Consider the following 113,326-nt stretch of genomic DNA (forward strand, 5'->3'; position numbering starts at 1 on the left):
TGGGGCCTCCGGGCAGAGTCGATCACCCGGGCTCCCCCCAAGTGTGTGCATGGTGAACGCTTCGTGGGCGCGGAGTATTTCCGTCGCCGGGAGACAGAAGGACGAGGGCTCCTTTCCCTCTGTCCCTCACGCCGGCGGTCGGCGTGAGGGCGATGCGGCGACGTGACGAACAAGCAGGTGCGTTATTGACCCCTGTGCGCCGTGATCGCCAGGATCTCCGGAACGGTGAACCACGCCCCTCCGACACAGGAGACCCCACGGACATGAAGACCCGACGGTCCGCTTCCGGACGGTGGATCCAGGACTGGGAGCCGGAGAACGAGGAGTTCTGGGAACGCGCGGGCCGGAAGATCGCCCGCCGCAACCTGGTGATATCCGTCCTGTCCGAGCACATCGGCTTCTCCGTATGGAGCCTGTGGTCGGTGCTCGTGCTGTTCATGTCGCCCGATATCGGCCTGGGCTTCGCCCCGGAGGAGAAGTTCCTCCTGGTGGTCGTCCCCACCCTCGTCGGGGCCGTGCTGAGGTTGCCGTACAGCTACGCGGTGACCCGCTTCGGCGGCCGCAACTGGACGGTGTTCGCCTCCGCCGTGCTCCTCGTGCCGACGGTCCTCGCCCTCGTCTTCGTCCAGCGGCCCGGAACCCCCCTGTGGGTGTTCCTGCTGATCGGCGCCACGGCGGGCGTGGGAGGCGCCAACTTCGCCTCCTCCATGACCAACATCACGATCTTCTACCCGCAGCGGCACCAGGGCTGGGCGCTCGGCGTGAACGCGGGCGGCGGCAATCTCGGCGTCGCCGTGATCCAGATACTGGGCCTGCTGGTCATCGCCACCGCCGGGAACACCCACCCCTCGTACGTGATCGCCCTCTACCTGCCGCTCATCGTGATCGTGTCCGTGCTGTCGGCCCTGCGGATGGACAACGTCGATGCCGTGCGCGCGGAACCGGGCGCTCTGCGCGAGGCGGCCGGCAGCCGTCACACCTGGTGGATATCCGTCCTCTACATCGGCACCTTCGGCTCGTTCATCGGTTTCGGCTTCGCCTTCGGCCTCGTCCTGCAGAGCGAGTTCGGGTCCACCCCGCTGGAAGCCGCCTCCGTCACCTTCCTCGGCCCCCTGCTCGGATCCCTCGCCCGGCCGTTCGGCGGCAGGATGGCCGACCGGTGGGGCGGCGCACGCGTCACCGTGGTGACCTTCGCCGGACTGGCCGGGGGCACCGGCCTGCTGCTGATCGCGTCCCGGGCCGGTTCCTTCGCCCTGTTCGTCGCCGGCTTCACCGTCCTGTTCGTCCTCAGCGGCTTCGGCAACGGCTCGACGTACAAGATGATCCCCGCCGTGTTCGCCCAGGAGGCGGAGGAAGCCATCACCTCCGGTGCCGGCGCTCCGCAGGCCTTCGCGCGGGCACGCAGGGTCTCGGGCGCGGTCATCGGCATCGCCGGGGCCGTCGGCGCACTCGGCGGCGTCGCCGTCAACCTGGTCTTCCGGGCCTCGTACCAGGACGGAGGCAGCGGCGACACCGCCTTCCTCTGCTTCCTCGCCTTCTACGCCCTGTGCGTCCTGATCCTCCTGCGGGTCTACCTGCGCCGCGAGCGCACCGCGCCCTCGGCTCCCCGCCCGGCCCGCCCCCGGACCTCCCGTGTCCGCTGACCGGACGCGGGGCCCCGGGGCGGAGGTCGCCACCCACTGTGCCTACTGCGCCCTGCAGTGCGGCACCCTGCTGCGCCCCAGCGGGCCGGGCGTCGAGCTGGAACCGTCCCCCGACTTCCCGGTGAACCGGGGCGGACTGTGCCAGAAGGGCTGGACCGCCCCCGCGCTGCTCACCGCCCCCGACCGGCTGCGCAGCCCCCTGGTGAGGAGGCCCGGCGGTGAACTCGCCCCGGCCGGCTGGGACGAGGCCCTGGACCTGATCGTCGCGCGCCTGGACCGGGTGCGTGAGACGTACGGACCCGATGGCGTGGGTGTGTTCGGCGGTGGCGGCCTGACCAACGAAAAGGCCTACGCCCTGGGCAAGTTCGCCCGGGTCGCGCTCGGCACCAGCCAGATCGACTACAACGGCCGCTTCTGCATGTCCTCCGCCGCGGCCGCCGGCAACGCCGCCTTCGGCCTCGACCGGGGCCTGCCGTTCCCCGTCACCGACCTCGGCGACGCCGACGTCGTCCTGCTGGCCGGAGCCAACCCGGCGGAGACCATGCCTCCGCTGATGCGGCATCTGGTCCACCCCCGGCTGATCGTCATCGACCCCCGCCGCACCCGCACCGCCGAGCAGGCGGCACTGCACCTCCAGCCCGCCCCCGGCACCGATCTCGCCCTCGCGCTCGGCCTGTTGCACCTCGCGGTGACCGGGAACCACCTGGACAAGGAGTACCTCGACACCCGCACCACCGGAATCGACGCCGCCTGGCAGTACGCCCTGCCCTGGTGGCCCGAGCGCGTCGAGCAGGTCACCGGCGTCCCCGTCGAGGACCAGCGGACCGCCGTACGCATGCTCGCCGAAGCCGGCCGGCGCTACCTCCTCACCGGGCGCGGAGTGGAGCAGCACAGCAAGGGGACCGACACCACCGCGGCCTTCATCAACCTGGCCCTCGCCCTGGGCCTGCCCGGCCGGACCGGCAGCGGATACGGCTGTCTCACCGGCCAGGGCAACGGCCAGGGCGGCCGCGAACACGGGCAGAAGGCCGACCAGTTGCCCGGCTACCGCATGATCACCGATCCGGCGGCGCGGGCCCACGTCGCCGGGGTCTGGGGGGTCGATCCGGCGTCCCTGCCCGGCCCCGGCCGCAGCGCGTACGAGCTCCTGGACGCCCTGGGCACCCCCGGCGGACCGCGGGCCCTGCTGGTCTTCGGCTCGAACCCGGTCGTCTCGGCCCCCAACGCCGCCCACATAGCGCGGCGCCTGGCCGCGCTCGACCTGCTGGTGGTGGCCGACCTGGTGCCGTCCGAGACCACCGAACTCGCCGACGTGGTCCTGCCCGTGGCCCAGTGGGCCGAGGAGGACGGCACGACGACCAGCCTCGAAGGACGCGTCCTGCGCCGCCGGGCCGCCCTCACCCCGCCCGTCGGCGTCCGCACCGACCTGGAGGTCCTGCACGGCCTCGCGGTGCGGATGGGACAGCCCGCCCACCGCTTCCCCGTCTCGCCCCGCACCGTCTTCGACGAGCTGCGCCGGGCCTCCAGCGGCGGCCGGGCCGACTACGCGGGCATCAGCTACGAACGGCTCGACGCCGGGGAGGCGCTGTACTGGCCCTGCCCGGACGCCCCCGACGGGAACCACCCGGGCACGCCCCGGCTCTTCCTGGACCGGTTCGCCCACGCTGACGGCCGGGCGCGCCTGGCCCCCGTGGAGCACCGGGCCGCCGCCGAGACGCCCGACACCCACTACCCGCTCCACGCCACCACCGGCCGGGTGCTCGCCCATTACCAGTCCGGGGCCCAGACCCGCCGCGTCCCCGAACTCCTGGCCGCCGCGCCCGGGACGCACGTCGAGATCCACCCCGGCACCGCGGCCCGCTTCGGGCTGACCGAGGGCGCCCTGGCCGAGGTCACCTCGGCGCGCGGTTCCACGGTCGCCCGGGTCCGCCTCGTCCCCACCCTGCGGACCGACACCGTCTTCCTGCCCTTCCACTTCCCGGGTGCGGGCCGGGCCAACCTGCTGACCGGACCGGCCCTCGACCCGGTCAGCGGCATGCCCGAGTTCAAGGTGTGCGCGGTACGCGTCGCACCCTGGCAGGAGCCGCAGGCATGAGGGCGACGACTGCCGGCACCGCGACCGCCGCCGACGGCAGGAGGGCCGTCACCGTCATCGGCTACGGACCCGCCGCCCACCGCCTGGTCCAGCGGCTGCGCCACCACGGCCACCGGGGCCCCGTCACCGTGTTCGGTGCCGAGCCGCAACCCGCTTACCAGCGAGCCCAGTTGATCTCCGTCCTCGACGGCACCCTGCCCGCCGAGGCCCTGACCCTCGCCCCGCTCCCGGATGGCGTGGAGGTCCGTACCGGAACCCGGATCACCGCGGTGGACCCGCGCCGCCGCCTCGTCCGCGGCGAGGACGGCGCCGAACACCCCTACGACATCCTGGTGCTGGCCACCGGCTCCCGGCCGGTCCTGCCGCAGCTGGCCGGTGCCGGCCGGCGCGCCCCCGGCCTCCGGGCCCCGCACACGCTCACGGGCGCCCGGCCGGTCACCCAAGGGCCCGTCGTCGTGGTCGGCGGCGGGCTGCGCGGCACCGAGACCGCGTACGCGCTCGGCCGCGCCCGACACGACGTCACCCTCGTCCACCCCGGCGCCCACCCGATGCACCGACTGCTCGACGGACGGGCCGGGGCCCTCGTGACGGTCACACTCCGGGAGGCCGGTGCGGTGGTGGAGACCGGGCGCCGGGTCGTCGCCGTGGAACCCGGCAAGGCCCTCCTGGACGACGGACGGCTGCTGGCCGCCGGGACCCTGCTGCTGTGCACCGGCACCGTGCCCGACACCGCACTCGCCCGCACCGCCCGGCTGGCCGTCCGCCACGGCATCGTCGTGGACGGCCGGCTGCGCACCAGCGACCCGTACATCTACGCCCTGGGTGACTGCGCCCGGGCCGCCGGCCGCCACCACGGCACCCTGGAGTCCGCCTGGGACGAGGCGGACGCCCTGGCCCGGACGCTCTGCGGCGCCGACGGCAGCCCCGCCGGCGCCCGGCACGTCGTCCGGCCCCGGCTGCCCGCACTCGCTGTGCTGGGCCCGCCGGACGCGCTGCACGCACCCGGGGACCAGGACGAACACGTCGTGCTGTCCGACCCTGCCCGAGGGCGCTACGGGCGCCTCGTGCTGCGCGAGGGCCGGGTGCGGGCCGGCGTCCTGGTGGGCCTGGACCGGGCCGTCGCCACCGTCGGCCGTCTGTACGCCGAGGACCGTCCGCTGCCCCCGGACCGGCTCGCCCTGCTGCTGGGCGCCGACGAGGAGTACACGAGGGCGTCGGCGCTCCCGGACACGGCGGTGGTGTGCCAGTGCAACAACGTCACCAGGAAGGACCTCCGGCAGGCGTGGCGGCAGGGCGCGCACGACCTTCCCGCCATCGCCGCTGCCACCCGCGCCACCACCGGCTGCGGCACCTGCGCGGAGGCCGTCCGCCGCATCTGCGAGACGGCCTCCGCATCGTGAGGGGGACCTGGTACGCGCCCGGCGGTCGGCCCGCCGTGAGAGGGGCCGGGTGCGCGCCCGACGGCCGCCGCACCGCCGTGAAGGGACCCCGGACATGACCCGCACCCTGGTTGTCGTCGGCCACGGCCCGGCCGGACACCGGCTGGTCGAGGAGGTCCGGGCCGGCGACCGGTCGGGCCGTTGGCGGATCGTGGTCGTGGCGGAGGAACCCCGGCCCGCCTACGACCGCGTCTCCCTCTCCTCCTACCTCGACGGGAGGACCGCCGCCGACCTCGACCTCACCACGCCCCGGCTGCGCGCCGACCCCCTGGTGGACCTGCGGCTGAACACGCGAGCGGTCCGCCTGGACCGCGGATCCCGCACCGTGACCTGTGCCGACTCCACGGCCCTGGAGTACGACGCGCTCGTCCTGGCCACCGGCTCACGCCCGTTCGTACCGCCCGTGCCGGGCCGGGACCTCGCCGGCTGCTTCACCTACCGCACGATCGAGGACCTCGACGCGCTCCGGGCCGCCGTGAGACCCGGGGAGCCCGGTGTCGTCGTCGGCGGCGGCCTGCTGGGGCTGGAGGCCGCGCGGGCGCTGCGCCTGCTCGGGGCGCGGCCGCACGTGGTGGAGATGGCCCCGCACCTGATGCCCCTCCAGGTCGACGAGGGCGGCGGCAGGGTCCTCGCCCGGCTGGTGGGCGCGCTGGGGGTCGGCGTGCACTGCGGCCGCGGCCTCGCCTCGCTCCACGGGGGCCCCGACGGCCGGGTGCGGGCGGTGACCCTGTCGGACGGCACCGAACTGCCCGCCTCCACGGTCGTGTTCTCCGCCGGGGTGCGACCGCGCGACGAACTGGCCCGCTCCGCCGGGCTCGAACGTGCCGGGCGCGGTGGGTTCCTCGTGGACGAGCGGTGCCGTACGGCCGACGAGCGCGTGTGGGCCGTGGGGGAGTGCGCGGCGGTGCTCGGCCGCTGCTACGGCCTGGCCGCACCCGGCTACCGGATGGCGGAGGCGGTCGCGCGGCAGCTGCTGGGCTCCCCGTCCGCCGCTTTCCCCGGCGCGGACATGTCGGCGAAGCTCAAGGTCCTGGGCGTGGAGGTGGCCGGCTTCGGTGACGTACACGCCCGGACCGAGGGGGCCGTGGAGTTCGTCCGGGAGGACCGGGCCGCCGGGACGTACGGAAAGCTGGTCCTCGCCCCGGACGGGCGGACCCTGCTCGGCGGAGTCCTCGCGGGCGACACCGCCGGCTACGCGGTGCTCCGCACCCTGCTCGGCCACGAACTCACCGCCCCGGCCGAACTCCTGCTGGCCGGTGAGACAACTCTCTGAACGATTAAGGCATCTGACCTTCCGTCAGAATGGAACGTGTTCTACTCTTGCCGCCGTTCCAGTGGCTGCGACCGGCGAGGATCCGCATGGGCATCGGCACGGGCATCGGCATCAGCGAGGAGCACCGCGCGCTGGCGCTCTCCGTACAGGGGTGGCTGGCGCGGGCCGTCCCGCCCGGCGAGGTGCGCAAGCTCCTCGACGCGGGGAGCCCGGCCGCCTCCGGGGTGCGCCCCGCCCACTGGGAGGCGCTCGCCGGGCAGGGGCTGACCGGGATCCATCTGCCCGAGGAGTACGGGGGCGGGGGCGGCGATCTCCTGGACCTTGCCGTGGTCCTGGAGGAGGCCGCCTACGCCTCGCTGCCGGGGCCCTACCTCGCCACCGCTCTCGTGGGCGCGGTGGTGCGGCGGGCGGCGGGCCCCGGGACCGGTGACCTGATCCGGGGCCTCACCTCGGGGGACCGTACCGCCGCACTCGCCCTCACCCCCGGCACCCTCACCGCCACCCCGGCCCCCGGCGGCCACCGCCTCGACGGGACAGCCCCACCCGTCCTCTCCGCCGAGGCGGCCGACCTGCTGCTCCTGCCCGCCGCCGACGCGTCCGGTGGTGTGGTCTGGTTCCTCGTGGACGCCGGGGCCGACGGGCTCACCGTGCGCCCGCACCGCAGCGTCGACCCGACCCGGCCCACAGCGGAGGTGCGGGCCGAGGCCGTTCACGTACAGGAGCAGCGGGTTCTGCCCCTCGATCCCGCTCTCGTCCGCGACCTGGCCGCCGTCCTCCTCGCCGCCGACGCCTGCGGCACCGCCGCCCGGAGCCTGGACACGGCCGTCGGACACGCCGCCGTACGCGAACAGTTCGGGCGGCCCATCGGGGCGTTCCAGGCCGTCAAGCACCTCTGCGCCGACATGCTCGTCCGCTTGGAGCAGGCCCGCGCCCTGACCTGGGACGCGGCCCGCGCCGCCGACGAGAAGCCTGAGGTGCGCGGGCTCACCGCCGCCCTCGCCGCCGCCACCGCACCGGAGGCCGCGTACAGCTGTGCCAAGGACGCCATCCAGATCCTCGGCGGCATCGGGTTCACCTGGGAGCACGACGCCCACCTCCAGCTGCGCCGGGCCGTCCTCGCCCGGCAGCTCCTCGGCACCGCCGACACCCACCGGCTGCGCGCCGCCCGGCTCGCCGAGGCCGGCGCCCGCCGTGAACTCTCCCTCGAACTCCCCGCCGAGGCCGCCCGCCACCGCGCCGAGGCCCGCCCCCACCTCGCCGCAGTCCGTGGCCTGGCGCCCCGCGAGGCCCGCCGCGCCCTCGCCGCCACCGGCTACGCCGCCCCGCACCTCCCCGCCCCGTACGGCCTGGGCGCGGGCCCCGTACAACAGCTGGCCATCCAGCAGGAGTCGAGCGAGCACGGCATCCGGCTCAGCGACCTCTCCATCGCCACCTGGGTCGTGCCGTCGCTCATCGCGTACGGGACCGAGGCGCAGCGCGAGCGCTATCTGCCGGCCACCCTGCGCGGCGACCTCCAGTGGTGCCAGCTCTTCTCCGAACCCGACGCCGGATCCGACCTCGCCGCCCTGCGCACCCGTGCCGTACGGACCGCCGAGGGGTGGCGGATCACCGGGCAGAAGGTCTGGACGAGCGCCGCCCGCACCGCCGACCACGGCATCCTGCTCGCCCGCACCGACCCGGACGCCCCCAAGCACCGGGGGCTCACCTACTTCCTGGTCGACATGAACAGGGCCGAAGGCATCGACATCCGGCCGCTGAAGGAGATCACCGGCGAGGCCCTCTTCAACGAGGTGTACTTCGACGACGTGCTTCTCCCCGCCGACGCCGTCGTCGGCGAGGTCGGCGGCGGCTGGCGGGTCGCCCGCAACACGCTCGGCAACGAACGCGTCCACATGGCCGACCAGATGACCTTCGACAGCGGGCTGGAGGTTCTGATCGCGCGCTCCGCCGGGTTCGACGACACGACCCGTACCCGGATCGGCGCGCTCACCGCCGAGGCCCACGCACTCGCCTGCATCGGGCTGCGCACCACCCTCCAGCAGGTCTCCGGCCTCGAACCGGGCGCCGGGGCCTCCGTACGCAAGCTCGTCCAGACCGTCCACCAGCAGAAGACCGCCGAACTCACCCTCGAACTCCTCGGCCCGGACGGCGCGGTGGACGAGCCGGCGGCCGGTGAGCGGGCCCTCCACGGATTTCTGATGTCCCGCTGCCTGACCATCGCGGGCGGCACCACCCAGATCCAGCTCAACGTCGTCGCCGAACGGATCCTCGGCCTCCCCCGGGACTGACCGCACAAGACCAAAGAGGAGTCGGAAGATGAAGGCCTACATCGTCGGCGTCGGCATGACGAAGTTCGAGAAGCCCGAGACCCGCGACTGGCAGTACTGGGACATGGTCCGTGAGGCGGGCACCGCCGCGCTGGAGGACGCGGGGGTCCGGTACGACCAGGTCGAACAGGTCCCCGTCGGCTACTGCTTCCAGGCTTCCACCGCAGGACAGCGGGCCGTCTACGAGCTGGGGCTGACCGGCGTCCCCGTCTACAACGTCAACAACAACTGTGCCACCGGCTCCACCGCCCTGATGCTGGCCCGGCAGTTCGTGGAGGGCGGCGGCAGCGACTGCGTCCTCGCGGTCGGCTTCGAGAAGATGGCGCGGGGCTCGCTGGGCGGTGGTACGGAAGGCGGCGGGGACTTCGCCTCCTCGCCCGTCGCCCGGCACTACGGGATCATGGCGGCCGCCCACGGCTTCGAGATGTCCCCGCCCACCGCTCAGATCTTCGGCAACGCGGCCCGCGAGCACATGCAGCGGTACGGGACCACGCCCGCGCAGCTCGCGGCGGTCGGGGCCAAGAACCACCAGCACTCGGTGGACAACCCGTACGCCCAGTTCCAGGACCCGTACACGGTGGAGGAGATCCTCGCCGCCCGTACCGTCCACGACCCCCTCACCAAGCTCCAGTGCTCACCCACCTCCGACGGAGCGGCGGCGGCCGTGGTCGTCTCCGAGCGGTTCGTGGAGCGCCACGGCCTGGGGGAGCGGGCCGTGGAGATCGCCGCCCAGGCCATGACCACCGACACGGGCGCCTCCTTCGCCTCCGGCACCTGCATCGACGCGGTCGGCGCCCCGATGTCCCGGGCCGCCGCCCGGCAGGTCTACGAGAGCTCCGGCCTCGGGCCCGGGGACCTGGACGTGATCGAGCTGCATGACTGCTTCTCCATCAACGAGCTCCTCACCTACGAGGCGCTCGGCCTCTGCGGCGAGGGGGAGTCCGGCAAGCTCGTGGAGTCCGGGGCGACGACGTACGGCGGGCGGTGGGTGGTGAACCCGTCGGGCGGGCTGATCTCCAAGGGCCACCCGCTGGGCGCGACGGGGATCGCCCAGGCCGCCGAGCTGACCTGGCAGCTGCGCGGCGAGGCGGGCCCACGCCAGGTGCCGGGCGCCCGCACCGGCCTCGCGCACAACATCGGGCTGGGCGGGGCGGCGGTGGTCACGCTGCTGCGGAGGTGAGGCACCCGGAGGCCAGGACTTCCGACCTAGGACGGCCCGGACCCAGGATCTCCGACCGATACCCGATGTACGGGGCATCCACTACCTGCGACCATGACCGGCATGGCAGATGTCCCCGCACCCGCGTCCCCCCGTACCGCCCGCTCCCGGATACCCACCGGCGCGTGGGCCGTCGTGCTCGCCGCCTGTACGGGGCAGTTCCTCGTCGTCCTCGATGTGTCCGTGGTCAACGTGGCGCTGCCCTCCATGCGGGCCGACCTGGGGCTGAGCCACGGCGCGCTCCAGTGGGTCGTCAACGCCTACTCGATCGCGTTCGCCGGGTTCATGCTGCTGGGCGGGCGGGCCGCCGACATCTACGGGCGCAAGCGGATGTTCCTCGTCGGGCTCGGCGTATTCACCGCCGCCTCCCTCGCGGGCGGCTTCGCCCAGGAGGGCTGGCAGCTCCTCGCGGCCCGCGCCGCGCAAGGGCTCGGGGCCGCCGTCCTGGCCCCCGCCACCCTGACCATCCTGACGGCCGCCGTGCCCGAGGGGCCCGCCCGGACCAAGGCGATAGCCACCTGGATGGCGGTCGGCGCGGGCGGCGGGGCAGCCGGCGGCCTCATCGGCGGGGTCCTCACCGACGCCCTCTCCTGGCGCTGGGTCCTCCTGATCAACGTGCCGATCGGCGCCCTCGTCCTGGTCGCCGCCGCCCTGTGGATCACCGAGGGCCGGGCGGGCGACCGCCGCCGCATCGACCTGCTGGGGGCCGTCCTCGTCACGGCGGGCCTCGCCACCGTCGCGTACGGCATCGTCCAGACCGAGGCCGAGGGCTGGACGGCCGCCGCCACCCTCGTACCGCTGCTCTCCGGGGTGGTGCTGCTGGCCGCGTTCGTCCTGGTCGAGGCGCGGACGGCGGTCCCGCTGATCCCGCTGCGGGTGTTCGGCGTACGGGCCGTCTCCTCGGCCAACGTGTCGATGTTCCTCATGGGGTCGGCGACCTTCTCCATGTGGTATTTCATGACCGTCTACGCGCAGAACGTGCTGGGCTACTCGCCGTTGGAGGCCGGTCTCGCCCTGATGCCGACCTCGGCCGCCGTCATCATCGGCTCCAAGGCCGCACCCCGGATCATGGCGCGCACGGGGGCCAAGACCCTCGCCGTCGCCGGTGTGCTGATCACCGCCGCGGGCTTCGGCTGGCAGTCCACCATGGGCGTCGACGGCTCCTACCTGACCGCGATCTGCCTGCCGGGTGTCCTGATGATGGCCGGTGCCGGGCTGGCCTCCACCCCGCTGGCCACGCTCGCCACCTCCGGCGCGGCCGCCGGGGACGCCGGACTCGTCTCCGGCCTGGTCAACACCTCCCGCACCATGGGCGGCGCGCTCGGCCTCGCGGTGCTCTCCACCGTCGCCGCGGCCCGTACGGCGGGCTCGGTCGACCCGGCCGAGGTCACCGCCGGGTATGCGACGGCCTTCCGTACGGCGTGCGGGGTGCTGCTGCTCGGGGTGCTGGTGATGCTGGCGTGGCTGCCGAACCACCGGACGACCCGCGTACGGGAGGAGCAGGCGGCGAAGGTGAAGGCGCAGGAGCGGGTCTGAGCACCCGTACCTGACATGGCGTCAGCAGTCTTCCCAACTTCCGGGGGCTGCGTTATACATGGGCCATCGGCTAGAACGCGTTCTAGAACAGCGCGCCCTGCCGGTCCCCGCACGGCCTCGGTGCGGTCGGCGGTGCGGACAGCCGCACCGAGGTCTCCCACCGTCAAGGAGCGGCTTCGCCATGCCCATCGATGCCCGAGCGGCCCTCGCCGCCGAACCCCGCCGAGCCGAGATCGCCTGGAACCACAAGGACGTCCAGCTCTACCACCTGGGCCTCGGCGCGGGCACCCCCGCCACCGACCCCGACGAGCTGCGCTACACCCTGGAGTCCCGGCTCCAGGTGCTGCCGGCCTTCGCCACCGTGGCGGGCGCGGGAACGGCCGCGTTCGGCGGGATGGGCGCGCCCGGCATCGACGTGGACCTCGCCGCCGTCCTGCACGGCGGGCAGGCCGTACGCGTCCACCGGCCGATCCCCGTGACCGGCCGGGCCGTGCAGACCTCGAAGGTCGCGGCGGTGTACGACAAGGGCAAGGCCGCCGTCATCGTGCTGCGAACCGAGGCGGGCGACGACGAAGGGCCGCTCTGGACCAACGACGCCCAGATCTTCGTACGGGGAGAGGGCGGCTTCGGCGGTGAACGCGGGCCCTCCGACCGGCTCGCCGTGCCCGACCGGGCCCCCGACCGCACGGTCGAGCGCCCGGTCCGCGAGGACCAGGCGCTGCTCTACCGGCTCTCCGGGGACTGGAACCCGCTCCACGCGGACCCCGCCTTCGCCAAGCTGGCCGGCTTCGAGCGGCCGATCCTGCACGGGCTGTGCACGTACGGCATGACCCTGAAGGCCGTCACCGACACCCTGCTGGACGGTGATGTGTCCCGTATCGCCGCCTACCGCACCCGCTTCGCCGGAGTGGTCTTCCCCGGCGAGACCCTCCGCATCCGGATGTGGGCCGGGGACGGCCGTGTCCAGGTGACCGTCACCGCCGCCGAACGCGACGACGCACCGGTCCTCGCCGACACGCTCGTCGAACACTCCTGAACCCAGCAACACTCTTTCTTGGCAGCCGATTCGAGGGGAGCCCTACCCATGCGCGCAGCGGTACTGCACGAGATAGGCCAGGAGAAGCTGGAAGTACTCGACGACGTCGAGGCGGTGGGGTTCGGCCCGGGGAAGGTCAAGCTCCGCATCCGGGCCACCGGACTCTGTCACTCCGACGTCTCCGCGATGAGCGGGATCCTCCCGCAGCCCGCCCCCTTCATCCCCGGCCACGAGGGTGCCGGCGAGGTCGTCGACGTCGGTGACGGGGTGAGCGGCCTGAGCGCCGGCGACCGGGTCCTCGTCTGCTGGCTGCCCGCCTGCGGGGCCTGTCCGTCCTGCAGACGCGGCCAGACCCAGCTCTGCCTCGCGGGCTTCATGAACGCGGGCACCCCCAACTTCAAGCGCCCCGGCGGCGACGTCTTCGGCTTCGCGGGCACCGGCACCTTCACCGAGGAGGTCGTCGTCGGCGCGGGCTGCGCGGTGCCGATCCCCGACGACGTCCCCTTCGAGATCGCCGCCCTGATCGGCTGCGGGGTCACCACCGGCCTCGGCGCCGCCATCAACACGGCGAAGGTGGAGGCCGGTTCGTCGGTCGCCGTCATCGGCTGCGGCGGCGTCGGCATCTCCACCATCCAGGGAGCCCGCGTCCAGGGCGCCGCCCAGATCGTCGCCGTCGACCCGGTCGCCTCCCGCCGCGAGGCCGCCCTCCGCTTCGGCGCCACCGAGGCCGTCGCCCCCGACGAGCTGGCCGACGCCAAGCAGCGCATCACCGGCGGCGAGGGCTTCGACTACGTCTTCGAGGTCGTCGGCAAGTCCGCCACCGCCCGCACCGCCTACGACAACACCCGGCGCGGCGGCACCCTCTGCGTCGTCGGCGCCGGGGCGATGGACGACAACTTCCAGGTCAACATGTTCGAGCTGTTCTTCGACGAGAAGCGCATCCTGCCCTCGATGTACGGCGGCGGGGACGTGCTGCGCTCCTACGAACGGGCCATCGCGCTCTGGCGGGCCGGCCGGATCGACCTGGAGTCGATGATCACCCACCGGGTCCGGCTGGAGGAGGTCAACGACGCCCTGGACCAGATGCGGACCGGCGAGTCGCTGCGTACCTGCATCGAGCTCTGAACCCCGCCCGCCTTCACGGAAGCCGAGGACTGTGATGTCACTTCCCCTCCCGCTGGACGGGCTGTCCGCGATCGTCACCGGCGCCGGCCGCGGTCTCGGCCGCGCCGAGGCCCTCGAACTGGCCCGGCTCGGCGCCGCCGTCGTCGTCAACGACTACGGGCAGCCCGGCCGCGACGGATCGGGCGAGGCCTCGGCCGCGCCCGCCGAGGAGGTCGCCGCCGAGATCCGCGCGGTGGGCGGCCGGGCGACCGCCCACCTCGGAGACGTCTCCGACCACGAACAGGCCCGAGCGCTGGTGGAGCTGGCGGTCTCCACGTACGGAAAGCTCGACATCCTGGTCAACAACGCGGGCATCCTGCGGGACCGGATGGTCTTCTCGATGAGCGAGGACGAGTGGGACGCGGTCATCCGGGTCCACCTCAAGGGCCACTTCAACACCACCCGCTTCGCCGCCGCCCACTGGCGCTCCCGCTCCAAGGAGACCGGCGGCCCGGTGTACGGGCGGATCGTCAACACCTCGTCGGAGGCGTTCCTCGCGGGCTCGGCCGGGCAGCCGAACTACGCGGCGGCCAAGGGCGGCATCGTCGGGCTCACCACGTCCACGGCCCTGGCGCTCGCCAAGTACGGCGTCACCGCCAACGCCATCTGCCCGCGGGCCCGGACCCGGATGACCGAGGACGTGTTCGCGGGCTTCCAGGAACCGGCCGACGGCACACTCGACGCGCTGGCCCCCGAGCATGTCTCCCCGCTCGTCGGCTATCTCGCCTCGCCCGCCGCGGCCGGGGTCAACGGGCAGCTGCTCGTCGTCCACGGGGGCATGGTCGCGATCGTCGAACGGCCCAGGGTGGCAGCCAAGTTCGACGCGGCGAAGGAGACGTTCACCTTCGCCGAACTGGATGAGCTGATCACCCCGTACTACGCGGACCGGCCACGGGGCGAGACCTTCGCCGCCGCCGAAGTGCTGGGGCTGAAACGGGAGTAGGGGATCGGTGACGTGAAAAAGGTGGGCCCGGTACGGCTGAACAGCCGTACCGGGCCCACCTCGTAGCGCTGCTCGCCGGCTCAGGCCGCCCTGGATTCCTCCTCGGCGGGCCTGCGGTGGCGCCCGTGGGGCTGCACCGACGTGTTCTCCATCGACGCACCCCCTCGGTGCTTTCCGGAACCGCCGGTCCCGGCCCCCTCCGCGTCGCCCCCCGGCGTACGCGGTGTGGTGGTGTCGGTTCGGGCTTCAGACATGTGGGAAGTCACCCCGTTGTGATCGCTTACCTGTGTCGCACGTACGTGTTCCGGGGCCCCGCCACCGCCATCCGACGCGGTCACCGTCGGCGCCCGCCCGGTACGGCTGCGTAGCCCAGGCACCGAGTTTAGCCAGGTGAAGCCGCTCGGTGCAGAGGCGCCTGCCCCAACGGAACGGGCTTGCACACGGCAGGAGGGGTGACGGCGGCGGACGGTTCCGTTCCGCTCGGATCGCCGTCCGTTCCGCACGTTCCGGCGGTCCCCGGAAGCGGGTCCTCGTCCGTCGGTGCGTAGAGCAGGGCCACGGCACAGGGCGTCGCCGCGTTCGCGTACGGGAGGTGCAGCACCCCGTCCCGGCTCCAGTAACCGGCCCCCGCCGACCAACCCTCCGGCGCCGCGAACTGGTGCAGCCTGCGCCCCTGCGGACGCCAGGTCCCCACCCAGCTCCCGGCCGCCCCGTCGATCCGCAGCGCCACGGCGCAGCTCTCCGGCATCAGCATCTGGCCGGGCTGCACCGCGAACGGCGTCACCGCCACATCCGCCGGACGCAGGCACTCCGGGAAGCGGACCGGCAGACAGCTGCCGAGGACGCCCCAGCCGAGCCGGTCGTGGCCCGGCGCGTCCGAGCGGAGCAGCAGCAGCCCGCTGTCCGCGTCGGCCAGCAGCAGCCGGTCGTTGCTCTCCGGCGCGATCTGGAGCAGCGGTGTCACCTCGCCGTTCCGCTCCAGGTCCACGGCGACCGCCTTGACCGGGCCGCCGCCCGGAGGCCGCCGGTCCAGGGCCAGTATCCGGCCCGCCCGGTCCAGCCAGACCCCGCCGGAGCAGTGCCCGGGGACCTCGGCGACCAGCTCCGGCCCGAAGGCGCCGCCGGCCACCAGCCACAGCAGTGAGGAGTGGTCGCCCGCCGACAGGGCGTACACGCTGCGGCCGTCCGGCGAGGGCGGCAGCAGCGTCACCCCGTCGCACTCGACCGCGCCGAGGGGCAGTTCACCGGTGGCGGGCCCGGTCGGGTAGAGCAGCGAGAACATCTGACGGTCCGCCACCTGCCGCCGGATCAGCACCCGTCCGTCGGCGAGCGGCACCACCTGGGAGTCCGGCTCCTCGGGCTGGTTGAGCGGCAGCGGTACGGCGTAGGGCTCGGGCCCGTCCAGCGTCCAGCGCTCCGGGTACCAGGCCCGCTGCGAGTCAGGGGGGCCGGGCGCCGCCGTAAGCCGGGCCCCGTACGCACCGTCCGCGGTCAGCGTGAAGGCCCCGGGGGCGCGGGGCGCACCGCTCCGGGGCGCGGCGGGCTCGGCCGGTACCGCTCCGGCGGGTTCCTCGGGCTCGCCGGACTCTTCCGGGCCGGGGTCCGCCGTCGTGGCGGCCCCGGCGGTTCCGCCCTCGATGGCACAGGCAGTCATGGACTCGTCACCTCCGGCTACGAAAGCTAGTTTTCGCACGCCCAGCCGGACAACGCGTACCACCTCACTTCACACATAAGGGTGGTGATGCCCGGATTCTTCTGAGGTGGTGGGGGCGGGTGTGCTGGCGGGGGCGGCCGCGCCTATGGTTAGGCAGCCCTAATCAAACAGGCGTGCCCCGTGCACGTACGCCCACCAGCAGGAGCAAGCGATGTCCCTTCGGCCCCGCGGTACCGCCGCAGTAGCCCTGGCGGTTGCCGCCGCCCTGTCCCTCTCGGCCTGCGGCGGCGACGGTGGGGACGGCGGCGCGGCCAAGGCGGACGCGGGCGGTGACAAGAAGGCGGCCGTCGCCACCGGCGGCAAGGACTTCGCGGACGCGGCGAAGAAGACCGCGGCGTACGGCACCGGGGCGAAGCCGGGCGAGTTCCCCCGTACCGTCACCCACGCCATGGGGAAGAGCGAGATCAAGGCCGCCCCCAAGCGCGTGGTCGTCCTGGACGTCGGTGAGTTCGACAACGTTGTTTCGCTCGGCCTGAAGCCGGTCGGCTACGCGCCCAGCGAGGGCGACGCGGCCATCCCCTCGTACCTGAAGAAGGGCGCGGGCGACCCGAAGAGCGTCGGCACGATCAACAGCCTCAACCTCGAAGCGATCGCGGGCCTGAAGCCCGACCTGATCCTCGGCAGCCAGCTGCGCGCGGCCGACAAGTACGACGAGCTGTCCAAGATCGCCCCGACCGTCTTCTCCATCCGCCCGGGCTTCACCTGGAAGGAGAACTACCTCCTCAACGCGGCCGCCCTGGACCGCACCGAGCAGGCCGCCTCGGCGCTGGCCGCGTACAAGGCGAAGGCCGGGAAGCTCGGCGCGGACATCGGCGCCGACAAGCCGACCGTCTCCATGGTCCGCTACATGCCCGACCGCCTCCGGCTCTACGCCAAGGCCTCGTTCATCGGCACGATTCTCCAGGACGTCGGCCTGCCCCGCCCGAAGAACCAGCAGGTCGACGACCTCGCCACCGAGATCAGCCCGGAGCGGATCGACGAGGCGGACGCCGACTGGATCTTCACCGGTGTCTACGGCGACGCGAAGGCGACCCAGCGCGACACCGCCCGGTCCAACCCGCTGTGGAAGAAGCTCGACGCGGTCAAGGAGGGCCGGGCCAAGGACGTCTCCGACGAGACCTGGTACCTGGGCCTCGGCGTCACCTCCGCCGGCCTGGTCCTCGACGACCTCCGCGCGGACCTGGTGAAGTGACGAAGCAGGCATGTGAAGTAACGATTCGTGTCCGGCCGCCGGTCCTGGCGTACAGGTCCGGCGGCCAGGGGCGGCGGACCACGCCGGACAGGTAGCCTTTCCCCCGTGCCCCGTCTGTCTGAACTCATCGCCGCCCTCGACGCCCTCTGGCCCCCCGAGCGGGCCGAGGGATGGGACGCGGTCGGGACGGTCTGCGGCGACCCGGAGGCCGAGGTCGACCGGGTGCTGTTCGCCGTCGACCCCGTGCATGAGATCGCCGACGAGGCCCTGGAGCTCGGCGCCCAGCTGATCGTCACCCACCACCCGCTCTATCTGCGCGGGACGACGACGGTCGCCGCCGACACCTTCAAGGGCCGGGTCGTCCACACCCTCATCAAGCACGGCATCGCGCTCCACGTCGCGCACACCAACGCCGACACCGCCGACCCCGGCGTCTCCGACGCCCTCGCCGGCGCCCTGGACCTGCGCGTCACCGGACCCCTCGTACCGGACCCCACCGACCCTGCCGGACGGCGTGGCCTCGGCCGGATCTGCGAGCTGGACCACCCCGAGACCCTGGCCGCCTTCGCCGCCCGGGCCGCCGCCCGGCTCCCCGCCACCGCGCAGGGCATCCGGACGGCCGGAGACCCGGAGGCCCTCGTGCGCACCGTCGCCGTCAGCGGCGGCTCCGGCGACAGCCTCTTCGACGCCGTGCGCGCCGCGGGCGTCGACGCCTTCCTCACCGCCGATCTGCGCCACCACCCGGTGTCCGAGGCCGTGCAGCAATCGCCGCTCGGCCTGGTCGACGCCGCGCACTGGGCCACCGAGTGGCCCTGGTGCGAGCAGGCGGCCGCGCAGCTCGACGCGCTTTCCGACCGCCACGGATGGGACCTGCGGGTCCATGTCTCGAAGCAGGTCACCGACCCCTGGACCACCCACCATTCCTCTGGAGCCCCCAACTGAACGCCGCGCCCGCCGACCAGATCCGACTCCTCGACGTCCAGGCCCTCGACGTACGTCTCTCCCAGCTCTCCCACAAGAGCAACTCGCTGCCGGAGCACGCCGAGATCGAGCAGCTCAGCAACGACCTCGCCCAGCTGCGTGACCTGCTGGTCGCCTCCACCACCGAGGAGAGCGACACCACCCGCGAGCAGACCAAGGCCGAGCAGGACGTCGACCAGGTGCGCCAGCGCGCCGTGCGCGACCAGCAGCGCCTGGACTCCGGCGCGGTCTCCTCGCCCAAGGACCTGGAGAGCCTCCAGCGCGAGCTCACCTCGCTCGCCAAGCGGCAGGGCGACCTGGAGGACGTCGTCCTTGAGATCATGGAGCGCCGCGAGGCCGCCCAGGAGCGGGTCACCGAGCTGACCGAGCGGGTCTCCGCCGTCCAGGCCAAGGTCGACGACGCCACCGCCCGCCGGGACGCCGCCACCGCCGAGCTGGACGCCGAGACCGCCACGGTCACCAAGGACCGCCAGGTCGTCGCCGAGGTCATCCCCGCCGACCTCCTGAAGCTCTACGACAAGCTCCGCGCCCAGCAGGGCGGGGTCGGCGCCGCCCGGCTCTACCAGCGCCGCTGCGAGGGCTGCCGGCTGGAGCTGAACATCACCGAGGTCAACGACGTGAAGGCCGCGTCCCCCGACACGGTGCTGCGCTGCGAGAACTGCCACCGCATCCTGGTCCGCACGGCGGAGTCGGGCCTGTAATGAGCATCGCCCGCCGGCTGGTGGTGGAGGCCGACGGCGGCTCCCGGGGCAACCCGGGACCCGCCGGTTACGGGGCCGTCGTCATCGACGCGGCCACCGGCGAGACCCTCGCCGAGGCCGCCGAGTACATCGGGGTCGCGACCAACAACGTCGCCGAGTACCGGGGCCTGATCGCCGGTCTCACGGCCGCGAAGGCGCTGTTCCCGGACGCAGGGGACGCGCTGCGGGTCCACGTCCGGATGGACTCCAAGCTGGTGGTCGAGCAGATGTCGGGGCGCTGGAAGATCAAGCACCCCGACATGAAGCCGCTGGCGGCCCGGGCCGCCGCGATTCTGCCGCCGTCCTCCGTCACGTACGAGTGGATCCCGCGCGCGGAGAACAAGCACGCGGACCGGCTCGCCAACGAGGCGATGGACGCGGGCCGCGACGGCCGGCAGTGGGAGGCGTCCGCCTCCACGGCCGAACTGGACGCGCCCGCGCGCACCCCGCTGCCCGACCGGGGCCCGCCCGGTGACGCGGTGGCGGGAGCGGCGAAGGCCCGGGCCGCACTGGCGGCCGCGCGGGGTGGGGCGGACGCCGGGACTCTGTTCGAGGTCGACGCCGGTGCTTCGGATGAGCCGGAGCCCACCGACGTCACCGCTGTCGCCTCCCCGCAGGTCGGCTGGGCCGCCGCCCCCGACCTCGGCGCACCCGCCACCTTCGTCCTGCTCCGGCACGGCGAGACGCTGCTCACCCCCGAGAAGCGGTTCTCCGGCAGCGGCGGCACCGACCCCGAACTCTCCGCCACCGGCCGGGACCAGGCCGCCCGGGCCGCCCTGCACTTCGCCGCCCTCGGCACCGTCCAGGACATCGTCAGCTCGCCGCTGCGCCGTTGCCGCGAGACGGCGGCGGCCGTCGCCGACCGCCTCGGCCTGGACGTCCGCATCGAGGACGGCCTGCGCGAGACGGACTTCGGCGCCTGGGAGGGGCTGACCTTCGGCGAGGTACGTGAGCGGTACGGGGACGACCTGACCGCCTGGCTCGCCGACCCGGAGACCGCGCCGACGGGCGGCGGCGAGAGCTTCACGGAGGTCGCCGGCCGGGTGGCGGCCGCCCGGGACCGCCTGACCGCCCGGTACGCGGGCCGCACGGTCCTGGTCGTCACCCATGTGACCCCGATCAAGACCCTGGTCCGGCTGGCGCTGGAGGCTCCGGCGCAGTCGATGTTCCGGATGGAGCTGTCGGCGGCCTCGATCTCGACGGTCGCGTACTACGGGGACGGCAACGCCTCCGTACGCCTCCTCAACGACACCTCGCACCTGCGCTAGCGGGAACAAAAGGCCACGATGACCTGGTCGACCGGGCTGCTCGGGTTCGCCGCCGGGCTGCTGATCTCGGTGGTGACCGCCCCGGTCGGGGTGTCGGGCGCGGTGTTCCTGCTGCCGGTCCAGGTCAGCGTGCTCGGGGTGCCCAGCCCGGCGGTCACCCCCACCAACCTGCTCTACAACGTGGTGGCAGGGCCCGGGGCCCTGCTGCGGCACCACAGGAGCGGCGGGCTCCGCGGCCCGCTGACCCGGCTGCTGGTCCTCGGCACCGTCCCCGGGGTCGTCGTCGGCGCGGTGATCCGGGTCTTCGCGGTGCCGGGCCCCTCGGCCTTCCGGCTCCTGATCGCGGTGCTGCTGCTCCCGCTCGGCGGCTGGCTCTGCCTGCGTACGCTGCACCGCGCCGCGCGCACCGCCCCCGCCCGGGAGTCCTCGGAGATGTCTCCCCGCACCGTCACCCGGCTGGCCATGGCCGTCGGCGTCGCCGGGGGGATCTACGGGATCGGCGGCGGCTCGCTCCTCGGCCCGATCCTGGTCGGGCGCGGGATGCCGGTCGCGAAGGTGGCCCCGGCCGCGCTCGCCGCCACCTTCGTGACCTCGGTCGTGGGCGCGGGGACGTACGCCCTGCTCTCCCTGACCACGACCGGGGACATCGCTCCGTACTGGTCGCTCGGCCTGGCCTGCGGCCTCGGCGGCCTCTGCGGGGGATACCTGGGCGCCCGCCTCCAGCCCCGCCTGCCGGAGACGGCGCTGAAGCTCCTGCTGGGGGTGCTGGCGCTGGGCATCGGCGGGCTGTACGCGGTGCAGATTCTGCGCTGAGGGGCTGTCGCGTTCAAGGGCCCAGGTTCCACGCTCCGAGCGCCGAGGCCTCCGCCGCTTGTGGGGTCAGGCCCCGAGCGCCGCCGCCTCCGCCGCCAGCCGGGCCACCCGGTCCCAGTCCTTCGCCGCGATCGCGTCACCCGGCACCATCCAACTGCCGCCCACGCAGGCGACGTTCGGCAGGGCTAGGTAGGACGGCGCGGAGGCGAGCGAGATGCCGCCGGTCGGGCAGAAACGGGCCTGGGGGAGCGGGGCGGAGAGGGCCTTGAGATAGGCGGTGCCGCCGGCGGCCTCGGCCGGGAAGAACTTCATGTCGCTGACCCCGCGCTCCAGCAGGGCCACCACCTCGGAGGTGGTCGAGACGCCGGGCAGGAACGGCACCCCGGACTCCCGCATCGCCTCCAGCAGCGCCTCCGTCCACCCCGGGCTGACGAGGAACCCGGCCCCCGCGTCCACGGTGTCCCGTACGTGCTGCGGCGAGATGACCGTCCCCGCGCCGACGACCGCGCCCGGCACCTCGGCGGCGATGGCCCGGATCGACTCCAGCGCGGCGGGCGTCCGCAGGGTCACCTCGATCGCCGGGAGCCCGCCCGCCACCAGCGCCCGCGCCAGCGGCACCGCGTCGGCCGCGTCGTGCAGGACGACGACCGGGACGACGGGGGCGAGATCCAGTACGGAGGTGCTGGAGGGGGCGGAGCGCAGCGGCGCGGAGGAGGTCATGGGCCCCATCCTGCCGCGCCGACAGCGATATCTGCAACGGTCGTTGCAGAGGATGCAATGACACTCAGTGGATCTCCGTCACCACCACATCGAGCGACCACGGCCGCCCGGCGCGCGCGGGGGCCTCGGCCTCCACCACGTACCCGAGGTCCCGCAGCGCATCGACCAACCGCGCCGGGTCCTTCGGCCGCGCCCCCGCCGTCAGCAGGTCGCGCACCATCCGCCCCTTGGTCGCCTTGTTGAAGTGGCTGACGACGGACCGCTTCTCCACCCCGTCCACGATCTGCGACTGGAGCACCCGCACGCTCGCCGTCCGCGCGGCCACCTCGCCCTTCGGCTTCCATGCCGCGGTGTACGCGGAGGACCGCAGATCCAGGACGAGCCCGTCCCCGGCGGCCTCGGGCATGACGGCCTCCATGGGCGTACGCCAGTACGCACCGAGCGCGCCGAGGCCGGGGAGCTTCACGCCCATCGAGCAGCGGTACGGCGGAATCCGGTCGCCGATCCGGACCGCGCCCCAGAGCCCCGAGAAGACCAGCAGCGACTTCGCCGCGCGCCGCCGGGCGTCCGCGTCCAGGGAGGCCAGGTCGAGGGCGTCGTACAGCACACCCGTGTAGAGCTCCCCGGCCGGGCGGGTCCCGGCGGTACGCAGCTCGACGTTCTTCGCGACCTCGCCCCGCAGCCCGACACTCAGCCCGAGCACGTCTCGGGCCTTCTCCTCGTCCGCCTGGCACAGCTCGACCAACTCGTCCAGGACCGCCGCCCGGGCCGCGGCGAGCCCCGGCAGCGACAGCGACTCCGGCTTCAGGGGAGCCCCGCGCCCCGAGGCGGCCTTTCCTTCTGAGGGCGGCAACAGCACGAGCACGGCGGTTCTCCTTCGTACGTACGGCGCAAGCGCGGGCCCGGTGGGCGTGCGGGCTCTCCGGGTCCTCGGCAAGGGTACGGGGGCGGGACGGGGCTGCCCGTACGGTGCCGGGTGCGCGCTGGCCTTACGGGGGCGGGTGCGCTGGCCGTACGGTGCTGGGCACGCGCCCCCCGGTACAGTGCCGGGCCTGCGCCCCCGTACGGCCCTAGCCCCGGATGCCGCAACCCCCGTCCCGGCCTACGCTCGGTCCATGCCCCGCCGCCATCTGCGTATGACCGGAGCGGCCGACTGCTCCCTCGGGACCGCCCTGCGCGCCCTGCGCACCGAGTTCGACCTGCCCGCCGGCTTCCCGGCCGAGGCGATGGCCGAGGCGGCGGAGGCGGTGCGGGACCCGGACCTGTCGGCCCATGAGGACGCCACGGACCTGCCCTTCCTCACCATCGACCCGCCCGCCTCCACGGACCTGGACCAGGCGATGCACCTGGAGCGCCGGGGGCGCGGCTACCGGGTGCACTACGCCATCGCGGACGTCGCCGCCTTCGTCCGGCCGGGCGGCGCGCTCGACGCCGAGGCCCATCGCCGGGTCACCACCCTCTACTTCCCCGACGACCGCATCCCCCTCCACCCCACCGTCCTCTCCGAGGGCGCCGCCAGCCTCCTCCCCGGCGAGACCCGCCCGGCCGCGCTCTGGCGCATCGACCTGGACAGCGACGGGCGGGCCGTCGCCACCGACGTACGCCGGGCCCTGGTCCGCAGCCGCGCGAAGCTCGACTACGCGAGGGTCCAGCGGCAGATCGACGCGGGCACGGCCGAGGAACCCCTCGCCCTGCTCCGGGACATCGGGCGGCTGCGCGAGGAACAGGAACTGGCACGCGGCGGCATCTCGCTGAACGTCCCCGAGCAGGAGATCGTCGTACGGGACGGCTCCTACGGCCTCGCCTACCGCGCCCCGCTCCCCGCCGAGGGCTGGAATGCCCAGCTCTCCCTGCTCACCGGCATGGCCGCCGCCCATCTCATGGCCGAGACGGGCACCGGAATCCTGCGCACCCTGCCGATCGCCCCGGACGGCGCCGTCGCCCGGCTGCGGCGCTCCGCCCACGCCCTGCGCATCGACTGGCCGCACCACGTCCCGTACGCCGAAGTCGTCCGCTCCCTCGACCCGAAGCAGGGCAACCACGCGGCGTTCCTCCAGGAGTGCACCACCCTGCTGCGCGGCGCCGGATACACGGCCTTCGACCACGGCGACCTCCCCGACCCCGCCGTGCACGCGGCCGTTGCCGACCTCTACACGCACTGCACCGCACCCTTGCGCCGCCTCGTCGACCGGTACGCGTCCGAACTCTGCCTGGCGGCCACCGCCGGGAAGGAACCCCCGGAATGGGTACGGGAGGCGCTCCCCGCCCTCCCGAAGGAGATGGCCGAGGGGGCGCGCCGGGCCAACGCCGTGGAGCGGGCCTGCGTCGACCTGGTCGAGGCGGCGCTGCTGGAGGGGCGGGTGGGCGAACTCTTCGACGCGTACGTGGTCGATGTCCAGGACCGGAACCCCGCCATCGGCACGGTCCACCTCCGGGACCCGGCGATCGTCGGCCGGATCGAGGGCGGCACGGCGGCGCTCCCGCTGGGGGAGAGGCTGCGGGTCCGGCTCACGCAGGCAGGTCCGGCGTCGAAGACGGTGCTGTTCGCTCCGGCGTGAGCGGGGGAGCCCCCGGCTTCCGTACGAGCGCGGCGACGGCCGCCCGCGGATCGTCCGCGTGGAACCGGAGCACCCGGGCGCTCCCGCGCCGCCCCAGCGGCCGTACGAACTCCACCGGCCCGACCAGCTCCACGGTCACCGTGGTCTGGCTCCCCACCGCCAGGTCGAGGACCCCGTTCCCGTCGACCTGGACGAGCCCGCCGCCGTCGGGGTAGCGCCGCTCCACCCGGGCGGAGGCGATGAGGGAGACGGGCACGCGCAGGTCGAAGAGGGCGCCGTAGCGCAGCCGCAGCGAACCGTCGGCCTCCACCACATGCGGCCGGGTCACGCACGCCGCGTGGATCGCGAGGACCAGCACCACGCCGTACACGTCCACCACGAGCAGGATCGCGTGGACCAGCGGCCAGGGGATCACCAGGGCCAGCACCACGGTCTCGACGACGGAGACGAAGAGGAACGCGTACATCATCCCGGTCTGCGGCCCGGTGTACGGGACGGGCAGCGCCCCCTCCGGGATCCGGTGCCGTCGGCGTACGGCCCACAGCCCGAGACTGTGCAGCGCCCGGAACTCGTGCACCACCAGCCGCCGCACCACGACCGGCACCAGGCGGCCCACGGCTGCCCGCAGGCCCGCCCACTTCTCCGTACTCACGAAGTCCTCCCCTGCACCCGCTCGGCCAGCGTCTCCATCACCCGGCGCACCACCTCGCGCTGCGCGGGCGGATAGTCGTCGAGCAGCGCCCGTCCGACCCCCGTCGCCGCCGGTTCGCCCTGCGGGATCACCGCCAGGACGTCATCCGGTACGGCCGCGGCGAGATCGGCGGCCAGCGGCGCGATACGCGGGTCGTCCGCCCCGGCCCCGGCCAGTTCGTCCAGCCGCTCGTACAGCGCCAGCACCCCCGGGTCCTCGGCCAGCGGCCGCAGCGCCGCATACACCTCGGCCCCCGCCCCGCCACCCGCCGCATCCAGCAGCACCAGGTGCTCGCGGTCCTTCGCGGCGGCCGGCGACCCGGTGACGCTCGCCCCCTCCAGGAGCGCGGCGAGCCCGGGGGAGAGCGGCCCCTCCGAGGTGAGCGGCGCCTCAAGGAGCGCCGCCAGCACCCGCCGCCGCTCCCGGATCTCCCGCTCCTGCCGGGCCAGGTCCGCATCCAGCTCACCCAGCACCTCGACCAGCTCCCGCCCCGCGTCGTCCGCCAGCACGTCCCGCACCTCGTCCAGGGAGAGCCCGATCTCGGTCAGCCGCCGGATCCGGGCCAGCAGCACGGCATCCCGGACGGTGTACGCCCGGTAGCCGTTGGCCCGCCGGGCAGGCTCGGGCAGGAGCCCGATGTGGTGGTAGTGCCGGACGGCCCGGGAGGTGACTCCCACGAGTGCGGCGATCTCTCCGATACGCATACGGCCAGTAGAAACCCTGACGCTGCGGCAAGGTCAAGGCCTGCCCGGCCTGCCCCTGCCCGGCCTGCCCCTGCCCGGCCTGCCCCTGCGCGGGGCCGTGCCACGATCGGGCGAAGAACTTCGATCTTGCGGACGGCCGTGGACGGGGATCACGAGGCCTGTGTCAACGCGGTCCTGAAGCAGGTGCTGAGGAAGTCCCGCACCCGACATGGACTTCTCCGGGAACAAAGGGCTGGAGCTCCCCAGAGGTGAAGAAGACCGCCCCAGGAACCACGCTGTCCCCGACGGCACCTTCGCTGCGACCAAGCGCCGTCTCTTCCGCGGCGCCGACCCCTGGATGCCCTGCGAAGGCGGCGCCCTCGTGGTGGAGGTGACCTCCACCGAGCCGCAGGCGGACCGCGAGGCCGAGCGCCGCTGCTACGGGCGCGGCGGCATCCCGCTCCACCTCCTCATCGACCGCGACGCGGGCTCGGTGACACTCTTCAGCGATCCGGAGGACGCCGACTAGCGCCAAGCACCTCACGATCCCGTACGGAAAGCCGCTCCCGCTCCCCGAGCCCTTCGCCTTCGACCTGGAGACCGGGGACTTCGGCTGAGCTGCCGATACGGCCCGGTAGGATGGCGGATACGGCAGACGAGCCGTGCGGACGGCCGCGTGAGGATCCTTCGGGACCCTCCCGAGGAACGTCCGGGCTCCACAGGGCAGGGTGGTGGCTAACGGCCACCCGGGGTGACCCGCGGGACAGTGCCACAGAAAACAGACCGCCCGGGACCTCGGTCCCGGGTAAGGGTGAAACGGTGGTGTAAGAGACCACCAGCGCCTGAGGTGACTCAGGCGGCTAGGTAAACCCCACCCGGAGCAAGGTCAAGAGGGGTCGTTCCAGGACTGGGACGGCCCTGCGTGAACGTTCGAGGGCTGCTCGCCCGAGTTCACGGGTAGACCGCACGAGACCGGCAGCAATGCCGGTCCTAGATGGATGGCCGTCTCCCCGGCCGCCGTGAGGCGACCGGGCGACAGAACCCGGCGTACAGCACGACTCGTCTGCCGGTGAGCTTGAAGGGTAGCCTCCGACCAGGTGTTTCAGCTGGTCGGAGGCTCCTTCTCGTTCGGCGGGTCCGTCGGCCAGCGGTCCGTCAGTTCCTCCGCGTACACCTGCGAGAGCGGCTGCGGACCCACGTACTGCTGGCAGTTGCACTGCCCGGCCTCGTAGCGCAGCGGCTTCTTGTTCTCGTCCCACGCCGTCGGCACCTCGACCTGCTCGTGGCAGCGGCCCCGCTTGTCGTGCTTGGCGAGGTGGTGGGTGCAGCCGCACACCGGCTCCGGCGACTTGTGCGCGGCCTCCAGCGCCAGCCTCTCCTGCTTCGCCGCCTCCAGCAGTTCCAGCTTCCGTTCGTGCCGGTTGCGCAGGGCGGTACGGACGGTGTCGGCGGCCCAGGCGAAGCCGCCGGTCCAGAAAAGGATGAGAACCCACCAGAACCAGCTCATCGCGACCTCCCTCCCCCTGTGGCCCCTGGCCGTCTCTCCTGCCGGGCCACACGGCCGTAGTGGATCAGCAATCGTGGACGGGCCTCAAGGCCACCACGAGCCCCGCCGTCCTCCCGCCGCGTCGGTATTCCACCTGCGCGCCGGTCCCTCCGTGTGGTCTGCTGCCCGTGATCATCGTCCCGCCCGCACGGGTGGGGACGGACACGCTGAGGCGGGGAGTGATGCGGGTGGCGGAGAACGTGCACGTGGGCGGGCAGACCGCACCGGATGCGGTACGGGACACGGCTCCGGAAGCGGCACCGGACGCGGTACGGATACGCCCGGCCACGGCCCAGGACGCGGAGGCCGTCACCGGCGTCTTCCTGGCCTCCCGCGCCGCCGCCATGCCGTATCTCCCCCGGGTCCACAGCGACGAGGACACCCTCGCGTGGATCACCCATGTCGTGCTGCCCACCAGCACCGCCGTCCGGGTGGCCGAGCGGGCGGGGGAGGGCGGGGAACTGCTGGGGTTCGCCGTGCTCGCCGGGGACGACGAGCTCGACCACCTCTACCTGCGGCCCGACGCGCTGCGGCGCGGGATCGGGAGCCGGTTGCTGGCCGAGGTGCGGGAGGCCGCGGGCGGGCCGCTGAACCTGTACGTGTTTCAGCGCAACACCGCCGCCCGCGCCTTCTACGAGCGGCACGGCTTCACCGCCGTCGCGTTCGACGACGGCAGCCGCAACGAGGAGAACGAGCCGGACGTGCTCTACCACTGGGCCCCGTGAGCCGTGAGCCCTGAGCGGCCGGTCAGATGACCGGCGGGCGGCCCAGCCTCGTCATCCGCCACACCGTCGACCAGCGCATCGGGCGCCGCTCGCCGCACGGGGTGCGGACGCCCTCCGCGAAGCCGCCCGCCCAGGCGCGCAGCCCCTTCGCGTCGCGGGTGCGGGCCAGGGTGAGCAGGGTCCAGGTGCCGAGGTACGCCGGTACCAGGGGGAGGGGCAGGTTGCGTCGGGCGAGCCAGACGCGGTTGCGGGCCGTCATCCGGTAGTAGACCGCGTGCCGGGCCGGGCTCGTCCTCGGGTGCTGGAGCAGCAGCTCGGGGTCGTACTCCACCCTCCAGCCCGCGTCCAGCGCCCGCCAGGCCAGGTCCGTCTCCTCGTGGGTGAAGAAGAACTCCGCGGGCCACAGGCCCGTCTCCGCCAGCATCTTCATGGAGAAGGCGTGGCCGCCGCCGAGGAAGGCCGTCACCGGGCCGCCCCGCATCGGGTCCCCGGCCCGCAGGCGCGGCACGTGGCGGCGCTGGGTCTCGCCGAGCTCGTCGGCGATCCGGAAGCCGACGATGCCGAGCCGGTCGTCGGCGGCGAAGCGGTCCCGGACCCGGCGGAAGACGTCCTTTTCGACCAGGAGCCCGTCGTCGTCCAGCTCGATCACCACGTCCACGTCACCGATCTCGGCGAGCCGGCGCAGCCCCTCGTTCCGGCCGCCCGGGCAACCCAGGTTCTCCGGCAGCTCGATGGTGGTCACCCCGCCGTCGAGGTCCTCCAGACCGGGGAACGCGGTGAAGTCGGGGAGCGCGGTCCCGTTGCCGATGATCACGAGCCGGGTGGGCCGGACATCCTGCATCGCCACCGACGCCAGCAGCGCCTCTACCGCCTGCGGGCGGTCTCCCATGGTCACGATGGATACGCCGATGCGTGGTGCGGACAAGTTCGGTACTCCTGGAGCTCGGCTGCCGTGCGGCTGCTGGTCGGCAGCGGTGCCCGCGATCGTAACGCCTCGGTGTTCAGTCCTCGGTTACCGCCCGGCCATCCACCGGCCCGTCGCTGTTCAGCAGCCCGTACACGGCCATGTCGCGGCGCTCGTCGCCCACCTGCTGCCAGCCGCGCAGCAGCCCCTCGCGCCGGAAGCCGACGTCCTCGGCGATATGGGCGGACGCGGTGTTCCAGGGCTCGATGAAGAGCTGGAGGCGGGGGACCCGCAGGTCGTGCAGGGCCCAGTGCGTCACCGTACGCAGGGCGGCGCGGGTGACTCCCTGGCCGCGGCCCGAGGCGACCATCCAGTAGCCGATCGAGGCCCGGCCCTCCGGCAGGTCCCGCAGCCAGAGCCCGATGGCGCCCACCGGGCGCCGGTCCCGGGAGCGGACGATGGCGAACGGGTACCCGTGGCCGGTGGCCGCCCGGTCCCACTGCCTGCGGACGAACGCCTCGGCGGCCTTGTCCGAGTAGCGGGCCGGGATCGTCGTGATGAGCGGGATGTACGGGTCCTGCGCGGCCTCGCGGACCAGGGGCAGGTCGCTCATCTCCCAGGGGCGCAGGCCGAAGTCCGGGCCCGCGGACATGCTCGGGACGGTCAGCGGCTCGGGGCCGGGCGGGGCGTCGGAGTCGGAGCCGGCGTCCGTGTCGGGGCCAGTGCCGGGCTCGCTGTCGGAGGTGGGGCCTGAGGTGGGGCCGGGCCGGGGATCAGGCTCGGGGGCAGCCATGTCCGTATCTTCTCGCTATCGGACCCGTTCCGCTTTCCGACCCGCCTTCGGTCCCCGGACGGGGGAACCTCACACATCGCTCGGCGCCCGGCCCCGGTCCCCCTGCCGCCCCGCCAGGAAGCGTCCCGCGAGCAGCGCGCCCACCAGGACCAGCGCCGCGTTCACGAGGATCGCCGTGGAGACGCCGGCCAGGACCTCGTCCGGTCCGGCCGGGCCGCTCATCCGGGCGGTGACGACCGTGCTCATCACCGGGATGCCGAGGGCGATGCCCACCTGCTGGGTCATCGTCGCCAGCCCGGTCGCCCGGCCCTGCTCCTCGTCCGGCAGCCCCGACGTGGCCGTGACCATGAAGCCGACGATCACCAGCATGTTGCCCACGCCCCCGACGAAGGTGGCCGCCAGCAGCAGCCAGATCCAGGCACCGGAGGTGCCGAGCGCCACCAAGGAGAGGGTGGCGGCGGCCTGCACGACCCCGCCGAGCACGATCGCGCGCCGGTTGCCGAACCGGCCCACCGCCCGTCCGCCGAGCACCCCGCCGACGACCGTGCCGATGCCGAGGACGCCGAAGGCGAGTCCGGTGGCGAGCGGGGAGTAGCCGAGGACTTCCTGGAGGTAGAGGGTGAGCAGGAAGACCAGCGAGGTCTCCGTGACGAAGGCGATCAGCCCGGCCGCGTTGCCCCAGACCACGCTGCGCCGCTTCAGGATGTGGACCGGGACGAGCGGGGCCGCCGCCCGTCGTTCGATGCGGACGAAGGCGGCCAGGAGCGCGGCGCCGGCGGCCAGGGAGGCCAGCGTGGTGGGGGTGGTCCAGCCGGTTTCGCCGGCCCGGGTGAGTCCGAGGACGAGCAGCAGCAGCCCACCGGTGACGGTGACCGCGCCGGGCACGTCCAGCTTCGGGCGCCGCGCCGGCCGGGAGTCGGTGATCACGGACGGGGCCAGGATCACGACCAGGGCCGCGACCGGTACGTTGATGAAGAAGGCCCAGCGCCAGGAGAGCAGGTCCGTCAGGAGGCCCCCGAGGATCGCCCCGGCGGTGAACCCGGCCGACATCAGAGCCCCGTTGAGCCCCAGCGCCCGTTCCCGCAGCGGCCCCTCCCGGAACGCGGTGGTGAGCAGTGCGAGCCCGGCCGGGGTGACCGCCGCGGTGGCCAGGCCCTGGAGGACCCGCGCGGTGAGCAGCACCTCGGGCGAGGTGGCGAGGCCGCCGAGCGCGGAGGAGAGGCCGAGGACGGCCATGCCGCCGATGAAGAGGTTCTTACGGCCGACGAGGTCGGCGACGCGGCCGAAGAGCAGGGTGAACCCGGCGGCGGCGAGCGCGAAGGACGTGGCGATCCACTGGAGGTGGGCGAGGGAGAAACCGAGCCCCTCACCGACGACCGGCAGCGCCACGTTCAGGATGGAGAAGTCCACCGCGATCATGAACTGGGAGCCGAGCAGCAGTGCCAGCACGAGTCGCTGGCGACGCGTCATGCGCGGGCCGGAGGCCGGCGGGGAGAGGGGGGTGGGTGCCGGAGAGATATCGGGTGCGGACATGGCAGGGGTGCCTTCCTGAGCACGGGCGCGGAGCACGGAAGCCGAGCACCGACGCGCTAACGGTTCCATGGTTCCGTTAAGGTGGCCTCACCGTAACAGCAAGAGGGGGGCTAATGGAACTGGAGACCCGTTATGACGTCTGAGTCTGCGCCTGTGCCCGCATCCGGGGGCGCCGGCGGCTCCGCCGACGCCGACTGCGGAGAGCCGGGCACCGTCCGCCCCGGCGGCCGTACCGCCCGGGTGCGGGAAGCGGTGCTGCGCGCGGCCGGGGACGCGCTGGCCGAGCACGGCTTCGGCGGGCTCGACCTGGCCGACGTCGCCCGCCGCGCGGAGGTCGGCAAGACGACCGTCTACCGGCGCTGGTCCACCCCCGCCGGGCTGGTGGCCGATCTGCTCACGGACATGGCGGAGCAGTCGCTGCCGCGCACGGACACCGGATCGCTGGCCGAGGACCTCCGGGCCAACGCCCGCCTCGTCGTCCGGACGCTGACGGACCCCCGCCAGAGGGCCCTCTTCGCGGCCGTCATCGCCGCCGCCACCGGTGACCCGAAGACCGCCGAGGCCCTCCACGGCTTCTACGCGGTACGTATCGGGGAATGGGCAGGCTGTGTGGAGGCGGCCGTCGCGCGCGGCGAAGTGCCCGAGGGTACGGACCCGGGGGAGGTGGTCGCGGCCGTGTCGGCGCCCCTGTACTACCGGCTGCTCGCCAGTGGCGCCCCGCTGGACGAGGCGGCCGCCGACCGCGCGGCCGCAGCGGCGGTCGCCGCCGCCCGGGCCGGAGTCTTCGTGCGGTGACGGGGCGCGCGGAGCCCTTGTCGTGGACCGGCCTCACAGGGCCCGACAGCACGTCGATAAAGTGCTGGAATGATATTCGGTAAGACCGGGTTCGGGGGAGCGGTCGCGGACTTCGAGGCCGCGGTGGTGGCCCAGGACGCGAAACGGTCCGGTAAGGCGTTCGTCCGGTTGCAGGAGACCTTCGGGCAGGCCAGGGAGGCGGAGCTGCTGGACGGCGGGCCACGCCTCGCCGCCGTACTGGAGGCGGTTCCGCCCGGCCCCCGAGCCGTCGTCGCCGTTCTCGTCGGGGCCTGCGTCGAGCGTGGCGCGGACGCCGAGCGCTGTGCCCCCGGCGTACTGGCCGGGCTGCGGACGGCACTTGAGGGGGCCGCGGCGTTCGCCGGGGCGTGGCGGGCGACCGGCGGCGGCGAGTTCCCCGTACCGGACGCCGGTGAGCCCGGCGAGGAGATCGTCGAGCGGGCGGGGTTCGACGCGGCGGTCGGTTGGTGGACGCTGCGCCAGTGGGAGATGGCGGCCGTCGCCCTGCTGAACCACCGGGCGGTACGCGGCCGGGCCGGCGGCGACCGGGGCGAGCTGCTGCGGCTGCTCACCGCCGTGGAGGAGGCCTCGGGCCAGCAGTTCAGGTCCCTCGGCCACGCCCTCCAGGTGCTGGACGACGAACCGCTGGTCGCCCTCCACCGGACGAGCGGCACCGGCTACGCCCTGCGGTTCTTCGGCGTCGGCGACAACTTCCAGCTGCACACCCTCCTCGCCGACGCGCTCATAGGCGGCGGCCATGTGGAGGGGTACGCCCCCTCGTCGCAGGAGGCCGCTGTCTGCCGGGAGACCCCGGGCCAGGTGGGCACCGTGGGCTCCTTCGACCTGACCGCCCCGGACGGCGGCCGGCTCTGGAACGAGGGGACCCCGGCGGACATCCCCGTCGTCGACGGCGTACGCCTGCTGGTGCTGGACGAGCCGTCCTACCGGCGGTCCTGGCCCGCGGGCCGCTTCTTCCCCGGCATGCGCGGCGACGTCCTCCTGGAGCGCGCCCTCGAACAGGAGGAGACCGAGCGCTGGTTCGCCCTGGTCTCCCCGGCGAAGGACGCCCCGGCCTGACCCGCCCCGAGGCCTCAGCCGATCCGGGTGCCCGTCCCGCTGACCCGGACCCGGTCGTCCCCGGCGCGCAGCTCGACCGTGAGGGTGCCGGGGCGGCCCATGTCCGCGCCCTGGTGCAGGGTCAGCACGGCCGTCTCCGGGACGAGCCCCCGCTCGCGTACGTACGCGCCGAAGGCGGCCGCGGCGGCGCCGGTCGCCGGGTCCTCGACCACCCCGCCCACCGGGAACGGGTCCCGGACGTGGAAGACCTCCGGCGCCTCGCGCCACACCAGCTGCAGGGTCGTCAGGTCGAGGCGGAGCATCAGCGCTTCGAGCCGGGCGAAGTCGTACGCCAGGTCCGCGAGCCGCTCACGGGTCGCGGCGGCCAGCACCAGGTGGCGGGCGCCCGCGTAGGCGATCCGGGGCGGCAGGGCGGGGTCGAGATCGGCGGCCGCCCAGTCCAGCGCCGCCAGCGCCTCCGCGAGGTCCGCCGCGCCGATCTCCGTGACGTGCGGGACCACGCTGGTCAGGGTCGCCCGGAGCTCGTCGCCCTCCCTGACCACGGTGACCGGCACCCGGCCTGCGGCCGTGGCGAACTCCAGCGCGCCCGGCCCGTCCCGCTCGGCCAGTGCGACAGCGGTGGCGACCGTGGCGTGGCCGCAGAAGGGCACCTCGGCCCGGGGGCTGAAGTAGCGGATGGTGTACGCGCCTTCGCCGGTCCGCTCCGTGAGGAACGCCGACTCGCTGAACCCCAGCTCCGCCGCGACGGCGAGCATCCGCTCCTCGTCCAGACCCGACGCGTCCAGGACGACCCCTGCGGGGTTTCCGCCGGCGGGGTCGGCGGAGAAGGCGGTGTAGCGAAGGACCTCGGGGCCGTGGCCGTGATCACGTGTCATGGAGCAGTCCAACCCGGCCGCCGCTCCCGGCATTCCCGGCCCGGCTCCCCGTCGGACCGCTGCCCCGGCTCCCCGTCGTACGGCTGCCGCGGTCCCCCCGGGCCGCGGCAGCCCCGATACCGTGAAGAGCCGGCACCGTGAAGCGTCAGTGGCAGTTCTTGATGCCCTTGTTCGCCGAGGTCGACTTCTTCCAGGAGCAGGAGTCCTGGAGCTTCCCGTTCGGCTTGATCAGCCGGGCCTTGTCCCCGGTGTTGTTCCAGACGTACGAGCCGCGGTTCCAGTGCACGGTGCCCGAGACGTTCTTGCCCTTGCCGGTGCGCACCTTCACGGTCTTCCCCGCGCCGATGGTGTAGCTGCCGAAGGTGTAGGTGTAGCCGGTGTTGTCCTTCACCTTGTAGCCCTTGAGCTGGACCTTCTTCTTGCCGTTGTTGTGGACGTTCACCCACTCGGCGTTCAGGGACTTCTTCGACCGGTCGTCCTTGCCGGGACCGTCGTACTGGATGGTGCCGAAGTGCAGCCCGCCCTGGTGGCCTGCCGCCGAGGCCGGTGCTGCCGTGGCGAGGAGCGAGCCGGCCAGTGCGGTGGCGGCGGCCAGGGCGATCGGCGCAGCGGTGCGTATGCGCATGCAGTGTTCCTTCTGTGTGGTTCTGGTGAAGGTGTAACGAGATGCGATCATACGGTCAGTACGCGCTTGCTCACCCTGGAGTGAACGAATCCGCAAAGTCGGTCACCTGGCAGCACGTTCGGACAGAAACGGTCACACCCGAAGCCCTCGGCGGCCCCCTCAGCCCCGTCCCACGTACGGCATGTCCGTCGCCATGACCGTCAGGAACGGGATGTTCGCCTCCAGCGGCAGCTCCGCCATGTGCACCACGGTCCGCGCCACATCGGCCGCCGCCATCACCGGCTCCACGGCCAGTTCCCCGTTCGCCTGGAGGGTGCCGGTCCGCATCCGCTCGGTCATCTCGGTCGCCGCGTTGCCGATGTCGATCTGACCGCAGGCGATCCGGTACGGGCGCCCGTCCAGCGACAGCGACTTCGTCAGCCCGGTGATCGCGTGCTTGGTCGCGGTGTACGCGACCGAGTGCGGGCGAGGCGCATGGGCGGAGATCGAGCCGTTGTTGATGATCCGGCCGCCCTGCGGGTCCTGTTCCTTCATCAGCCGGTACGCCGCCTGCGCGCAGAGGAACGCCCCCGTCAGGTTCACGTCCACCACCGCCCGCCAGTCCGCCGCGGCGAGCTCCTCCACCGGTCCGCCGGGCCCGAACGTGCCCGCGTTGTTGAACAGCAGGTCCAGCCGGCCGAACCGCTCCCGTACGGCGGTGAAGAGCGCGCCCACCTCGTCCTCGTCGGTCACGTCCGTGGTGACGCACAGCGCGTCCGGGGCCCCTGCCGCCGCGGCCGTCTCCGCCAGCGGCTCGGCCCGCCGTCCCGCGAGCGCGAGCGACCACCCCGCGCTCGCGAGGGCGAGCGCGACGGCCCGCCCGATCCCCGAACCCGCACCCGTGACGACGGCGACTTTTCGATCAGTGTTCATGGCCCGGGAGCGTACGGGAGAGATCGGTGCACAGGGCACGCGGTGCTCATCGACCCGCCATGCGGATGTTGTGCACGCGACAACGGCGCGTCGCGCGCCGGCGGTGCGCTGGAGTCCGACAGCATCCGGCAGCATCCGGCAAGCGAGGGGCATATGACATCCGCACAGACCTTCATGACGCCCGGCCATGGTGTCCGATCGACCCCGAACGTCCGATCCGCCGAACTCGCCACCGCCGCCCGGTTATCCCGGCCCGGCCTGGACCGCCGCCGTCTGCTCACCGGGGCGGGAGCCGCCGCCGCGCTCGCCTTCACGATGAACCTCCCCGCCGCGGGCACGGCGAGCGCCGCCGAGCTGGACGCCCGGCGGATCGCCGAGAACCCCTTCACCCTCGGCGTGGCCTCCGGCGACCCGCTCCCCGGCTCCGTACTCATCTGGACCCGGCTGGCGCCCCGCCCCTACGAGCCCGGCGGCGGCCTTCCCGCAGGCCGCGTCCAGGTGGCCTGGGAGCTCGCCCACGACGAGGGCTTCCGCCGCATCGCGCGGCGCGGATCGGTCACCGCCCACGCCGAGTTCGCCCACAGCGTCCGCGCCGACGTCCAGGGCCTCGACCCCGGCCGCGGCTACCACTACCGCTTCCGCACCGGCAGCTGGACCAGCCCGGCCGGCCGCACCCGCACCGCCCCCGCCGCCGGGACCCGTAACAGCTCCCTCACCCTGGCCGCCGTCTCCTGCCAGGCTTACCACGACGGGTACTTCACCGCCCACCGCCACCTGGCCGCCGAGGACGTCGACGTGGTCCTCCACCTCGGGGACTACCTCTACGAGTACGCCGTCACCGCCACCGGCGGCGCCCGCGCCTACACCGACCGCCGCCTCCCCGCGCACTACAACCGCGAGACCGTGACGCTGGAGGACTACCGGCTGCGCTACGGCCTCTACAAGTCCGACCCGGACCTGCGCGCCGCCCATGCCGCCCACCCCTTCGTCGTCACCTGGGACGACCACGAGGCCGAGAACAACTACGCGGGCGACATCCCCGAGAACGACGTCACCCCGGAGGAGTTCCTGCTGCGCCGGGCCGCCGCGTACCGCGCGTACTGGGAGAACCAGCCCCTGCGCACCCCGCAGCGCCCCACCGGCCCCGACATGCGGCTGTACCGCCGCCTCACCTTCGGCAGGCTCGCCCAGTTCGACATCCTCGACACCCGCCAGTACCGCAGCGACCAGGCGTACGGGGACGGCTGGCGCACCCCGGGCCCGGAGTCCGAGGACCCCGCGCGCACCATCACCGGGGCCGCCCAGGAGCGCTGGCTGACCGACGGCTGGCGGGCCTCGGACGCCACCTGGAACGTCGTGCCGCAGCAGGTCACCTTCGCCCAGCGACGCGATGTGCCCACCGCCGCCTACAAATTCTCCATGGACGCCTGGGACGGCTACCCGGCCTCCCGGCAGCGGGTACTGGCCGGCGCCGAGTCCGCAGGGGTCGAGAACTTGATGGTCCTCACCGGTGACGTCCATGTCTCGTACGCCTTCGACCTGAAGAAGGACTTCGACGACCCCGCCTCGCGGACCGTCGGCACGGAGATCGTCACCACCTCGGTCTCCAGCGGCAAGGACGGTGCGGAGCGGCCCGCCAACTGGCAGAACCAGACCCGCGCCAACCCGCACATGAAGCACTACGACGGGCGGCGCGGCTACACGGTGGTCACGCTCACGGAGAAGCAGGCCCGCGCCGACTTCCGTACGGTGCCGGCCGTCACGACGCCCGGAGCGCCGGTCTCCACGGCGGCCTCCTTCGTCACCGAGGCGGGGAACCCGGGGCTCAAGCCCGCGTAGACCCGCGTGAACAGGTCAGCGGTCCGCCGGGTAGCGGACGCCGATGCGGTCCCGTACCGCGTCGAGCGTCCGCATCACCGCGAGCGAACCCTCCAGCGGTACGAGAGGGGACTCCGTCTCACCCGCCAGGACCGCGCGCATCACCTCGGCGGCCTCGTACTGCATGCCCGACAGACCCTGCGGCCCCGGCCCCGAGGTGACCGTCTCCGGCTCCTTGCCGGGGCGGTGCAGCACGAAGTGGTCCGGGTGGAAGAAGTCGCGCGGCAGGTCGATCCGCCCGGCGGTGCCGATGACGGTGGCCGCCGTCGGGTGGTGGCCGACGATCGAGCAGGAGAGCAGCGCGGTGGCGCCCGACTCCCAGCCCAGCAGCATCCCCGTGTTCAGGTCGACGCCCTCGGGGGAGAGCAGCGCGTCGGCCTGGATCCGGTCCGGCTCGCCCAGCAGCAGGTGGGCGAAGGAGACCGGGTAGACCCCGAGGTCCAGCAGCGCCCCGCCACCGAGGTCCGGGTCGCGCAGCCGGTGGCCGGGGGCGAAGTCGCCCGCGAAGCCGAAGTCCGCCTGTACGGTGCGGATCTCGCCGATCGCCCCGTCCCGCACCAGCTCGGTCAGCCGGCGGACCACCGGGTTGAGGTAGGTCCACATGGCCTCCATCAGGAAGAGGCCGCGGTCCCGGGCTAGCGCCACCAGCTCCTTCGCCTCCCGGCTGTTGAGCGTGAACGCCTTCTCGCACAGCACATGCTTCCCGGCCCTCAGCGCCAGCTCGGCCGCCGCGTGGTGCGCCGAGTGCGGGGTGGCCACGTACACCACGTCCACCGCGTCGTCGGCGACCAGCTCCGCCCAGCTCCCGTAGGCCCGGTCGACGCCGTGGCGCTCGGCGAAGGCCCGCGCCGAGGCCTCCGTACGCGAGGCGACGGCCACCACCTCGGCACCGGGCAGCGCCCGCACGTCCGCCGTGAAGGTCGCGGCTATGCCACCCGTCGCCAGAACACCCCAGCGCAATGTCCCGCCCATGCCCGCCCCACCGCCGTAACGAAATCGGTATCGGCCACTCCGGCCGAGCTGAGAGCATAGATGCGGATTCAACGATGTGGAGACGAGAATGCCGGACAGCGGCGGCAGCCGGGCCCAGCGAGAACACATACCCACCTCCGGGACCCGTCCCGGAGCCGAAACCGACAGCGCCGGGCTCACCCCGCACGGGGACGCCGGCGCTCTTTCCGTCGACCCGGGCGCCCCGCAGGTCACCGCCCCCGCCGGCCTCCCGGGCACCCCGGAAGCCGCCCGTCTCACCGCCCCTGCTGCGAAGGCGGCCCGGCGCACCGGGTTCCTGGTCACCATGGTCCTCGGCGGGCTCACCGCCCTGCCGCCGCTCTCCATGGACATGTACCTCCCGGCGCTCCCCGCGGTCACCGACTCCCTGAGCGCCCCCGCCGCCACCGTCCAGCTCACGCTCACCGCGTGCCTGGCCGGGATGGCGCTCGGGCAGCTCGTCGTCGGACCGATGAGCGACCGCTGGGGCCGCCGCAGGCCGCTGCTCCTCGGCATGGTCGTCTACGTCATCGCCACCGCGATCTGCGCCCTCGCCCCCAGCGCCGAACTCCTCATCGGGTTCCGCCTCCTCCAGGGGCTCGCCGGTGCTGCGGGCATCGTGATCGCCCGGGCCGTGGTCCGCGACCTCTACGACGGCGTGGAGATGGCCCGGTTCTTCTCCACCCTGATGCTGATCTCCGGCGTCGCCCCGATCATCGCCCCGCTGATCGGCGGGCAGGTGATGCGCTTCACCGACTGGCGCGGCATCTTCGTCGTCCTGACCGGCGTCGGCATCGTGCTCACCCTCGTCGTCTGGAAGTGGCTGCACGAGACCCTGGAGCCCGGCAGCCGCCACACCGGCGGGGTCGGCGAGGCCCTGCGCACCATGCGGGGACTCCTCGCGGACCGGGTCTTCACCGGCTACATGGTCACCGGTGGGCTCGCCTTCGCCGTCCTGTTCGCGTACATCTCCGCCTCCCCCTTCGTCGTGCAGGAGATCTACGGGGCCTCCCCGCAGACCTTCAGCCTGCTGTTCGGCCTCAACTCGATCGGCCTGATCGCCGTCGGGCAGATCAACGGCAAGCTGCTGGTGGGCCGGATCAGCCTCGACAAGGTGCTCGGCTTCGGCCTCGCCGTCATCGTGCTCGCGGCCGTCGCGCTGCTGCTCATGACCACGGGCGTCTTCGGCGAGGTGGGCCTCGTACCCGTGGCGGCCGGGCTCTTCGTGCTGATGTCGGCGATGGGTGTGGCGATGCCCAACACCAACGCCCAGGCCCTGATGCGTACCAAGCACGCGGCGGGCTCGGCCTCCGCGCTGCTCGGCACGTCCTCGTTCCTCATCGGGGCGATCGCCTCCCCGCTGGTCGGTATCGCGGGGGAGGACACGGCCGTCCCGATGGCGGTCGTGCAGGTGGTGTGCGCGGTGGCCGCGGTCGGCTGCTTCCTGGGGCTGTGCCGCCCGTGGCAGCGCGCGGGACGCGAGGCCGGGGGCCTGTAAGGGTTCCGGGCCCCTCCCGGAGCCTCAGTCGGTACGGGGGTAGCCGATCAGATGCGTCCGCTCCTGCCGGTCCGTCCAGCGGAACACCCCGACCCCGGTCGACTCCGTCCCCGGCAGCCGGGCGTTGCGCGACAGCTGGTCGGTGGTCCAGGTCCCGAAGTCCATCGCGACCGGCAGCCCGCCCCCGGCGAGCGCCTCCGAGGCGTCGCGCACGTTCTCGGCCCCGTACGCGATGCCGTCGTCCGTCACCGTGGCCAGCGTCAGATGGCTGGAGCCGTCCTCCGCCTCGAAGCAGTGGCCCTCCCCGGCCGCCAGGTCGAACGCCAGGTTCCCGGCGATCAGATGGTCGCCCGAAGGGGAGAGGACCGCCTGCGGGTAGAGCCCCGGCTTTATGGCGGGGCGGTGGCACTCCACCGACACCAGCGGCCTGCCGGTCGCCGCGTCGTGCACCGTCCACAGCTCGTGGGTCGCCGCCCGCCGCGCCTTCTTCGCCAGGGCCCACTTCGCCAGCACCCGGTCCGCGGCCACCGACGTCACCACACCGCTGCCCTTGTCGGTGCCCTTGGGCGCCACGTTCCGGCTGAACCAGCCGCCGCGCACCCAGAACTCCCGTGCCCCGCCGACGAGCAGCCCCGCTGCGGTCTGCCCGTACACCTCGGTGAGCTGCTTGCAGGCCGGGCAGCCCTTCGGGTACTTCAGCTCGTCCGCGCTCAGCTCGGAGACCGTGCCCGTGACCGGGTCGACCAGCGTGCTGTTGGCCTTGCCGTCGCTGATCACGATCTCCGGGCCGCTGGTGCTGACGTTCGGGGCGCCGGACCACGGGACCTCGACGCGCTGCCGGGACCCGTCCGTCACGTCGTACATGTCGAGCGATACGAAGGTGGACGCCGGGGTCATCCCGTCGCCGACCTTCCCGTACGACCAGGTCACGAAGTACTGCCGGTCGTTGGAGGTGACCGTGGCGAGCTTCGGGTAGTGCAGCGGGTCCGGCGGCCGCCAGGCCTGCCCGCGCCAGCCGAGCTTCCCGGTGGCGGTGTCGACGGTGCGCAGCCGGTAGCGGTTGCCGTTCGACCGCTCCAGGTAGGCGAGCCGGCCCGTCGCGTGGGAGACGGCGACCTCGGGGGAGGAGCCGATGATCTCCCAGCCCCGGTCGGTGGTGTACTGCGGCGGAACGGTGAGCCGGGTCACCGGACCGGCGCTCGGCATCACCCGCTTCGCCGGGACCGGGGCGGCGCCGTCACCCTTGCCGCCCCCGCCGTCCGGGCTGCCGCCGCAGGTCGCCAGGAGGAGGAGCAGGGCGAGGAAGACCACCCCGCCGACCAGGACCAGCCGCACGACCTTCTGTCTCATGGATCCCCCGGTGGACCGAACCTGATCTCGTGCTGGTGCCTGGTGCCTGGTGCCTGGTGCCTGGTGCCTGGTGCGTTTGCGCCTTTGAGCTTTGCGCCTCGTGCCGAATCTCGCGCGGGTCAGCGTAGCAACCGCCCTCCGGCCGCGTGGAGTTCGCGGAAATCCCGTTCCGGACCGGTTACGAGGTCTCTGCCGCAGGAACCCCGTACCCCTTCCCGCCCGGGCCAAGCGGAATGCGCCCACGGGTTCCCCTCCGCCTACAATTCGGCGGTGAACGTCACCCTCCCCACCGCCCAGTCCCTGCGCGCGGCCCTGGCCGGGCTGCTCGACGGGCTGCCGCCGAAGCAGGCCACGCAGGCCGTCGACCGGCTGATCGCCAGCTACCGAGGGGAGACCCCGACCGGCGCCCCGATCCTGCGGGACCGCTCCGACGTCGTCGCGTACGCCGCGTACCGGATGCCCGCCACCTTCGAGGCCGTACGGTCCGCACTCGACGCCCTCGTCGAGGCCGCGCCGGACTGGGCGCCCGCCACCCACACCGACGTCGGCGGCGGCACGGGCGCGGCGAGCTGGGCGGTGGCCGGGGCCTGGGAGGGCCCGGCGATGACCGTCCTGGACTGGGCCGAGCCCGCCCTCGCCCTCGGCCGGGAACTGGCCGAGGCGTCCGGGGTGCCGGGGCTGCGGGAGGCCCGCTGGGAGCGGGCCCGGATCGGCGCGGCGCTGGAGCTGGCACCGGCGGACCTGGTCACGGTCAGCTACGTACTCAAGGAGCTGACCGCGCAGGCCAGGACCGAACTGGTCGACGCGGCCGCCGGGGCCGGGCAGGCCGTGGTGATCGTGGAGCCCGGCACCCCCGACGGGTACGCGCGGATCATCGAGGCCCGGGACCGGCTGATCGCCGCCGGCCTGCGGATCGCGGCCCCCTGCCCGCACAGCGAGGCCTGCCCGATCGAGCCCGGCACCGACTGGTGCCACTTCTCGGCCCGGGTCAGCCGCTCCTCGCTGCACCGCCAGGTCAAGGGCGGCTCGCTCAGCCACGAGGACGAGAAGTTCAGTTACGTCGTCGCCACCCGTTTCCCCGCCACCCCGGCCCCCGCCCGGATCACCCGCAGGCCGCAGATCCGCAAGGGCCAGGTGCTGCTGGAGCTCTGCACCCGCGACGAGGGCCTGGCCCGCTCCACGGTCACCAAGCGCCACGGTGAGCTGTACCGGGCGGCCAGGGACATCGCCTGGGGCGACCCCTGGCCGCCGGAGGGCACCGGCTGACCAGATCAGCCCCGCAGCTCCTGTGTGCAGCACTTCACGCTGCCGCCGCCCTTGAGCAGTTCACCCAGGTCCATCGGGACCGGCTCGAAGCCCCGGTCCCGCAGCGGGTCGAGCAGTCCCGTCGCCGCCTGGGGCAGCAGTACATGGCGGCCGTCGCTCACCGAGTTGAGGCCGAACGCCGCCGCGTCCGCCTCCCGGGCGAGCAGCGCGTCCGGGAAGAGCCGGCGCAGCACGGCCCGGCTGCCGGGGGAGAAGGCGTCCGGGTAGTACATGATCTCGTCGGCCGCCGCGTCCAGCACGCACAGTGCCGTGTCCAGGTGGTAGTAGCGCGGGTCCACCAGATCGAGCCCGATGACCGGCAGCCCGAAGAACTCCTGCGCCTCGTCGTGCGAGAGCGGGCTGGAGCGGAAGCCGCGCCCGGCCAGCAGGTAGGAGGCGGTGACCGCGAAGTCCCCCTCGCCCTCGTTGACGTGGTCCGGCTCCCGGATGTCGGTGAAGCCGTGCCCGCGGAACCAGTCCCGGTGGGCCTCGGCCTCCTCGAACCGCTCGCGGTAGGCGAACAGGGCGCCGAGCACCCGCCCGCCGATCACCGTGGCACCGTTGGCCGCGAAGACCATGTCCGGCAGGTCCGGGCGGGGGGTGAGCAGCTCGACGGTGTGGCCGAGGGAGCGGTAGCGGTCCCGCAGGTCCTCCCACTGGGTCTGGGCCAGCGGCAGGTCGACGGGCTTGGACGGGTCCATCCACGGGTTGATGGAGTAGGTGACCCGGAAGTGCGTCGGGGCGCACATCAGGTAGCGACGAGGGGTGGCGTCACGGTTCAACTGGGGCTCCTCGCGAACGGCGGCAGGGCCGCGGAACGGTGGGATGCGCACGGTCTGTGCGTGAGCCCATGGTGCGCCGTGCGGGCCGGATCCGCAGTGGACCGATCGGGTGGTTCACCGGATCGTCCTACCGCGACCACCTGGCGGCCCGTGATCACGATGCACGACGGAGCATGCTTCGTGACGAATCCGGCTCCGTGACGAATCCGGCAAGACGATACGTATCGGCTCGTCCGGCGCTAGATTGGCCGCATGGCACCCCACAAGGCACCCGACTCCAGCCGCCGCAGCGACCGCTCCCGCCGGGCCATCTACGACGCCGCCCTCGCCCTCGTCGGCGAGACCGGCTACCGGCGCACGACGATCGAGGGTATCGCCGCCCGCGCCGGGGTCGGCAAGCAGACGATCTACCGCTGGTGGCCCTCGAAGGCGGCCGTCCTGATGGAGGCCTTCCTGGACCTGGCCACCCGGGCCGCCGAGGAGGCGGGCCCGCAGGCGGGCGGCGCCGAATACGGCATCCCCGACACCGGTGACCTGGCCGCCGACCTCAAGCTCGTCCTCCGCGCCACCGTCGACGAGCTGAACGATCCGCTGATGGAGGCCCCCACCCGGGCGCTGACCGCCGAGGGCATCGTCGACGCGAAACTGGGTGCCGAGTTCGTGGAGAAGCTGCTCGACCCGCAGCTCGCGTTGTATGTCACACGGCTGCGGGCCGCCCAGGAGGCCGGGCAGCTGAGCCCCGACGTCGATCCCCGGATCGCCCTGGAGCTCCTGATCGCGCCACTGACCCACCGCTGGCTGCTCAGGACCCTCCCGCTCACCCATGCGTACGCCGACGCGATCGTGGACTACGCCCTCGGCGGGCTGGCCCCGCGACCTTGATCCGTATCCGTTATGTGGTGACATCGGGCGTGATGGTGCTCACTCGGTGCAGTGGTACACGGCCCCGCTGGTGAACTCTGGCCACCACAACCGCAGGATGGTGCGACGATGGACAGGCAACGCTGAGGTGAAATGCTGAGGTGAGGGGATAGATGGGCGCCGATTCCGGCCGTTTCCGCGGCACAGAGAGCAGGATCTCCCAGTGGCTGCGGCGACGTCCCAAATCACCGGGCGCCGAGGCCGAAGGGACGGCCCGGGTGGAGCTGCTCCTGGCGGTCGCCGACGCGGGCATGCCCATCGCCCCCGCCGCCCACCCCCTCGGCTACCGATGTTCGTGCGAGCGCATCGGCTGTCCCACCCCCGCCCGGCACCCCATCTCCTTCGCCTGGCAGACGCAGTCGACCACCGACCACGCCCAGATCGAGCGCTGGGCCGCCAGCCAGCCGCTGGCCAACTTCATCACCGCGACCGGCATGATCCACGATGTGCTGGACGTCCCGCTCACCGCCGGCCGCAGCGCCCTGGAGCGTCTTCTCGCGGCGGGCATCGACGTCGGCCCGGTCGCCCAGTCCGGCGAGGACCGGATGCTCTTCTTCACCGCCACCCGGGGCACCCCCGAGGACGAGGACGAGTGGTGGCCCTGCGAGCTGGACTGCCACCCCGAGACCATGGACGCCCATCCGGGGCTGCGCTGGCACTGCCGCGGCAGCTACGTACTCCTGCCCCCCGCCCGGCTCCCCGGTGAGCTCGACGTCCACTGGGTGCGGGGACCCGAGCACGAGCTGCCCGACCCGCTGACCCTGCTGGAGACGCTCACCGAAGCCTGCGCGCGGTACGCGGGCAGCGCCGAGCAGAGCGAGCTGGACCACGACTCGATCGCCTGGCCCCTGAGCCGCTGATCCGCCGAGCTGTTACGAGAGGGGGAGGGCCCGGGATCCGGGTCCCTCCCCCTCCTCCTACTCGCCCTTGGCCGCGATCAGACCCGGCAGCCGGTTCAGCACCCGCACCCTGCCGCCGGATTCGGACGCCTGCCCGCGCGCGGGCACATGGGCCAGCTGGCTGGAGACCCGCTCCTTGGTCAGGCTGTTGGTCACCTCGCCGGTCATCAGCGCCTTCACATCCGCGTTGACCTCCGGCTTCAGCCCCTTCGCCGTGACCTGCCGCTCGAAGTGCTTGCTGCTGAAGAAGACCAGCGCGCCGCCGTCCTCGGTGCGCAGCCCGAGCGGCCCGAACCCGCCGCCGGTCAGCGGCTGGTCGATGTACTGGTAGGAGAACCCGGCCCGCCGGGTCGTGCGGCGCGTCTCGCGCCACACCGAGGTCGACGTGCCCGGGGCGAACACATCCGGGGTGCCCTTCTGCAGGTACTCGGTGTAAGCGATGCTCAAGTCGGCAGGAGACACGGTCAGTTCACCGTTCTGCGGCTCCACCGGCGTGGCGAGCCCGTCCTTGTCCAGGGTGAACTCCGGCACCTGGGACGGCGCGACGACCCCGAGATAGGACGCCTTCCACAGCGCGTCGGGACCGCTCCGTACGAACACCACCAGCCAGCGGTTGTCCAGCTTCCCGCCGTCCTCGTCCCGGTTGGAGTCGGTGTCCGCCAGGAACCAGCGCGGCCAGCCCGCCTTCTTCGGAATGATGTAGGTGGCGTCCGTCAACTCCAGCGGCTTGTGGGCCTTGTTGCCGCCCGGGCTGTACGTCTGCCGCGCCTTCAGCCCGGCCTGGTTGATCGCCCCGAGCGACCCCGTCACCCGGTCCGCGTCCAGCGCCGGATCGTACGCCTTGTCCGCCGCGTTGTAGGCGGCGGTGAAGTCCTTCAGGGCCTGGGCGGCCTCGGACTCCGTCGCCCCCGGCAGCACTTCCAGCTCACCGTGGACCGTCACACAGCCGCTCGCCGTCAGGCACAGCACTGTCGCCGCCGCGAGCCCCGCCGTCAGCCGACTCACCCTGAGGCCTCTCGTCATCCGTTGCTCTGCGCCTTCTGATCCGTCGCCCGCACTGACCGTCGAAACCCTACCGGGCGGCGAACGGCGTGCGGGCGCGGACCGGATACAGCGCCCACAACGTGACCTGGACCCCGGGACTTCGGGCTCAGGGGCGTACGGGGACGACCAGCGGCGTCCCCGTACGCGGATGCGGGAACACCTCCACCGGCTGCCGGTACACCTCGCCGAGCAGCTGCCCGTCGAAGATCTCCTGCGGCGGCCCCACCACCGCGATCCGCCCCTCGCGCAGCACGGCCACCCGGTCCGCGTACGCCGCGGCGAGCCCCAGATCGTGCAGGACCACCACCACGGCGTCCCCGGCGGCGGCCCGCTCCCGGCAGATCCGCAGCACCAGCTCCTGGTGGCGCAGGTCCAGTGCGGCCGTCGGCTCGTCCAGCAGCATCAGCGGGGCCCGCTGCGCCAGCACCCGGGCCAGCGCCACCCGGGCCCGCTCACCGCCCGAGAGTTCGGAGAACGGGCGGCCGGCGAACCGGGTCACCTCGGTGGCCGCCATCGCCGCGGCCACCGCCGTGTCGCCCTCGTCCTCCAGCTCCGTACCGGCCCAGGGCGCCCGCCCCATCCGTACGACGTCCTCCACCGGGAACGGGAAGGAGAGCACGGCGGACTGCGGCAGCACCGAGCGGCGCAGGGCCAGTTCGGGCGCGGTCCAGGCGGTGGCCGGGCGGCCGCTGATCAGCACCTCGCCGCTCCCCGGGGCCAGATCGGCGGCGAGCGCGGCCAGGAGCGTCGACTTGCCGGCCCCGTTGGGCCCGACCAGCGCCACCACCTCGCCCGCGTGTGCGGCCAGGCCGATGGAGTCCAGCACCTGCCGCTGCCCCAGCCGGACCGAGAGCCCCACGGCCTCGACGGCGGGGGAGCCGGGGGCGACGGGCGAGGGCAGCTCCCGGGTGCGTACCGCGAACAGTTCTCTCAGGGTCCTCATGCCCAACCACCTTGCTTACGACGGGTCCTGCGCAGCAGCCAGAAGAAGAACGGGCTGCCGAAGAGCGCGGTGAGCACCCCGAGCGGCAGCTCGGCGGGGGCGGCCACGGTCCGGGCCGCGAGGTCGCCGGCCACCAGTACCAGGGCGCCGCCGAGCGCGCTCCCGGGGATGAGGAAGCGGTGGCCGGGGCCGTTCGCCATCCGCAGCAGGTGCGGGACGAGCAGCCCGACGAACGAGATGATCCCGGCGACGGCGACCGCGGCGGCCGTCAGCAGCGCCACGACCAGGACCAGCAGGATCCTCAGCCGCTCGACGTCCACGCCCAGGTGACGGGCGGGCCGTTCACCGAGGGCCAGCAGGTCCAGCTTGCGGGCGTAGAACGGGGCGATGAGCAGCCCGGCCAGTGCGCAGGGGAGTACGGCCAGCACCTTGGGCCAGGTGGCCTGGGAGAGCGAACCGAGCTGCCAGAAGGTGATCTGCGTGATCTGCGCGTTGTCCGCGAAGAAGATGAACAGCCCGATCAGCGCGCCCGCGAAGGCGTTGACGGCGATACCGGTGAGGATCAGCGTCACCACTTCGGTCCGGCCGCCGGAGCGCGAGAGCGTGTAGACGAGCAGCACGGTGGCGAGTCCGGAGATGAACGCGAAGACCGTGATGGTCCAGTTGCCGAAGAAGGTCAGCCCCAGCGCGATCGAGGCGACCGCGCCGACCGCCGCACCCGCCGAGATCCCGATCACTCCGGGCTCGGCCAGCGGGTTGCCGAACACGCCCTGCATCAGGGCGCCCGCGCAGCCGAGGGAGGCGCCGACGAGCAGCGCGAGGACGACGCGGGGGAGCCGGACGTTCCACAGGACGCTCTCGCCGACCCGGTCCAGCGGCTGGCCGCCGATCCCGATCCGGTGCTGGACGGAGGCCAGGACGTCCCCGATGGGGATGGAGTACGCGCCGACGGCGGCCGAGAGCAGACAGCCGGCGAGCAGGGCGAGGGAGAGCCCCACCGTGAGCACGAAGGCTTTGCTGCGCGGGGACTTGGGGGCGGCCTTCGCGTCGGCGGTGCCGTCGGGGGCTTCCTTGGAGAGCGGCTCCCCGGTGCGTTCCTCGTACGAGGTGGTCACTGGCCCTTGCCGCCCTTCGGGTAGAGCTGCTCGACGATCTCGGCGAGCACCCGGTCGGTGCGCGGGCCGTAGTTCAGCAGCACGCCGTCGTCGATGGAGACGACCCGGCGGTCCATCCCGGCGGGCGTCTCCGCGATGCCGGGAATCTTCACCAGACCGTCCGTACCGCCCACCGAGTCGAGCCCCTTGCTCATCAGGAGGATCGCGTCGGGCGCGGCCTTGGCGAGCGCCTCGCTGGTGATGGCGGTGAAGTCCTTGTCCAGCCCGGACGTCTTGCCGGCGTCGACCGCGCCCGCCGCCTCCAGCAGCGAACTCGCCCCCGACTCCGCGCCGCCCAGCAGATAGACGGAGGCCGAACCGCGCAGATAGAGGAAGGCCACCCGGGGCTTCTTGCCGTCGGCGTGGTCCGGGATGGTCTTCTGCACCGCGGCGATCCGGGACTCGGTGCGCTTCTTCAGCTCCGTGCCCGCGGCCGGTACGCCGAGCACCTCGGCGACCGTGTCGATACGGCGGCCGACGTCGTCCAGCCCCTTGGCGGGCTCGACGACGACCAGCGGGATACCCGCGTCGCGGATCTGGTGGATCGCCTCGGCCGGTCCGGTCGTGGTGTCCGCGAGGACGACGGTCGGCTTCAGCGAGAGCACGCTCTCCGCCGAGACGTCGTGGGCGCGGGTCACCACCGGGAGCTTCTCGGCCTGTTCGAAGGTGGCGGTGATGTCCCGGGCGACGACCTGCTTGCCGAAGCCGAGGGTGAAGACGATCTCGCTCAGCGATCCGGTCAGCGGCACGATCCGGTCGGTGGAGCCGATCGTGACCTTCTTGCCGTCCGCCGAGTCCACCGTCACCGGCAGCTTCGGCGCGGGCGCGGCGGCCAGCGGCTCGACCCGGTCCGCGTCGGCGGAGCTCCTGGCGGCCTTCGGCGCGGAACCGTCACCTCCGCCGCACCCCGTCAGGAGGAGGGCGAGGGCCACCGCGGCAGTGAGGGCGGCGCCCGCCCGGCCGCGGACCGGGCGACGGCCGAAGGCCGCCCGTCCGGTGTCCGGGCTGGTGGGGGCGAAGTCCTGCGAGATGCGCACTGGGCACCGTCCTGTCGTTCCGCGGCGTGCGATGGGTGGTTCGGCGGGTGGTTCGTCGGTGGTTCGACGGGTGGTTCAGGTGTGACGTATGTGTCGATGGTGTGGAGGTGCCGGAGGGGTTCCGGCACAGGCTGGGAATACCTTAGGTTAGCCTTACCTTCACAATCAGCCCTCGGAGGGGTCCCTCATGCTGCCGTCCAGATCCGCCCGCGCGCTCGCCGTCGCGCTCCTCGCGGTGCTGCTGGGAGCGATGCTCCCCGCCACCGCCGCGCAAGCGGCCAGCCGCACGGTGCAGGGCGGACGGCTGGACTGGGGGATCAAGTCCTCCTTCCAGAGTTACGTCACCGGCCCCATCGCCCAGGGCAGTTGGAACCTGACCGGTGGCGCAGCCACGGTCGGCGGCAGCCAGTTCCGCTTCCACTCCGCCAACGGTTCCTACGACCCGGCGACCGGCGCCTTCAGCTCCGGCTTCTCCGGCGGGGTGCACTTCACCGGCCACAAGAAGGCCGACGGAACCAACGAGCTGGACCTCGTCATCAGCCGCCCCACCATCAAGATCGGCGGTGGCGCCGGCACGCTCTTCGCCGACATGGTCAGCAAGCAGCGGGGCACCGGCAAGGTCACCAACCGCTCCCAGGTGCCGCTCGCCACGCTCGCCCTCGGCGGGATCAACATGAAGGGCGGCTCCACCCCCATCGCCCTCAGCAACGTCCCCACGACGCTGACCTCGCAGGGCGCCTCCGCCTTCGCCGGCTACTACACCGCCGGTACGCCGCTCGACCCGATCAGCCTCTCCGTGGATACCAAGGGCGCCGCCGAGCCGAAGCCGGCCCCGTCCGAGAAGAAGGACGAGGACGCGAAGAAGAAGGCCGAGAAGGAGAAGGCGGGCCGCTTCGAGGCCGCCGCCGTCGACTGGGGTGTCCGCCGCACCTTCCGCGAGTACGTCACCGGCTCCATCGGCCAGGGCAAGTGGACGCTCGCCGACGGTGCCGAGGACGGCGGGGCGCTCTTCCGCTTCGCCCAGGGCAAGGGCACGTACGACGCGAAGAAGCAGACCCTGGACGCCGGCTTCGACGGCAGCATCCACTTCACCGGCGCGCACGACCTCGACCTGAAGTTCGCCGGCGTCACGGTCGCCGTGGCCAAGGGCGAGGGCACCCTGTCGGCGGACGTCACGAGCGCGGGCACCACCCGCGAGGACGTCCCCCTGATCACCTTCGCCGCCAAGGACTTCGCGCCCGAGGAGGGCCTCGCCGTCCTGACCGAGGCGCCCGCCACCCTCACCGAGGACGGCTCCAAGGCGTTCGGCTCCATGTACAGGGCGGGCACCGAGATGGACCCGGTCTCGCTCGCCGTCGCCGTCGACGACAAGGCCCAGCTGCCCGCGCTGCCCGACCTCGGCAGTGAGCCGACGGCCGCCGCCGAGCCCACGGCGAAGGCCTCGGCCGAGCCCTCCGCCGCGCCGATCGCCGCCGCATCGGACTCCGGCCCGGGCGCCGGCACGTACGCCGCGATCGGCGGCGGTGTGCTGCTGCTCGCCGCGGCCGGAGCGTTCTTCGCCCTCCGCCGCCGCAGGGCCGGGCAGGGTCCCGACGCCGACGCCACCTCCGCGGGCTCCGACGCCCCCCAGGCCTCCTGACGTCCCCCATGCGCGCTTTATGGTTCCTCGCCCCCTCCCCCCACGCCTCCCTCCCTCCCCCGTTTCCCCAGGAGACCCACCCACATGGCAGCAACTCGCCGCCCCATAGCCCTTGCCGCAGCCGTCGCCACGGCCGCCGCCCTGGGCGCGACCTTCGCCCTCCCGGCCTTCGCGGCCGACGGTCCGGCCGCCAAGCCGGCAGCCGACGCCCCCGCCGCGCCGATCTTCCAGCTGGAGTCGGGCGCCCTGGACTGGGGTGTCTACCAGGGCTTCCGCGACATGATCGGCAAGGTCAAGGGCACCGCCACCCTGGCCGACGGCGTCACCCGGAACGCGGACGGCACGTACAAGTTCCCCCTGGTCAAGGGGGAGTACAACCTCGGCAACCACGGCGTGACGTCCGCCTTCAAGGGCAGCGTGCACTACGAGGCGCACGGCGGGGCCCTGGACATCAAGCTGTCCGACTTCAAGGTCGTCACGGTCGGCAAGAGCGGGAAGATCACCGTCGACGTCACCACCAAGTCCCCGGGCAAGGAGGCCGTGGTCAGCGACGACCTGGCGATGGTCACGCTCGACCTCAACGGTGTCGATCCCTCCAACGGTGCCGAGGGTATGAAGTACGCGGACATCCCGACCGCCTTCACCAAGGAGGGTGGCGCGGTCTTCGGCCGTTACACCGAAGGCATGGCGGCCGACCCGGCCACGCTGGCCGTCAAGCAGGCCACGCCGCCCGTCGACCCGCCGGTCGACCCGCCCGTCGACCCCCCGGTCGACCCGCCCGTGAAGCCCCCGGTCGACCCGCCGGTGAAGCCCCCCGTCGAGCCGACCCCCACCGAGACCGCCAAGCCGGTCAGCGGCCCGGTCGTCGACGGCACCCTCGACTGGGGCCTCAAGAAGTCCTTCCGCTCGTACGTCGTCGGCCCGATCGCGCACGGCAAGGTCGAGACGAGCGACGGCGCCACGGCCAACGCCGACGGCTACCGCTTCACCAAGGCCACCGGCCGCCTCGACGCCGAGAAGAACACGCTCACCGCACAGTTCAAGGGCAAGGTGCGCTTCCTGGGCCACGAGACCGGCGGCGGGTACGAGCTCGACCTCTCCCTCAGCAACCTGAAGGTCGACGTCCAGGGCACCGCCGGCAAGCTCGTCGCCGACGTCTCCACCAAGGACCGCGCCTCCGGCAAGGTCAACACCTACACCGGCCTGGCCTTCGCCGACCTGAAGGTGCCCGCCGGTGCGCTCGCCGCCAAGGAAGGCGTCGTGAACCTCAAGGGCATCCCGGCGACACTCACCGAGGACGGCTCCAAGGCGTTCAGCGGCATGTACAAGAAGGGCGAGGAGCTCGACGCCCTGAACACCGCGGTCTCGCTCGACAAGGACGCCACGCTGCCTCCGGGCGGTTCGACGGGCGGCTCCGGCTCCACCGGCGGCTCGGGCTCCACGGGCGGCTCCACCACCGGCGGTTCCACCACCGGCGGCGGCACGGTCGGCGGTTCGGCCACCGGCGGTTCGGTCGGCGGCTCCGGCGCCCTGGCGGCCACCGGCTCCGACGTCCCGACCGGCGCCCTGATCGGCGCCTCGGGCCTCGCCGTGGCGGCCGGCGCCGGCATCGTCATCGCGGCGCGCCGTCGCCGTATCGCCACCGCCTGATCAACTCCGCACCACCCGCAGGGCCGTACCGGCAGGTACGGTCCTGCGGCCGTTCCCGGGTGGTGCTTGAATGCGCACGTGAACCACTACGACGTACCCAGGGGCATAGACGTCCTGCGGGTCTTCTGCGGCCCCGACGGACGCCACGGCAACGCCCTCGGCGTCGTACGCGACGGGAGCAGCCATCCCGACGAGGCCTCCCGGCAGCGGCTGGCCCGGCAACTGGGCTTCAGCGAGACCGTGTTCGTCGACGACCCGGAGCGCGGCCGGGTGGACATCCACACCCCGGGGCTGCGCCTGCCGTTCGCCGGGCACCCGCTGGTCGGTGCCGCCTGGCTGCTGGACCTGGAGATCCTGGAACTGGCCGTCGGGGACGTCTTCGCCCGCCAGGACGGGGAGTTCACCTGGATCACCGCACGCCCCGAGTGGGCCCCGCCGCGCACGCTCCAGCAGTACGCCACGGCGGACGAGGTGGAGGCGCTGCCGGGACCGCCGCCCGGAGAGGGCCGGCTCTACGCCTGGGCATGGGAGGACGAGGCCGCCGGGCGGGTGCGCGCACGGGCCTTCCCGCGACGCGGCGAGGGCATCGTCGAGGACGAGGCGACGGGCGCGGCGGCCATGCTGCTGAGCGCGCGGCTCGGCAGGGCCCTGAACATCACGCAAGGACGCGGCTCCCAGATCCTCACAGCACCGGCGCCGGACGGCACGGTGGAGGTGGGGGGCCGCGTCCTGATGGCCGCCCGGGGCTGAGCCCCGGACGGCGGTAGGCGCTGCAGCAACGGCTACGCGCTGAGCGGGAACACCTCGCCCAGCTCCCGGAAGACCGCGGTGTTCAGCGCGAAGGCGCGCTTGCACTCCTCGACGATCCGCTGCTTCTCCAGGTCGTCCGCGTTCACCGCGTCCAGCAGCTCGCGGTAGCCCCGCTTGAAGGCGGCCGGGTTGCCGATCTCCTCGAAGACGTAGAACCGCACGCCGTCGCCCTTGCGCTCGAAGCCCCAGGTCTTCTCCGCCTTGTCGCGGATGATCTGGCCGCCCGAGAGGTCGCCGAGGTAACGGGTGTAGTGGTGCGCGATGTAGCCGGCGGGCCAGGTGCGCGCGCACTCGGTGACCCGGGCGGCGTACGCGGCGGTGGCCGGCAGCGGCTCCAGACCCTCGCGCCAGTTCTCCCCGCGCAGATGCGCCAGGTCGCGCTCCAGCTCCGTGGAGCGCATCAGCTCGGGCTGTATGAAGGGCCCGGCGACCGGGTCGTTCCGCAGGGCCTCCGCGCCCTCCTCCAGCGCCCGGTAGACGAACCACAGCTGCTCGGTGTAGCGCGTGTACGCATCGACACCCAGCCGCCCGCCGAGCAGGTCACCCATGAAGGTCGAGGTCTCGGCCTCGGTGTGCTGCTCGTGCGACGCGGTGCGGATGAGCGTCGAGAAGGGAGTGACGGTGGCGGTTGCGTCCAAGGCGGGCCTCCGGGGACCGAGGGGGACGGGAAGTCCAGAAACAGACGGAAATACCGGCAGGCGACCGCCGCGACGCTGCGGCGGCGCATGCAGGTATGCCCGATCCTCCTACTTAGGTTTACCTAAGTCAACTGGTTCCCGACTGCTTGTCGGTAAAAAATACCCCCGGAGGGCCCGCGGTGGGCGGTAAAGGAAATTTTGGGGTGATTACGGCAGGGTGAGGATCTCCGCGCCGGTCTCCGTGACCACCAGCGTGTGCTCGAACTGCGCGGTCCGCTTGCGGTCCTTCGTCACCACGGTCCAGCCGTCCTCCCACAGGTCGTACTCGTGGGTGCCCAGCGTCAGCATCGGCTCGATGGTGAACGTCATGCCCGGCTGCATCACGGTGGTCGCCTGCGGGCTGTCGTAGTGCGGGACGATCAGACCGGAGTGGAACGAGGAGTTGATCCCGTGCCCGGTGAAGTCGCGCACCACCCCGTACCCGAACCGCTTCGCGTACGACTCGATGACCCGGCCGATGACGTTGATCTGCCGTCCGGGCCGGACCGCCTTGATGGCCCGGTTCAGCGACTCCCGGGTGCGTTCGACGAGCAGCCGCGACTCCTCGTCCACGTCACCGCAGAGGTAGGTGGCGTTGTTGTCGCCGTGCACGCCGTTGATGTAGGCGGTGACATCCAGGTTCACGATGTCCCCGTCGCGCAGCACGGTGGAGTCGGGGATGCCGTGGCAGATGACCTCGTTGAGCGAGCTGCACAGCGACTTCGGGAAGCCCCGGTAGCCGAGCGTGGAGGGGTACGCGCCATGGTCGATCATGAACTCGTGCGCGACCCGGTCGAGTTCGTCCGTGGTGACGCCCGGGGCGATGTGCTTGGCGGCCTCCTCCATCGCCTGCGCCGCGATGCGGCCCGCGATGCGCATCCGCTCCACGGTGTCGGAGTCCTGGATCTCCGGGCCGGTGTACGGCGTCGGAGCCGGCTTCCCCACATACTCGGGGCGCCGGATGTTTCCGGGTACGGAACGGACGGGAGTGATCTCCCCTGGTACGAGAAGCGACTGGCCAGACATGCCAGCGAGTCTAACCAGCGGCTCCGGGGCACCATGGCGATAAGGAAAGGAGCCGTCGATGGCCCTGTTCAAGAAGCGCACGGTCGGCAAACCGGGCGAATGGTACTACTGCCTGGAGCACAAGAAGGTCGAGGAGGGCCCGGAGTGCCCTGCCCAGAACCGCTTCGGCCCCTACACCTCCCGCGAGGCGGCCCAGCACGCGATGGACACGGCCCGCGACCGGAACCTGGAGTGGGACACGGACCCCAAGTGGCACGACGAGGACAAGGGCAAATCAAGCCCGTCCGGCGATTGAGGACCTCTTCCAGCCTCGCCGGCGCTTGAGGCCGCACCCCAGCCCCTCCGGCGTTTGAGGAGCGGGGTACGGGGCGGAGCCCCGGGTCACCCCTCCACCCGGGCCTCCCGCCTCCGCACCGCGTCCTCATCCGTCTCCGAGTCGTACCGCACCAGCTTCGGCAGCGCCGCCGTCAGCAGCGCCACCGAGGCCACGCACGCCACCCCGCCCGTCCAGATCGCCGACCGGGTCCCGGTCCAGCCCGCCATCGCCCCGGCCCGCACCTGACCCAGCTGCGGTCCCACGCTGTACGAGAGCACCTCGATGCCCGCCAGCCGGCCCCGCAGCTCCTCCGGAATGGTCTGGTTCCAGATGGTCGAGCGCCCCAGCCCGCTCAGCATGTCGCCCGCCCCGGCCACACCCAGGCAGAGCAGCACCACCCACACGCTGGAGAACCAGCCCGCCGCCGCGATCGCCAGCCCCCAGACCGCCGCCCCGAACACCACGAACAGCCCGTGCCTGCGCACCCGGGACGTCCAGCCGCTGGTCAGCCCGAGCGCCAGCGAGCCGACCGAGCCCGCCGCGTACATCAGCCCCAGCGACCACTCCGCGTCCAGCTCGTCCGCCAGGAACGGGAAGATCGTGTTCGGGAAGGCGAAGAACATCGCCGCCAGGTCGATCGCGTACGTCCCCAGCAGCACCGGCCGGCTCCAGGCGTACCGGGCCCCCTCCACGATCCCGCGCAGCGACGGCTTCCGCGCGTCCCGGGCGGGCGGTGCCGGGGCCAGCCGCAGACAGAGCACGACGGAGGCGGCGAACGTGCACACCGTCACCGCGTACGCCGTGCCGTGACCGGCGTACGCCACCACCACACCGGCCAGCGCCGGGCCCGCGATCGCCCCGATCTGCCAGCGCAGCGAGTTCAGCGCGGCCGCCGCCGTCTGCTGGGCGTGCGGCACGATCCGGGCCATCAGGGAGTCCAGCGCGGGTCGCTGGAGCCCGGCCAGCGCGGCGACCCCGCCGGCCACCACGTACAGCGGCCACAGCAGCGGCTCCGGCAGCAGCGCGTTCACCAGCAGGATGGCGGCGAGCACGCCCAGCCCCGCCTCGGTGAGCAGGATGACCCGGCGCCGGTCCACGGAGTCGGCGAGCGCCCCGCCGTACAGCCCGAAGACCACCAGCGGTACCAGCTCCACCGCCCCCATCGCCCCGACCGCGAGCGGCGATCCGGTGAGGTGCTTGATCTGGAGCGGCAGCGCGATGAGGGCCATGAAGCTGCCGAAGTACGTGATCAGCCCCTGGATCCACAGCAGCCGGAAGTCGGGCGAGGACCGCCACGGGGAGAGGTCCGGCAGCAGGGCACGGAGCCGGGACGGAGGCGGGGAGGCAGGGGGAGCTTCGGTCACGAAGGGCCATGATCGGTACTACGGGACGCTCCAGGCAAACCGATTTTTCCGCAGGCCGCTTTCACACGCCCTCACCACCGCCCCGGCGGCGGCTCCGTCAGCCGGTCGGCGAGGCGGGAGAGCCGGTCCCGGAAGGTGTGGCCGCCGCGCGCCACCGGCCTGCTGTTCTCCCCGGCCGCCGCGCTCACCAGGTGCTGCACGATGTCCAGGTCCACCTCGTCGTCCTCCGCCACCACCAGCGACTCGTGCGCCAGCCCGCCGACCTCCGGGTCACCGCCGTCCAGGGCGAGCACCCGCGCCCCGGCCCGCCGGGCGTCGTGCACCCGCTCCAGCAGCCCGCCGTCCGGCCGCTCCGGCGCGACCAGCAGCACGGTCTGGCCCCGCCCCGCCGCCTCGATCCGGCCGAGCCCGACCGCCAGATGCGCCGGATCACCCGCCGCCACCCGGTGCCGCACCAGCGTGGGCGTCAGCTCCGGGAGCCCGGACCAGGTGGACTCGTCGGCCAGGTGGGCCGCCAGATGCCACGGCTCGTACGTCTCGGTCCCCACGAGCAGGAGCCCGCCCCCCTGCGGTACGACGGACGAGCGCAGCGCCAGCGCGAACCGGCGGGCGGAGTCCGGCCACCGGGTCCCGGCCAGTACGTCACGGAGCAGGGCGACACGTACGGCATCCATGGCCCGGCATCCTGCCCCCGCACCCCGCCCGGCGGTGCCCCTCGGCCTCCGGCTCACCCGAACGGAGGACCCTACGGAGGCTCGTGGGGTGGCCGTGCGCCGGCCTTACGGTGAGGCAGATCGCAGGCCCTCGGGGCGGGATTCCGGGCACTACCTGGCAGTAGGGTCGGCCCATGACTACACAGGACAGCGGCAGCGCGCCCAAGCCCCCCGCCAAGGACCCCTGGGACCTCCCCGACGTCTCCGCCCTGAGCGTCGGCGTACTCGGCGGCACCGGCCCGCAGGGGCGCGGCCTCGCCTACCGGCTCGCCCGCGCCGGGCAGCGGGTCACCCTCGGCTCCCGGGACGCCGGACGGGCCGCCGAGGCGGCCGCCGAGCTCGGCCACGGAGTCGAGGGCGCGGACAACGCGGAGTGCGCCCGCCGCAGCGACATCGTGATCGTCGCCGTGCCGTGGGACGGCCACGCCAAGACCCTGGAGTCCCTGCGCGAGGAGCTCGTCGGCAAGCTCGTCATCGACTGCGTCAACCCGCTCGGCTTCGACAAGAAGGGTGCCTACGCCCTCAAGCCGGAGGAGGGCAGCGCCGCCGAGCAGGCCGCCGCCCTGCTGCCGGACTCGCGGGTCACCGCGGCCTTCCACCACCTCTCGGCGGTGCTGCTCCAGGACGAGTCCATCGAGGAGATCGACACCGACGTGCTGGTCCTGGGCGAGGCGCGGGCCGACACGGACATCGTGCAGGCGCTGGCGGGCCGGATCCCCGGGATGCGCGGCATCTTCGCGGGCCGGCTCCGCAACGCCCACCAGGTCGAGTCGCTGGTCGCCAACCTGATCTCGGTCAACCGCCGCTACAAGGCCCACGCCGGACTGCGCACCACCGACGTCTGATCCTTTCGGACCGGGCCCGGGCCAGAGGCGGGGCACAACGGGGCATGGGGGACACTGGACGGGACCGAGACCGTTCCCCGACAGGAGCCGCCCCCCATGCCCCGCCTCGCTCTCTACGCCCTCGTCGTCTGCGTCCTCGCCGTCGCGGCGGCCGTGGTCTCCTTCGTCCAGGGCAGCCTGCTCGGGATCATCTGGGTGCTGATCGCGGGGCTCTCGTCGAACATGGTCTGGTTCTACGTGCGCAAGCAGCGCATGGACGCGGCCGCCGAGGCCGGCTGAACCCTCCCCGCGCCACCCCTCCTGGACCCTGAGCCGTTCGGGTCGAGGGCCCTCCCCCGTGGGCGCGCCCCGGAGACCGGACGCCGTCCGGGGCCGACCATGTGACGGCCTCGCCACGGCCGTGGCGAGGCCGACGCGGGAGGACCGCGTGGCAGACGCGAGGGACGACGGGTACGGATCCGTATCGACCGCACGGACGGATGACGGGCCCCAGGGCTTCCTGGGGGAGGTGCGCGACGCCGTCACCACCCGGTCCGCGCTCGTCATGCCCGGGGTGCTCCTGCTCCAACTGGGCTTCGCCCTCTCCTACATGGGCGCCTTCCACGCGCCCGAGCCGCACAAAGTGCCGATCACCCTCGTCGCGCCGCCCGCCGTCGAGCGGGACCTGGTGGCACGGCTCGACGCGCTCCCCGGCGACCCCCTCCACGTCACTCCTGTCGCGGACCGCGCCGAGGCCCGGGCGCGGCTGCTGGACCAGCGCACCGACGCCGCCCTCGTCGTGGACCCCGCCCGACGCACCGACACCCTGCTCGTCGCCTCGGCGGGCGGACCGTCGGCCACCACGTCGGCCACGGAGATCCTCCAGGAGGTCGCCGGGGCGCAGAACCGCACGATCCTCGTACGCGACCTCCGCGCGCCCTCGGCAGGCGACTCGCGGGGTCTGTCGTCCTTCTACCTCGTCCTCAGCCGGACGATCGGCGGCTACCTCGCCGCGTCGGCCCTGAACATGGCGGCCGGCTCCAAGAAGCCCACCCTGCGCCGCACCCTGGTCCGGCTGACGGCGATGCTCCCGTACGGCTTCGACTCGGGCATCGGCGGCGCGATCATCGTGGGCCCGGTGCTGGACTGCCTGCCGGGCGCGTTCTGGGAGCTGGTCGGCATCGGCACCCTGGTGGTGTTCGCCTCCGGGGCCGTGGGCGTCGCCCTCCAGTCGGTGGCCGGCACGGTCGGCCTGGGCTCACCATCCTGATCTTCACGATCCTGGGCAACCCCAGCTCCGGAGGGGTGTACCCGTCCTCGCTGCTGCCACCGTTCTGGGCCGCGATCGGGCAGGCCCTGCCTCCGGAGGCCGGTACGACCGTGGTCCGCAACACCGTCTACTTCGACGGCCCCCGCACGGACACGGCGGCGGCCGCAGCCTTGTGAGGACGGCCGCCCGGCTCACTCCACCGCGCACCCCGGGTCCTGCTCGCCGAAGAACGCCTTCCAGAAGCGGTAGAGGTCGTACCCGCAGTAGCGCTGGGTGTCTTCGACGCCCAGACCGCCCAGCAGTGCGTCGATCCCGTCGAAGAAGGCGATGTTCACCCCGGGAATCCACAGGATGGCGAACACCGCGATGAGTCCGAACGGTGCGATCGGCTCCACCTGGCGCCTGATCCTGTACGACAGCCAGGGCTCGATCACCCCGTAGCCGTCCAGCCCCGGGATCGGCAGCGAGTTCAGGATCGCCGCCGTCACCTGGAGCATCGCCAGGAACGCCAGCGCGTACTGGAAGGGGGGCGGGACCCCGTCGAGCGCGTCCAGCCAGAACGGGGCCGTGCACACGACCGCGAACGCCACGTTCGTCAGCGGGCCCGCCGCCGAGATCAGGCTGTGCTTCCACCGGCCGTGGATCCGGGCCCGCTCGATGTAGACCGCGCCGCCGGGCAGGCCGATCCCGCCCATGACCACGAAGAGGACCGGCAGCACGACGCTGAGCAGGGCGTGCGTGTACTTCAGCGGGTTGAGCGTCAGATAGCCCTTGGCCTCCACCGAGAGGTCCCCGCTGTGCAGCGCCGTGCGGGCGTGGGCGTACTCGTGGAGGCAGAGCGAGACGATCCACGCCCCGGTGACGAAGAGGAAGACCGCGAAGCCGGTGGCGTCGGCGAAGCCCGTCCACACGGCCCAGCCCGCGACTGCGGTGACGGCGGCGATCCCGAGGAAGACCGGGCTGATTCTCCGGTCCTCGCGGGTGGCTGCGGTGGTCATCGGCACACACTCCTGGGGCTGGGCGGAACGGCGACGGCTGTGGGGACGGTCGTGGATACGCCGACACGGCGGCAACGACGACGACCCGGGCAGGAGTTCCGCCCTGTCAACACCGTGCGACCGTCCGTCGCGGACAATGGGCCCGTGCGCTACTGCATCCTCGGCACCACCCGGGCACTCCGCGACGACGGTACGGCCGTCCCCATCGGCGGGGCGCGGCTGCGCGCCCTGCTCACCGTCCTCGCGCTGCACCCCGGGCGGACCGTCCCGGCCGGAGTGCTGGTCGGCGAGGTGTGGGACGGCGATCCGCCCGCCGACGCGGCCGGCGCGCTCCAGGCGCTGGTCGGGCGGCTGCGGCGGGCGCTGGGCCGCAGCGCCGTCGAGTCGGTGGAGAACGGCTACCGGCTCGCCGCCGCGCCGGACGCCGTGGACCTGCACCGTTTCGAGCGGCTGGCGGGGGAGGGGAGCCGGGCCCTGGAGGAGGGTGACGCGGTCAAGGCCGTCCCCGTCCTCGACGAGGCCCTGGCGCTCTGGGGCGGGCCGCCGCTCGCCGACCTCCCCGACCGCACGGCGCCCGCCTCCCGCCTGGAGTCCCGCAGGCTCGGCGCCCGGCGGGCCAGGCTCGACGCGCTGCGTCTCCTCGGGCGGGCGGACGAGGCCCTGTGGGAGCTGGCCGCGCTCTGCGCCGCCCACCCGCTCGACGAACCGCTCCAGGCCCTGCGCATCAGGGCCCTGCGGGACGCCGGACGCACGGCCGAGGCGCTGGCGGCGTACGACGAGGTCCGCACCGTACTCTCCGAACGCCTCGGCACCGACCCCGGGCCCGAACTGCGCGGCCTGTACGGAGAGCTCCTCCACCAGGAAGCCGCGCCCGCCCCGCAGCCGCCCGCCCCGCACCCCGAACAGGCCCCCGGGGAGATCCCCGTACCCCGGAAGCAGCCCACCCGCCCGCCGCCCCCGACCTCCTCGCCGCAGCTCTCCCAACCCGCGTCCGGCAACCTCCGCGCCCGGCTCACCAGCTTCGTCGGCCGCGACCCCGACATCGCGGCCCTGCGCGAGGACCTCACCCGCACCCGGCTCGTCACCCTCCTCGGCCCCGGCGGCGCGGGCAAGACCCGGCTGTCGCAGGAGACCGCGGAGGCCGTCGCCGGCGCCTGGCCCGACGGGGTCTGGCTGGCGGAGCTGGCCCCCGTGGACGACCCGGCCGCCGTGCCCGAGGCCGTCCTGAGCGCGGTCGGCGCCCGGGACACCGTGCTGCGCGGGGCCGGCGCCGAGGAGCTGCGGGCCTTCACCGAACACGGCGCGGGCGACCCCCTCGTACGGCTCACCGAGTACTGCTCCCGGCGCCGCATGCTCCTCCTGCTGGACAACTGCGAGCATGTCGTCGACGCGGCGGCCGCCCTCGCCGACCATCTGCTCACCCACTGCCCGCAGCTCACCGTCCTCGCGACCAGCCGCGAACCCCTCGGCGTACCGGGCGAGTTCGTCCGCCCCGTCGAACCGCTGCCCGACCCGATGGCCCTGAGACTGCTCGCCGAGCGCGGGGCCGCCGCCCGCCCGGGGTTCCGCACCGACACCGACGAGGGGACCGCGGCCGCCTGCGCCGAGATCTGCCGCCGGCTCGACGGGCTGCCGCTCGCCATCGAACTGGCCGCCGCCCGGCTGCGGATGCTCACCCCGCGCCAGATCGCCGACCGGCTGGACGACCGCTTCCGCCTGCTCACCAGCGGCAGCCGGACCGTGCTGCCCCGCCAGCAGACGCTGCGCGCGGTCGTCGACTGGTCCTGGGAACTGCTGGACGGAGCCGAACGGGCCGTACTGCGCCGCCTCTCCGTCTTCGCGGGCGGCTGCGGGATCGCCGCCGCCGAGGAGGTCTGCGCCCTGCCCGCCCCGGCCGACGGGGTGGCCGTCGGCCCCCTCGACGTCGCCGCGCTGCTCGGCTCCCTGGTCGACAAGTCGCTCGTCGTCGCCGCGCCCGGCGAGGACGCCGAGATGCGCTACCGGCTGCTGGAGACCGTCGGCGAGTACGCGGCCGAGCGGCTGGCCGAGGCGGGCGAGCGGGACGCCGTCGAGCGGCGCCACCTGGTCCACTACCGGGAGTTCGCCCGCACCACCGGGCCGAAGCTGCGCGGGGCCGGCCAGCGGGAGGCCATCGAGCTGTTCCGGCGCGAGTACGAGAACCTGCGCACCGCGCTCCGCCACGCCGTCGCCGCCGGGGAGGAGCAGGAGGGGCTCTGCCTGGTGCTCTCGCTGTCCTGGTACTGGATGATGCGCGACCTGAACGCCGACGCCCGCCAGTGGGCCGAGGCGGTGGCCGCCCTCGGCCCCGACCCCTTCGCCCCGCCCGGCGTCCGGGCCCCCTCCCTGCTGGAGCGGACCACCGACCGGCCGCCGCCGTGGGAGCCGGAGCAGGTGGCGGAGGCGCGGCGCGGGGTGGGCCTGATCCAGCTGGTCAGCATGGACCACGCGATGGACGAGTGGATGACCCCCGAGGGGCAGGAGCGGCTGCGCGTCATCAGCCGCACCTACCGGGCCGGGCAGCCGCAGACCTGCCGTACGCCCGGTTCGCTCTGGATGTTCTCGATCCTGCTCACCGGTGAGGTCGACGAACTCCGCGCGCTGATGGACGAGACGGTCCGGGCCTCCCGGGACTTCGGCTACGAGTGGGAGCTGGGCGCCGCGCTGGAGATGCGCGCCAAGATCCTCGCCAGCCGGCCCGACTGGGCGGGCGAGGCGCTGGCCGACGCCGACGAGAGCCTGGAGATCTTCGCCCGGCTCGGCGACGACTGGGGAGCCGCCGAATCGCTCTCCTCCCGGGGCGAGGCCAACGAGCGGGCTGGCCGTCTCACCGCCGCCACCGAGGACTACCTGGCCTCGATCGAGTACGCCCGGGCGCTCGGCGCCCGCGCCCAGGTGGCGGTGTTGCGCGCGCGGTACGCGGGGGTCCTCACCGAACTCGACCGGTTCGACGAGGCCGAGGCCATCCTGCGGGAGATCGTCGACGGCGGCCGGTTCGCGGGCCACGAGGCGGTGCCGACCGCCCGGCTGCACCTGGGCTTCCTGCTCGGACGCCAGGGCCGCCTCGCCGAGGCGCGCGAGCAACTGGTGCTGCTGCGCAAGGAGTTCAGCTCCCGTACGGTCGGTGTCTTCGACGGGTTCGTGCTCGGGGTGCTGGCCTGGCTGGACAACCTCGACGGTGCCCACGCCTCCGCGCTCGACACCGCCCTGGCCGCGCTCGGCCGCTCCCAGGACCGGCTCTCGGCGATGATGGCCCCGTACATGGCGTCCATGCAGCTGATGACCATGGCCCGGGCGCTCGCCGGACTCGACGGCGCCGGAGCCCCGGAGACCGCCGCCCGGCTCCTCGGCCTCCAGGCGGCGCTCCTGCCCCCCGAACACGTACCGACCGCCCTGGAGCGCCAGGCCCTCGCCGAGGCCGAGGAGGCCGTACGCGCCCGCATCGGCGACGAGGCGTACACGGCGGCGTACGAAGAGGGCGGCGGCCTCACGATCGAGGAGGCCACCGCCCTGGCGGGCGCGTACCGGTGACACCTGCGGTGTCCGGCGGCGCTCAGGCCTTCTTGCGGAACTTGGCGACGGCCAGCGGCGCCATCACCACCGTGATCCCGGCGGCCCAGGCGAGCGTCCACCAGACCGAGTTGCCGACCGGGTCGCCCTGCATGAGGCCGCGCGCCGCGTCCGCGAGGTTGGAGAGCGGGTTGTAGTCGGTGAACGCCTGGAGCCAGCCCGGCATGGTCTGCGTCGGCGCGAAGATCGAGGAACCGAACTGCAGAGGCATCAGCACGAGCATCGCCGTCCCCTGAACGGCCTGGGCCGTCTTCATGGTCAGCCCGAGCAGGATGAAGATCCACATGATGGAGGCGCCGAACGTGGCGGCCAGTGCGACCGCTCCGAGGAGCCCGAACACCGAGCCGTTCAGCTCCATGCCGAGGGCGAACCCCATGGCGAGCAGGATGAGCGTGGCGACCATCAGCCGGCCCAGCTCGACCACGATCTTGGCGATGAGCACCGAGGAACGGGCGATCGGCATCGTCCGGAACCGGTCCATGACCCCCTTGCGGAAGTCGTCGTTGACGCCGGTGCCGACGGCCATGGCGATGTTCATGCCCATCATCGCCATCAGCCCGGGCACCAGGTAGTTCACATAGGACTGCCGGTCACCGCCGAGGCTGGCGCCGACCGAGCCGCCGAAGACGTACACGAAGAGCACGATGAAGACGATCGGCATCAGAAGGACGTCGAACATCGACTCCGGGTCCTTCTTGATCTGGAGCAGATTGCGCCGGACCAGGGCCCCGATGTGGCGCAGGTTGGCACGCAGCCCGATCCGGCCCTCCTCGGCCACCGCCGCCTTCGACGGCGCGGGGCCCGCGGAGCCGGCGGGGGCGGGGGGCAGGGTTGTCGTGGTGCTGCTCATGCGGCGACCTCCTGGGGAGCGGCGTCGGAGAAGGTGGAGGCCTTGTCGCCGGTGATCGCGAGGAAGACCTCGTCCAGGCTGGGCAGGGCGGTGGCGACATGGGCGAGGGAGAAGCCCCGGACGCCCAGCAGCCCGATGACGGCGGTCAGCTGCTCGTCGCTGAGGATGGGCACGTACAGCAGCCCCTCGTCCGGCACGGCCTGCGCCCCGGCGACCCCGTCGAGTCCGGCCTCCCGGATCGCCTGGGCCATCGCGGCCAGCTCCGCCGGGTCCGAGGGCCGGATGTGCAGGGTGCGGCCGCCGACCTTGGCCTTGAGCTCGTCGACCCCGCCCCGCGCGATGATCTTCCCCTTGTCGATCACCGTCAGCTCCTTGGCTAGCTGTTCGGCCTCCTCCATGTACTGGGTGGTCAGCAGCACGGTCGCGCCCTCCGCGACCATTCGCTGCACCTCGTCCCAGACCTCGTTACGGGTCCGGGGGTCGAGCCCGGTCGTCGGCTCGTCCAGGTAGAGCACGGACGGGCTGCCGATCATCGAGGCGGCCAGGTCGAGCCGGCGGCGCATCCCTCCGGAGTACTCCATGCAGGCACGCTTGGCCGCATCGGTGAGCGAGAACCGCTCCAGCAGCTCGTCCGCCCGGGCCCGCGCCTGCTTGCGGGGCAGATCGAGCAGCCGCCCGATCATGTAGAGGTTCTCCCAGCCGGAGAGCTTCTCGTCGACCGAGGCGTACTGCCCGGTCAGACCTATCCGGCGGCGCAGCTCGCGGGGCTGCTTCACCACGTCGAAGCCCGCGACGACCGCGTGTCCGGCGTCGGGGGTGATCAGCGTGGAGAGGCAGCGTACGAGGGTGGTCTTGCCGGCGCCGTTGGGGCCGAGCACGCCGAGGACGGTGCCTTCGCGGACGTCGAGGTCCACGCCGTCCAGTGCCTTGGTCTCGCCGTAGTGCTTGACCAGCCCCCGTACCTCGACGGCGTTTCCGCCGTTCCTGGGGTTCACGTCGATTCGTTCCATGTCCACCATGGGACCAGCGCCCACCGACAGCTCACCGACAGCCGGCCGATACGGCTCCCGGACGCGCGACAGCCCGCCGATGGGGGATGTCGGCGGGCTGTCGGTGGTGCGGGAAGTGGCTGGTGGGGCCCCGGAGGCCGGTGGATCAACGGAAGGTGCGGGCCCCGGAAGGCCGGTGGATCAGTGGAAGGTGTGCTCCGGCGCGGGGAACGTACCGCCCACGACCTCCTCGGCGAACTCCTTCGCCGCGTCACCGAGCACCTTGCGCATGTTCGCGTACTGCTTGGTGAAGCGCGGCACCTTCCCGCCGGTCAGCCCGACCATGTCGGTGTAGACGAGCACCTGCGCGTCGGTCGCCGCACCGGCGCCGATGCCGACGGTCGGGATGTGGAGCGTACGGGTGACCTCGGCGGCCAGCTCCTCCGGTACGAGCTCCAGCACGACGGCGAACGCGCCCGCGTCCTGGACCGCCTTGGCGTCGCGCAGCAGCTGGTGGGCCGCCTCCTCGCCCCGGCCCTGCACCCGGTAGCCCATGGCGTTGACGGACTGCGGGGTCAGGCCGATGTGGGCCATGACCGGGATGCCGGCCTCGACCAGCAGCCGGATCTGCTCGTGGGACCGCTCGCCGCCCTCCAGCTTGACCGCGCCTACGCCCGACTCCTTGATCAGCCGGGTCGCGTTGCGCAACGCCTGGACGGGACCCTCCTGGTACGAGCCGAAGGGCAGGTCGGCGACGACGAGGGCGCGCTTGGTGCCCCGCACGACGGCGGCGGAGAGCAGGGCGATCTCGTCCATCGTGACCGGCACGGTGGTCTCGTAGCCGAGGTGGACGTTGCCCATCGAGTCCCCGACGAGCATGACCGGGATGCCCGCCTCGTCGAAGACGGACGCGGTCATCGCGTCGTAGGCGGTGAGCATGGGCCACTTCTCGCCGCGCTCAGTGGCGGCGGCGATGTCGTGGACGGTGACGCGGCGGGTGGACTTCCCTCCGTACAGCGCTTTGCTGCTGTCGGGGGAGGCACCGGCGGGGGAGGGCGGGTTCTGTGCAGCCGAAAGTGACATGGCTGATGAGCTCCTTCGTCATCTCGAGGCGCCCTTACGGCGTCCCCGGATCCCTTCCATGGTGGCATCCCGCCCGGGCAAACGGGAAGTGGGCCCGCACCGGCCCGTCCGTACTGCCCGTTCGACGGCCGTTGGGCAAAGCTTTAACAATACGAGACGGTCTCGTATCGAAACGGCGTTAGGCTCGTCCCCATGTCCAACCCGTCTCCCTCCGCCGCGGCCTCCTCCGGGGTCGCCGCCGCCGAGCCCCGCATACCCGAGGCGATCCACCGCCGCCGCTGGTGGATCCTCACCGTCCTCATGTTCAGCCTGCTCATCGTGGTGCTGGACAACTCGATCCTGAACGTCGCGGTCAAGACGATCGCCAGCCCCGCGCCCACCGGCATCGGCGCCACCCAGAGCGAGCTGGAGTGGGCGATCAACTCCTACACGCTCGTCTTCGCCGGACTCCTCTTCACCGCCGGTCTGCTCGGCGACCGCATCGGCCGCAAGAAGGTCCTCCTCTTCGGCATCCTGGTCTTCGGCATCGGCTCCGCCCTGGCCGCCATGTCCGCCTCGCCCGGCGAACTCATCACCTGGCGCGCGCTGATGGGCTTCGGCGCCGCCTTAGTGATGCCCGCCACCCTCGCCGTCCTGATGAACGTCTTCGAGCGCGACGAACAGCCCAAGGCCATCGGCATCTGGGCCGGCAGCGTCGGCCTCGGCATCGCGATCGGCCCGATCACCGGCGGGCTGCTCCTGGAGCACTTCTGGTGGGGCTCGATCTTCCTGGTGAACGTCCCCGTGGTCGTGCTGGCCCTGGTCGCCATGGCGATCCTGGTCCCCGACTCCCGCGACCCGAAGCCCGGCAAGGTCGACCCGGTGGGCGTCGCGCTCTCCATCGTCGGCCTGGTCCTGCTGGTGTACGGGATCATCCGGGGCGGCGAGCTCGCCGACTTCACCGACACGACCGTGCTGCTCTCCATCGTCGGGGGACTGCTGGTGCTGGCCGGATTCGTCTGGCACGAGAAGCGCAGCAGCCACCCGGCGATCGACATCACGTACTTCAGGAAGCCCGCGTTCTCCGCTGCCGTCGCCGCCATAGCGCTGGTCTTCTTCGCGCTCATGGGCGTGACCTTCTTCTCGGCCTTCTACCTCCAGAGCGTGCGCGGCTACAGCGCCCTGCAGTCGGGCCTGCTCATCGTTCCGCTAGCCGCCGCCCAGATGATCTTCGCGCCCCGGGCCCGGCTGGTCGTCGACCGGTTCGGCGCCCGTGCGGTCTGCACGGTGGGCATGCTCCTGGTCGCCGCCGGACTCGCCTCGTTCGCCCTGTTCGGCGCCGGTACGCCGGTGTGGGTGATGTGCCTCGTCTTCTTCGTCCAGGGCACCGGGATGGCGCACATCATGCCGCCCGTCACCGTCGCCGTGATGCAGGCGCTGCCTCGCGAGAAGGCCGGTTCCGGTTCCGCCATCAACAACACCTTCCGCCAGGTCGGCGGAGCGCTCGGGATCGCGGTCCTCGGCTCGGTGCTCTCCACCGTCTACCGGGGCGACATCGAGGGCCACCTCGGCACACTCCCGGCCGGGGTCAGGGACGTGGCGGGCGAGTCCATCGAGGCCACGCTGGGCGTCGCCGCGAAGCTCGGGCCAGTGGCCGGAAAGCCTCTGGTCGCCGCCGCCAACGACGCCTTCATCAGCGCCATGCACGTGACCGCGCTCGGCTCGGCGGCCGTCGCCCTGATCGGCGCGGTGGTCGTCGGCCTGTACCTGCCGGGGCGGACCCCGGCCATCGCGGCGGAGCCCGCGGCCCGGCCCGCGGAGGAGCCGGTGGGCCGCTGACCGACCCGGAGGGCCGTGGCCCACAGCCCCCTCGCGGTCGGCGAGAATCGGGGCGAAGGCCGAACGCGTACGGCGGCAGGGCCGTACACGTACGAAGGCACGGCTGTACGCGTACGGCGGCACGGAGAGAGGCGGCTTCAGGTGCGGGACCAGGACGACGGCGAGCAGGACCGCGGCGAGCACGACAGTGCGCGGTCCGGCGAGCAGGACCGGCACGGCGCGGGCGACGGCGGCGCCGCGCGGGGCGACGGGGCACAGGACCCGGAGCCCCGCCGCGGCCGCCCCCGCAGCGCCGCGGCCGAACGGGCGATCCTGGACGCCGTCATCACCCTCCTGGAGGCCGGTGAACCCCTGGCCGGCCTCTCCATCGAGCGCATCGCGCGTACGGCGGGCGTGGGCAAGGCCACGATCTACCGCCGGTGGACGGGAAAGGAAGAGCTCTTCGTCGACGTCGTACGGGACATGGAACCCGTCGACCCGCCCGTCTCCGGCACCGAGGGACTCGCCGATCTGCGGGTCATGCTGGAATCCCTGCGCACCCGGGGCCTCGCCCAGCGCTCCTCGGTGCTCCTGCACAACATCTTCGCCCAGATGAAGAGCCACCCGAAGCTGTGGGACGAGTACTCCGGCACGGTGATCGCCCCCCGCCGCGAGCTGATGCTGGCGGCGGTACGGCGGGCCGTCGCCGCGGGGGAGCTGCGCGACGACCTCGACGTGGAGCTGATCGACGACCTCTTCGTCGGCCCGATGCTCGTCCGTACCGTCCACCGCCCCGACGCGCCCCTTCCCGACGACCTGGCCGATCGCATCATCGCGGCGCTGGTCCAGGGACTGGCCCCGGCGGGGTCCGCAGCGGCGGCGCGCGCCTGACGCGCCGGGGCCGGGACGAGTGTGCTCGTTCTGTCACAAGCCCCCACCGGCCGGGCCCGGACCGGAACCTCTCGTCCCGCTCCGCACGTCCTGCTCACGAAGAAGCCGTCGTCGACGGCGGGAAAGACGCCGCCCATCACCTAGGGTCGAGGGGCGCGGCGATGTGTACGGCAAGGCAGTGAGGACGAGCGCGATGGTGCAGGCGTACGGGGCGGACACGGGCAACGGCAGCGCGGAGCAGCCGCAGGCCGGCGGGTCCCGCTTCCGGAGCCTTCTGAGCAGAGCAACCCGGGACCGGGGAATCTGGCGGCGCGGGATCGTGCTCGCCCTCTGCTCGGTGGTGCTGACCCTGGTGATGGTCGTCCACGCGCAGATCCCGAACCGGGTGGGCAACCTCGGCAGCCTCGTCGAGACGTTCCTGCCGTGGATAGCGCTGTTCATCCCGTTGCTGCTGGTCCTGGCCCTGCTGCGGCGCTCCGCCACCGCGCTGATCGCCCTGCTGCTCCCCGCCGTGGTCTGGCTCAACATCTTCGGCGGCCTGATCACCGACAAGTCCGGTGCCGGCGGCGACCTCACCGTCGCCACCCACAACGTCAACGCCGGCAACCCCGACCCCGCCGGCACCGCCCAGCAGGTCGCGGGTTCCGGGGCCGACGTCGTGGCCCTCCAGGAGCTGCCGGGCGGCCAGGTGTCCACGTACGAGAAGTCGCTGGCCGCCCGCTACCCGTACCACTCGGTCCAGGGCACCGTCGGGCTGTGGAGCAAGTACCCGCTCAGCAACACCAGGCCCGTCGACATCAAGATGGGCTGGACCCGGGCCATGCGCTCCACGGTCAAGGCGCCGCAGGGCGAGGTCGCGGTGTACGTGGCCCACCTCCCGTCGGTCCGGGTGAAGCTGCACGCGGGGTTCACCGCCAACCAGCGCGACAACAGCGCCGACGCCCTCGGCGAGGCCATCGCCGACGAGCAGGTCGAGCGCGTCGTCCTGCTCGGCGACCTCAACGGCACGATGAACGACCGCTCCCTGAACGCGGTCACCTCCCAGATGCGCTCCACCCAGGGCGCGGCGGGCGACGGCTTCGGCTTCAGCTGGCCCGCCTCGTTCCCGATGGCCCGGATCGACCAGATCATGGTCAAGGGCGTCGAGCCGAAGTCGTCGTGGACCCTGGCGGCGACCGACAGCGACCACCTGCCGATCGCGGCCCGCGTGGAGCTGTGACAGCGATCAGGCAACCGGCCGTTCACCTCCCGGCATAAAACGTCTGCGACAATTTGTTCCAGTCGCATACATAAAGAAGACTGAGCCGTCGCCCGGCGTCCACGCCGAGGCGACGGCTCTTCGTTCTGCCCCCGCTCCGAGATTGCGAAGGTTCCCCATGCCCCTGGCCCTGCTCGCCCTGGCCGTGAGCGCCTTCGGCATAGGCACGACCGAGTTCGTCATGATGGGCCTGCTGCCCAATGTGGCGGACGACCTGGACACGTCCGTGCCGACCGCCGGCTACCTCGTGTCGGCGTACGCGATCGGCGTCGTCCTGGGCGCGCCCCTGCTCACCGGCCTCGGCTCCCGCGTCCCGCGCAAGAAGATGCTGCTGCTCCTGATGGCGCTGTTCACCGTCGGTAACCTGGCCTCGGCGCTCGCCCCCGACTTCGGCTGGCTGCTCGCGGGCCGCTTCCTCGCCGGACTCCCGCACGGCGCGTTCTTCGGCGTCGGCGCGGTCGTCGCCGCCCGGCTGGTCTCCGAGGGCCGCCAGGCGCGGGCGGTGGCCACGATGTTCCTCGGCCTGACGGTCGCCAACATCGTCGGTGTGCCCGCCGCCACTCTGCTCGGCCAGCACCTCGGCTGGCGGGCCACCTTCCTCGTCGTCGCCGTGATCGGCCTCGCCGCGATGGCGGCCCTGGCCCGCCTGGTGCCCCGCATCCCGGTCGAGGCCCACCAGGACGTACGCCGCGAACTCCGCGCCCTCGGCAACCGTCAGGTGCTCCTCGGCCTGCTCACGGCGGTCTTCGGCTTCGCCGGGGTCTTCGCGGTGTACTCGTACCTCTCGGCGATGACCACGAAGGCGATGGGCTTCGGCGAATCCTCGGTCACCCTCGTCCTCGCGCTCTTCGGCATCGGGATGACCCTGGGCGCCCTGGCCGCGGGCCCCCTCACGGACCGGGCCCTGCGCCCGACCCTGTACGGATCGCTCGGCGCGCTCGCGGTGGTCCTGGTGGCGTTCCCGTTCACGGTGCACGTGCAGTGGGCGGCGCTGGTGATGGTGGTGCTGCTGGGCGGCGTCGGGTTCATGACGACGACCCCGCTCCAGATGCTGGTCATGAACAAGGCGAAGGACGCCCCGACCCTGGCCTCCGCCTCCAACCACTCGGCCTTCAACCTGGCCAACGCGGGCGGCGCCTGGCTGGGCGGCGTGGCGATCGCAGCTGGCTGGGGCTGGACGTCCCCGGCACTGGTGGGCGCGGTGCTGGCGGTGATCGGCCTGGCGATAGCCGCGACGGCGGGTTTCCTGGACCGGGGCCCGGAGAGGCCGTCCCGGGTGGTGGCGGGCAATCAAGCCGGTCCGGCGTTTGAGGACGGAACCGGTACGCCGGATGGCCCCGCGGCCACGTTGTCCGTGGGCCCTTCCAGCCCGTCCGGCGCTTGAGGACAGAGGCGACCACCGGACGCCCCCGGTGACCGCCCCCTCCGCTACGACGACTCGCGCCAGCGATTCGTGATCGGCAACCGCCGGTCCTTCCCGAACCCCTTCGGCGAGATCTTCGTCCCCGGCGGATACTGCCGCCGCTTGTACTCGGCCGTATCCACCATCCGCAACGTCTTCGCCACCAGCTCCGCGTCGAACCCGGCAGCCACGATGGAATCGAGCCCCTGGTCCCGGTCCACGTACAGCTCCAGGATCCCGTCCAGTACCTCGTAGTCCGGCAGCGAGTCCGTGTCGACCTGCCCAGGACGCAGCTCAGCGCTCGGCGGCTTGCTGATCGAGGCCTCGGGGATCGGCGGCGTCTGCCCCCGCTCCTCGGCGGCCCGGTTGCGCCACTTCGCCAGCCGGAACACCGAGGACTTGTAGACGTCCTTGATGGGCCCGTACGCCCCGACCGCGTCCCCGTACAGCGTGGAGTAACCCACCGCCAGCTCGGACTTGTTGCCCGGCGCCAGCACGATCTGCCCCTCCTGGTTGGAGATGGCCATCAGCGTCGTACCGCGCAGCCGCGCCTGGAGGTTCTCCTCCGCGAGACCCGTGAGCTCCAGCGACGCCATGTACGCGTCGAACATCGGAGCGATCGGCACCGTACGGAAGTTGAGCCCGGTCCGCCGGGCCAGCTCGGCCGCGTCGCCCTTGGAGTGGTCCGAGGAGTACTTCGACGGCATGGACACGCCGTACACGTTCTGCGCGCCGAGCGCATCGCACGCGATGGCCGCGCAGAGCGCCGAGTCGATCCCGCCGGAGAGCCCGAGCAGCACACTGCTGAAACCGTTCTTCGCAGCGTACGCACGCAGACCCACGACCAACGCCGAGTAGACCTCCTCGTCGTCGTCCAGCCGCTCCGCGTACCCGCCGGCGAGCTCCGGCTCGTACGCGTCGACAGGCCGGTCGGACAGCACCACATGGTCGATGCGCAGCCCGTCGTCCACCACACCCGAGGGCGCCACGGTGTCGGCGGCGGGCAGCTCCAGATCGAGGATCACGCTGCCCTCGGAGAACTGCGGCGCACGGGCGATGACCTCGCCCTCCTTGTCGACGACGATCGAGTCGCCGTCGAAGACCAGCTCGTCCTGCCCGCCGATCATCGCCAGGTACGCGGTCGTGCAGCCGGCCTCCTGGGCCCGCTTGCGGACCAGGTCGAGCCGGGTGTCGTCCTTGTCCCGCTCGTACGGCGAGGCGTTGATCGACAGCAGCAGCCCGGCCCCGGCGGACCGGGCGGCCGGGACGCGCCCGCCGTCCTGCCAGAGGTCCTCGCAGATGGCGAGGGCCACGTCGATGCCGTGGACCCGTACGACGGGCATCGAGTCGCCCGGCACGAAGTACCGGAACTCGTCGAACACCCCGTAGTTCGGCAGGTGGTGCTTGGCGAAGTTGAGCGCGATCCCGCCCCGGTGCAGCACGGCCGCCGCGTTGCGCGGGGAGCCGGCGGGCTGCCCGTACCGCGCGGCGGCGTGCTCGGAGCGGTCCAGATAGCCGACGACGACCGGCAGCTCGCCGAAGCCCTCCTCGTCGAGCCGGACGGCCAGCGCGCGCAGCGCCTGCCGTGAGGCCTCGACGAAGGACGACCGCAGGGCCAGGTCCTCGACGGGGTATCCGGTCAGCACCATCTCGGGGAACGCCACCAGGTGGGCGCCCTGCTCGGCGGCGTGCCGGGTCCAGTGGAGGATCGACTCGGAGTTGCCGGTGAGGTCGCCGACGGTCGAGTCGATCTGATTCAGTGCGAGACGTAGTTGAGGCACGAGGCCCAGTGTAATCGTCTTTCTGACGCGATGTCCCGGCGGCCCGGGCAAAATCTGCCCGGGCCCACCGAAACCGCAGGTCGGGGCAGCTGTCGGCCCCGACCCGCTGAACTCCTGAGGCTCAGCCCCGATACCCGAGGACCGTCATCATCCCCGCCTCCGCGTGGTAGACGTTGTGGCAGTGGACCATCCACAGCCCCGGGTTGTCGGCGTCGAACTCCGCGGTCAGCGACCGGTGCGGCAGCACGATCGCGGTGTCCTTACGGGCCCCGGAGGCGTTCCCGCCCAGCGCGAACGTGTGCCCGTGCAGATGCAGCGGGTGCCACATGGCCGTCCCGTTGTCGAAGACGACACGCACCCGCTCCCCGGCCTCCACCGGCCGCCGCTGACCGGCGGTGTACGGCTGCCCGTCGAAGGCCCAGTCGTACCCGGCCATCCCGCCGGTGAGCCGCATCCGGATCGTCCGGTCCGGCGAGCGCCCGGCCAGCGCCACCGACGGATCCGGCACCAGCCGCCCCGCCTCGACGAGCTTCCCGTCCAGCTCCTCGGGCCGTACGGAGGCGGCGGGCGCCGCACCACTGCCGGTCCGCAGCACGGCGAGCGCGGACGCCTTCTTCCCCTCGGCCAGGGCGACGAGCGGGAAGACCCCGTCCCCGGCGGTGACGAGGACGTCGTACCGCTCGCCCATCCCCAGCAGCAGCGCGTCTCCCCGGGTGTGCCGGACGGGGAAGCCGTCGGTGTGGGTGACGGTCAGCCGGTGCCCGCCGAGCGCGACGCGGAAGGCGGTGTCGCCGCCGGCGTTGATGATCCGCAGCCGGATACGGTCACCGGGCCGCGCGCGGAACGTCTCCGGATCCTCCGCCACCCGCCCGTTGACGAGGTAGTACGGATAGGCGACATCCCCGGCGTCTCCACCGAGCAGCTCACTGCGGGCACCCATCATCATCCGAGAGGGCGAGCCGCCGTCCGGATCCTCCGCTTCCGCCGCCTCGGCCTCGGCCCCCGACATGCTGTGCGCACCATGATCCATCCCACCGCCCGTCCCTCCGGACAGCTCCTTGAGGACGGCATCCGGAGTGGACCCCTCCACCCCGTCCACCCAGTCGTCGAGGACGACGACCCACTCCTTGTCGTACGCCAACGGCTCCTTCGGGTCCTCGACGATGAGCGGCGCGTACAGCCCCCGGTCCTGCTGGACGCCGGAGTGCGGGTGGAACCAGTACGTCCCCGGATGCGGCACCGCGAACCGGTACCGGAAGTCGGCCCCCGGCGCGATGTCCCGCTGGGTGAGCCCGGGGACCCCGTCCATGTCGTTGCGCAGGGCGAGACCGTGCCAGTGCATCGAGGTGGGCTGCGGAAGGTGGTTGGCCAGGGTGAGGTCGAGCGTGTCACCGGCGTTCACCCGCACCTCGCGCCCCGGCAGCCGGTCGCCGTAGGCCCAGGAGGCGACGGTGGTTCCGCCGCCCAGATCGAGCCGGGTGCGGGTGGCGGTGAGGGAGACCTTGCGTACGGGGCCGGAGCCGCGCGCCTCCTCGGCCGCCGCGACCTCCTTGCCGCCGGGGGAGACGTACGTACCGGAATCCTGGGCACCGCCGGGGGAGTGGGAGCCACCGTGGCCGCCGCCGTCGGAACAGGCGGCGAGGGCTCCCGTACCGGCGACGGCGAGAGCGGCGCCGAGCACGGCGCGTCGGGTGGGTTGCGTGGGCATGCTGAATACACCTCTGAGGAAAGGTTGTTCAGGGAAGGGAGAAGGGCGGAGGTGAACGCCCACTCCTAGATACGCAGCACCGAAACGCCGGCGAGCACCGGTATCGGGGGCGGCGGATCGGGCCGCAGCACACGCAGGAGCCCCGCACCCACCGCCGTACCGAGGGGCCGCCCGTCCGCGCGCAGCCCGGACAGCCAGGCACCGAGAAGGGCGAGACCCCAGGCGCCGAGGACGGCGAGGCAGACGGAGAGCGGGTCCATACCACTCATGGGGGTGTCGTCGGAGGAGCGGTGGGAGGGATGCCCGACGTCGGAGGCGACAGGGCCGGCGGAGGCGGGGGCCGGAGGACCGGCGGAGGCGGCATCGGCGACCGGCATGATCACGGCGTCGGCCGGGACTGGGGGCGCGCCCACGCCCACGGACACGGGCATGGCCATGGCCACGGACACCGGGGGCGCGGCGGCTTCACGCTCCGCATGCTCCGCCGGATGCCCGACCGTATGCATGGTGATGATCCCGAAGAGCAGCGCGGCGAGCAGCAGGAACTGCGCGTACATCCCGCTCCCGCTTCCGCTCCCGTTCCCGCTCCGGACCCCGCCGACCGTGCCAGCCATGGCGACCACCCTACCCCCGGTGGGTATGCGGACGGACAGGGGCCCGGCACCCCTGAGGGTTCCGGGCCCCTGTCGGACAGGCGTGGGCTCTCAGCTGCGGGAGTAGACCTTCTCGGCCCAGACCGCGATCTGCTCCTCGGTGAGGTGCTGCGCGAGATCGGCCTCACTGATCATGCCGACGAGCTTCTTGTTCTCGACGACGGGGAGCCGGCGGATGCGGTGGTTCTGCATCTCCTCCAGGACCGCGTTCACATCCGCCCCCGCCTCGATCCAGCGCGGAGTGCCCTGGGCGAGGTCGCCCGCGGTCACCTTCGACGGGTCGTGGCCCTTGGCCACACAGCCGACGACGATGTCCCGGTCGGTGATGATGCCGACCATGCGGTCCGAGTCACCGTTGGCGGAGACGGGCAGCGCACCCACGTTGTGCTCACGCATCAGCTGCGCCGCACGGTCGAGCGTCTCGTGGGCGGGGATCCAGCGGGCCCCGCTGTGCATGATGTCTTTGGCGGTCGTCATGGGGGATTTCCTCCTGCGTGCCGATGGCACTGCCGTACGGCCCCGAGCGCAACCCATCGTCATCGGCCCGCCGGGAAGGCGCGACCGCAATCACCCGTTCGGGTGCGCTGGTACGGGGACGGAGGCTGACGCACGGGAGACACCGGCCTTCAGCTACGGGCTCACGTACGGGGCTTCGCCCCACGCGCGGCCAGCATGTCGCGCATGAGCCCCAGCTCGGACTGCTGCCCTTCGACCATGCCCGCGGCGAGCCGCTTCTCCACCGGGACGGAACACCGCGACACGCACGCCTCGGCCATGGAGACGCCGCCCTTGTGGTGGTCGGTCATCAACTGGAGGAAGAAGACCTCGGCCTGCTCACCACGCAGCCCCCCGAGCCGCTTGAGCTCGTCCTTGGTGGCCATCCCCGGCATGAGCCCGGCGCCACCGCCGACCCCATGCCCGGCCGCATGATCACCGTGCCCGTCCTCACTCCCCATCCAGGTCATGGGACCGGCTCCGCCCGGAGCGACCTTGGGCAGCTCCCACAGATCGAGCCAGCCGAGGAGCATGCCGCGCTGGTTGGCCTGGGTGTTGGCGATGTCGTAGGCGAGGCGGCGTACGTCCTCGTCGTCCGTACGGTCGCGGACGATGAAGGACATCTCCACGGCCTGCTGGTGGTGGACGGCCATGTCCCGGGCGAACCCGGCATCGGCGGAATCGACGGCCGGTACTCCGGGCTCCCCGTCCCCACGCGCGGAGGCGAGGGAGGCGGCCCCGGCGAAGAGCAGGGCGAGGACGACGGCACCCCCGGCCACCCACCGCACGCGACGCGTCCTGCGCTGCTCCTCGCTCCCGGTCCTCCGTGCGGCCATGGCGGTCACTGAGGCACCGTGGCCGGCCCGCCGGTGCAGGGGGCGCCGGGCTCGGGGGTCTGGGGGCCCTGGACGTACTGCGCGAGGAACTGGTCCACGCGCCGGTCGTCGGCACTGTCCACGGTGACCTGCTTTCCCCAGGCGCTGAGCACGATGGCGCCCTCCTGGTCCGCGTACGGGCTCATCAGCGTGAACGGGGTCACCTCGACCCGCTCGGCGAGCTTGGTGACGTCGGCGTCGGCGGCCTCGGTGTTGTAGGTGATCCAGACCGCGCCGTGCTCCAGGGAGTGGACGGCGTTGACGTCCGGGACGGCCTTTTCGTATACGTCGCCGTCGCAGTTGAGCCAGGAGGGGTTGTGGTCGCCGCCGACGGGAGGCGTCATCGGATAGTCGACATCCCCGGCCGAGTGATTGCGCCCGAGCTCGGCGGCATCCCAGGACTTGAGCCCCGCGATGGCCCCACCGGTGTCGCCGTTCCCGCCGCCGGGCTGCTTGCCGTCCTGGGCGGAGGAGCTGCCGGCCCGGTTCTCCTTGGCCTCGGACGTCTCCAGCACCATGTACGTACCGAAGACGGCCAGACCGGCCACGACGGCGGCGCTGAGCCCTATGGCGATGGCCCGGTTACGGGTGGAACGGGCACCGCCGGCGGGCTGCTGGGGCGGGGTGGCGTACGGGGGATCGCTGGGGCCGAAACTCATGGCGTCGAGTCCTTATGCGAAGGGGCGGGAGGGGGGAAGGCCGGTCCGGTGACCGACGCGCGCAGGCGGGCGGGAGAGCCGCCGCGGCCCCCGCACGCCACGGTCGCCGATCGTAGTGGGTGGCCGAGTGCTCTCTCTCACACCGTGTGCGTAATCTGGGGGAAATCCCGGGTCGCGATACTGAAGTGTCCCCCTACCCCGGGCGGTGGTGCACGGACCGTCTGAACTGCAAGGATGTGGCAATGGACAAGCAGCAGGAATTCGTCCTCAGGACCCTTGAGGAGCGCGACATCCGCTTCGTGCGGCTGTGGTTCACCGACGTCCTCGGGTTCCTCAAGTCCGTCGCCGTGGCCCCGGCCGAGCTGGAGCAGGCCTTCGACGAGGGCATCGGCTTCGACGGCTCGGCGATCGAGGGCTTCGCCCGGGTGTACGAATCGGACATGATCGCCAAGCCGGACCCGGGCACCTTCCAGATCCTGCCCTGGCGCGCGGAGGCCCCCGGCACCGCGCGGATGTTCTGCGACATCCTGATGCCCGACGGCTCCCCGTCCTTCGCGGACCCGCGCTACGTACTGAAGCGCATCCTCGCCAAGACGTCCGACCTCGGCTTCACCTTCTACACGCACCCCGAGATCGAGTTCTTCCTCCTGAAGAACAAGCCGGTCGACGGCACGCGTCCGACCCCGGCGGACAGCTCGGGCTACTTCGACCACACCCCGCAGAACGTGGGCATGGACTTCCGCCGCCAGGCGATCACGATGCTCGAATCGATGGGCATCTCGGTCGAGTTCAGCCACCACGAGGGTGCTCCCGGCCAGCAGGAGATCGACCTGCGGTACGCGGACGCGCTTTCCACGGCGGACAACATCATGACGTTCCGCCTGGTGATGAAGCAGGTGGCGCTGGAGCAGGGTGTGCAGGCGACGTTCATGCCGAAGCCCTTCTCGGAGTACCCGGGTTCGGGCATGCACACCCACCTCTCCCTCTTCGAGGGCGACCGCAACGCGTTCTACGAGTCGGGCGCGGAGTACCAGCTCTCCAAGGTCGGCCGCTCGTTCATCGCGGGCCTGCTGACGCACGCGGCGGAGATCTCGGCCGTCACCAACCAGTGGGTCAACTCCTACAAGCGCATCTGGGGCGGCTCGTCCCGAGCGGCCGGCGCGGGCGGCGAGGCACCCTCGTACATCTGCTGGGGCCACAACAACCGCTCCGCCCTCATCCGCGTCCCGATGTACAAGCCCGGCAAGACCGGCTCGGCCCGCGTGGAGGTCCGCTCCATCGACTCCGGCGCCAACCCGTACCTCACCTACGCGGTCCTGCTCGCCGCAGGCCTCAAGGGCATCGAGGAGGGCTACGAACTCCCGGCCGGCGCCGACGACGACGTCTGGGCCCTCTCCGACGCGGAACGCCGCGCGATGGGCATCGAACCGCTCCCGCAGAACCTGGGCGAGGCGATCTCCCTGATGGAGAAGAGCGAGCTGGTCGCCGAAACGCTGGGCGAGCACGTCTTCGACTTCTTCCTCCGCAACAAGAAGCAGGAGTGGGAGGAGTACCGCAGCGAGGTCACGGCCTTCGAGCTGAAGAACCTGCTGCCGGTGCTGTAGGGGCGGGTCAGCAATGCGGGCGGGTCGCCCAGTTCAGTAGAGGCGACCCGCCCGCAGCCACGATCAGTTCTGCTCGGGGCAGGTGGGTATAGGTCCGCAGGGTGACCCCGGGGCCGGTGCGCCCGAGGTACGTACTGAGCGCCTTGATGTTCTTTCTGGCGTCGAGCCCTGACGGCTTGTTACAGGCTCCTCTACTGACAACGGTCCGGCCCCAGGAGGAGCGACGGTGCCTCGCTGCTGTACAGGAGCGGAGCACCGCAACCAGAGCAACCGCGTCCGACGAAGCATGGCCGTTGGCCCCAGTCATCCGTGACCTCTCAGGTTGCCACGCATCGCGGGCCCTGCAGAGGGGGCCGAAGCCGCACACCCCCTGTCGGCCTGTGCGCGATAATCGGGGCATGGCATCAGCTTCCGACGTCCCCGGTCTCCGTCGCGCCAGGTTCGCCCGACGGGTGCCCGCCACACTGGCGGCACTTGCCGGCCCCCGCCACGGGACTGTGTCGCTGCCCCTTCATCTGGCGTGGTCGGGGCTGAGAAAGTTCGATCTTGATCAGCCGCGGCTGCGGATGAGCTACTACCGCATCGTGCTGGGTGAGGGTATGCACGACGACCTGGTCGAGTACCTCAACCGCGATCTGCTTGTCACCATGTGGCCCACCCTGCGGACGCTGATCAGCCGCGATATCCGTGACGTCTGGGAGAGCGCCTTCGACGAGCTCGCGCTCAGCGCCCGGACCGCTGCGTGAACCTCACCGATCTGCACCGCCGACTGCTGACCGACGTACTGGCTGTGGGCGGCGCCTATCCTCTCGCACTCACCGGTGGCTACGCCGTACAAGCGCACGGGCTTGTCGACCGGCTCAGCCAAGACCTCGACGTTGCCACCGAGAATCCCGACCCCATGGAGAGCATCGCCTCCACCGTACGGGTGGGGCTGGAGCAGCGTGGCTGGGAGGTGCGGGCACTGGAGGCCGATCCGCTGTCCGCTCGCCTGATCGTCACCGATCCGGCCGACGGTGAGGAGTGCGAGGTAGACATCCTCAAGGAGACGCTACGGCGTCCGCCAGTACGGACCTCGCACGGTCTGGTGCTCTCCCTTGAGGACGTCGTCGGCACCAAGGTCCGCGCACTGGCTGACCGTGGCCTCGCGCGCGACCTGATTGACGTACGAGCGGCCGTCGACCGATGGAGCCACGTCGAGCTGGAAGAGCTCGGACGGCGGCACGCACGCGAATCCTTCGATCTGACCGAACTTCAGGCGCGGCCGGGCGGTGCCGACTGGATCGATGACACCGAGTTCGCCGCGTACGGGCTCGGTGAGCAGGAGATCACTGCACTGCGGTTGTGGGCGCAGGAGTGGGCTCACGACATTGCCGAACGGCTCCTTGAAGGGGAATCGCCACTGGAGGATTGAGCATGGGCGGTCGGCCGATGCTCTTCTCCGCCCAGCCTGCCTCATGGGGCGGCAGCCGCATTGTCAGTGGGTGCTCGTATGCTCCCGGCATGACGGAGGCGGAGATCGCGGCACCACGCAGGCAGGGCGGAGCCTGGTCGTTCCTCGTTGCTGGGGAGGAGCGACAGTTCCAGGGGAACACCGGCTACGAAGACATCGTCGAGGAGTCCTACAGCTACGACTCGACCGTGGGCAACTACCGGCGTGTGTCGGTCGGTGACCTGGTGGTTGTACGTAGTGGCAGGGAAGCCCTCGGGGTGGGGTACGTAGAGGCACTGCAAGTCCTGCCCGACCAGGACAAGCTGCGCAGCCGGTGTCCCTACTGCAGGAGTACGGGGTTCAAGGAGCGCACCACGGAACTGCCCCGCTACCGGTGCAGCCCCTGCGGGAACGCGTTTGACCAGCCGACCGTCGAGACGCTGCGGGTGACTGCCTTCCGGGCGCACTACGGAGGGACTTGGCAACCGCTGGACGGCTGCTTGGACAAGGCGCAGTTGAACGAACTCAGCTTGAGCCGGTCCGACCAACAGTCGATCAAAGCGATGCACAGAACCAGGACCTTGGAAGCGATTGCTTCGCGGGGCATCCGTCTTCCGGGACGGCGAGAAGCGGCCGACGGAGGCGGGCACCGCCCGCCCGAGCTGCCCGGAGGGCGGCGGCGGACGACGGCAGCGATACGGCGGGGCCAGGATGGCTTCCGTAGGGCGCTGGTCCGGCAGTACGGATTGATCTGTGCCGTCACTGGGGCAGCTCCGGCAGAGGTGCTGGAGGCTGCCCACCTCCGTCCTTTCGCCGACACGGAGCGGCACCGCGTCGAAGAGGGGCTGATGCTCCGGTCCGACGTCCATCGTCTCTTCGACAGTGGCCTGCTCGCCATCGACTCCGAGTTGATGGTGCGCATTGCGCCGAGCCTGGCGGGCCACCAGCTGTACAGCTCGTTGGCCGGCGCTCCTCTGCGCATTCCGGGTGACTCCCCGATAGACCGCGCCGCGATAGCCGATCACCACGCAGCGACTGTTGCCACGTGGTGATGAGCAGCGGTACAGGCTGATCGGTTTGCAGCGCTGTTCGCTGCTCTTCCGCCCCTGAGCCCGCCCCCTCCTGCGAGGGCGCGGGTCCGGAGGGACGCTCTACACCGGCGGTGTCCCCGGCGGTGACGGCGCCGGTGGTGGCTTGGTAGCGGCGGGCCCGGGTTGGGTGGGGTCTTCGGGGGGCCGCTGCCGTGTCTGCCGTCGTTCATCACCTTGCGGGCCGGCAGGCCGTAGATGCCGAACGGGGGGAAGAGGTCGACACGGCGTGGGTAGTCCGCCTCCGCGCACTCCTCGCAGAGCAGGTCACGGCCGGTTTCCGTGTGCCGGGCCGCGGTGACCGGGGCGTTCCAGCAGGCCTCGCAGGTGCGGACGTCCGTGGCGGCCAGGGCGATCATCGGTGCCTCCCGGGCGGGGCCGGAAGTAAGGCGTGACGGGTGGTACGCATGTGGTGCCTCCGTCTCTTGGAGGTGGGCGGGCGTGTGGGCGGTGGCTATCCGGCCTGGGCGCTGTTCTTCGGGGGATGAGCGGCTGAGGACTTTGGGCGTGCGCCGGGCCTCATCCGCGGGTCTCGCGCCAGGTGCGGACGAGCTTGGCCGCGGCCGGGCAGATCGCGCCCGCGCGGCAGGACCCGCACGTCGTCGTGTGGGCGAGCAGGTCGCGGTAGGCCGCGTCGGGGGAATCGGTCGTGGTCACGGTCGCCTCTCTGCTGATCTCGGCCCAGACGAATTCGGCGGTGCGGGTGAGGGTGTGCCCGAAGTGGTCGGCCGTGGCCAGGGCGGCGAGGACCGCCGCGTGCTCGGCCTCGGTGAGCTCGGTGGGGAGGTCCGCCTCGATGCGGATGCCGGCCGTGGTGTCGGCTACGCGCGGCTCGGTGCCGATGGCCGCGGTGAGCATGCCGGTCAGTGCCGCTGCCCGCGCTTGTGCTGAGCGCACACTTCTCCCCTGGTGAAGCCGATGTCACTCCATGTAATGCTGAATACTCAGCTTCAACCTGATGGGTTAGCTTTGTCAATATCGAGCCCGAACGCCGCACCCCTCACGGAGCCGCCGAAATGCCTCGCGATACCCCGTACTTGCAGGTGGCCGACCAGATCCGTGCCCGGGTGCTGGCGGGTGAATGGGCCGTCGGCGACAAGCTGCCGTCCCGCGCCCGGTTCGCCAAGGAGTACGGCGTCGGCCAGTCCGTCGCCCAGCGCGCGATGGAGCGCCTGATCATCGAGGGCATCCTCGAAGGCCGCGCCGGGTCGGGCACGTACGTCCGCAAAGCCCGCCAGCGCCGGCGGATGGTCCGCTCACGCCTCCGCCAGGAGCGCGGCGGCTCCCCGTTCCGCGCCGACCTCAAGGACCAGGGTTCTGCGGGCACCTGGGAGTGCAACAGCACGGCGCGGGTCCCGGCCACCGAGGACATCGCCGCACGGCTGGCGATCGAGCCCGGCGACCTCTGCGTCATGACCCACTACGAATTCCTCGCGGACGGTCAGCCGGCCCAGCTCGCCACGAGCTGGGAACCGATGGCCATCACCGGCGGCACGTCCGTCCTGCTCCCGGAGATGGGACCGCAGGGCAAGATCGGCGTCGTCGCGCGTATGCGCTCCATCGACGTGAACATCTCCACCGCTCTCGAAATGCCGCGACCGGCCCGCGCCACGCGCGAGCAGGCCAACTTCCTCGGCATCTCCGTGGGTGAGCTGGTCACTCAGCTGGAGCGCATCTACTTCGACGCCGAGGGCCGTCCGGTGGAGACCGCCGACATCATCGTCCCGGACATCCGCTGGGAGATCGCGTACGAGATCGAGGTCGACGACTCCCGGTTCTGAGCGGTGGGCGGTTCTCGGTGAGAGCCGGTTCCGAGGGGCGGCTCCTGCGCGACGGCGCGGTGAGCCGCCTCCTGCCCTGTCGGGCCGTGATGACCGGCGGGGCCGCGAAGGCTCACCCGAACCCCCGCCCCATCTCGTCCAGAATCTCGTCGATCACCGCCGCCGGCTCCCGGGCCAGGTCCTCCTCGATCCACATCCGCATCGCGATCCGCAGCGAGGAGAGGAACCCCGCCGCCAGCACGATCGGGCGGACCGGGGCGGAGGTCGGGCCCGGGCGGGCGGCCACCGCTTCGGCCAGGTCGCGTTCCAGGGCCGCGTGATTGGCCAACTGGCGTGCCAGGAGCGAGGGGTGGCGCATCGCCAGGCGGGTGCGTACCGCCCAGTCGCGCTCCGGGGGGGCGACCCGTTCGGCGAACTGGGCCACCGCCGCCCTCAGTGCCGGCCAGGCCGGTTCGTCGGCGGGGCGGCCCTGGACCGTGCGGACCAGGGCCCTGATCTGCTGCTCCTCGCCGTAGAGAAGGGCGTCCTCCTTGTTGGTGAAGTAGTTCGAGAACGTCCGGCGGGAGATCCCGGCCGCGTCCGCCACCGCCTCGACCGTCACCTGGTCGAATCCGTGCTCCACGGTCAGGCGCAGGGTCGCCTCGTGCACGGCCTGCCGGGTGGCTTCCTTCTTGCGTTCCCGGAGTCCTGGTCCCGCGGTGCTGCTGTCCATGGGGGCATTATCCCCCGGCGCCAAAATTGTTGCTCAGTGGGCAAAATTGCGCAGTGTGCATGTATGGTGAAGCCTTCTCCTCCCGTACGAATCTTCCGGAGGTTGCGCGTGAGCGCAGCACACCCCACCGCCGCCCCGGCCGGGGTCCCCGCCCCCGCACCGATGGACCACCGGCACGTCCTGCGGGCCCTCAGCGGGCTGCTCATCGTGCTGTTCGTCGCCATGATCAGCACCACCGTGGTCTCGGTCGCGCTCCCGCAGATCATCGGGTCCCTCGACGGCACGCAGTCGCAGTACACCTGGGTCGTCACCGCCACCCTGCTGGCCTCCACCGCCTCCACCCCCATCTGGGGCAAGCTCGCCGACCTCTTCAGCAAGAAGCTGCTGCTCCAGATAGCCATCGGGCTCTTCGTCGTCTCGTCGTTCGCCTGCGGGTTCGCCCAGTCCACCGAGCAGCTGATCGCCTTCCGTGCCGTCCAGGGGCTCGGCATGGGGGCCCTCCAGGTCCTCGTCCAGGTGATCATCGCCGCGATGATCAGCCCCAAGGAGCGCGGCCGGTACAACGGTTACCTCGGCGGTGTCATGGCCGTCGCCACCGTCGGCGGGCCGCTGCTCGGCGGGTTCATCACCGACGCCTCCTGGCTCGGCTGGCGCTGGTGCTTCTTCATCGCCCTGCCCTTCACGCTGCTCGCCTCCGTGATGCTCTCCCGCACGCTGCACCTCGCCGAGGTCCGCCGGCCCGACACCAAGGTCGACTACCTCGGCGCCTCGCTCATCGCCGCGGGAGTCAGCCTCCTGCTCCTCTGGGTCACCTTCGTCGGCGACGACTTCGACTGGGTCTCCTGGCAGAGCGCCCTCATGGTCGGCGGGAGTGTGCTCATCCTGGCGGCAGCCGTTCTCGTCGAGGCCCGGGTCAAGGAGCCCGTCGTTCCCCTCCACGTCGTCCGGCGCCGGGACCCCGCCCTCGCCATCGTCGCCAGCCTCGCGGTCGGCATGGCCATGTTCGGCGGCGCGGTCTTCCTCGGCCAGTACTTCCAGATCGGCCGCGGCTACTCACCGACCGAGGCCGGGCTCCTCACCATCCCGCTCATGGCGGGCGTGCTCGTCTCCTCCACCGTCGCCGGACGCCTCGTCTCCAAGACCGGCAAGGTCAAGCCGTACATCGTCACCGGTGTCGTCGTCCTCGCCCTCGGCTTCCTCGGACTCTCCTTCATCGATCACGAAACGCCGCTCGTCGCCGTGTCGTTGGGGATGCTGGGGGTCGGCGTGGGGGTCGGCATGTCGATGCAGAATCTGGTGCTCGTCCTCCAGAACACCGTGTCTCTCAGCGAGATCGGCGCGGCCAGCGGGGCCATCACCTTCTTCCGCTCCCTCGGCGGCACCATGGGCGTCTCCGTCCTCGGAGCGGTCCTCGCCCACCAGGTCGCGAACAAGATCGCCCACGGGCTGGCGGAGCTCGGCATCGACCCGGCCGCCTCCGGCTCCGGCGGGTCCACCCTGAACGTCGCCGCCATGCCACCGCAGGTCCAGGAAGTCGTCCGGGCCGCCTACGGGGACGCCACCGGGCACATCTTCCTCATCTCGGCCTGCATCGCGGTGGTCGGTGTCATCGCCTCGCTGTTCCTGACCCCGACGAAGCTGCGCGACAGCGTCGATCTGTAGACGGCCGGCCAACAGCCCGCGCCCGTGCGGCGCGGGCTGTTGTAGTGTTACCACCTCCTGTGCACCGGTACGGGGACGGACCGAGGAGGTGAGACCCATTACCGCTGGATCAGGCTGGGTGCTCACCTCGCACGATCGCGTCGCACGACCCTCATAGCGGCTGGTACGAACAGCAGCCGGCGATCGCGGAGCGCCCATCGGATTTCCCGAAAGGCTTCGCCCGCATGCCGGTTCACCCCGTGAGTTCTTTTTCCGCCACCGTCGCCACCCTGCGCCGCGCCGGGTGCGTCTTCGCCGAGGACGAGGCGTCCCTCCTCCATGAGGCCGCCGCGTCCCCGGACGAACTGTCCCTCCTCGTCGAGCACCGTGTCGCCGGGCTGCCGCTCGAACACGTCCTGGGCTGGGCCGAGTTCTGCGGCCGCCGCCTCACCGTGGACAGCGGGGTCTTCGTCCCCCGCCGCCGTACGGAGTTCCTGGTGGCGCAGGCCGCCGCCCTCGCACCCCGCCCGGCCGTCGTCGTCGACCTCTGCTGCGGTTCGGGCGCGCTCGGTGTCGCCCTCGCCACCGCCCTGGACCGGGTCGAACTGCACGCCTGTGACGTCGAACCCGCCGCCGTACGCTGCGCCCGGCGCAACGTCGGCGACCTCGGGCAGGTCTACGAGGGCGACCTGTTCGACCCCCTTCCCGCCGCCCTGCGCGGCCGCGTCGACGTGCTCCTGGCCAACGTTCCGTACGTCCCGTCCGCAGATGTCGAGCTGCTCCCCGCCGAGGCCCGCGTCCACGAACCGCGCGTCGCCCTCGACGGGGGCGGCGACGGTCTCGACGTCATGCGCCGGGTCGCCGCCGAGGCCCCCGGCTGGCTGGCCCCCGGCGGCAGCCTGCTGGTGGAGGCGAGCGATCGGCAGCGGGACGCGGCGGTGGAGGTCCTCGGCCGCGCCGGGCTGACCCCGCGCGTGGTGGTCTGCGAGGAGCTGTACGCCACCGTCGTCATCGGGACGGCGGGGCTGGTGACGTGAAGCCTCGTCGTCGGGGCGGTCGGGCGGGTCACGCGAAGCCCGGTCGTCGGGGCCGCCGGTCAGGTCACGCGAAGCGGTAGCGCGTCTGGCTGAACGGGTCGCCCTTGCCGAAGCCGAACACCGTACGGGGGTGGACCGCGAACACGTGGGCGTGGCCCGCCTCCGCCTGGGTGAAGCTGCCGTCCTCGACGTCGAAGTGCCAGTCGCTGCCGTACTTCGCCTCCCACTCGCGGGCCAGCGCGGTCAGGCGGCCGTGGTCCGTCACACGGTCCGCCCGGCCCTCGACCACCACGTCGACGCCGGAATCGAGGTCGTTGGTCCCCGTCGTCAGGACCACCTCGGGGCTGGCCGCCAGATTGCGCGCCTTGCGTTCCGCCGGGCCCGTACAGAAGTGGAGGGCGTCCTTCGACCAGACGCCGATGAGCGGCGTGACATGGGGACGGCCGTCGGGGCGGACCGTGGAGAGCCAGTACAGCGGGGCCGCGCCCAGCAGGGCGGCCGTCTCCGGCCACGGGCGGGCCGTCGCTCCCTCGCTGCTGTAGCGGGCGTCCAGCTCGGTCACCGGAAGACGGCCTGGGCCGGATCGTTCGGTCGTGGACATGGTTCCTCCGAGGTCGCGTCAGGGGTGTGGCAGCTGCTTTCCCCGTGGGTGGACTCCGCCCCCGCCCCGAATTCATCGGCACAGGACTAGGCTCGAAGAGCTGTGGCGCGGCAAAGGGGCAGCGAGCAGTTACGCAGATCGGTTCGGGCGGCAGGAGAGCGTGCAATGACGACGGTGCCGGGACGCAGGAGCAGTACGTTCACCAGGCTGCTGCGGCACGGATTCACCGACCCGTCCGCCGCCGAACGGCTCCTGGACCTGGACGACCTCGCCTCCGTACGGTCCGATCCCGTCCTCCTGGAGGCGCTCGGCGCCACCGCCGACCCCGATCTGGCGCTGCGCGGCCTCGTCCGGCTCGTGGAGGCCGAGGCGGTGGGAGAGAGGCAGGTGCTGCTCGACACCCTCGTCACCGCCAAGCCCCTGCGTGACCGGCTCCTCGGGGTCCTCGGGGCGTCCGAGGCGCTCGGGGACCATCTGGCCCGGCACCCGCGGGACTGGCAGGCGCTCGTCACGTACGAGGCGGCCGACCTGCACCCGGGGGTCGCCGAGTTCGAGCGCGGGCTCGCCGAGGCCGTCGACCCGGACTCGCTCCGCGTCGCCTACCGCCGCTGCCTGCTCACCCTGGCCGCCCGGGACGTCTGCGGGACCACCGACCTCGCGCAGGCCGCCGCCGAACTGGCCGACCTCGCCACCGCCACCCTGCGCGCCGCCCTCGCCATCGCCCGTACGGCGGCGCCCCAGGACGCGGCGCAGTGCCGGCTCGCCGTCGTCGCGATGGGCAAGTGCGGCGGGCACGAGCTGAACTACGTCTCCGACGTCGACGTGATCTTCGTGGGGGAGGCACGTGACGGGGTCGACGAGAACAAGGCCATGCAGGCCGCCACCCGGCTCGCCGCCCACATGATGCGGATCTGCTCGGAGAACACCGCCGAGGGCACCATCTGGGAGGTCGACGCCAACCTCCGCCCCGAGGGCCGCAACGGGCCCCTGGTGCGCACCCTCACCTCGCACCTCGCCTACTACCAGCGGTGGGCGAAGACCTGGGAGTTCCAGGCGCTGCTGAAGGCGCGCGCGGTCGCGGGCGACCCGGAGCTCGGCGCGGAGTACGTCGACGCCGTCTCCCCGCTCGTCTGGCAGGCCGCCGACCGCGAGAACTTCGTCCCGGACGTGCAGAAGATGCGCCGCCGCGTCGTCGACAACATCCCCGCCGACCGGATCGAGCGGGAGCTGAAGCTCGGGCCCGGCGGGCTGCGGGACGTCGAGTTCGCCGTGCAGCTCCTCCAGCTCGTGCACGGGCGCAGCGACGCCTCGCTCCACAGCGGGACCACGCTGGAGGCCCTGCGGGCGCTCGCCGAGGGCGGGTACGTGGGCCGCGCGGACGCCGCCCAGCTGGATGAGGCGTACCGCTTCCTGCGCTCCATGGAGCACCGCATCCAGCTCTACCGGCTGCGCCGCACCCACCTGGTCCCCGAGGACGAGGCGGACCTGCGGCGGCTCGGGCGGTCGCTCGGGATGCGGACCGACCCGGTCGCCGAGCTCAACAAGGCGTGGCGGCGGCACGCCTCCGTCGTACGGCGGCTGCACGAGAAGATCTTCTACCGGCCGCTGCTGGACGCCGTCGCCCAGCTGGCCCCCGCCGAGTCCCGGCTCAGCGCGAAGGCCGCCGCGATCCGGCTGGAGGCCCTCGGGTACGCGGACCCCGGCGCGGCCCTGCGCCACCTGGAGGCCCTCTCCTCCGGGGTCTCCCGCAAGGCCGCGATCCAGCGCACCCTGCTGCCGGTGCTGCTCGGCTGGTTCGCGGACTCCGCCGACCCGGACGCGGGGCTCCTCGGCTTCCGCAAGGTGTCCGACGCGCTCGGCAAGACCCCGTGGTATCTGCGGCTCCTGCGCGACGAGGGGGCGGCGGCGGAGAACCTCGCCCGGGTCCTCTCCGCCGGCCGCCTCGCCCCGGACCTGCTCATGCGGGCCCCGGAGGCGGTGGCGATCCTCGGCGACCCGGAGGGGCTCACGCCGCGCACCCGGGCCCACCTGGAGCAGGAGGTGCTGGCCGCGGTGGGGCGGGCGGCGGGTGCGGAGCCGGCGGTCGCGGTTGTGCGCGGGGTGCGGCGGCGGGAGCTGTTCCGTACGACGGCCGCCGACATCATCGGCTCGTACGGCACCGAGGACAGCCCGGCCGAGCAGGACCACGGGGCGCTCGTCGACCGGGTCGGCTCCGCCGTCACCGACCTCAACGCCGCCACCATCGCGGGGGCGCTGCGGGCCGCCGTACGCGAGCAGTGGGGGGACACCCTGCCGACCCGGTTCGCCGTCATCGGCATGGGCCGCTTCGGCGGGCACGAGCTGAGTTACGGCTCCGACGCCGACGTCCTCTTCGTGCACCGGCCGCGGGAGGGCGTGAGCGACGAGGAGGCGGCGCGGGCGGCGAACGCGGTCGTGGGGGAGATGCGGAGGCTCCTGCAACTGCCCACCGCCGACCCGCCGTTGCTGATCGACGCCGACCTGCGGCCGGAGGGCAAGACCGGGCCGATGGTACGGACGCTGAGGTCGTACGAGGCCTACTACCGGCGCTGGTCGCTGGTCTGGGAGAGCCAGGCGCTGCTGCGGGCCGAACACATGGCGGGCGACGAGGAGTTGGGGCGGGACTTCATCGAGCTGGTGGACCCGTTGCGGTATCCGGCGGAAGGGCTCGGTGAGGACGCCGTACGCGAGATCCGCCGGCTCAAGGCACGGATGGAGTCCGAGCGGATGCCGCGCGGCGCGGACCCCACGCTCCACGCGAAGCTGGGGCGGGGCGGGCTGAGCGACGTCGAGTGGACCGTGCAGCTGATGCAGATGCAGCACGGGTGGGCGGAGCCGGGGCTGCGGACGACGCGTACGCGTGAGGCGCTGGCGGCGGCGTGTGCGGCGGGGCTGATTCCGGCTGAGGACGCGGAGATGCTGGACGAGGCGTGGGTGCTGGCCACGCGGGTGCGGAACGCGGTGATGCTGGTGCGGGGGCGGCCGGGGGACACGTTCCCGTCGGACCCCCGGGAGATGACCGCGGTGGGGCGGTATCTGGGGTACGGGCCGGGGCATGTCGGGGACATGTTGGACGACTACCGGCGGATTACGCGGAGGGCTCGGGCGGTGGTGGAGGAGCGGTTCTACGGGGCGGCGTCCTAGGCGTCCCCGCGGGGCTCCGCCCCGGGCCCGCTCCTCAAGCGCCGGAGGGGCTGGGTGTGGGCCTCCGCCGGTGCCGGGGGCAGGTGCGCGGGCGCAGAAGATGTCCTCAAACGCCGGACGGGCTGGAATTGGCGGACGGGCCGGAGTGTGGTGCGGGCGGGGCCAGGCGGACGCGGCAGTGGTTCACGAATGCCCCCAGCGTCAGTTCGAACGCCGCGTCCGCCCTCCTCGTGCCGATCGCCGCCAGCGCCTCCGCCAGTTTCTCCGTCCCCGGGGAGTCCGGTGGGAGCTCCCACATCGTCTCCGGGGCCGCCAGGTCCAGTGCCGAGCCCAGCACCAGGTTCTCCAGCGCCGTGATCACCGTCATCACCTCCGTCATCGGGAAGCCGACGTCCAGGAGCAGGCGCACCGCCTGCTCGTACTGCCGCAGCACCTTCGGGGCGCGTACCGGTGACGTCATGAGCAGCGGGATCGCGTGCGGGTGGGCGTACGACACCGAGCCCGTCGTCCCGGAACAGGCGCTGACCGGGCTGATGGCGCTGGAGGGCTGCACCTCGCACGCGGCCGTCGCGGCGGGGGAGCAGGACCGGGCGGGGCGGATCGCCCCCGGCTTCCGGGCCGATCTGACCGCCTTCGGGCTGGACCCGGTCCAGGCCCCGGCGGACGAGCTGGGGGAGGCGCCGGTCCGGCTCACGGTGACGGGCGGGCGGATCGTGCACCGTAGCTGAGAGACGGGCAAGCGGGCGGACATCGCGTCCGCCCGCTTCCCGTACCGCTTTCTTACGACCTGCGTGCGCCGGCCGTCTCGGGCTCCGGCTCCGCAGCGGGCTCCGCAGCCGGCCGTGGCAACCGTGCCGCCGCCCGCACGCCCTTCAGCCGGCCGCCCCGTTTCGAGGGGACCCACTTCGGCAGGTGGTGCGGCAGCGAGCCGTACCAGGCGCGGGAGACCGCGTAGCCGAACGCGAGGCAGGCCATGCCGCCCACCGCGTCCAGCCAGAAGTGGTTGGCGGTGGCCACGATGACGACCAGGGTGAGCGTCGGGTAGAGCAGGCCCAGGATGCGGGCCCAGGGCGCCGAGGCCAGGGCGAAGATCGTCAGGCCGCACCACAGCGACCAGCCGATGTGCATCGACGGCATCGCCGCGTACTGGTTCGACATGTTCTTGAAGTTGCCCGAGGCCATCGAGCCCCAGGTCTCGTGCACGAGCACCGTGTCGATGAAGTTCGTGCTGTTCATCAGACGGGGCGGCGCCAGCGGATAGAGGTAGTAACCGAGCAGTGCCACCGCCGTCGTCGCGAAGAGGACGAGCCGGGTCGCCGCGTAACGGCCGGGGTGGCGGCGGAAGAGCCAGACGAGGACGCCGATGGTCACGACGAAATGCAGCGTCGCGTAGTAGTAGTTCATCGACACGATCAGCCATGTCACGGAATTGACCGCGTGATTGACCGTTTCCTCGAAGGCGAGGCCGAGGGACTTCTCCGCCGACCAGATCCAGTCCGCGTTGCTCAGGGCCTGGGCCTTCTGCTCCGGTACGGCGTTGCGCACGAGCGAGTACAGCCAGTAACTGACCGCGATGAGCAGGATCTCGAACCAGAGCCGGGGGCGACCGGGCGATCGCAAGGAACGGAAGCGGTCGGACCAGCGGGTCTTCCCGTCTTCCTGCGCTGTCACATCCGTTTCACCCATAGGCAGAGAGTCTTCCATAGAGATTCCCCTGCCCCCGATCATCCTCCGGTCGGGTTCCGGTCGCACATCCTGCACCTCAAGGACGAGGGTGGGACCCTGATCCGCCTCCGGGTCCCGCTCCGGGTCCCGTTCCGGGACCGGAGGCCGTCGTCCCGCGAACCACCAGCTCAGGCATGAAGACGAACTCGCTGTGCGGAGCCGGGGTTCCGCCGATCTCCTCCAGCAGCGTGCGCACCGCGGCCTGGCCCATCGCCGTCACCGGCTGCCGGATGGTGGTGAGCGGGGGATCGGTGAACGCTATGAGGGGCGAGTCGTCGTAGCCGACCACCGAGAGGTCCCGGGGGACCTCCCTGGAGAGCCTGCGGGCCGCCCGGATCGCCCCGAGCGCCATCATGTCGCTCGCGCACACGACCGCCGTGCAGCCGCGCTCCATCAGGGCGGAGGCGGCGGCCTGGCCGCCCTCCAGCGTGTACAGGGAGTGCTGGATCAACTCCTCGACCTCGTCCGGGCCCAGGCCCAGCTGCTCCTGCATCGTGGCGTGGAAGCCCTCGATCTTGCGGAGCACCGGCACGAAGCGCTTGGGGCCGACAGCCAGGCCGATACGGGTGTGGCCGAGCGCCACCAGATGCGTCACCGCCAGCCGCATCGCCGCCCGGTCGTCGGGGGAGATGAAGGGGGCCTGCACCTTGGCGGAGAAGCCGTTCACCAGGACGAAGGGGACGCCCTGGCCGCGCAGTTGCTCGTAGCGCTGCATGTCGGCCGAGGTGTCGGCGTGCAGCCCGGAGACGAAGATGATGCCCGAGACGCCCCGGTCCACCAGCATTTCGGTGAGTTCGTCCTCGGTGGAGCCGCCGGGGGTCTGGGTGGCCAGGACAGGGGTGTACCCCTGCCGGGTCAGCGCCTGGCCGATGACCTGGGCCAGCGCCGGGAAGATCGGGTTCTCCAGCTCGGGGGTGATCAGTCCGACCAGGCCCGCGCTGCGCCGGCGCAGCCGTACGGGGCGTTCGTAGCCCAGGACGTCGAGCGCCGCGAGGACGGACTCGCGGGTGGTCGCCGCGACCCCGGGCTTGCCGTTCAGAACTCGGCTGACCGTCGCTTCGCTGACCCCCGCCTGAGTTGCGATATCGGCAAGCCGTGCGGTCATGTCAGTGGACTGTACCGGGCCGGTGTCGGATTGCCCACTGTGCGTCGCCCGGGCGCCCATGCCCCCGTGCCGACAGGGGTTGAGCCCTGCACCCCGGCAAGGTCTTGCAAGCTCTTGCGGTCTTCCGTTGCGGGGTGCGGTCAGATCGTCGCACTGCGGATATGTCGTGTGTGGCCTGCCCCTGCCAGGGTTCCACCGCTCTCGTCAAGAGGCTTGACGGCAACCTTGAGGACACGCGAATGTAACGATCAACAGGGCTTGCAGAAATCTTCCGCAAGGTCTTTCGGTGGTCTTTCATCCTTGTTACGTTCACGTCGACCCGGCGCCGCGACGGAGCGGTACGGCAGTTGAAGGAGTTCAGATGCGACGTGGCATAACGGCCACCGCCCTGGTCGCGGCCCTGGCGCTCGCGGCGACCGCCTGCGGCAGCGACGACAAGTCCGGCGGCGGTTCGAGCTCGGGCGAGCTCTCCGGCACCGTGACCTGGTGGGACACCTCGAACGTCGGCAGCGAGGACAAGGTCTTCAAGAAGCTGGCCGAAGGCTTCGAGAAGAAGCACCCGAAGGTCGACGTCAAGTACGTCAGCGTCCCCTTCGGCGACGCGCAGAACAAGTTCAAGAACGCGGCCCAGGCCGGTAGCTCCGCGCCCGACGTGATCCGCTCCGAGGTCGCCTGGACGCCGGACTTCGCCTCGCTCGGCTACCTGGCCCCGCTGGACGGCACCGCCGCCCTGAAGAACCAGGACGACTTCCTGCCGCAGGCCGTCGCGTCCACCAAGTTCGAGGACAAGACCTACGCCGTCCCGCAGGTCATCGACTCCATGGGCATCTTCTACAACAAGAAGCTGCTGGAGAAGGCGGGCGTCGAGGCCCCCACCAACCTGGTCGAGCTGAAGAGCGCCGCCAAGCAGATCAAGGACAAGACCGGCAAGACCGGCCTCTACCTGCGCGGCGACGACCCGTACTACTTCCTCTCCTTCCTGTACGGCGAGGGCGGCGACCTGGTCGACGCCGAGTCCAAGACCATCACCGTGGACAAGCCCGAGGGCGTCAAGGCGTTCAAGGCGGTCAAGGCCCTGGTCGACGACGGCACCGCGAAGACGGATGCCTCGGACGGCTGGGAGAACATGATGCAGTCGTTCAAGAACGGCGACGTCGCGATGATGATCAACGGCCCCTGGGCCGTCGCCGACACGCTGACCGGCAAGGAGTTCACGGACAAGGACAACCTGGGCATCGCCACGGTCCCGGCCGGCTCCACCGCCCACGGTGCCCCGCAGGGCGGTCACAACCTCGCCGTCTACGCCGGTTCGAAGAACCTGGAAGCCTCCTACGCCTTCGTCGAGTACATGACGTCCGTGGAGTCCCAGGCCACCACCGCCGGTGAGCTGAACCTGCTGCCGACGCGCACCTCCGCGTACGCCAAGAAGGAAGCCGTCAACAGCGAGATCGTCGGCTTCTTCAAGCCGGTCGTCGAGACCGCCGTCGAGCGCCCCTGGATCCCCGAGGGCGGCAGCCTCTTCGCCCCGCTGGGCGTCGAGTACACCAAGGTCCTCACCGGCCAGACCACGCCGGAGAAGGCCGCCAAGTCGACCGGCGACTCCTACCGCAAGCTCCTCGAGGGCTGGAAGTAACAGGAAGGTTGGCCGACTGATGGCTGTCCACACCAGCCAGTCGGTGGTGAAGGCCGCGGGCGAGAACGTCGCCCGCGGCCGGAGCCGCGGTACTGGCACCCCACCACCGGCCCCCGGCCGGTTCCGGCGCGGTCTGTCGACCCACTGGTACGCCTGGACCATGGTCGCCCCGGTCGTCGTCGTGATCGGCGTGATCATCGGCTACCCGCTGCTGCGCGGTATCTACCTGTCGATGACCGACGCCGACGAGCGCAACGTCGCCCGCTCCATCGGCGTCAACGAACTGCCCGCCACCTACAAGTTCGTCGGTGCGGACAACTACATCGACGCGCTGACCGGCTCGCAGTTCCTCGGCACGCTCGGCTGGACACTGGTGTGGACGGTCTCCTGCGTGAGCATCACCTTCGTGCTCGGCATGGGCCTCGCCAACATCCTCAACCGCCGTATCGCCGGACGCTCCGCCTACCGCATGGCCCTCATCCTGCCCTGGGCCATCCCCGGCTTCGTCTCGGTCTTCGCCTGGCGCTTCCTCTACAACGAGGAGCGCGGCCTGCTCAACAAGATCCTCGGCGGCGCCGGCATCGACGGCGTTCCGTGGCTGAACGACCCGACCTGGGCCAAGTTCGCCGTCATCGCCGTCAACGTATGGCTCGGCATCCCCTTCATGATGGTCGCCCTGCTCGGCGGACTGCAGTCCATACCCTCGGAGCAGTACGAGGCCGCCGAGATGGACGGGGCCACCGCCTGGCAGCGGTTCCGCCACATCACACTGCCCGGACTGCGCCCGGTCTCCACCACGGTGATCCTGCTCTCCACCATCTGGACCTTCAACATGTTCCCGGTGATCTTCCTGCTCACCCGCGGCGGACCCGGTGAGGCCACCCAGATCCTCGTCACCCAGGCGTACAAGTTCTCCTTCGAGATCAGCCCGCGCGACTTCGCGCAGTCCTCCACCTGGGGCGTGCTGATCCTCGTACTCCTGATGCTCTTCGCCGTGATCTACCGGCGAGTCCTGCGCACCCAGGGAGACAACTGGTGAGCACTGTTACCGACGCACCCGCACGCCACGCCGGGCCCAAGGTCCGGCTCCGCGGCGAGCGCTCCCCGCTCGCCTCCGTCGGGCTGCACCTCACCCTGATCATCGCCTCGGTGATCGCGGTCTTCCCGGTGCTGTGGGTCCTGCTGACCTCGCTCAAGCCCGCCAAGTTCGCGACCACGACGGACTTCTTCCGCGAGACCACGTTCGTCAACTACACGAACCTGATCCGCGACACCGAGTTCCTCAACTGGTTCGCCAACTCCGCGATCATCGCCGGGCTCTCCACCCTCATCGGCGTCTTCGTCGCCGCCACCACCGGCTACGCCGTCAGCCGCTTCCGCTTCCCCGGCAAGCGCGGACTGATGTGGACACTGCTGATCACCCAGATGTTCCCGGTCGCCGTCCTCATCGTGCCGATCTACAACATCATGGCCAACCTGGGGCTGCTCAACCAGCCCGCCGGCCTCGTCATCACCTACCTCACCATCTCGGTGCCGTTCTGCGCCTGGATGATGAAGGGCTTCTTCGACACCATCCCGCGCGAGATCGACGAGTCGGGCGAGGTCGACGGCCTCACCCCGTTCGGCACCTTCTTCCGCCTGATCCTGCCGCTGGCCAAGCCGGGCCTCGCGGTCACCGCGTTCTACTCCTTCATCACCGCCTGGGGCGAAGTGGCGTACGCCTCCGCCTTCCTGGTCGGTGACGAGAACCTGACGCTGGCCGGCGGACTGCAGAAGTTCGTCAACCAGTACGGCGCCCAGTGGGGCCCCATGACGGCGGCCTCCGTGCTCATCGCCATCCCGGCCGCCCTGGTGTTCCTGTTCGCGCAGAAGCACCTGGTCACCGGCATGTCCGCCGGAGCGGTCAAGGGCTGATCCCCCGAGCCGTCCAGGCCGGCACCAGCACCCGCACGCACCACCGCACCCGTCACGGCGGCGCCGGAAACCCCGACCCGGTCACCGGCGCCGCTCCCCACCCAGACACCCCAGGGACGACATGACCCAGCACCTCGCTGCCCCCTCCACCGGCACGTCCGACGATGCCCCGGGCCACCGCACCGGCTGGTGGCAGGACGCGGTGATCTACCAGGTCTATCCGCGGAGCTTCGCCGACGGCAACGGCGACGGCATGGGTGACCTCGCCGGCGTCACCGCCCGCCTCCCCTACCTCCGGGACCTCGGCGTCGACGCGGTCTGGCTCTCCCCCTTCTACGCCTCCCCGCAGGCCGACGCCGGCTACGACGTCGCCGACTACCGGGCCATCGACCCCATGTTCGGCACCCTGCTGGACGCCGACGCGCTGATCCGCGAGGCGCACGGCCTGGGCCTGCGCATCATCGTCGACCTGGTGCCCAACCACTCCTCCGACCAGCACGAGTGGTTCAAGCGCGCCCTGGCCGAGGGGACCGGCTCCGCCCTGCGCGAGCGCTACCACTTCCGCCCGGGCAAGGGCGCCGACGGTGAACTCCCGCCCAACGACTGGGAGTCCATCTTCGGCGGCCCCGCCTGGACCCGTACGGTGAACCCGGACGGCACCCCCGGCGACTGGTACCTCCACCTCTTCGCCCCCGAGCAGCCCGACTTCAACTGGGAGCACCCGGCCGTCGCCGACGAGTTCCGCTCCATCCTGCGCTTCTGGCTCGACATGGGCGTCGACGGCTTCCGGGTCGACGTCGCCCACGGCCTCGTCAAGGCGGAGGGCCTGCCCGATCTCGGCGCCCACGACCAGCTCAAGCTGCTCGGCAACGACGTCATGCCCTTCTTCGACCAGGACGGCGTGCACGCGATCTACCGCAGCTGGCGCACCATCCTCGACGAGTACCCGGGCGAGCGCATCGCTGTCGCCGAGGCGTGGACCCCGACCGTCGAGCGCACCGCCAACTACGTCCGCCCCGACGAGATGCACCAGGCGTTCAACTTCCAGTACCTGGGGACCGCCTGGGACGCCGCCGAGCTCCGCAAGGTCATCGACATCTCGCTCGACGCGATGCGCCCGGTCGGTGCCCCCACCACCTGGGTGCTCTCCAACCACGACGTCACCCGGCACGCCACCCGCTTCGCCAACCCGGCGGGCCTGGGCACCCAGATCCGTACCCCCGGCGACCGCGAACTCGGCCTGCGCCGGGCCCGCGCCGCCACCCTCCTGATGCTCGCCCTGCCCGGCTCCGCCTACGTCTACCAGGGCGAGGAGCTCGGCCTGCCCGACGTCACCGACCTGCCCGACGAGGCCCGCCAGGACCCCTCGTTCTTCCGAGCCGAGGGCCAGGACGGCTTCCGCGACGGGTGCCGCGTCCCGATCCCGTGGAGCCGCGAGGGAACGTCGTACGGCTTCGGCGCGGGCGGCAGCTGGCTCCCGCAGCCCGCCGGCTGGGGCGAGCTCTCCGTGGAGGCGCAGACCGGTGTGGAGGGCTCCACGCTGGAGCTGTACCGGGCCGCGATCGCCGCCCGCCGGGAGCACCCGGGCCTTGGCGCGGGCTCCGCCGTCGAGTGGCTGGACGGCCCCGAAGGCGTCCTCGTCCTCGGCCGCCCCGGCTTCGTCTGCACGGTCAACACCACCGGCGCCCCGGTCCGGATCGCCGCCCGCGGCCGGGTGCTGCTCGCCAGCGCCCCGGTCACCGTGGACGGCGCCGAGGCCGTGCTGCCCGCCGACACCACGGTGTGGTGGACGGTGTGACGCTGCCCGCACCCAGGACCACGGCAGCGCCCCGGCTCTCCGACATCGCCGGCCAGGCGGCGGTCAGCGAGGCGACGGTCAGCCGGGTCCTGAACGGGAAGCAGGGCGTCGCGGAAACCACGCGTCAGCGGGTGCTCGCGGCGCTCGACATCCTGGGCTACGAGCGGCCCGTACGGCTGCGGCAGCGCAGCGCCGGACTGATCGGCCTGGTGACGCCCGAACTCACCAACCCGATCTTCCCGGCGTTCGCGCAGTCCGTCGAACAGGTGCTGGCCGGGCACGGATACACCCCCGTGCTCTGCACCCAGCTGCCGGGCGGCGCCACCGAGGACGAGCTGGTCGAACAGCTCGTGGAGCGGGGCGTCGGCGGCATCGTCTTCCTGTCCGGGCTGCACGCCGACACCTCGGCCGACCCGGCACGGTACGCCGCGCTCGCCGAGCGCGGTGTGCCGTTCGTCCTGATCAACGGCTACAACGAGCGGATCAGCGCCGCGTTCGTCTCGCCCGATGACAACGCTGCCGTACGGATGGCCGTCGGGCACCTCGCCGACCTCGGCCACCGCCGGATCGGCCTCGCCATCGGCCCCCAGCGGTATGTGCCGTCCCGGCGCAAGCGGGACGGGTTCGTGGAGGCGGCGGTCTCGCTGCTCTCCATGGACCGCTCCGAGGCCGAAGGGCTCGTCTGCTCCACGCTGTTCAGCGTCGAGGGCGGCCAGGTGGCGGCGGGCGCCCTGCTGGACGCGGGGTGCACCGGCATCGTCTGCGGCAGCGACCTGATGGCCCTGGGCGTCGTGCGCGCCGCCCGGGGGAGGGGGCTCGACGTGCCGCGTGACGTCTCGGTCGTCGGCTTCGACGACTCGCAGCTCATCGCGTTCACCGACCCGCCGCTGACCACCGTGCGCCAGCCCGTCCAGGCGATGGCGGCGGCCGCGGTGGGCGCGCTGCTGGAGGAGATCGGCGGAAGCCCGGTGCAGCGCACCGAGTACGTCTTCCAGCCGGAGCTGGTGGTACGGGGCTCGACGGCGGCGGTACGCACGGAGGGCTGACGAGGCCCCGGGGAACACGTACAGAGAGGCACCAGGAGTCGGCCCAGGAAGGGCCGGCGGGGAGTTCTTGCGACTCCGGGTGCCTCTCTTGTCGTGACCGGCCCGGCCGGCCGGGCGCGTGGGGTCCGGGCACCGCGAGGCGGCTACCGGAACCCTCGGCCGACCGGACCGGAGTCGGATGAAACGTAACAGGCCCGCAATATCTTGCGAAAGACCTTGCAGCAAGAAATCGTGAAGAAAACGGCGCTGTTTCGCCGATGTGAGCGGGAGATGTCCAAAGGGTTGACCAGTCCCTGACGGCCTCGTACGGTCTGGTCCGCGGCAAGGTTTGCATTCTTGCAGCAAGAACCTTCAGGAGCCTTGAGGGCATGGCGCGTTGCCGGCTGAGGCTGCACCGTCACCCGCGTTTCCCCCACCCGCAGGAGGAAAGACATGGCACGCAGACCCCTGTCTGCCGCGCTCGCCCTCGTGGCCGGCGCCGCTGCCGCCCTTGTCATCCCCACCGGATTCGGCACCGCGTCCCCCGCGCAGGCCGCCGCTCCGGGCGACAAGGACGTCACCGCCGTGCTGTTCGAGTGGAAGTTCGCCTCCATAGCCAAGGCCTGCACGGACACCCTGGGTCCGGCAGGTTACGGCTACGTCCAGGTCTCGCCGCCCCAGGAGCACATCCAGGGCGGCCAGTGGTGGACGTCGTACCAGCCCGTCAGTTACAAGATCGCCGGTCGCCTCGGTGACCGGGCCGCGTTCTCCGCCATGGTGAACACGTGTCACTCGGCCGGGGTCAAGGTCGTCGCGGACTCCGTCATCAACCACATGTCCGCCGGCAACGGCACGGGCACCGGCGGCTCGTCGTACACCAAGTACGACTACCCGGGGCTCTACTCGGTCAACGACCTGAACCACTGCCAGACGCCCATCACCAACTACAACGACCGTGCCAACGTCCAGAACTGCGAACTGGTCGGCCTCGCCGACCTGGACACCGGCGAGGACTACGTACGCGGCAAGGTCGCCGGCTACCTCAACGACCTGCTCTCCCTCGGGGTCGACGGCTTCCGGATCGACGCGGCCAAGCACATGCCGGCCGCCGACCTCGCCAACATCAAGTCCCGGCTGACCAACCCCGACGTCTACTGGAAGCAGGAGGCGATCTACGGGGCGGGCGAGGCGGTCTCGCCCTCCGAGTACCTCGGCACCGGGGACGTCCAGGAGTTCCGGTACGGGCGCAGCCTCAAGCAGGTCTTCCTCAACGAGAACCTCGCCAACCTGAAGAACTTCGGCGAGGGCTGGGGCTTCATGGAGTCCGGGAAGTCCGGCGTCTTCGTCGACAACCACGACACCGAGCGCGGCGGCGACACCCTCAACTACAAGAACGGCTCCGCCTACACCCTCGCCAACGTCTTCATGCTGGCCTGGCCCTACGGCTCCCCGGACGTCCACTCCGGCTACGAGTTCAGCAACCACGACGCAGGACCGCCCAACGGCGGCCAGGTGAACGCCTGCTACGCCGACGGCTGGAAGTGCCAGCACGACTGGCGCGAGGTCTCCTCCATGGTCGGCTTCCGCAACGCCGCACGCGGCCAGTCCGTCACCAACTGGTGGGACAACGGCGGCGACCAGATCGCCTTCGGCCGGGGAAGCAAGGCGTACGTTGCCATCAACCACGAGGGCTCCTCGCTGACCCGGACCTTCCAGACCTCGCTGCCCGCCGGTGACTACTGCGACGTGCAGAGCGGGCGGGGTGTCACGGTGAACGGTTCCGGCCAGTTCACCGCCACGCTGGGCGCGGGCACGGCCGTGGCCCTGCATGCCAATGCCCGTACGTGCGCGGGCGGCGGCGGTTCGAACCCGAACCCCGGCAACGGCCAGTCCGGCGCCTCCTTCGGCGTCAACGCCACCACCCAGCCCGGCCAGAACATCTACGTCACCGGCGACCAGGCCGCCCTCGGCAACTGGAACCCGGCCAGTGCCCTGAAGCTCGACCCGGCCACGTACCCCGTCTGGAAGCTGGACGTGAACCTGCCCGCCGGGACCTCGTTCGCGTACAAGTACGTCCGCAAGGACGCGAGCGGCAACGTCACCTGGGAGAGCGGAGCCAACCGCACCGCCACCGTCCCGTCCTCCGGGAAGGTCACGCTGACCGCCGACGTCTGGCGCAGCTGACCCTCCCTCCCTCCTCCGCGGGCCGGTGACACCGTCACCGGCCCGCACCCCACCCTCCTGAGACCAGCCGAGGAGCAACCCTCTCGTGTCCCGAACCACGCTCAGGCGAGGGGTGGTCGCCGCGCTCTGCGCGGCGCTGCTGCCCGTCGTCCCGGCGGCCACCGCCGCCGCTTCGCCCAGACCGCCCGCCCCGCCCTCCGACGCGAAGCTGGCCAAGGAGGCGGCCCGGCACGATCTCACGCGTGAGCAGTTCTACTTCGTGCTGCCGGACCGGTTCGCCAACGGCACCACCGCCAACGACCGGGGCGGACTGACCGGTTCACGCCTGGAGACCGGCTTCGACCCCACCGACAAGGGGTTCTACCAGGGCGGCGACCTCAAGGGCCTGTCCGGGAAGCTCGACTACATCAAGGGCCTCGGCACCACCGCGATCTGGCTCGCCCCGATCTTCAAGAACCGGCCCGTCCAGGGCACCGGCAAGGACGCCTCGGCCGGCTACCACGGCTACTGGATCACCGACTTCACCCAGGTCGACCCGCACTTCGGCACCAACGCCGACCTGGAGAAGCTGATCGACAAGGCCCATGCCAAGGGCATGAAGGTCTTCTTCGACGTCATCACGAACCACACCGCCGACACCGTCGACTACGCGGAGAAGGCTTACGGCTACAAGCCCAAGGGCGCCTTCCCCTACCTCGACAAGGACGGCCGTCCCTTCGACGACCGGGACGGCGTCAAGAAGGTGGACGAGGACTCGTTCCCGTACACCCCGGTGAAGACGCCGAACACCGGCAAGAAGGTCCCGTCCTGGCTCAACGACCCGACGATGTACCACAACCGGGGCGACTCGACGTGGGCCGGCGAGTCCAACGAGTACGGCGACTTCTCCGGCCTCGACGACCTGTGGACCGAGCGTCCCGAGGTCGTGGAGGGCATGGAGAAGATCTACGAGAAGTGGGTCCGCGACTTCGACATCGACGGGTTCCGCATCGACACCGTCAAACACGTCGACCTGGACTTCTGGACCCAGTGGGCCACCGCGCTCGACGCGTACGCCGCCAAGCGCGGCCGGGACGACTTCTTCATGTTCGGTGAGGTCTACTCCGCCGACCCGGCGATCACCTCGCCGTACGTGACCCGGGGCCGCCTCGACTCGACGCTCGACTTCCCCTTCCAGGAGGCCGCCCGCCAGTTCGCCTCCCAGGGCGCCCCGGCCGACCGGCTCGCCTCCGTGTACGGGAACGACTACCGCTACACCACGGACAAGGCCAACGCCTACGAGCAGGTCACCTTCCTCGGCAACCACGACATGGGCCGCATCGGGACCTTCCTCAAGCAGGACAACCCGGACGCCGATGACGCGGAGCTGCTGAAGCGGGCCCGGCTCGCCAACGAGCTGATGTTCCTGGGCCGGGGCAACCCGGTGATCTACTACGGCGACGAGCAGGGCTTCACCGGCGCGGGCGGCGACAAGGACTCCCGCCAGACCCTCTTCGCCTCGAAGACCGCCGACTACCTGGACGACGACCAGCTCGGCACCGACCGCACCCACGCCTCGGACGCGTACGACACCACCCACCCGATCTACCGCTCCATCGCCGGCCTCGCCAAGCTCACCAAGGAGCACCCGGCGCTGCGGGACGGGGTTCAGAGTGAGCTGGTCGTCGAAGGGGCGGACGGGTCGGTGTACGCCACCTCGCGCATCGACGCCGAGCGGCCGTACGAGTACCTCGTGGCCTCCAACAACGCCACCACCCCGAAGACTGTCCAGCTGGCCACCGAGTCGGCCGGGGTCGACTTCCGTACGATCTACGGCGGTTCCGGTTCGGTCCGCAGTGGTGCGGACAAGAAGGTCACCGTCACCGTGCCCGCCCTCTCCAGCATCGTGCTGCGGGCGGACAAGCCCCTCGGCGCCCCCGCCGCCAAGCCCACGATCGCTCTGAAGGCCCCGGCCGCCGGAGCCACCGGCACCGTCGAGATCGACGCCGATGTGGACGGCGGCCGGCTCAACCGGGTCGTCTTCGCCGCCCAGGTGGGCAACGGGAAGTGGCAGAAGCTCGGTTCGGCCGACCACGCCCCGTACCGGGTCACCCAGTATCTCGACGGGACCGTGAAGGCGGGAACGCCCCTGCGCTACAAGGCCGTTGTGGTCGACCGGGCGGGCCGCACCTCCAGTGCCCTCGCCGCGACCACCGCCGGCCAGGCCCCGCCGCCCGGAAAGCCCGTCGCCGTCGAGCGCGACCGGGCCGTCGTCCACTACAAGCGTGCCGACGGCGACTACGAGGGCTGGCAGCTCAAGTCCGGTGAGCAGACAGCCGAGTTCATCGGCAGGGACGCGTTCGGCGCGTTCGCCTGGATCGACCTGGAGGAGGGCACGGGCTCGGTCCCGTACACCGTCGAGAAGAACGGCACGGCGGACGGGCCGCAGCGGACCATCGACCTCGGTGTGACCGGGCAGGTCTGGATCGAGCAGGGCAAGGACGGACAGGCCACCCAGGCCCCCGAGGCCCCGCCGCAGGACACCACGAAGGCCGTGCTCAACTACCACCGGCCCGACGGCAAATACGACGGCTGGGGGCTGCACACCTGGACCGGAGCCAAGGAGCCCACCGACTGGGCCAAGCCGCTGATGCCGGTGAAGAAGGACGCCTACGGGGTCACCTTCGAGGTCCCGCTGATCGACGGGGCCACCTCGCTCAGCTACATCCTGCACAAGGGCGACGAGAAGGACCTCCCCAGCGACCAGTCCCTCGACATCGCCACGTACGGCCACGAGGTCTGGATGCTCGGCTCCAAGCCCGGCTATCTGCTCCCGCAGACCGGCGGTGGCGCGGCCCCCGACCTGTCGAAGGCCGAGGCGCAGTGGATCGACGCGAACACCGTCGTCTGGAAGGTGAAGACGACCGACGCCACCAGCCAGCAGCTCGTGTACGCGAAGAAGGGCGGCATCTCCGTCGTCGACGGGGCGCTCTCCGACGAGGGCCAGTGGCTGCGGCTCACGCAGACCGCGCTCAGTGACGCGCAGAAGGCCGAGTACCCGCACCTGAAGGACTATCCGGCCTTCACCGTCGACACCCGCGACCGGGACCGGGTCCGGGAGTCCCTGCGCGGCCAGCTCATCGCCACCCAGCGCGCGGCCAACGGCGCCCTGCTCGCCGCCACCGGCGTACAGACGGCGGGCATCCTGGATGACCTGTACGGGAAGAACGCGGCCTCCGCGTCGCTCGGTCCGGTCTTCCGCGGCGGCACGCCCACCCTCTCCGTCTGGGCCCCCACCGCCACGGCCGTCGCCCTCGAACTCGACGGCCGTACGCACCCGATGAAGCGCGACGACCGCACCGGCGTCTGGTCCGTCACCGGCAAGAAGGACTGGCGGGGCAAGTCCTACCGGTACGCCGTCACCGTCTGGGCGCCCACCGTCCAGAAGCTGGTCACCAACAAGGTCACCGACCCCTACTCCACCGCCCTGACCGCCGACTCCGCCCGCAGCCTCGTCGTGGACCTCACCGACCCGAAGCTGGCGCCGCGCGGCTGGTCCGGCCTGAAGAAGCCCGCCGCCACCCCGCTGCGGGACGCCCAGATCCAGGAGCTGCACGTCCGGGACTTCTCCATCACGGATCGCACGTCGGCCCACCCGGGTGAGTACCTGGCCTTCACCGACACCCGGTCCAGGGGCATGCAGCACCTGAAGAAGCTCGCGGACTCCGGCACCAGCTACGTCCACCTGCTGCCCGTCTTCGACATCGGGACCATCCCGGAGAAGAAGAAGGACCAGGCCAAGCCCGCTTGCGACCTCACCGTCCACGCCCCCGACTCCGAGGAGCAGCAGGCCTGCGTCTCCGAGGCCGCCGCCAAGGACGGCTTCAACTGGGGCTACGACCCGCTGCACTACACCGTCCCGGAGGGCTCGTACGCCTCCGACCCGGACGGCACCAAGCGCACGGTCGAGTTCCGGCAGATGGTCCAGGGCCTCAACCAGGCCGGACTGCGCACGGTCATGGACGTCGTCTACAACCACACCGTCGCCTCCGGCCAGGACGACAAGTCGGTGCTGGACAAGATCGTGCCCGGCTACTACCAGCGGCTCCTGGAGGACGGCACCGTCGCCACCTCCACCTGCTGCGCCAACACCGCGCCCGAGAACACCATGATGGGCAAGCTCGTCGTCGACTCGATCGTCACCTGGGCGAAGGAGTACAAGGTCGACGGCTTCCGCTTCGACCTGATGGGCCACCACCCCAAGGAGAACGTCCTCGCGGTCCGCAAGGCGCTCGACGGGCTCACGCTCGCCAAGGACGGCGTCGACGGGAAGAAGATCATTCTGTACGGCGAGGGCTGGAACTTCGGCGAGATCGCCGACGACGCCCGCTTCGTCCAGGCCACCCAGAAGAACATGGCCGGCACCGGCATCGCGACCTTCTCCGACCGGGCCCGTGACGCCGTCCGCGGCGGCGGCCCCTTCGACGAGGACCCCGGCGTCCAGGGCTTCGCCACCGGCCTCTACACCGACCCCAACTCCTCCCCGGCCAACGGCACCCGCGCCGAGCAGAAGGCCCGGCTGCTGCACTACCAGGACCTGATCAAGGTCGGCCTCACCGGCAACCTCGCCGGCTACACCTTCACCGACACCTCCGGGCGGACGGTCAAGGGCTCGGACGTCGACTACAACGGGGCACCCGCCGGATACGCGGCGGCCCCCGGCGACGCGCTGGCCTACTCCGACGCCCACGACAACGAGACGCTCTTCGACACCCTCGCCTTCAAGCTCCCGGCGGGGACACCGGCCGCCGAGCGGGCCAGGGCCCAGGTGGTCGCGATGGGCGCCTCCGTCCTCTCCCAGGGGCCCTCGCTCTCCCAGGCGGGCACCGACCTCCTGCGCTCCAAGTCCCTGGACCGCAACTCCTACGACAGCGGCGACTGGTTCAACGCCCTGCACTGGGACTGCCGTGACGGCAACGGCTTCGGCCGGGGCCTGCCGCCCGCCGCCGACAACCAGGACAAGTGGCCGTACGCGAAGCCGCTGCTGACGGCCTCCGCCACGATCGCCCCCAAGTGCGCCCAGATCGACGGGGCCTCGGCCGCCTACCGCGACCTGCTCACCATCCGTACCACCGAGAGGGAGTTCTCCCTCTCCACCGCCGGGCAGGTGCAGTCGGCCCTGTCCTTCCCGCTCTCCGGACCGGCCGAGACCCCCGGCGTGATCACCATGCGCCTGGGCAGGCTGGCCGTCGTCCTCAACGCCGGCCCCGACACCGCCACCCAGCGGCTCGCCGCCCCGGCGGGGAAGACGTACGCCCTGCACCCGGTCCAGGCCAAGGGTGCGGATCTTACGGTCAAACGAGCCAGGTACGACGCGAAATCAGCCAGTTTCACCGTACCGGGACGCACGGTGGCGGTCTTCGTCCTGCGCTGACTCCGAGCGGCACTACGGTGACGGCAGACGTCGGCGAAGGAGCCGCGAAAGCCGTCCTGGTCCACCGGGCCGGTCCCGCTTTCCCCGTCGAGGTTTCCTCGGCGAGGGGAAAGCGGGACCGGCCCGGTTCGTGCGGCAGGAGTTCCGCCCGGGGCGGTCGGCTCACCGGCGCCCTCTGCCCCAGCGTGCCGGACGGTGATGATGACCAAGGTGGGATTCCTTCCCGAGGAGACGAGCAGCTTCGTCGGGAGGCGGGCCGAACTGGCCCGGCTGGAAACCGCGTTGACCACGCGGCGGATGACCACACTGATCGGGCCCGGCGGTGTCGGCAAGAGCCGGCTCGCCGTCCGGGCCGCCCGCGCCGCCGCCGACCGCTACCCGGACGGCGCCTGGTGGGCCGACCTCTCCCCGCTCTACGACGACGCGCTGCTGCTCCCCACCGTCTCCGACGCGGTCGGGCTCGCCGACCACACCCTGCGGATGCCCGTCGAGGCGCTCTGCGAATGGCTCAGCGACAAGAACCTCCTGCTCGTCCTCGACTCCGCCGAACACCTGCGTGCCCCCTGCTCCCATCTGCTGGCCGAACTCCTCACCACCTCGCCCGGCCTGACCGTCCTGGTCACCAGCAGACAGCCGCTGGGCACCCGGGGCGAGCACGTCGTGCGGATCCCGCCGCTGCCGGTCGACGGCGCCCCCGACGCGCTCCAGCTCTTCGAGGACCGGCTCCGCGCCGGCGACCCCCGGGCGGGGCTGGACGCGCCCGGCGACCGGGCGGCCGCCGCCGACATCTGCCGGCGCCTCGAAGGCATCCCGCTCGCCATCGAACTGGCCGCCGCGGGCATCGGCCGCCACACCGTGGCCCAGCTCGCCACCCGCATCGGGACCCGCTTCGACGCCCCGGTCGACGCCGAGGACCTCACCGCCTCCCGGCTCGACCTCCTCGCCGACGACTCCCTCTGGCCCCGCCGCCACCGCACCCTGCGCACCACGATCGGGTGGAGCCACGAGCTCTGCACCCCGCTGGAACGCCTCCTCTGGGCCCGTCTCACCCTGCTCCGCACGGACTTCGACGAGGAGGTCGCCCGCGAGGTCTGCACCGGCGGGCCGCTCACCCCTCACGAGGTGGACCGGGCGCTGCAGGGGCTCGTCGCCCAGTCCGTCGTCCAGCGCGACGGCACCCGCTACCGGATGCTCGACACCCTGCGCGAGTACGGCCGCATGTGGCTAAGGGAGCTCGGTGAGGAGCGCGCGGCCGCCGACCGGCACGCGAGAAGCTTCCTCGGTCTCGCCCGCCGCGCCCACGACGGCTGGACCGGCCCCGACCAGATCACCTGGTACCACACGATCGCCGACACCCACCTGGACCTGTGCGCCGCCCTGGACCACCTGCTCGCCCACGATGTGGCGGGCGCCCAGGAGATGGCGGGCCGGGTCGGCTTCTTCTGGGCCTGCTGCGGCCATCTGTCGGAGGCGCGCGGCTATGCCCAGCGCGCCCTGGACGCGGGCCCGGTGGAGGGCCCGCACCGGACCAGGCTGCAGTGGGTGCTCGGCGTCGCCGCCCTGCTCCAGGGCGACTTCGCGACCGCAGAGAAGTTCGGGGCGCTCTGCACGGCCATCGCGCTGTACGACCACGACGACGAGGGCATGCTCGGCGCCACCTACCTCTCCGGCCTCACCCAGCTGATGAACGGCGAGCCCGCCGCGGCCCTGGAAGCGGCCGAACGGGTGCTGCGGATGACCGAGACGGCCCCTTCCGACGGGGCGTCCCCGGAGCCGCGCGGCACCGCCGCCGCCGACACCTCCGAGGCGGCCGGTGGGTCCGGCCCCGACTCCGACTCCGACCCCGTGCCCGTGGAGTCCGCCCACCGGCTGCGCTGCCGCCTCATCACCGTCTTCGCGCTCACCGCGCTCGGCCGGCTCACCGAGTCCGGGCGGGCCGCCGCCACACTGCGCCGGTCCTGCGAGCTGGGCGGCGAGTACTGGACCCGCTCCTACGCCGACTACCAGCTCGCCCTGATCGCCCTGCTCCAGGGCCGCCCGGAGGCCTCCGCCACGCACGCCCGGGCGATGCTCGCGGGCAAGCACCGGCTGCGCGACAGCTTCGGCATCGCGCTGGGCCTGGACATCCTGGCCGCCGCCATCGCCGCCCAGGGCGCGGGCGCCCAGGCGGCCAGGGTCTACGGCACCGGGCACGCGTACTGGCGGATGGTCGGCCACCCCCAGCGCGGCACCCCGGAGCTGGGCGCGGTCCGCGAGACCTGCGAGCTCCAGGCCCGTGCCGCCGTGGGCGACGCCGCCTACCAGCGCGCCTTCGAACGCGGCCAGGCGGACAACGCGGAGGTCGGACTCGCCGCCGCGCTCCACAGCGAGCTCCAGCTCTGATCGCGAGCCCGAGGGCCCCGGGTCGGCCGGGGGAGCCCGGCGGCTTCCGGGCCGGCCCGGGAGAGCGATCCGGAAGGACCGGTTCTGACGGCGGACTACCCCGACCTCCGCGTTGTGGGTTAGGTTAGGCATGCCTAAGTAGCTGCTTGGGTTCCCTGATCGCCTCTGGAGAACTCGGATGCGTCCTTTCAGCGCCCGTGCCACGCAGCCGACCCGCGCCGAGCGCGTCCGGTCGATCCTCGTCGTCGCCCACTCGATGACGGTGGTGAGCGACGGGGTGCAGACCGAAGTCCGCCGCCTGGACGGCACGGGGGCGATGGGCCACATCCACCTGCACGCCCCCACCGAGGGCGGCCACGCCCCGGCCGGCGACCGGGTCCCGGCCCGCCTGGAGTTCACGGACATCGCCCCCACCCCCGTACGGGAGCGGCTGCGCGCCCGGGTCACGGTGACCGGGCTGCTGGCGGCCCCGTACAGCACGGACACCGAGAGCTCCACCTGCATGGAGTTCGGCCAGGCGGTCCTGGAGGACGCCGAGGGCCGCACGTTCATCACGCTCGAAGAGCTGGAGCAGACGGAGACCGACCCGGTCGCCGCGTGCGAGGCGGGCATGCTGACGCACCTGATCGACGACCACAGCGAGCTGGTGCCCCTGCTGCTGCGCCTCGTCCGCCCCCACCCGGACCGGGGCATGGTGCGGGCCGTGCCCCTGGCCATGGACCGCTACGGGGTGACCCTGCGCCTCGAATACCCGCGCACCCACCGCGACGTACGGCTGCCGTTCCCGAAGCCCGTGACCGAGATCGACCAGGCGGGCCCGCAGATCCACGCCCTCCTGGCCGCCGCCCGCCGCGTCTCGCACCGCAACGGGCTGCCGGCCTAGGGGCTTACGCGCCGCAACGGGCTTCCGGCTCAAGGGCCAACAGTGCCGCAACGGCCTTTCGGCTTCAGGGCTTGCGTGCCGCAACGGCCGCCCCGATCAAGGGCTTTCGTGCGGCAGTCGCTGCGCGGGGACGGCCGGTGCGGCGGGCGTGAGCGCGGAGAGCCGGGCCAGCAGGTCCCCGAACGGGCCCTCCGCCGGCTCCTGGGAGAGCGCCCGCAGCACGATCCCCGCCATCTCCTGGTCGTACGCGGCACTGACGGCGGCCAGCGCGGCGAAGTCGTGTACCAGCTGCATCTCCAGCTCCTCGCGCGGGATGCGCCGCCCGTCCAGCCAGATCAGTGCGGTCGACTCGGCGAGCGAGACCCAGGAGCGGACCACCAACTCAAGGCGCGCGGGCGGGTCTTCCACCCCCAGATGCGTGATGATCTGCTCGTACGCGGCCTGCCGAACCCCGTCGATCATGGCGTTGGCCGTCGAGGAGCCGACGGCCGGCCCGCCGCGCATCAGCGCAGAGAAGCCGGGGCCGTGCTCGTCGACGAAGTCGAAGAACCGTCCCATGACCCGCAACAGCCGTGCCCCCAGGGGCCCTTCGAGCGGTTCCAGGAAGCGGGCGGCCAGCTCGTCGGCGGCTCGCCGCAGCGCGGCCTCGTACAGGCTCTGCTTCCCCGGGAAGTAGTGGTAGACGAGTGGCCGTGAGATGCCCGCGGCGGCGGCGATCTCGTCGATCGACACATCCTCGGGGGAGCGCCGGCTGAACAAGTCCAGCGCGACGCCGATCAGTTGCTGCCTGCGCTCGTCGACGCCCATCCTGCGCCGTACCCCGGTCGTCATCCGGACAGCCTAACCGGGGTACGCGTCGGCATCGCCTAAAGGTCCAGCACGAGACGCCCGCCCCGGCAGCGCGAGACGCAGATCAGCATGGAGTCGCCGCGCTCGTCGTCGGTCAGCAGCTCGTCCCGGTGGTCGATCTCGCCCTCCAGGACCCGCTGTTGGCAGGTCCCGCAGAACCCCTGCTCGCAGGAGTACGCGACATGGGGCAGCTCCGCGCGGACGGCGGCCAGCACCGACTGCCCGGCCGCGACCTGAACGGTCCGGCCGCTGCGATGCAGCTCCACCTCGAAGGCGCCGGAGTCCGCCATATCGGCGCTCGCGGCGGAGAACCGCTCCAGGTGCAGGGTGCAGCCCTCGGGGAGCGCGGCGGTGACGGCGTCCATCAGGGGCTCGGGCCCGCAGCAGTAGACCGCGGTGCCC

Annotated in this window: 93 protein-coding genes, 1 other RNA gene and 5 pseudogenes (1 of these 99 only partly in view); 56 read left to right on the forward strand and 43 right to left on the reverse strand. The window is 72.1% G+C overall.

Annotation, left to right across the window (positions count from 1 at the left end):
• The first annotated feature begins 263 nt into the window (after positions 1 to 263).
• The 10 genes from ACK8N7_RS26915 to ACK8N7_RS26960 all read left to right on the forward strand — a co-directional run bounded on the left by ACK8N7_RS26915 (position 264) and on the right by ACK8N7_RS26960 (position 14,675).
• Entirely contained in the window at positions 264 to 1,643 is a 1,380-nt protein-coding gene (locus ACK8N7_RS26915; RefSeq protein ID WP_500444372.1) for a nitrate/nitrite transporter, read from the forward strand.
• Positions 1,633 to 3,738, forward strand: coding sequence for a molybdopterin oxidoreductase family protein (locus tag ACK8N7_RS26920; RefSeq protein ID WP_500444373.1), 2,106 nt, complete (start codon positions 1,633 to 1,635; stop codon positions 3,736 to 3,738). The genes ACK8N7_RS26915 and ACK8N7_RS26920 overlap by 11 nt, the downstream gene beginning before the upstream one ends.
• Positions 3,735 to 5,138 (forward strand): FAD-dependent oxidoreductase, encoded by a 1,404-nt coding sequence (locus ACK8N7_RS26925; protein ID WP_500444374.1) that lies wholly within the window; start codon positions 3,735 to 3,737, stop codon positions 5,136 to 5,138. Before ACK8N7_RS26920 ends, ACK8N7_RS26925 begins: the two co-directional genes overlap by 4 nt.
• A 94-nt stretch (positions 5,139 to 5,232) precedes the next feature.
• Positions 5,233 to 6,450, forward strand: coding sequence for an NAD(P)/FAD-dependent oxidoreductase (locus ACK8N7_RS26930; RefSeq protein ID WP_500444375.1), 1,218 nt, complete (start codon positions 5,233 to 5,235; stop codon positions 6,448 to 6,450).
• A gap of 86 nt (positions 6,451 to 6,536) precedes the next feature.
• Entirely contained in the window at positions 6,537 to 8,738 is a 2,202-nt protein-coding gene (locus ACK8N7_RS26935; RefSeq protein ID WP_500444376.1) for an acyl-CoA dehydrogenase family protein, read from the forward strand.
• A gap of 28 nt (positions 8,739 to 8,766) precedes the next feature.
• Positions 8,767 to 9,957 carry a lipid-transfer protein gene (locus ACK8N7_RS26940; RefSeq protein ID WP_403208577.1) on the forward strand — a complete coding sequence of 397 codons (1,191 nt, stop codon included), beginning with the start codon at positions 8,767 to 8,769 and terminating at the stop codon, positions 9,955 to 9,957.
• A 93-nt stretch (positions 9,958 to 10,050) separates the two neighbouring features.
• Positions 10,051 to 11,532: an MFS transporter gene (locus ACK8N7_RS26945; RefSeq protein ID WP_500444377.1), complete on the forward strand. Its 1,482-nt coding sequence runs from the start codon at positions 10,051 to 10,053 to the stop codon at positions 11,530 to 11,532.
• A 181-nt stretch (positions 11,533 to 11,713) separates the two neighbouring features.
• Positions 11,714 to 12,568, forward strand: a complete 855-nt coding sequence (gene chsH3 / locus ACK8N7_RS26950; RefSeq protein WP_403208580.1) for an enoyl-CoA hydratase ChsH3 — start codon at positions 11,714 to 11,716, stop codon at positions 12,566 to 12,568.
• 48 nt (positions 12,569 to 12,616) lie between these two features.
• A complete protein-coding gene (locus tag ACK8N7_RS26955; protein WP_403208581.1) occupies positions 12,617 to 13,693 on the forward strand; it encodes a Zn-dependent alcohol dehydrogenase in 1,077 nt (358 codons plus the stop codon).
• Between the two features lie 34 nt (positions 13,694 to 13,727).
• Positions 13,728 to 14,675, forward strand: a complete 948-nt coding sequence (locus ACK8N7_RS26960; protein WP_403208582.1) for a 3-oxoacyl-ACP reductase — start codon at positions 13,728 to 13,730, stop codon at positions 14,673 to 14,675.
• Between the two features lie 80 nt (positions 14,676 to 14,755).
• On the opposite strand, the gene ACK8N7_RS26965 is transcribed toward ACK8N7_RS26960, so the two are convergent.
• Both ACK8N7_RS26965 and ACK8N7_RS26970 read right to left on the reverse strand, forming a co-directional pair.
• Entirely contained in the window at positions 14,756 to 14,929 is a 174-nt protein-coding gene (locus tag ACK8N7_RS26965) for a hypothetical protein (RefSeq protein WP_355122136.1), read from the reverse strand.
• Between the two features lie 128 nt (positions 14,930 to 15,057).
• Positions 15,058 to 16,329, reverse strand: a complete 1,272-nt coding sequence (locus ACK8N7_RS26970) for a hypothetical protein (protein WP_500444378.1) — start codon at positions 16,327 to 16,329, stop codon at positions 15,058 to 15,060.
• 211 nt (positions 16,330 to 16,540) lie between these two features.
• On the opposite strand from ACK8N7_RS26970, the gene ACK8N7_RS26975 reads away from it, so the two are divergent.
• The 5 genes from ACK8N7_RS26975 to ACK8N7_RS26995 all read left to right on the forward strand — a co-directional run bounded on the left by ACK8N7_RS26975 (position 16,541) and on the right by ACK8N7_RS26995 (position 21,383).
• The gene (locus ACK8N7_RS26975; RefSeq protein ID WP_403208586.1) at positions 16,541 to 17,581 is read left to right on the forward strand and encodes an ABC transporter substrate-binding protein; all 1,041 of its coding nucleotides are present in this window, start codon (positions 16,541 to 16,543) and stop codon (positions 17,579 to 17,581) included.
• Positions 17,582 to 17,686: 105 nt separating this feature from the next.
• Positions 17,687 to 18,523, forward strand: a complete 837-nt coding sequence (locus tag ACK8N7_RS26980; protein WP_500444379.1) for a Nif3-like dinuclear metal center hexameric protein — start codon at positions 17,687 to 17,689, stop codon at positions 18,521 to 18,523.
• Positions 18,520 to 19,263 carry a zinc ribbon domain-containing protein gene (locus ACK8N7_RS26985; protein ID WP_403209079.1) on the forward strand — a complete coding sequence of 248 codons (744 nt, stop codon included), beginning with the start codon at positions 18,520 to 18,522 and terminating at the stop codon, positions 19,261 to 19,263. The genes ACK8N7_RS26980 and ACK8N7_RS26985 overlap by 4 nt, the downstream gene beginning before the upstream one ends.
• Positions 19,263 to 20,570 carry a bifunctional RNase H/acid phosphatase gene (locus tag ACK8N7_RS26990; RefSeq protein WP_500444380.1) on the forward strand — a complete coding sequence of 436 codons (1,308 nt, stop codon included), beginning with the start codon at positions 19,263 to 19,265 and terminating at the stop codon, positions 20,568 to 20,570. Before ACK8N7_RS26985 ends, ACK8N7_RS26990 begins: the two co-directional genes overlap by 1 nt.
• An 18-nt stretch (positions 20,571 to 20,588) precedes the next feature.
• Positions 20,589 to 21,383: a TSUP family transporter gene (locus tag ACK8N7_RS26995; protein ID WP_500444381.1), complete on the forward strand. Its 795-nt coding sequence runs from the start codon at positions 20,589 to 20,591 to the stop codon at positions 21,381 to 21,383.
• A 66-nt stretch (positions 21,384 to 21,449) separates the two neighbouring features.
• Here ACK8N7_RS26995 and eda read toward each other — a convergent pair whose 3' ends face one another.
• On the reverse strand, positions 21,450 to 22,103 hold the full coding sequence (gene eda, locus ACK8N7_RS27000; protein ID WP_403208594.1) for a bifunctional 4-hydroxy-2-oxoglutarate aldolase/2-dehydro-3-deoxy-phosphogluconate aldolase: 654 nt from the start codon (positions 22,101 to 22,103) through the stop codon (positions 21,450 to 21,452).
• Positions 22,104 to 22,167: 64 nt separating this feature from the next.
• Positions 22,168 to 22,968, reverse strand: coding sequence for a peroxide stress protein YaaA (gene yaaA / locus ACK8N7_RS27005; protein WP_403208596.1), 801 nt, complete (start codon positions 22,966 to 22,968; stop codon positions 22,168 to 22,170).
• Between the two features lie 250 nt (positions 22,969 to 23,218).
• On the opposite strand from yaaA, the gene ACK8N7_RS27010 reads away from it, so the two are divergent.
• Positions 23,219 to 24,661 (forward strand): RNB domain-containing ribonuclease, encoded by a 1,443-nt coding sequence (locus tag ACK8N7_RS27010; RefSeq protein ID WP_500444382.1) that lies wholly within the window; start codon positions 23,219 to 23,221, stop codon positions 24,659 to 24,661.
• Here the strand turns inward: ACK8N7_RS27010 and ACK8N7_RS27015 are convergent.
• Positions 24,612 to 25,313, reverse strand: a complete 702-nt coding sequence (locus tag ACK8N7_RS27015) for a hypothetical protein (protein WP_403208600.1) — start codon at positions 25,311 to 25,313, stop codon at positions 24,612 to 24,614. The genes ACK8N7_RS27010 and ACK8N7_RS27015 overlap by 50 nt on opposite strands.
• Positions 25,310 to 26,056 (reverse strand): MerR family transcriptional regulator, encoded by a 747-nt coding sequence (locus ACK8N7_RS27020; RefSeq protein WP_500444383.1) that lies wholly within the window; start codon positions 26,054 to 26,056, stop codon positions 25,310 to 25,312. Before ACK8N7_RS27020 ends, ACK8N7_RS27015 begins: the two co-directional genes overlap by 4 nt.
• 105 nt (positions 26,057 to 26,161) lie before the next feature.
• Here ACK8N7_RS27020 and ACK8N7_RS27025 point away from each other — a divergent pair.
• Positions 26,162 to 26,652, forward strand: a pseudogene (locus ACK8N7_RS27025) (Uma2 family endonuclease).
• Positions 26,653 to 26,691: 39 nt separating this feature from the next.
• An RNA gene (gene rnpB / locus ACK8N7_RS27030) (RNase P RNA component class A) lies at positions 26,692 to 27,101 on the forward strand.
• A gap of 36 nt (positions 27,102 to 27,137) precedes the next feature.
• On the opposite strand, the gene ACK8N7_RS27035 is transcribed toward rnpB, so the two are convergent.
• Positions 27,138 to 27,542 (reverse strand): hypothetical protein, encoded by a 405-nt coding sequence (locus ACK8N7_RS27035; protein WP_403208604.1) that lies wholly within the window; start codon positions 27,540 to 27,542, stop codon positions 27,138 to 27,140.
• A gap of 314 nt (positions 27,543 to 27,856) precedes the next feature.
• On the opposite strand from ACK8N7_RS27035, the gene ACK8N7_RS27040 reads away from it, so the two are divergent.
• Positions 27,857 to 28,306, forward strand: a complete 450-nt coding sequence (locus ACK8N7_RS27040) for a GNAT family N-acetyltransferase (RefSeq protein ID WP_500445852.1) — start codon at positions 27,857 to 27,859, stop codon at positions 28,304 to 28,306.
• A 22-nt stretch (positions 28,307 to 28,328) separates the two neighbouring features.
• On the opposite strand, the gene ACK8N7_RS27045 is transcribed toward ACK8N7_RS27040, so the two are convergent.
• From ACK8N7_RS27045 to ACK8N7_RS27055, 3 genes are all read right to left on the reverse strand, one after another.
• Entirely contained in the window at positions 28,329 to 29,231 is a 903-nt protein-coding gene (locus ACK8N7_RS27045) for a glycosyltransferase family 2 protein (protein ID WP_500444384.1), read from the reverse strand.
• A 76-nt stretch (positions 29,232 to 29,307) separates the two neighbouring features.
• Positions 29,308 to 30,003 carry a GNAT family N-acetyltransferase gene (locus ACK8N7_RS27050; RefSeq protein WP_500444385.1) on the reverse strand — a complete coding sequence of 232 codons (696 nt, stop codon included), beginning with the start codon at positions 30,001 to 30,003 and terminating at the stop codon, positions 29,308 to 29,310.
• Between the two features lie 69 nt (positions 30,004 to 30,072).
• A complete protein-coding gene (locus ACK8N7_RS27055) occupies positions 30,073 to 31,536 on the reverse strand; it encodes an MFS transporter (protein ID WP_403208612.1) in 1,464 nt (487 codons plus the stop codon).
• Between the two features lie 132 nt (positions 31,537 to 31,668).
• Between ACK8N7_RS27055 and ACK8N7_RS27060 the strand changes: the two genes are divergently transcribed.
• Positions 31,669 to 32,331, forward strand: coding sequence for a TetR/AcrR family transcriptional regulator (locus tag ACK8N7_RS27060; protein ID WP_500444386.1), 663 nt, complete (start codon positions 31,669 to 31,671; stop codon positions 32,329 to 32,331).
• Between the two features lie 69 nt (positions 32,332 to 32,400).
• On the forward strand, positions 32,401 to 33,426 hold the full coding sequence (locus ACK8N7_RS27065; protein ID WP_500444387.1) for a hypothetical protein: 1,026 nt from the start codon (positions 32,401 to 32,403) through the stop codon (positions 33,424 to 33,426).
• Between the two features lie 14 nt (positions 33,427 to 33,440).
• Here ACK8N7_RS27065 and ACK8N7_RS27070 read toward each other — a convergent pair whose 3' ends face one another.
• The 3 genes from ACK8N7_RS27070 to ACK8N7_RS27080 form a co-directional block, all read right to left on the reverse strand.
• Positions 33,441 to 34,301: a PhzF family phenazine biosynthesis protein gene (locus ACK8N7_RS27070; protein WP_403208618.1), complete on the reverse strand. Its 861-nt coding sequence runs from the start codon at positions 34,299 to 34,301 to the stop codon at positions 33,441 to 33,443.
• A gap of 145 nt (positions 34,302 to 34,446) precedes the next feature.
• Complete coding sequence (locus ACK8N7_RS27075) at positions 34,447 to 34,926, reverse strand: lamin tail domain-containing protein (RefSeq protein WP_403208620.1); 480 nt, start codon at positions 34,924 to 34,926, stop codon at positions 34,447 to 34,449.
• Positions 34,927 to 35,085: 159 nt separating this feature from the next.
• A complete protein-coding gene (locus ACK8N7_RS27080) occupies positions 35,086 to 35,838 on the reverse strand; it encodes an SDR family oxidoreductase (RefSeq protein WP_403208622.1) in 753 nt (250 codons plus the stop codon).
• Positions 35,839 to 35,991: 153 nt separating this feature from the next.
• Here ACK8N7_RS27080 and ACK8N7_RS27085 point away from each other — a divergent pair, with 153 nt between their 5' ends.
• Positions 35,992 to 37,677, forward strand: a complete 1,686-nt coding sequence (locus ACK8N7_RS27085) for an alkaline phosphatase D family protein (protein WP_403208624.1) — start codon at positions 35,992 to 35,994, stop codon at positions 37,675 to 37,677.
• A 15-nt stretch (positions 37,678 to 37,692) separates the two neighbouring features.
• Here the strand turns inward: ACK8N7_RS27085 and ACK8N7_RS27090 are convergent, their stop codons facing one another.
• The gene (locus tag ACK8N7_RS27090) at positions 37,693 to 38,688 is read right to left on the reverse strand and encodes a Gfo/Idh/MocA family protein (protein ID WP_403208626.1); all 996 of its coding nucleotides are present in this window, start codon (positions 38,686 to 38,688) and stop codon (positions 37,693 to 37,695) included.
• Positions 38,689 to 38,776: 88 nt separating this feature from the next.
• On the opposite strand from ACK8N7_RS27090, the gene ACK8N7_RS27095 reads away from it, so the two are divergent.
• Positions 38,777 to 40,204, forward strand: coding sequence for a multidrug effflux MFS transporter (locus tag ACK8N7_RS27095; RefSeq protein WP_403208628.1), 1,428 nt, complete (start codon positions 38,777 to 38,779; stop codon positions 40,202 to 40,204).
• Between the two features lie 24 nt (positions 40,205 to 40,228).
• Here ACK8N7_RS27095 and ACK8N7_RS27100 read toward each other — a convergent pair whose 3' ends face one another.
• The gene (locus tag ACK8N7_RS27100) at positions 40,229 to 41,554 is read right to left on the reverse strand and encodes a hypothetical protein (RefSeq protein ID WP_403208630.1); all 1,326 of its coding nucleotides are present in this window, start codon (positions 41,552 to 41,554) and stop codon (positions 40,229 to 40,231) included.
• 270 nt (positions 41,555 to 41,824) lie between these two features.
• On the opposite strand from ACK8N7_RS27100, the gene ACK8N7_RS27105 reads away from it, so the two are divergent.
• Complete coding sequence (locus tag ACK8N7_RS27105; RefSeq protein WP_500444388.1) at positions 41,825 to 42,820, forward strand: small ribosomal subunit Rsm22 family protein; 996 nt, start codon at positions 41,825 to 41,827, stop codon at positions 42,818 to 42,820.
• Positions 42,821 to 42,825: 5 nt separating this feature from the next.
• Here the strand turns inward: ACK8N7_RS27105 and ddaH are convergent, their stop codons facing one another.
• Complete coding sequence (ddaH, locus tag ACK8N7_RS27110) at positions 42,826 to 43,686, reverse strand: dimethylargininase (RefSeq protein ID WP_403209081.1); 861 nt, start codon at positions 43,684 to 43,686, stop codon at positions 42,826 to 42,828.
• A 207-nt stretch (positions 43,687 to 43,893) separates the two neighbouring features.
• Here ddaH and ACK8N7_RS27115 point away from each other — a divergent pair, with 207 nt between their 5' ends.
• Both ACK8N7_RS27115 and ACK8N7_RS27120 read left to right on the forward strand, forming a co-directional pair.
• On the forward strand, positions 43,894 to 44,523 hold the full coding sequence (locus ACK8N7_RS27115; RefSeq protein WP_403208634.1) for a TetR/AcrR family transcriptional regulator: 630 nt from the start codon (positions 43,894 to 43,896) through the stop codon (positions 44,521 to 44,523).
• A 152-nt stretch (positions 44,524 to 44,675) separates the two neighbouring features.
• Positions 44,676 to 45,422 carry a bifunctional DNA primase/polymerase gene (locus ACK8N7_RS27120; RefSeq protein WP_403208636.1) on the forward strand — a complete coding sequence of 249 codons (747 nt, stop codon included), beginning with the start codon at positions 44,676 to 44,678 and terminating at the stop codon, positions 45,420 to 45,422.
• 57 nt (positions 45,423 to 45,479) lie between these two features.
• On the opposite strand, the gene ACK8N7_RS27125 is transcribed toward ACK8N7_RS27120, so the two are convergent.
• The 4 genes from ACK8N7_RS27125 to ACK8N7_RS27140 form a co-directional block, all read right to left on the reverse strand.
• Positions 45,480 to 46,484: an SCO2278 family lipoprotein gene (locus ACK8N7_RS27125; RefSeq protein WP_403208638.1), complete on the reverse strand. Its 1,005-nt coding sequence runs from the start codon at positions 46,482 to 46,484 to the stop codon at positions 45,480 to 45,482.
• A gap of 127 nt (positions 46,485 to 46,611) precedes the next feature.
• Entirely contained in the window at positions 46,612 to 47,448 is an 837-nt protein-coding gene (locus tag ACK8N7_RS27130) for a heme ABC transporter ATP-binding protein (RefSeq protein WP_500444389.1), read from the reverse strand.
• Positions 47,445 to 48,563, reverse strand: coding sequence for a FecCD family ABC transporter permease (locus ACK8N7_RS27135; protein ID WP_500444390.1), 1,119 nt, complete (start codon positions 48,561 to 48,563; stop codon positions 47,445 to 47,447). The genes ACK8N7_RS27130 and ACK8N7_RS27135 overlap by 4 nt, the downstream gene beginning before the upstream one ends.
• A complete protein-coding gene (locus tag ACK8N7_RS27140; RefSeq protein WP_500444391.1) occupies positions 48,560 to 49,639 on the reverse strand; it encodes a heme/hemin ABC transporter substrate-binding protein in 1,080 nt (359 codons plus the stop codon). Before ACK8N7_RS27140 ends, ACK8N7_RS27135 begins: the two co-directional genes overlap by 4 nt.
• 187 nt (positions 49,640 to 49,826) lie before the next feature.
• Here ACK8N7_RS27140 and ACK8N7_RS27145 point away from each other — a divergent pair, with 187 nt between their 5' ends.
• From ACK8N7_RS27145 to ACK8N7_RS27155, 3 genes are all read left to right on the forward strand, one after another.
• Positions 49,827 to 51,278, forward strand: a complete 1,452-nt coding sequence (locus tag ACK8N7_RS27145) for an HtaA domain-containing protein (protein WP_403208646.1) — start codon at positions 49,827 to 49,829, stop codon at positions 51,276 to 51,278.
• 84 nt (positions 51,279 to 51,362) lie between these two features.
• Positions 51,363 to 52,928 (forward strand): HtaA domain-containing protein, encoded by a 1,566-nt coding sequence (locus tag ACK8N7_RS27150; protein ID WP_500444392.1) that lies wholly within the window; start codon positions 51,363 to 51,365, stop codon positions 52,926 to 52,928.
• A gap of 78 nt (positions 52,929 to 53,006) precedes the next feature.
• Entirely contained in the window at positions 53,007 to 53,678 is a 672-nt protein-coding gene (locus tag ACK8N7_RS27155; protein WP_403208650.1) for a PhzF family phenazine biosynthesis protein, read from the forward strand.
• A gap of 32 nt (positions 53,679 to 53,710) precedes the next feature.
• On the opposite strand, the gene ACK8N7_RS27160 is transcribed toward ACK8N7_RS27155, so the two are convergent.
• Both ACK8N7_RS27160 and map read right to left on the reverse strand, forming a co-directional pair.
• A complete protein-coding gene (locus ACK8N7_RS27160; RefSeq protein WP_015608180.1) occupies positions 53,711 to 54,376 on the reverse strand; it encodes a biliverdin-producing heme oxygenase in 666 nt (221 codons plus the stop codon).
• A gap of 207 nt (positions 54,377 to 54,583) precedes the next feature.
• Positions 54,584 to 55,441, reverse strand: a complete 858-nt coding sequence (gene map, locus ACK8N7_RS27165; protein ID WP_319340852.1) for a type I methionyl aminopeptidase — start codon at positions 55,439 to 55,441, stop codon at positions 54,584 to 54,586.
• A gap of 58 nt (positions 55,442 to 55,499) precedes the next feature.
• Here map and ACK8N7_RS27170 point away from each other — a divergent pair, with 58 nt between their 5' ends.
• Complete coding sequence (locus ACK8N7_RS27170; RefSeq protein ID WP_089114972.1) at positions 55,500 to 55,736, forward strand: hypothetical protein; 237 nt, start codon at positions 55,500 to 55,502, stop codon at positions 55,734 to 55,736.
• 86 nt (positions 55,737 to 55,822) lie between these two features.
• On the opposite strand, the gene ACK8N7_RS27175 is transcribed toward ACK8N7_RS27170, so the two are convergent.
• Positions 55,823 to 57,121, reverse strand: coding sequence for an MFS transporter (locus ACK8N7_RS27175; RefSeq protein WP_403208654.1), 1,299 nt, complete (start codon positions 57,119 to 57,121; stop codon positions 55,823 to 55,825).
• A 71-nt stretch (positions 57,122 to 57,192) separates the two neighbouring features.
• Positions 57,193 to 57,795: a hypothetical protein gene (locus ACK8N7_RS27180; RefSeq protein ID WP_403208656.1), complete on the reverse strand. Its 603-nt coding sequence runs from the start codon at positions 57,793 to 57,795 to the stop codon at positions 57,193 to 57,195.
• Between the two features lie 173 nt (positions 57,796 to 57,968).
• On the opposite strand from ACK8N7_RS27180, the gene npdG reads away from it, so the two are divergent.
• The 3 genes and pseudogenes from npdG to ACK8N7_RS27195 form a co-directional block, all read left to right on the forward strand.
• Positions 57,969 to 58,679 (forward strand): NADPH-dependent F420 reductase, encoded by a 711-nt coding sequence (npdG, locus tag ACK8N7_RS27185; RefSeq protein WP_364577879.1) that lies wholly within the window; start codon positions 57,969 to 57,971, stop codon positions 58,677 to 58,679.
• 96 nt (positions 58,680 to 58,775) lie between these two features.
• Positions 58,776 to 58,958, forward strand: a complete 183-nt coding sequence (locus ACK8N7_RS27190; RefSeq protein ID WP_403208658.1) for a hypothetical protein — start codon at positions 58,776 to 58,778, stop codon at positions 58,956 to 58,958.
• Between the two features lie 148 nt (positions 58,959 to 59,106).
• Positions 59,107 to 60,086 (forward strand): annotated as a pseudogene (locus ACK8N7_RS27195) (ABC transporter permease family protein); the annotation flags it as partial.
• 33 nt (positions 60,087 to 60,119) lie between these two features.
• On the opposite strand, the gene ACK8N7_RS27200 reads toward ACK8N7_RS27195, so the two are convergent.
• A complete protein-coding gene (locus ACK8N7_RS27200; RefSeq protein ID WP_500444393.1) occupies positions 60,120 to 60,926 on the reverse strand; it encodes a site-2 protease family protein in 807 nt (268 codons plus the stop codon).
• A 144-nt stretch (positions 60,927 to 61,070) separates the two neighbouring features.
• Between ACK8N7_RS27200 and ACK8N7_RS27205 the strand changes: the two genes are divergently transcribed.
• Complete coding sequence (locus ACK8N7_RS27205; RefSeq protein ID WP_500444394.1) at positions 61,071 to 64,475, forward strand: AfsR/SARP family transcriptional regulator; 3,405 nt, start codon at positions 61,071 to 61,073, stop codon at positions 64,473 to 64,475.
• A 22-nt stretch (positions 64,476 to 64,497) separates the two neighbouring features.
• Here ACK8N7_RS27205 and ACK8N7_RS27210 read toward each other — a convergent pair whose 3' ends face one another.
• The 3 genes from ACK8N7_RS27210 to panB form a co-directional block, all read right to left on the reverse strand.
• Positions 64,498 to 65,364 (reverse strand): ABC transporter permease, encoded by an 867-nt coding sequence (locus tag ACK8N7_RS27210; protein ID WP_403208664.1) that lies wholly within the window; start codon positions 65,362 to 65,364, stop codon positions 64,498 to 64,500.
• A complete protein-coding gene (locus ACK8N7_RS27215) occupies positions 65,361 to 66,383 on the reverse strand; it encodes an ATP-binding cassette domain-containing protein (RefSeq protein ID WP_403208665.1) in 1,023 nt (340 codons plus the stop codon). Before ACK8N7_RS27215 ends, ACK8N7_RS27210 begins: the two co-directional genes overlap by 4 nt.
• Before the next feature lie 171 nt (positions 66,384 to 66,554).
• On the reverse strand, positions 66,555 to 67,436 hold the full coding sequence (panB, locus tag ACK8N7_RS27220; RefSeq protein WP_500444395.1) for a 3-methyl-2-oxobutanoate hydroxymethyltransferase: 882 nt from the start codon (positions 67,434 to 67,436) through the stop codon (positions 66,555 to 66,557).
• A 192-nt stretch (positions 67,437 to 67,628) separates the two neighbouring features.
• Here panB and ACK8N7_RS27225 point away from each other — a divergent pair, with 192 nt between their 5' ends.
• The 4 genes from ACK8N7_RS27225 (at position 67,629) to ACK8N7_RS27240 (ending at position 72,766) form a co-directional block, all read left to right on the forward strand.
• Positions 67,629 to 69,254, forward strand: a complete 1,626-nt coding sequence (locus ACK8N7_RS27225; RefSeq protein ID WP_500444396.1) for an MFS transporter — start codon at positions 67,629 to 67,631, stop codon at positions 69,252 to 69,254.
• Positions 69,255 to 69,395: 141 nt separating this feature from the next.
• Complete coding sequence (locus ACK8N7_RS27230) at positions 69,396 to 70,124, forward strand: TetR/AcrR family transcriptional regulator (protein ID WP_403208671.1); 729 nt, start codon at positions 69,396 to 69,398, stop codon at positions 70,122 to 70,124.
• 193 nt (positions 70,125 to 70,317) lie between these two features.
• Positions 70,318 to 71,343, forward strand: a complete 1,026-nt coding sequence (locus ACK8N7_RS27235) for an endonuclease/exonuclease/phosphatase family protein (RefSeq protein WP_403208673.1) — start codon at positions 70,318 to 70,320, stop codon at positions 71,341 to 71,343.
• 157 nt (positions 71,344 to 71,500) lie between these two features.
• Entirely contained in the window at positions 71,501 to 72,766 is a 1,266-nt protein-coding gene (locus ACK8N7_RS27240; RefSeq protein ID WP_500444397.1) for an MFS transporter, read from the forward strand.
• Between the two features lie 44 nt (positions 72,767 to 72,810).
• Here the strand turns inward: ACK8N7_RS27240 and ACK8N7_RS27245 are convergent, their stop codons facing one another.
• From ACK8N7_RS27245 to ACK8N7_RS27270, 6 genes are all read right to left on the reverse strand, one after another.
• A complete protein-coding gene (locus tag ACK8N7_RS27245; protein WP_403208677.1) occupies positions 72,811 to 74,565 on the reverse strand; it encodes an NAD+ synthase in 1,755 nt (584 codons plus the stop codon).
• A 121-nt stretch (positions 74,566 to 74,686) separates the two neighbouring features.
• On the reverse strand, positions 74,687 to 76,273 hold the full coding sequence (locus ACK8N7_RS27250; RefSeq protein WP_500444398.1) for a multicopper oxidase family protein: 1,587 nt from the start codon (positions 76,271 to 76,273) through the stop codon (positions 74,687 to 74,689).
• A gap of 65 nt (positions 76,274 to 76,338) precedes the next feature.
• Positions 76,339 to 76,830, reverse strand: a complete 492-nt coding sequence (locus ACK8N7_RS27255) for a hypothetical protein (protein WP_500445853.1) — start codon at positions 76,828 to 76,830, stop codon at positions 76,339 to 76,341.
• A 147-nt stretch (positions 76,831 to 76,977) separates the two neighbouring features.
• Positions 76,978 to 77,403, reverse strand: coding sequence for a CBS domain-containing protein (locus ACK8N7_RS27260; RefSeq protein ID WP_403208683.1), 426 nt, complete (start codon positions 77,401 to 77,403; stop codon positions 76,978 to 76,980).
• 161 nt (positions 77,404 to 77,564) lie between these two features.
• Positions 77,565 to 78,257 (reverse strand): DUF305 domain-containing protein, encoded by a 693-nt coding sequence (locus ACK8N7_RS27265; protein ID WP_403208685.1) that lies wholly within the window; start codon positions 78,255 to 78,257, stop codon positions 77,565 to 77,567.
• Positions 78,258 to 78,262: 5 nt separating this feature from the next.
• The gene (locus ACK8N7_RS27270) at positions 78,263 to 78,955 is read right to left on the reverse strand and encodes a thioredoxin-like domain-containing protein (protein WP_500444399.1); all 693 of its coding nucleotides are present in this window, start codon (positions 78,953 to 78,955) and stop codon (positions 78,263 to 78,265) included.
• Positions 78,956 to 79,197: 242 nt separating this feature from the next.
• On the opposite strand from ACK8N7_RS27270, the gene glnA2 reads away from it, so the two are divergent.
• The 4 genes from glnA2 to ACK8N7_RS27290 all read left to right on the forward strand — a co-directional run bounded on the left by glnA2 (position 79,198) and on the right by ACK8N7_RS27290 (position 83,043).
• Complete coding sequence (gene glnA2, locus ACK8N7_RS27275; protein ID WP_003969536.1) at positions 79,198 to 80,559, forward strand: gamma-glutamylpolyamine synthetase GlnA2; 1,362 nt, start codon at positions 79,198 to 79,200, stop codon at positions 80,557 to 80,559.
• Between the two features lie 398 nt (positions 80,560 to 80,957).
• Positions 80,958 to 81,305 (forward strand): transcriptional regulator, encoded by a 348-nt coding sequence (locus tag ACK8N7_RS27280; RefSeq protein WP_403208689.1) that lies wholly within the window; start codon positions 80,958 to 80,960, stop codon positions 81,303 to 81,305.
• Positions 81,302 to 81,973, forward strand: a complete 672-nt coding sequence (locus tag ACK8N7_RS27285) for a nucleotidyl transferase AbiEii/AbiGii toxin family protein (RefSeq protein ID WP_403208691.1) — start codon at positions 81,302 to 81,304, stop codon at positions 81,971 to 81,973. The genes ACK8N7_RS27280 and ACK8N7_RS27285 overlap by 4 nt, the downstream gene beginning before the upstream one ends.
• Before the next feature lie 89 nt (positions 81,974 to 82,062).
• Positions 82,063 to 83,043 (forward strand): HNH endonuclease, encoded by a 981-nt coding sequence (locus ACK8N7_RS27290; protein WP_403208693.1) that lies wholly within the window; start codon positions 82,063 to 82,065, stop codon positions 83,041 to 83,043.
• 99 nt (positions 83,044 to 83,142) lie between these two features.
• Here ACK8N7_RS27290 and ACK8N7_RS27295 read toward each other — a convergent pair.
• Together ACK8N7_RS27295 and ACK8N7_RS27300 are read right to left on the reverse strand one after the other, a co-directional pair.
• Positions 83,143 to 83,438, reverse strand: a pseudogene (locus tag ACK8N7_RS27295) (hypothetical protein).
• Between the two features lie 160 nt (positions 83,439 to 83,598).
• Positions 83,599 to 83,937 carry a hypothetical protein gene (locus tag ACK8N7_RS27300; RefSeq protein WP_403209083.1) on the reverse strand — a complete coding sequence of 113 codons (339 nt, stop codon included), beginning with the start codon at positions 83,935 to 83,937 and terminating at the stop codon, positions 83,599 to 83,601.
• Between the two features lie 158 nt (positions 83,938 to 84,095).
• Here ACK8N7_RS27300 and ACK8N7_RS27305 point away from each other — a divergent pair, with 158 nt between their 5' ends.
• Complete coding sequence (locus ACK8N7_RS27305; RefSeq protein WP_403208696.1) at positions 84,096 to 84,860, forward strand: GntR family transcriptional regulator; 765 nt, start codon at positions 84,096 to 84,098, stop codon at positions 84,858 to 84,860.
• 112 nt (positions 84,861 to 84,972) lie between these two features.
• Here the strand turns inward: ACK8N7_RS27305 and ACK8N7_RS27310 are convergent, their stop codons facing one another.
• The gene (locus ACK8N7_RS27310; RefSeq protein ID WP_403208698.1) at positions 84,973 to 85,572 is read right to left on the reverse strand and encodes an acyl-CoA-like ligand-binding transcription factor; all 600 of its coding nucleotides are present in this window, start codon (positions 85,570 to 85,572) and stop codon (positions 84,973 to 84,975) included.
• Between the two features lie 162 nt (positions 85,573 to 85,734).
• Between ACK8N7_RS27310 and ACK8N7_RS27315 the strand changes: the two genes are divergently transcribed.
• Positions 85,735 to 87,234, forward strand: coding sequence for an MFS transporter (locus ACK8N7_RS27315; RefSeq protein ID WP_500445854.1), 1,500 nt, complete (start codon positions 85,735 to 85,737; stop codon positions 87,232 to 87,234).
• Between the two features lie 224 nt (positions 87,235 to 87,458).
• A complete protein-coding gene (locus ACK8N7_RS27320; protein ID WP_500444400.1) occupies positions 87,459 to 88,250 on the forward strand; it encodes a putative protein N(5)-glutamine methyltransferase in 792 nt (263 codons plus the stop codon).
• 64 nt (positions 88,251 to 88,314) lie between these two features.
• On the opposite strand, the gene ACK8N7_RS27325 is transcribed toward ACK8N7_RS27320, so the two are convergent.
• Positions 88,315 to 88,851, reverse strand: a complete 537-nt coding sequence (locus tag ACK8N7_RS27325; protein ID WP_500444401.1) for a pyridoxamine 5'-phosphate oxidase family protein — start codon at positions 88,849 to 88,851, stop codon at positions 88,315 to 88,317.
• A 165-nt stretch (positions 88,852 to 89,016) separates the two neighbouring features.
• Between ACK8N7_RS27325 and ACK8N7_RS27330 the strand changes: the two genes are divergently transcribed.
• Positions 89,017 to 92,013 carry a bifunctional [glutamine synthetase] adenylyltransferase/[glutamine synthetase]-adenylyl-L-tyrosine phosphorylase gene (locus ACK8N7_RS27330; protein WP_500444402.1) on the forward strand — a complete coding sequence of 999 codons (2,997 nt, stop codon included), beginning with the start codon at positions 89,017 to 89,019 and terminating at the stop codon, positions 92,011 to 92,013.
• Positions 92,014 to 92,119: 106 nt separating this feature from the next.
• On the opposite strand, the pseudogene ACK8N7_RS27335 reads toward ACK8N7_RS27330, so the two are convergent.
• A pseudogene (locus tag ACK8N7_RS27335) lies at positions 92,120 to 92,500 on the reverse strand (TetR/AcrR family transcriptional regulator C-terminal domain-containing protein); the annotation flags it as partial.
• A 22-nt stretch (positions 92,501 to 92,522) separates the two neighbouring features.
• Between ACK8N7_RS27335 and ACK8N7_RS27340 the strand changes: the two are divergent.
• A pseudogene (locus ACK8N7_RS27340) lies at positions 92,523 to 92,741 on the forward strand (amidohydrolase family protein); the annotation flags it as partial.
• A gap of 52 nt (positions 92,742 to 92,793) precedes the next feature.
• On the opposite strand, the gene ACK8N7_RS27345 reads toward ACK8N7_RS27340, so the two are convergent.
• Positions 92,794 to 93,699, reverse strand: a complete 906-nt coding sequence (locus ACK8N7_RS27345) for a phosphatase PAP2 family protein (protein ID WP_403208705.1) — start codon at positions 93,697 to 93,699, stop codon at positions 92,794 to 92,796.
• Positions 93,700 to 93,775: 76 nt separating this feature from the next.
• Positions 93,776 to 94,843 (reverse strand): LacI family DNA-binding transcriptional regulator, encoded by a 1,068-nt coding sequence (locus tag ACK8N7_RS27350; RefSeq protein WP_403208707.1) that lies wholly within the window; start codon positions 94,841 to 94,843, stop codon positions 93,776 to 93,778.
• Positions 94,844 to 95,204: 361 nt separating this feature from the next.
• Here ACK8N7_RS27350 and ACK8N7_RS27355 point away from each other — a divergent pair, with 361 nt between their 5' ends.
• From ACK8N7_RS27355 to ACK8N7_RS27395, 9 genes are all read left to right on the forward strand, one after another.
• Complete coding sequence (locus tag ACK8N7_RS27355; RefSeq protein WP_403208709.1) at positions 95,205 to 96,476, forward strand: extracellular solute-binding protein; 1,272 nt, start codon at positions 95,205 to 95,207, stop codon at positions 96,474 to 96,476.
• Positions 96,477 to 96,495: 19 nt separating this feature from the next.
• Entirely contained in the window at positions 96,496 to 97,515 is a 1,020-nt protein-coding gene (locus ACK8N7_RS27360; RefSeq protein WP_403208711.1) for a carbohydrate ABC transporter permease, read from the forward strand.
• Positions 97,512 to 98,390 (forward strand): sugar ABC transporter permease, encoded by an 879-nt coding sequence (locus ACK8N7_RS27365; protein ID WP_403208713.1) that lies wholly within the window; start codon positions 97,512 to 97,514, stop codon positions 98,388 to 98,390. Before ACK8N7_RS27360 ends, ACK8N7_RS27365 begins: the two co-directional genes overlap by 4 nt.
• A 121-nt stretch (positions 98,391 to 98,511) precedes the next feature.
• The gene (locus ACK8N7_RS27370; protein WP_403208715.1) at positions 98,512 to 100,188 is read left to right on the forward strand and encodes a glycoside hydrolase family 13 protein; all 1,677 of its coding nucleotides are present in this window, start codon (positions 98,512 to 98,514) and stop codon (positions 100,186 to 100,188) included.
• On the forward strand, positions 100,173 to 101,234 hold the full coding sequence (locus ACK8N7_RS27375) for a LacI family DNA-binding transcriptional regulator (RefSeq protein WP_500444403.1): 1,062 nt from the start codon (positions 100,173 to 100,175) through the stop codon (positions 101,232 to 101,234). The genes ACK8N7_RS27370 and ACK8N7_RS27375 overlap by 16 nt, the downstream gene beginning before the upstream one ends.
• A 432-nt stretch (positions 101,235 to 101,666) precedes the next feature.
• On the forward strand, positions 101,667 to 103,397 hold the full coding sequence (locus ACK8N7_RS27380) for a carbohydrate-binding module family 20 domain-containing protein (protein ID WP_500444404.1): 1,731 nt from the start codon (positions 101,667 to 101,669) through the stop codon (positions 103,395 to 103,397).
• 85 nt (positions 103,398 to 103,482) lie between these two features.
• Positions 103,483 to 108,810 (forward strand): pullulanase-type alpha-1,6-glucosidase, encoded by a 5,328-nt coding sequence (gene pulA, locus ACK8N7_RS27385; RefSeq protein ID WP_500444405.1) that lies wholly within the window; start codon positions 103,483 to 103,485, stop codon positions 108,808 to 108,810.
• Between the two features lie 198 nt (positions 108,811 to 109,008).
• A complete protein-coding gene (locus tag ACK8N7_RS27390; protein ID WP_500445856.1) occupies positions 109,009 to 111,192 on the forward strand; it encodes an ATP-binding protein in 2,184 nt (727 codons plus the stop codon).
• Positions 111,193 to 111,370: 178 nt separating this feature from the next.
• On the forward strand, positions 111,371 to 112,075 hold the full coding sequence (locus tag ACK8N7_RS27395) for a DUF2470 domain-containing protein (RefSeq protein ID WP_031122177.1): 705 nt from the start codon (positions 111,371 to 111,373) through the stop codon (positions 112,073 to 112,075).
• Between the two features lie 96 nt (positions 112,076 to 112,171).
• Here the strand turns inward: ACK8N7_RS27395 and ACK8N7_RS27400 are convergent, their stop codons facing one another.
• Both ACK8N7_RS27400 and ACK8N7_RS27405 read right to left on the reverse strand, forming a co-directional pair.
• Complete coding sequence (locus tag ACK8N7_RS27400) at positions 112,172 to 112,906, reverse strand: TetR/AcrR family transcriptional regulator (protein ID WP_500444406.1); 735 nt, start codon at positions 112,904 to 112,906, stop codon at positions 112,172 to 112,174.
• Between the two features lie 35 nt (positions 112,907 to 112,941).
• Positions 112,942 to 113,326, reverse strand: partial view of a PDR/VanB family oxidoreductase gene (locus ACK8N7_RS27405; RefSeq protein WP_500444407.1) — the final stretch only. The gene runs 692 nt beyond the window's last position; the window shows 385 of its 1,077 coding nt (coding positions 693–1,077); its start codon lies off the right edge, out of view — the gene reads right to left on this strand; the stop codon is at positions 112,942 to 112,944.

It is taken from the genome of Streptomyces griseobrunneus (assembly GCF_046713465.1).
Classification (GTDB): Bacteria; Actinomycetota; Actinomycetes; order Streptomycetales; family Streptomycetaceae; genus Streptomyces; species Streptomyces microflavus.

Excerpts from the sequence above, each read along its gene's own strand:
- ACK8N7_RS26915 (WP_500444372.1), top strand. The coding sequence starts at position 264 with ATGAAGACCCGACGGTCCGCTTCCGGACGGTGGATCCAGGACTGGGAG.
- ACK8N7_RS26925 (WP_500444374.1), top strand. The coding sequence starts at position 3,735 with ATGAGGGCGACGACTGCCGGCACCGCGACCGCCGCCGACGGCAGGAGG.
- ACK8N7_RS26930 (WP_500444375.1), top strand. The coding sequence starts at position 5,233 with ATGACCCGCACCCTGGTTGTCGTCGGCCACGGCCCGGCCGGACACCGG.
- ACK8N7_RS26935 (WP_500444376.1), top strand. The coding sequence starts at position 6,537 with ATGGGCATCGGCACGGGCATCGGCATCAGCGAGGAGCACCGCGCGCTG.
- ACK8N7_RS26940 (WP_403208577.1), top strand. The coding sequence starts at position 8,767 with ATGAAGGCCTACATCGTCGGCGTCGGCATGACGAAGTTCGAGAAGCCC.
- ACK8N7_RS26945 (WP_500444377.1), top strand. The coding sequence starts at position 10,051 with ATGACCGGCATGGCAGATGTCCCCGCACCCGCGTCCCCCCGTACCGCC.
- chsH3 (WP_403208580.1), top strand. The coding sequence starts at position 11,714 with ATGCCCATCGATGCCCGAGCGGCCCTCGCCGCCGAACCCCGCCGAGCC.
- ACK8N7_RS26955 (WP_403208581.1), top strand. The coding sequence starts at position 12,617 with ATGCGCGCAGCGGTACTGCACGAGATAGGCCAGGAGAAGCTGGAAGTA.
- ACK8N7_RS26960 (WP_403208582.1), top strand. The coding sequence starts at position 13,728 with ATGTCACTTCCCCTCCCGCTGGACGGGCTGTCCGCGATCGTCACCGGC.
- ACK8N7_RS26965 (WP_355122136.1), bottom strand. The coding sequence starts at position 14,929 with ATGTCTGAAGCCCGAACCGACACCACCACACCGCGTACGCCGGGGGGC.
- ACK8N7_RS26970 (WP_500444378.1), bottom strand. The coding sequence starts at position 16,329 with ATGACTGCCTGTGCCATCGAGGGCGGAACCGCCGGGGCCGCCACGACG.
- ACK8N7_RS26975 (WP_403208586.1), top strand. The coding sequence starts at position 16,541 with ATGTCCCTTCGGCCCCGCGGTACCGCCGCAGTAGCCCTGGCGGTTGCC.
- ACK8N7_RS26990 (WP_500444380.1), top strand. The coding sequence starts at position 19,263 with ATGAGCATCGCCCGCCGGCTGGTGGTGGAGGCCGACGGCGGCTCCCGG.
- ACK8N7_RS26995 (WP_500444381.1), top strand. The coding sequence starts at position 20,589 with ATGACCTGGTCGACCGGGCTGCTCGGGTTCGCCGCCGGGCTGCTGATC.
- eda (WP_403208594.1), bottom strand. The coding sequence starts at position 22,103 with ATGACCTCCTCCGCGCCGCTGCGCTCCGCCCCCTCCAGCACCTCCGTA.
- ACK8N7_RS27010 (WP_500444382.1), top strand. The coding sequence starts at position 23,219 with ATGCCCCGCCGCCATCTGCGTATGACCGGAGCGGCCGACTGCTCCCTC.
- ACK8N7_RS27020 (WP_500444383.1), bottom strand. The coding sequence starts at position 26,056 with ATGCGTATCGGAGAGATCGCCGCACTCGTGGGAGTCACCTCCCGGGCC.
- ACK8N7_RS27035 (WP_403208604.1), bottom strand. The coding sequence starts at position 27,542 with ATGAGCTGGTTCTGGTGGGTTCTCATCCTTTTCTGGACCGGCGGCTTC.
- ACK8N7_RS27050 (WP_500444385.1), bottom strand. The coding sequence starts at position 30,003 with ATGGCTGCCCCCGAGCCTGATCCCCGGCCCGGCCCCACCTCAGGCCCC.
- ACK8N7_RS27055 (WP_403208612.1), bottom strand. The coding sequence starts at position 31,536 with ATGTCCGCACCCGATATCTCTCCGGCACCCACCCCCCTCTCCCCGCCG.
- ACK8N7_RS27060 (WP_500444386.1), top strand. The coding sequence starts at position 31,669 with ATGACGTCTGAGTCTGCGCCTGTGCCCGCATCCGGGGGCGCCGGCGGC.
- ACK8N7_RS27065 (WP_500444387.1), top strand. The coding sequence starts at position 32,401 with ATGATATTCGGTAAGACCGGGTTCGGGGGAGCGGTCGCGGACTTCGAG.
- ACK8N7_RS27070 (WP_403208618.1), bottom strand. The coding sequence starts at position 34,301 with ATGACACGTGATCACGGCCACGGCCCCGAGGTCCTTCGCTACACCGCC.
- ACK8N7_RS27075 (WP_403208620.1), bottom strand. The coding sequence starts at position 34,926 with ATGCGCATACGCACCGCTGCGCCGATCGCCCTGGCCGCCGCCACCGCA.
- ACK8N7_RS27080 (WP_403208622.1), bottom strand. The coding sequence starts at position 35,838 with ATGAACACTGATCGAAAAGTCGCCGTCGTCACGGGTGCGGGTTCGGGG.
- ACK8N7_RS27085 (WP_403208624.1), top strand. The coding sequence starts at position 35,992 with ATGACATCCGCACAGACCTTCATGACGCCCGGCCATGGTGTCCGATCG.
- ACK8N7_RS27090 (WP_403208626.1), bottom strand. The coding sequence starts at position 38,688 with ATGGGCGGGACATTGCGCTGGGGTGTTCTGGCGACGGGTGGCATAGCC.
- ACK8N7_RS27095 (WP_403208628.1), top strand. The coding sequence starts at position 38,777 with ATGCCGGACAGCGGCGGCAGCCGGGCCCAGCGAGAACACATACCCACC.
- ACK8N7_RS27100 (WP_403208630.1), bottom strand. The coding sequence starts at position 41,554 with ATGAGACAGAAGGTCGTGCGGCTGGTCCTGGTCGGCGGGGTGGTCTTC.
- ACK8N7_RS27115 (WP_403208634.1), top strand. The coding sequence starts at position 43,894 with ATGGCACCCCACAAGGCACCCGACTCCAGCCGCCGCAGCGACCGCTCC.
- ACK8N7_RS27120 (WP_403208636.1), top strand. The coding sequence starts at position 44,676 with ATGGGCGCCGATTCCGGCCGTTTCCGCGGCACAGAGAGCAGGATCTCC.
- ACK8N7_RS27125 (WP_403208638.1), bottom strand. The coding sequence starts at position 46,484 with ATGACGAGAGGCCTCAGGGTGAGTCGGCTGACGGCGGGGCTCGCGGCG.
- ACK8N7_RS27130 (WP_500444389.1), bottom strand. The coding sequence starts at position 47,448 with ATGAGGACCCTGAGAGAACTGTTCGCGGTACGCACCCGGGAGCTGCCC.
- ACK8N7_RS27145 (WP_403208646.1), top strand. The coding sequence starts at position 49,827 with ATGCTGCCGTCCAGATCCGCCCGCGCGCTCGCCGTCGCGCTCCTCGCG.
- ACK8N7_RS27150 (WP_500444392.1), top strand. The coding sequence starts at position 51,363 with ATGGCAGCAACTCGCCGCCCCATAGCCCTTGCCGCAGCCGTCGCCACG.
- map (WP_319340852.1), bottom strand. The coding sequence starts at position 55,441 with ATGTCTGGCCAGTCGCTTCTCGTACCAGGGGAGATCACTCCCGTCCGT.
- ACK8N7_RS27170 (WP_089114972.1), top strand. The coding sequence starts at position 55,500 with ATGGCCCTGTTCAAGAAGCGCACGGTCGGCAAACCGGGCGAATGGTAC.
- ACK8N7_RS27180 (WP_403208656.1), bottom strand. The coding sequence starts at position 57,795 with ATGGATGCCGTACGTGTCGCCCTGCTCCGTGACGTACTGGCCGGGACC.
- npdG (WP_364577879.1), top strand. The coding sequence starts at position 57,969 with ATGACTACACAGGACAGCGGCAGCGCGCCCAAGCCCCCCGCCAAGGAC.
- ACK8N7_RS27190 (WP_403208658.1), top strand. The coding sequence starts at position 58,776 with ATGCCCCGCCTCGCTCTCTACGCCCTCGTCGTCTGCGTCCTCGCCGTC.
- ACK8N7_RS27200 (WP_500444393.1), bottom strand. The coding sequence starts at position 60,926 with ATGACCACCGCAGCCACCCGCGAGGACCGGAGAATCAGCCCGGTCTTC.
- ACK8N7_RS27210 (WP_403208664.1), bottom strand. The coding sequence starts at position 65,364 with ATGAGCAGCACCACGACAACCCTGCCCCCCGCCCCCGCCGGCTCCGCG.
- ACK8N7_RS27215 (WP_403208665.1), bottom strand. The coding sequence starts at position 66,383 with ATGGTGGACATGGAACGAATCGACGTGAACCCCAGGAACGGCGGAAAC.
- panB (WP_500444395.1), bottom strand. The coding sequence starts at position 67,436 with ATGTCACTTTCGGCTGCACAGAACCCGCCCTCCCCCGCCGGTGCCTCC.
- ACK8N7_RS27225 (WP_500444396.1), top strand. The coding sequence starts at position 67,629 with ATGTCCAACCCGTCTCCCTCCGCCGCGGCCTCCTCCGGGGTCGCCGCC.
- ACK8N7_RS27235 (WP_403208673.1), top strand. The coding sequence starts at position 70,318 with ATGGTGCAGGCGTACGGGGCGGACACGGGCAACGGCAGCGCGGAGCAG.
- ACK8N7_RS27240 (WP_500444397.1), top strand. The coding sequence starts at position 71,501 with ATGCCCCTGGCCCTGCTCGCCCTGGCCGTGAGCGCCTTCGGCATAGGC.
- ACK8N7_RS27250 (WP_500444398.1), bottom strand. The coding sequence starts at position 76,273 with ATGCCCACGCAACCCACCCGACGCGCCGTGCTCGGCGCCGCTCTCGCC.
- ACK8N7_RS27255 (WP_500445853.1), bottom strand. The coding sequence starts at position 76,830 with ATGTACGCGCAGTTCCTGCTGCTCGCCGCGCTGCTCTTCGGGATCATC.
- ACK8N7_RS27260 (WP_403208683.1), bottom strand. The coding sequence starts at position 77,403 with ATGACGACCGCCAAAGACATCATGCACAGCGGGGCCCGCTGGATCCCC.
- ACK8N7_RS27265 (WP_403208685.1), bottom strand. The coding sequence starts at position 78,257 with ATGGCCGCACGGAGGACCGGGAGCGAGGAGCAGCGCAGGACGCGTCGC.
- ACK8N7_RS27270 (WP_500444399.1), bottom strand. The coding sequence starts at position 78,955 with ATGAGTTTCGGCCCCAGCGATCCCCCGTACGCCACCCCGCCCCAGCAG.
- glnA2 (WP_003969536.1), top strand. The coding sequence starts at position 79,198 with ATGGACAAGCAGCAGGAATTCGTCCTCAGGACCCTTGAGGAGCGCGAC.
- ACK8N7_RS27280 (WP_403208689.1), top strand. The coding sequence starts at position 80,958 with ATGGCATCAGCTTCCGACGTCCCCGGTCTCCGTCGCGCCAGGTTCGCC.
- ACK8N7_RS27290 (WP_403208693.1), top strand. The coding sequence starts at position 82,063 with ATGACGGAGGCGGAGATCGCGGCACCACGCAGGCAGGGCGGAGCCTGG.
- ACK8N7_RS27300 (WP_403209083.1), bottom strand. The coding sequence starts at position 83,937 with ATGCTCACCGCGGCCATCGGCACCGAGCCGCGCGTAGCCGACACCACG.
- ACK8N7_RS27305 (WP_403208696.1), top strand. The coding sequence starts at position 84,096 with ATGCCTCGCGATACCCCGTACTTGCAGGTGGCCGACCAGATCCGTGCC.
- ACK8N7_RS27310 (WP_403208698.1), bottom strand. The coding sequence starts at position 85,572 with ATGGACAGCAGCACCGCGGGACCAGGACTCCGGGAACGCAAGAAGGAA.
- ACK8N7_RS27315 (WP_500445854.1), top strand. The coding sequence starts at position 85,735 with ATGGACCACCGGCACGTCCTGCGGGCCCTCAGCGGGCTGCTCATCGTG.
- ACK8N7_RS27320 (WP_500444400.1), top strand. The coding sequence starts at position 87,459 with ATGCCGGTTCACCCCGTGAGTTCTTTTTCCGCCACCGTCGCCACCCTG.
- ACK8N7_RS27325 (WP_500444401.1), bottom strand. The coding sequence starts at position 88,851 with ATGTCCACGACCGAACGATCCGGCCCAGGCCGTCTTCCGGTGACCGAG.
- ACK8N7_RS27330 (WP_500444402.1), top strand. The coding sequence starts at position 89,017 with ATGACGACGGTGCCGGGACGCAGGAGCAGTACGTTCACCAGGCTGCTG.
- ACK8N7_RS27345 (WP_403208705.1), bottom strand. The coding sequence starts at position 93,699 with ATGGGTGAAACGGATGTGACAGCGCAGGAAGACGGGAAGACCCGCTGG.
- ACK8N7_RS27350 (WP_403208707.1), bottom strand. The coding sequence starts at position 94,843 with ATGACCGCACGGCTTGCCGATATCGCAACTCAGGCGGGGGTCAGCGAA.
- ACK8N7_RS27355 (WP_403208709.1), top strand. The coding sequence starts at position 95,205 with ATGCGACGTGGCATAACGGCCACCGCCCTGGTCGCGGCCCTGGCGCTC.
- ACK8N7_RS27360 (WP_403208711.1), top strand. The coding sequence starts at position 96,496 with ATGGCTGTCCACACCAGCCAGTCGGTGGTGAAGGCCGCGGGCGAGAAC.
- ACK8N7_RS27370 (WP_403208715.1), top strand. The coding sequence starts at position 98,512 with ATGACCCAGCACCTCGCTGCCCCCTCCACCGGCACGTCCGACGATGCC.
- ACK8N7_RS27380 (WP_500444404.1), top strand. The coding sequence starts at position 101,667 with ATGGCACGCAGACCCCTGTCTGCCGCGCTCGCCCTCGTGGCCGGCGCC.
- ACK8N7_RS27390 (WP_500445856.1), top strand. The coding sequence starts at position 109,009 with ATGATGACCAAGGTGGGATTCCTTCCCGAGGAGACGAGCAGCTTCGTC.
- ACK8N7_RS27395 (WP_031122177.1), top strand. The coding sequence starts at position 111,371 with ATGCGTCCTTTCAGCGCCCGTGCCACGCAGCCGACCCGCGCCGAGCGC.
- ACK8N7_RS27400 (WP_500444406.1), bottom strand. The coding sequence starts at position 112,906 with ATGACGACCGGGGTACGGCGCAGGATGGGCGTCGACGAGCGCAGGCAG.